The organism is Neglectibacter caecimuris, from assembly GCF_034335015.1.
Taxonomy (GTDB): Bacteria; Bacillota; Clostridia; order Oscillospirales; family Acutalibacteraceae; genus Acutalibacter; species Acutalibacter caecimuris_A.
Genome location: NZ_JAWXXK010000006.1, coordinates 57672 through 173014 on the forward strand (window position 1 = coordinate 57672; position 115343 = coordinate 173014).

General features: G+C 53.2%; 101 protein-coding genes and 3 tRNA genes (1 of these 104 only partly in view). 55 read left to right on the forward strand and 49 right to left on the reverse strand.

Annotated features, from left to right (window positions below):
- Positions 1-131 precede the first annotated feature (131 nt).
- The 8 genes from U8T64_RS09775 (at position 132) to U8T64_RS09810 (ending at position 6052) form a co-directional block, all read left to right on the forward strand.
- Positions 132-2564, forward strand: coding sequence for a hypothetical protein (locus U8T64_RS09775; protein ID WP_322183228.1), 2433 nt, complete (start codon positions 132-134; stop codon positions 2562-2564).
- A complete protein-coding gene (locus U8T64_RS09780; RefSeq protein WP_322183229.1) occupies positions 2561-2899 on the forward strand; it encodes a hypothetical protein in 339 nt (112 codons plus the stop codon). The genes U8T64_RS09775 and U8T64_RS09780 overlap by 4 nt, the downstream gene beginning before the upstream one ends.
- Before the next feature lie 124 nt (positions 2900-3023).
- Positions 3024-3215, forward strand: coding sequence for a hypothetical protein (locus tag U8T64_RS09785; protein WP_322183230.1), 192 nt, complete (start codon positions 3024-3026; stop codon positions 3213-3215).
- Positions 3216-3330: 115 nt separating this feature from the next.
- Complete coding sequence (locus U8T64_RS09790; protein WP_322183231.1) at positions 3331-4068, forward strand: hypothetical protein; 738 nt, start codon at positions 3331-3333, stop codon at positions 4066-4068.
- Positions 4050-4448: a hypothetical protein gene (locus U8T64_RS09795; RefSeq protein ID WP_322183232.1), complete on the forward strand. Its 399-nt coding sequence runs from the start codon at positions 4050-4052 to the stop codon at positions 4446-4448. Before U8T64_RS09790 ends, U8T64_RS09795 begins: the two co-directional genes overlap by 19 nt.
- Before the next feature lie 105 nt (positions 4449-4553).
- Entirely contained in the window at positions 4554-5222 is a 669-nt protein-coding gene (locus U8T64_RS09800) for a hypothetical protein (protein ID WP_322183233.1), read from the forward strand.
- Positions 5219-5548 (forward strand): hypothetical protein, encoded by a 330-nt coding sequence (locus tag U8T64_RS09805; protein ID WP_322183234.1) that lies wholly within the window; start codon positions 5219-5221, stop codon positions 5546-5548. The genes U8T64_RS09800 and U8T64_RS09805 overlap by 4 nt, the downstream gene beginning before the upstream one ends.
- Before the next feature lie 108 nt (positions 5549-5656).
- Entirely contained in the window at positions 5657-6052 is a 396-nt protein-coding gene (locus U8T64_RS09810) for a hypothetical protein (protein ID WP_322183235.1), read from the forward strand.
- On the opposite strand, the gene U8T64_RS09815 is transcribed toward U8T64_RS09810, so the two are convergent.
- The 3 genes from U8T64_RS09815 to U8T64_RS09825 are packed head-to-tail and all read right to left on the reverse strand — an operon-like array spanning position 6019 to position 7073.
- Positions 6019-6618, reverse strand: a complete 600-nt coding sequence (locus U8T64_RS09815) for a manganese catalase family protein (RefSeq protein WP_322183236.1) — start codon at positions 6616-6618, stop codon at positions 6019-6021. The two genes, U8T64_RS09810 and U8T64_RS09815, sit on opposite strands and share 34 nt — an antisense overlap.
- A gap of 3 nt (positions 6619-6621) precedes the next feature.
- Complete coding sequence (locus U8T64_RS09820; RefSeq protein ID WP_322183237.1) at positions 6622-6873, reverse strand: spore coat protein CotJB; 252 nt, start codon at positions 6871-6873, stop codon at positions 6622-6624.
- A complete protein-coding gene (locus tag U8T64_RS09825) occupies positions 6870-7073 on the reverse strand; it encodes a spore coat associated protein CotJA (protein WP_322183238.1) in 204 nt (67 codons plus the stop codon). Before U8T64_RS09825 ends, U8T64_RS09820 begins: the two co-directional genes overlap by 4 nt.
- 229 nt (positions 7074-7302) lie before the next feature.
- On the opposite strand from U8T64_RS09825, the gene U8T64_RS09830 reads away from it, so the two are divergent.
- Positions 7303-8127 carry a sugar phosphate isomerase/epimerase family protein gene (locus U8T64_RS09830; RefSeq protein ID WP_322183239.1) on the forward strand — a complete coding sequence of 275 codons (825 nt, stop codon included), beginning with the start codon at positions 7303-7305 and terminating at the stop codon, positions 8125-8127.
- 988 nt (positions 8128-9115) lie between these two features.
- On the opposite strand, the gene U8T64_RS09835 is transcribed toward U8T64_RS09830, so the two are convergent.
- Positions 9116-9349, reverse strand: coding sequence for a hypothetical protein (locus U8T64_RS09835; RefSeq protein ID WP_322183240.1), 234 nt, complete (start codon positions 9347-9349; stop codon positions 9116-9118).
- Between the two features lie 146 nt (positions 9350-9495).
- Entirely contained in the window at positions 9496-9951 is a 456-nt protein-coding gene (locus U8T64_RS09840) for a helix-turn-helix domain-containing protein (RefSeq protein WP_322183241.1), read from the reverse strand.
- Between the two features lie 524 nt (positions 9952-10475).
- On the opposite strand from U8T64_RS09840, the gene U8T64_RS09845 reads away from it, so the two are divergent.
- The 9 genes from U8T64_RS09845 (at position 10476) to U8T64_RS09885 (ending at position 18896) form a co-directional block, all read left to right on the forward strand.
- On the forward strand, positions 10476-10700 hold the full coding sequence (locus tag U8T64_RS09845; protein WP_322183242.1) for a heavy-metal-associated domain-containing protein: 225 nt from the start codon (positions 10476-10478) through the stop codon (positions 10698-10700).
- A gap of 39 nt (positions 10701-10739) precedes the next feature.
- Entirely contained in the window at positions 10740-12698 is a 1959-nt protein-coding gene (gene metG / locus U8T64_RS09850) for a methionine--tRNA ligase (RefSeq protein WP_322183243.1), read from the forward strand.
- 30 nt (positions 12699-12728) lie between these two features.
- Positions 12729-13505: a TatD family hydrolase gene (locus tag U8T64_RS09855; RefSeq protein ID WP_322183244.1), complete on the forward strand. Its 777-nt coding sequence runs from the start codon at positions 12729-12731 to the stop codon at positions 13503-13505.
- Positions 13506-13538: 33 nt separating this feature from the next.
- Positions 13539-14171 (forward strand): TatD family nuclease-associated radical SAM protein, encoded by a 633-nt coding sequence (locus tag U8T64_RS09860; protein ID WP_322183245.1) that lies wholly within the window; start codon positions 13539-13541, stop codon positions 14169-14171.
- A 56-nt stretch (positions 14172-14227) separates the two neighbouring features.
- Positions 14228-14701, forward strand: a complete 474-nt coding sequence (locus tag U8T64_RS09865) for a hypothetical protein (protein ID WP_322183246.1) — start codon at positions 14228-14230, stop codon at positions 14699-14701.
- A gap of 861 nt (positions 14702-15562) precedes the next feature.
- Positions 15563-16096, forward strand: a complete 534-nt coding sequence (locus U8T64_RS09870; RefSeq protein ID WP_322183247.1) for a GNAT family N-acetyltransferase — start codon at positions 15563-15565, stop codon at positions 16094-16096.
- A gap of 44 nt (positions 16097-16140) precedes the next feature.
- Positions 16141-16389, forward strand: coding sequence for a TfoX/Sxy family DNA transformation protein (locus tag U8T64_RS09875; protein WP_322183248.1), 249 nt, complete (start codon positions 16141-16143; stop codon positions 16387-16389).
- Between the two features lie 46 nt (positions 16390-16435).
- Positions 16436-17335 carry a GNAT family N-acetyltransferase gene (locus U8T64_RS09880; RefSeq protein WP_322183249.1) on the forward strand — a complete coding sequence of 300 codons (900 nt, stop codon included), beginning with the start codon at positions 16436-16438 and terminating at the stop codon, positions 17333-17335.
- A 148-nt stretch (positions 17336-17483) separates the two neighbouring features.
- A complete protein-coding gene (locus U8T64_RS09885; RefSeq protein WP_322183376.1) occupies positions 17484-18896 on the forward strand; it encodes an aminopeptidase in 1413 nt (470 codons plus the stop codon).
- Between the two features lie 63 nt (positions 18897-18959).
- Here the strand turns inward: U8T64_RS09885 and U8T64_RS09890 are convergent, their stop codons facing one another.
- On the reverse strand, positions 18960-19718 hold the full coding sequence (locus U8T64_RS09890; RefSeq protein WP_322183250.1) for a heparan-alpha-glucosaminide N-acetyltransferase domain-containing protein: 759 nt from the start codon (positions 19716-19718) through the stop codon (positions 18960-18962).
- A complete protein-coding gene (locus U8T64_RS09895; protein ID WP_322183251.1) occupies positions 19715-20212 on the reverse strand; it encodes a deoxycytidylate deaminase in 498 nt (165 codons plus the stop codon). The genes U8T64_RS09890 and U8T64_RS09895 overlap by 4 nt, the downstream gene beginning before the upstream one ends.
- Before the next feature lie 161 nt (positions 20213-20373).
- On the opposite strand from U8T64_RS09895, the gene U8T64_RS09900 reads away from it, so the two are divergent.
- The 7 genes from U8T64_RS09900 (at position 20374) to U8T64_RS09930 (ending at position 26528) form a co-directional block, all read left to right on the forward strand.
- A complete protein-coding gene (locus U8T64_RS09900; protein WP_322183252.1) occupies positions 20374-22506 on the forward strand; it encodes a hypothetical protein in 2133 nt (710 codons plus the stop codon).
- Positions 22507-22555: 49 nt separating this feature from the next.
- Positions 22556-23431 (forward strand): 16S rRNA (adenine(1518)-N(6)/adenine(1519)-N(6))-dimethyltransferase RsmA, encoded by an 876-nt coding sequence (rsmA, locus tag U8T64_RS09905; protein ID WP_322183253.1) that lies wholly within the window; start codon positions 22556-22558, stop codon positions 23429-23431.
- 646 nt (positions 23432-24077) lie between these two features.
- Positions 24078-24263, forward strand: coding sequence for a hypothetical protein (locus tag U8T64_RS09910; protein ID WP_322183254.1), 186 nt, complete (start codon positions 24078-24080; stop codon positions 24261-24263).
- 162 nt (positions 24264-24425) lie between these two features.
- Positions 24426-24917: an RNA polymerase sigma factor gene (locus U8T64_RS09915; protein WP_322183255.1), complete on the forward strand. Its 492-nt coding sequence runs from the start codon at positions 24426-24428 to the stop codon at positions 24915-24917.
- Positions 24904-25785, forward strand: a complete 882-nt coding sequence (locus U8T64_RS09920) for a DUF4179 domain-containing protein (RefSeq protein WP_322183256.1) — start codon at positions 24904-24906, stop codon at positions 25783-25785. Before U8T64_RS09915 ends, U8T64_RS09920 begins: the two co-directional genes overlap by 14 nt.
- Before the next feature lie 27 nt (positions 25786-25812).
- The gene (locus U8T64_RS09925) at positions 25813-26139 is read left to right on the forward strand and encodes a hypothetical protein (protein ID WP_322183257.1); all 327 of its coding nucleotides are present in this window, start codon (positions 25813-25815) and stop codon (positions 26137-26139) included.
- Entirely contained in the window at positions 26067-26528 is a 462-nt protein-coding gene (locus U8T64_RS09930) for a hypothetical protein (protein WP_322183258.1), read from the forward strand. The genes U8T64_RS09925 and U8T64_RS09930 overlap by 73 nt, the downstream gene beginning before the upstream one ends.
- A 481-nt stretch (positions 26529-27009) precedes the next feature.
- Here the strand turns inward: U8T64_RS09930 and U8T64_RS09935 are convergent, their stop codons facing one another.
- From U8T64_RS09935 to U8T64_RS09955, 5 genes are all read right to left on the reverse strand, one after another.
- Positions 27010-28356, reverse strand: coding sequence for a uracil-xanthine permease family protein (locus U8T64_RS09935; protein WP_322183259.1), 1347 nt, complete (start codon positions 28354-28356; stop codon positions 27010-27012).
- 1033 nt (positions 28357-29389) lie between these two features.
- Positions 29390-30277 (reverse strand): M15 family metallopeptidase, encoded by an 888-nt coding sequence (locus U8T64_RS09940; RefSeq protein ID WP_322183260.1) that lies wholly within the window; start codon positions 30275-30277, stop codon positions 29390-29392.
- Positions 30278-31047: 770 nt separating this feature from the next.
- On the reverse strand, positions 31048-31950 hold the full coding sequence (locus tag U8T64_RS09945; RefSeq protein WP_322183261.1) for an anti-sigma-I factor RsgI family protein: 903 nt from the start codon (positions 31948-31950) through the stop codon (positions 31048-31050).
- A complete protein-coding gene (locus U8T64_RS09950) occupies positions 31943-32425 on the reverse strand; it encodes an RNA polymerase sigma factor (protein WP_322183262.1) in 483 nt (160 codons plus the stop codon). The genes U8T64_RS09945 and U8T64_RS09950 overlap by 8 nt, the downstream gene beginning before the upstream one ends.
- Before the next feature lie 58 nt (positions 32426-32483).
- On the reverse strand, positions 32484-33323 hold the full coding sequence (locus tag U8T64_RS09955) for a hypothetical protein (protein WP_322183263.1): 840 nt from the start codon (positions 33321-33323) through the stop codon (positions 32484-32486).
- A 291-nt stretch (positions 33324-33614) separates the two neighbouring features.
- On the opposite strand from U8T64_RS09955, the gene U8T64_RS09960 reads away from it, so the two are divergent.
- From U8T64_RS09960 to U8T64_RS09995, 8 genes are all read left to right on the forward strand, one after another.
- Positions 33615-34232 carry a flavodoxin family protein gene (locus tag U8T64_RS09960; RefSeq protein WP_322183264.1) on the forward strand — a complete coding sequence of 206 codons (618 nt, stop codon included), beginning with the start codon at positions 33615-33617 and terminating at the stop codon, positions 34230-34232.
- A 239-nt stretch (positions 34233-34471) separates the two neighbouring features.
- A complete protein-coding gene (locus tag U8T64_RS09965) occupies positions 34472-35272 on the forward strand; it encodes an SDR family NAD(P)-dependent oxidoreductase (RefSeq protein WP_322183265.1) in 801 nt (266 codons plus the stop codon).
- Between the two features lie 195 nt (positions 35273-35467).
- Entirely contained in the window at positions 35468-36358 is an 891-nt protein-coding gene (locus U8T64_RS09970) for an AraC family transcriptional regulator (RefSeq protein WP_322183266.1), read from the forward strand.
- A 159-nt stretch (positions 36359-36517) separates the two neighbouring features.
- Complete coding sequence (locus U8T64_RS09975) at positions 36518-36676, forward strand: hypothetical protein (protein WP_322183267.1); 159 nt, start codon at positions 36518-36520, stop codon at positions 36674-36676.
- A gap of 42 nt (positions 36677-36718) precedes the next feature.
- The gene (locus tag U8T64_RS09980) at positions 36719-38074 is read left to right on the forward strand and encodes an ABC transporter substrate-binding protein (protein ID WP_322183268.1); all 1356 of its coding nucleotides are present in this window, start codon (positions 36719-36721) and stop codon (positions 38072-38074) included.
- A 191-nt stretch (positions 38075-38265) separates the two neighbouring features.
- Entirely contained in the window at positions 38266-39132 is an 867-nt protein-coding gene (locus U8T64_RS09985; RefSeq protein ID WP_322183377.1) for a carbohydrate ABC transporter permease, read from the forward strand.
- Complete coding sequence (locus U8T64_RS09990) at positions 39132-39980, forward strand: carbohydrate ABC transporter permease (RefSeq protein WP_322183269.1); 849 nt, start codon at positions 39132-39134, stop codon at positions 39978-39980. The genes U8T64_RS09985 and U8T64_RS09990 overlap by 1 nt, the downstream gene beginning before the upstream one ends.
- 192 nt (positions 39981-40172) lie before the next feature.
- Positions 40173-40898, forward strand: a complete 726-nt coding sequence (locus U8T64_RS09995; protein WP_322183270.1) for a MerR family transcriptional regulator — start codon at positions 40173-40175, stop codon at positions 40896-40898.
- Positions 40899-41315: 417 nt separating this feature from the next.
- On the opposite strand, the gene U8T64_RS10000 is transcribed toward U8T64_RS09995, so the two are convergent.
- Positions 41316-42320 carry an aldo/keto reductase gene (locus U8T64_RS10000; protein WP_322183271.1) on the reverse strand — a complete coding sequence of 335 codons (1005 nt, stop codon included), beginning with the start codon at positions 42318-42320 and terminating at the stop codon, positions 41316-41318.
- Between the two features lie 36 nt (positions 42321-42356).
- Positions 42357-43703: an MATE family efflux transporter gene (locus U8T64_RS10005; protein ID WP_322183272.1), complete on the reverse strand. Its 1347-nt coding sequence runs from the start codon at positions 43701-43703 to the stop codon at positions 42357-42359.
- Between the two features lie 300 nt (positions 43704-44003).
- On the opposite strand from U8T64_RS10005, the gene U8T64_RS10010 reads away from it, so the two are divergent.
- Positions 44004-44891: a LysR family transcriptional regulator gene (locus tag U8T64_RS10010; RefSeq protein ID WP_322183273.1), complete on the forward strand. Its 888-nt coding sequence runs from the start codon at positions 44004-44006 to the stop codon at positions 44889-44891.
- 211 nt (positions 44892-45102) lie between these two features.
- Positions 45103-47472, forward strand: coding sequence for a glycoside hydrolase family 9 protein (locus U8T64_RS10015; RefSeq protein WP_322183274.1), 2370 nt, complete (start codon positions 45103-45105; stop codon positions 47470-47472).
- 142 nt (positions 47473-47614) lie between these two features.
- On the opposite strand, the gene U8T64_RS10020 is transcribed toward U8T64_RS10015, so the two are convergent.
- The 6 genes from U8T64_RS10020 to U8T64_RS10045 all read right to left on the reverse strand — a co-directional run bounded on the left by U8T64_RS10020 (position 47615) and on the right by U8T64_RS10045 (position 51656).
- Positions 47615-49552 (reverse strand): thioredoxin domain-containing protein, encoded by a 1938-nt coding sequence (locus U8T64_RS10020; RefSeq protein WP_322183275.1) that lies wholly within the window; start codon positions 49550-49552, stop codon positions 47615-47617.
- 306 nt (positions 49553-49858) lie between these two features.
- Positions 49859-50281 carry a hypothetical protein gene (locus U8T64_RS10025; RefSeq protein ID WP_322183276.1) on the reverse strand — a complete coding sequence of 141 codons (423 nt, stop codon included), beginning with the start codon at positions 50279-50281 and terminating at the stop codon, positions 49859-49861.
- Entirely contained in the window at positions 50253-50462 is a 210-nt protein-coding gene (locus U8T64_RS10030) for a hypothetical protein (protein WP_322183277.1), read from the reverse strand. The genes U8T64_RS10025 and U8T64_RS10030 overlap by 29 nt, the downstream gene beginning before the upstream one ends.
- Positions 50463-50480: 18 nt before the next feature.
- Positions 50481-50556: transfer RNA gene (locus U8T64_RS10035), tRNA-Thr, on the reverse strand.
- A 1-nt stretch (position 50557) separates the two neighbouring features.
- Positions 50558-50634: transfer RNA gene (locus U8T64_RS10040), tRNA-Asp, on the reverse strand.
- A gap of 143 nt (positions 50635-50777) precedes the next feature.
- Positions 50778-51656: a polysaccharide deacetylase family protein gene (locus tag U8T64_RS10045; protein ID WP_322183278.1), complete on the reverse strand. Its 879-nt coding sequence runs from the start codon at positions 51654-51656 to the stop codon at positions 50778-50780.
- A 269-nt stretch (positions 51657-51925) separates the two neighbouring features.
- On the opposite strand from U8T64_RS10045, the gene U8T64_RS10050 reads away from it, so the two are divergent.
- Positions 51926-52001, forward strand: a tRNA-Trp gene (locus U8T64_RS10050).
- 268 nt (positions 52002-52269) lie between these two features.
- On the opposite strand, the gene U8T64_RS10055 is transcribed toward U8T64_RS10050, so the two are convergent.
- The 4 genes from U8T64_RS10055 to U8T64_RS10070 form a co-directional block, all read right to left on the reverse strand.
- Entirely contained in the window at positions 52270-53025 is a 756-nt protein-coding gene (locus U8T64_RS10055; protein WP_322183279.1) for a class I SAM-dependent methyltransferase, read from the reverse strand.
- 87 nt (positions 53026-53112) lie between these two features.
- Complete coding sequence (locus U8T64_RS10060; RefSeq protein WP_322183280.1) at positions 53113-53415, reverse strand: hypothetical protein; 303 nt, start codon at positions 53413-53415, stop codon at positions 53113-53115.
- Positions 53416-53911: 496 nt separating this feature from the next.
- Positions 53912-54937 carry a glycoside hydrolase family 172 protein gene (locus U8T64_RS10065; RefSeq protein WP_322183281.1) on the reverse strand — a complete coding sequence of 342 codons (1026 nt, stop codon included), beginning with the start codon at positions 54935-54937 and terminating at the stop codon, positions 53912-53914.
- A gap of 23 nt (positions 54938-54960) precedes the next feature.
- Positions 54961-56442: a glycoside hydrolase family 32 protein gene (locus U8T64_RS10070; protein ID WP_322183282.1), complete on the reverse strand. Its 1482-nt coding sequence runs from the start codon at positions 56440-56442 to the stop codon at positions 54961-54963.
- 1046 nt (positions 56443-57488) lie between these two features.
- Here U8T64_RS10070 and U8T64_RS10075 point away from each other — a divergent pair.
- Both U8T64_RS10075 and U8T64_RS10080 read left to right on the forward strand, forming a co-directional pair.
- A complete protein-coding gene (locus tag U8T64_RS10075) occupies positions 57489-57854 on the forward strand; it encodes a BlaI/MecI/CopY family transcriptional regulator (RefSeq protein WP_322183283.1) in 366 nt (121 codons plus the stop codon).
- A complete protein-coding gene (locus U8T64_RS10080; RefSeq protein ID WP_322183284.1) occupies positions 57851-60169 on the forward strand; it encodes a M56 family metallopeptidase in 2319 nt (772 codons plus the stop codon). Before U8T64_RS10075 ends, U8T64_RS10080 begins: the two co-directional genes overlap by 4 nt.
- A 581-nt stretch (positions 60170-60750) precedes the next feature.
- On the opposite strand, the gene U8T64_RS10085 is transcribed toward U8T64_RS10080, so the two are convergent.
- Positions 60751-63198 carry a beta-mannosidase gene (locus U8T64_RS10085; protein WP_322183285.1) on the reverse strand — a complete coding sequence of 816 codons (2448 nt, stop codon included), beginning with the start codon at positions 63196-63198 and terminating at the stop codon, positions 60751-60753.
- A 101-nt stretch (positions 63199-63299) separates the two neighbouring features.
- On the opposite strand from U8T64_RS10085, the gene U8T64_RS10090 reads away from it, so the two are divergent.
- Positions 63300-64025, forward strand: coding sequence for a helix-turn-helix domain-containing protein (locus tag U8T64_RS10090; RefSeq protein ID WP_322183286.1), 726 nt, complete (start codon positions 63300-63302; stop codon positions 64023-64025).
- Between the two features lie 391 nt (positions 64026-64416).
- Here U8T64_RS10090 and asnB read toward each other — a convergent pair whose 3' ends face one another.
- The 4 genes from asnB to U8T64_RS10110 are packed head-to-tail and all read right to left on the reverse strand — an operon-like array spanning position 64417 to position 71300.
- Positions 64417-66000, reverse strand: a complete 1584-nt coding sequence (gene asnB, locus U8T64_RS10095) for an asparagine synthase B (RefSeq protein WP_322183287.1) — start codon at positions 65998-66000, stop codon at positions 64417-64419.
- A 17-nt stretch (positions 66001-66017) separates the two neighbouring features.
- Positions 66018-67442 (reverse strand): amidophosphoribosyltransferase, encoded by a 1425-nt coding sequence (gene purF / locus U8T64_RS10100; protein WP_322183288.1) that lies wholly within the window; start codon positions 67440-67442, stop codon positions 66018-66020.
- The gene (locus U8T64_RS10105) at positions 67442-69166 is read right to left on the reverse strand and encodes an ammonium transporter (RefSeq protein ID WP_322183289.1); all 1725 of its coding nucleotides are present in this window, start codon (positions 69164-69166) and stop codon (positions 67442-67444) included. The genes purF and U8T64_RS10105 overlap by 1 nt, the downstream gene beginning before the upstream one ends.
- Positions 69167-69200: 34 nt before the next feature.
- Positions 69201-71300: a glutamine synthetase III family protein gene (locus U8T64_RS10110; RefSeq protein ID WP_322183290.1), complete on the reverse strand. Its 2100-nt coding sequence runs from the start codon at positions 71298-71300 to the stop codon at positions 69201-69203.
- A 304-nt stretch (positions 71301-71604) separates the two neighbouring features.
- Here U8T64_RS10110 and U8T64_RS10115 point away from each other — a divergent pair, with 304 nt between their 5' ends.
- Genes U8T64_RS10115 through U8T64_RS10145 form a run of 7 tightly spaced genes read left to right on the forward strand, consistent with a single transcriptional unit; the run spans position 71605 to position 78026 of the window.
- Positions 71605-72708 carry a class II glutamine amidotransferase gene (locus U8T64_RS10115; protein WP_367575417.1) on the forward strand — a complete coding sequence of 368 codons (1104 nt, stop codon included), beginning with the start codon at positions 71605-71607 and terminating at the stop codon, positions 72706-72708.
- Positions 72708-74213, forward strand: coding sequence for a glutamate synthase-related protein (locus U8T64_RS10120; protein WP_322183291.1), 1506 nt, complete (start codon positions 72708-72710; stop codon positions 74211-74213). Before U8T64_RS10115 ends, U8T64_RS10120 begins: the two co-directional genes overlap by 1 nt.
- Positions 74210-74650, forward strand: a complete 441-nt coding sequence (locus tag U8T64_RS10125) for a 4Fe-4S dicluster domain-containing protein (protein ID WP_322183292.1) — start codon at positions 74210-74212, stop codon at positions 74648-74650. The genes U8T64_RS10120 and U8T64_RS10125 overlap by 4 nt, the downstream gene beginning before the upstream one ends.
- Positions 74647-75855 carry an NAD(P)/FAD-dependent oxidoreductase gene (locus U8T64_RS10130; RefSeq protein ID WP_322183293.1) on the forward strand — a complete coding sequence of 403 codons (1209 nt, stop codon included), beginning with the start codon at positions 74647-74649 and terminating at the stop codon, positions 75853-75855. Before U8T64_RS10125 ends, U8T64_RS10130 begins: the two co-directional genes overlap by 4 nt.
- Positions 75855-76583 (forward strand): GltB/FmdC/FwdC-like GXGXG domain-containing protein, encoded by a 729-nt coding sequence (locus U8T64_RS10135; protein WP_322183294.1) that lies wholly within the window; start codon positions 75855-75857, stop codon positions 76581-76583. The genes U8T64_RS10130 and U8T64_RS10135 overlap by 1 nt, the downstream gene beginning before the upstream one ends.
- Before the next feature lie 22 nt (positions 76584-76605).
- Positions 76606-77394 (forward strand): glutamine synthetase beta-grasp domain-containing protein, encoded by a 789-nt coding sequence (locus U8T64_RS10140; RefSeq protein WP_322183295.1) that lies wholly within the window; start codon positions 76606-76608, stop codon positions 77392-77394.
- Positions 77395-77432: 38 nt separating this feature from the next.
- Positions 77433-78026 (forward strand): ANTAR domain-containing response regulator, encoded by a 594-nt coding sequence (locus tag U8T64_RS10145; RefSeq protein ID WP_322183296.1) that lies wholly within the window; start codon positions 77433-77435, stop codon positions 78024-78026.
- 296 nt (positions 78027-78322) lie between these two features.
- Here U8T64_RS10145 and U8T64_RS10150 read toward each other — a convergent pair whose 3' ends face one another.
- From U8T64_RS10150 to U8T64_RS10175, 5 genes are all read right to left on the reverse strand, one after another.
- The gene (locus U8T64_RS10150; protein ID WP_322183297.1) at positions 78323-80134 is read right to left on the reverse strand and encodes a restriction endonuclease FokI C-terminal domain-containing protein; all 1812 of its coding nucleotides are present in this window, start codon (positions 80132-80134) and stop codon (positions 78323-78325) included.
- Positions 80127-80978, reverse strand: a complete 852-nt coding sequence (locus tag U8T64_RS10155; protein ID WP_322183298.1) for a Dam family site-specific DNA-(adenine-N6)-methyltransferase — start codon at positions 80976-80978, stop codon at positions 80127-80129. Before U8T64_RS10155 ends, U8T64_RS10150 begins: the two co-directional genes overlap by 8 nt.
- A 4-nt stretch (positions 80979-80982) precedes the next feature.
- Positions 80983-81990: a DNA adenine methylase gene (locus U8T64_RS10160; RefSeq protein WP_322183299.1), complete on the reverse strand. Its 1008-nt coding sequence runs from the start codon at positions 81988-81990 to the stop codon at positions 80983-80985.
- Between the two features lie 124 nt (positions 81991-82114).
- Positions 82115-82882, reverse strand: coding sequence for a hypothetical protein (locus U8T64_RS10165; RefSeq protein ID WP_322183300.1), 768 nt, complete (start codon positions 82880-82882; stop codon positions 82115-82117).
- A gap of 977 nt (positions 82883-83859) precedes the next feature.
- Positions 83860-85092 (reverse strand): helix-turn-helix transcriptional regulator, encoded by a 1233-nt coding sequence (locus tag U8T64_RS10175; protein ID WP_322183301.1) that lies wholly within the window; start codon positions 85090-85092, stop codon positions 83860-83862.
- Between the two features lie 314 nt (positions 85093-85406).
- Here U8T64_RS10175 and U8T64_RS10180 point away from each other — a divergent pair, with 314 nt between their 5' ends.
- The 3 genes from U8T64_RS10180 (at position 85407) to U8T64_RS10190 (ending at position 88236) form a co-directional block, all read left to right on the forward strand.
- The gene (locus U8T64_RS10180; protein ID WP_322183302.1) at positions 85407-86561 is read left to right on the forward strand and encodes an aldo/keto reductase; all 1155 of its coding nucleotides are present in this window, start codon (positions 85407-85409) and stop codon (positions 86559-86561) included.
- A gap of 68 nt (positions 86562-86629) precedes the next feature.
- Positions 86630-87304, forward strand: coding sequence for an AlkZ-related protein (locus U8T64_RS10185; protein WP_322183303.1), 675 nt, complete (start codon positions 86630-86632; stop codon positions 87302-87304).
- Positions 87305-87432: 128 nt separating this feature from the next.
- On the forward strand, positions 87433-88236 hold the full coding sequence (locus tag U8T64_RS10190) for a ThuA domain-containing protein (protein ID WP_322183304.1): 804 nt from the start codon (positions 87433-87435) through the stop codon (positions 88234-88236).
- A 230-nt stretch (positions 88237-88466) separates the two neighbouring features.
- Here the strand turns inward: U8T64_RS10190 and U8T64_RS10195 are convergent, their stop codons facing one another.
- The 8 genes from U8T64_RS10195 to U8T64_RS10230 form a co-directional block, all read right to left on the reverse strand.
- Positions 88467-89645 (reverse strand): Gfo/Idh/MocA family protein, encoded by a 1179-nt coding sequence (locus U8T64_RS10195; RefSeq protein WP_322183305.1) that lies wholly within the window; start codon positions 89643-89645, stop codon positions 88467-88469.
- A gap of 55 nt (positions 89646-89700) precedes the next feature.
- Positions 89701-90528 carry a sugar phosphate isomerase/epimerase family protein gene (locus U8T64_RS10200; RefSeq protein ID WP_322183306.1) on the reverse strand — a complete coding sequence of 276 codons (828 nt, stop codon included), beginning with the start codon at positions 90526-90528 and terminating at the stop codon, positions 89701-89703.
- Positions 90529-90589: 61 nt separating this feature from the next.
- Positions 90590-91492 carry a carbohydrate ABC transporter permease gene (locus tag U8T64_RS10205; RefSeq protein WP_322183307.1) on the reverse strand — a complete coding sequence of 301 codons (903 nt, stop codon included), beginning with the start codon at positions 91490-91492 and terminating at the stop codon, positions 90590-90592.
- A gap of 12 nt (positions 91493-91504) precedes the next feature.
- The gene (locus U8T64_RS10210) at positions 91505-92455 is read right to left on the reverse strand and encodes an ABC transporter permease (protein WP_322183308.1); all 951 of its coding nucleotides are present in this window, start codon (positions 92453-92455) and stop codon (positions 91505-91507) included.
- A gap of 91 nt (positions 92456-92546) precedes the next feature.
- Positions 92547-94121: a DUF3502 domain-containing protein gene (locus tag U8T64_RS10215; protein WP_322183309.1), complete on the reverse strand. Its 1575-nt coding sequence runs from the start codon at positions 94119-94121 to the stop codon at positions 92547-92549.
- 267 nt (positions 94122-94388) lie between these two features.
- Positions 94389-96473, reverse strand: a complete 2085-nt coding sequence (locus tag U8T64_RS10220) for an alpha-L-arabinofuranosidase family protein (protein WP_322183310.1) — start codon at positions 96471-96473, stop codon at positions 94389-94391.
- A 240-nt stretch (positions 96474-96713) separates the two neighbouring features.
- Positions 96714-96875: a hypothetical protein gene (locus U8T64_RS10225; protein WP_322183311.1), complete on the reverse strand. Its 162-nt coding sequence runs from the start codon at positions 96873-96875 to the stop codon at positions 96714-96716.
- An 18-nt stretch (positions 96876-96893) separates the two neighbouring features.
- Positions 96894-97523, reverse strand: coding sequence for a TetR/AcrR family transcriptional regulator (locus U8T64_RS10230; protein WP_322183312.1), 630 nt, complete (start codon positions 97521-97523; stop codon positions 96894-96896).
- Positions 97524-98057: 534 nt separating this feature from the next.
- On the opposite strand from U8T64_RS10230, the gene U8T64_RS10235 reads away from it, so the two are divergent.
- Positions 98058-100106, forward strand: coding sequence for a beta-galactosidase (locus U8T64_RS10235; protein ID WP_322183313.1), 2049 nt, complete (start codon positions 98058-98060; stop codon positions 100104-100106).
- A gap of 690 nt (positions 100107-100796) precedes the next feature.
- Here the strand turns inward: U8T64_RS10235 and U8T64_RS10240 are convergent.
- From U8T64_RS10240 to U8T64_RS10255, 4 genes are read right to left on the reverse strand one after another with little or no spacing between them, the layout of a single operon-like run.
- Positions 100797-101900 carry a Gfo/Idh/MocA family protein gene (locus tag U8T64_RS10240; RefSeq protein WP_322183314.1) on the reverse strand — a complete coding sequence of 368 codons (1104 nt, stop codon included), beginning with the start codon at positions 101898-101900 and terminating at the stop codon, positions 100797-100799.
- A gap of 49 nt (positions 101901-101949) precedes the next feature.
- Positions 101950-103182: a Gfo/Idh/MocA family protein gene (locus tag U8T64_RS10245; RefSeq protein WP_322183315.1), complete on the reverse strand. Its 1233-nt coding sequence runs from the start codon at positions 103180-103182 to the stop codon at positions 101950-101952.
- A 27-nt stretch (positions 103183-103209) separates the two neighbouring features.
- Positions 103210-103404, reverse strand: coding sequence for a hypothetical protein (locus U8T64_RS10250; RefSeq protein ID WP_322183316.1), 195 nt, complete (start codon positions 103402-103404; stop codon positions 103210-103212).
- 9 nt (positions 103405-103413) lie between these two features.
- Complete coding sequence (locus tag U8T64_RS10255) at positions 103414-105756, reverse strand: helix-turn-helix domain-containing protein (RefSeq protein ID WP_322183317.1); 2343 nt, start codon at positions 105754-105756, stop codon at positions 103414-103416.
- A gap of 332 nt (positions 105757-106088) precedes the next feature.
- Here U8T64_RS10255 and U8T64_RS10260 point away from each other — a divergent pair, with 332 nt between their 5' ends.
- The 5 genes from U8T64_RS10260 to U8T64_RS10280 all read left to right on the forward strand — a co-directional run bounded on the left by U8T64_RS10260 (position 106089) and on the right by U8T64_RS10280 (position 112907).
- Positions 106089-107033, forward strand: a complete 945-nt coding sequence (locus tag U8T64_RS10260; RefSeq protein ID WP_322183318.1) for an ABC transporter permease — start codon at positions 106089-106091, stop codon at positions 107031-107033.
- Between the two features lie 31 nt (positions 107034-107064).
- A complete protein-coding gene (locus U8T64_RS10265; protein ID WP_322183319.1) occupies positions 107065-107991 on the forward strand; it encodes a carbohydrate ABC transporter permease in 927 nt (308 codons plus the stop codon).
- A gap of 58 nt (positions 107992-108049) precedes the next feature.
- Positions 108050-109684 carry an ABC transporter substrate-binding protein gene (locus tag U8T64_RS10270; RefSeq protein WP_322183320.1) on the forward strand — a complete coding sequence of 545 codons (1635 nt, stop codon included), beginning with the start codon at positions 108050-108052 and terminating at the stop codon, positions 109682-109684.
- Between the two features lie 114 nt (positions 109685-109798).
- On the forward strand, positions 109799-112039 hold the full coding sequence (locus U8T64_RS10275) for a glycoside hydrolase family 3 N-terminal domain-containing protein (RefSeq protein WP_322183321.1): 2241 nt from the start codon (positions 109799-109801) through the stop codon (positions 112037-112039).
- Between the two features lie 22 nt (positions 112040-112061).
- A complete protein-coding gene (locus tag U8T64_RS10280; RefSeq protein ID WP_322183322.1) occupies positions 112062-112907 on the forward strand; it encodes a Gfo/Idh/MocA family oxidoreductase in 846 nt (281 codons plus the stop codon).
- A gap of 112 nt (positions 112908-113019) precedes the next feature.
- On the opposite strand, the gene U8T64_RS10285 is transcribed toward U8T64_RS10280, so the two are convergent.
- The 3 genes in view from U8T64_RS10285 to U8T64_RS10295 are tightly spaced (at most 46 nt apart) and all read right to left on the reverse strand, a layout consistent with a single transcriptional unit that may run on beyond the window.
- Positions 113020-113277 carry a hypothetical protein gene (locus U8T64_RS10285; protein ID WP_322183323.1) on the reverse strand — a complete coding sequence of 86 codons (258 nt, stop codon included), beginning with the start codon at positions 113275-113277 and terminating at the stop codon, positions 113020-113022.
- 46 nt (positions 113278-113323) lie between these two features.
- Positions 113324-115330, reverse strand: coding sequence for an FtsX-like permease family protein (locus tag U8T64_RS10290; protein WP_322183324.1), 2007 nt, complete (start codon positions 115328-115330; stop codon positions 113324-113326).
- Positions 115331-115332: 2 nt separating this feature from the next.
- Positions 115333-115343, reverse strand: the end of a protein-coding gene (locus U8T64_RS10295; protein WP_322183325.1) for an ABC transporter ATP-binding protein. 760 nt of this gene lie beyond the right edge of the window; the window shows 11 of its 771 coding nt (coding positions 761-771); the start codon falls outside the window, past its right edge — the gene reads right to left on this strand; it ends in the stop codon at positions 115333-115335.

A 115343-nucleotide genomic window follows, 5' to 3' on the forward strand; every position in this document is an offset into this window, starting at 1 on the left:
AAATCTTAGCCAATAAGAAAAAGAGGGAAAAAGGGGTTGACAGTCTTTGTGCATAAGACTATACTAAAATTATCTTAATTTCTAAGATTTTTTCAAACGTATGCGGAGAAAACAAAGAAGAGGAGGACGAAATGGCAAGAATCAGCAGCGATGGAAAGCATTTTGAAGTTGTCGCGCCCACCAAGCGCCGAAAGAGCGAAAGCGCCGGGCCAACGGCGGCGGAGCTCAATCAGGCGTATCGGGAAAAAAGCGAACAGGATCAAAGGGTGGAAAAGACCAAAAAAGATGCTGCTTACACGCGAAAATATCTGGGCGCAAAAAAGGGGATCGCGGCCGGCGCGAAGCAGAGCTACCTTGATTATCAAGCGGGAATTCAGCAGGATAAGGGAAAGCTGGCGCAGCTGAATCAGGACTATGAAATGACCCCCACCCCGGAGCTGAAGCAAGAACGGGACGCGCTGGCGGAAAGTATTAAACGGCAGGAAAACGCTCTGACGGTATATAAAAAAGACTATCTGGATTTTGAAGCCTCCGAGGAAGCTTTGCGGCAGCAGTATTCCAGCGATCAGCAAACGTATCAACAGGCCGCTGACGGCCAGAAGACCTTTCAGAGCCAATACGCGGCGCTCTTAAACAGCTACCGGGGAGACGACCTGGAGGAGCTTTCCGAGGAAGTCCGGCCGGAGGTGCAGGGCGTGCAGGAGCTGGTGTATATCTCGGTAATAAACCAGGTGACAGATCAAATTTCCGAAATTCAGAAGAAAAAAACGGAAATAGAGAAAAGAGTTGCCGGTACCTTCTCTGTGGACCCGGACTATGCCAACGAGGCAAACGACCAGTATTTCCGGGATCTGGACGAATGGGAGGAGCTGGATCAAGCGGAAGCTTTCTGGAGAACCCAGCTGTTTCTCGCGGAAGGGGAAAAGGACCGCGCCCACCAAAAATTTGAGGCCCTGAAGGATCCTGACTTTTGGAAGTATGTGGAGAAGGGCAATACCTTTCTACAGAATCAGCTAAACGATTCGTTTGGGCATTATGTTCCTGATTCAGATCAACCGGATTACACGCAGGCCCAGATAGAACTGGAACGGGATAGGAAGTCGTTAGCCCCGATAGATCAAAACATGATCGCTTACTACTACGGGAAAGACGAAAATGGAAATCGGGCAACGCCATACATGGAAAGCCTGCGGCGGGAGATCAACGAAAGCAGGACAAAATCTCATCTTGAGGACGTTCAAACAGTCGCGCAAGAACACCCGGTAATTGCGGGAATCTATTCTGTGCCTGAAAAGGCTATCGGCAGAGCACTGGTTTTCGGCGACATGATGGAAGCCGCCACATTACCTGAGGAACGAAAAGGACTGCTGGCAGATCCCTACACTCCGGGACAGAGTAAGCTTATCGGAAGTGACCTTGCCCGTCAGACGGGGCTGGAGCAAATTGACAACCCGATATTGAAAAAAGGCGTGGAAGATGTTTATTCCATAGCGGATACGGCCCCGGCGGCTGTCATGAGTGCCGTTGGTATGCCGGGAATGGGCACGGCTTATCTGGGAGCTATGCGAAGCGCCGACAGCTACGCGAAGGCGGCCTTCCGGGGAGCCACCGTAGAGGACGCGCTGCGGCAAGCCAAAATAGACGGAGCGGTATCAATGTTCCTGGGAAACAGAGCCTTGAGAGGTACGGGGAGCGGGCAGGGCGGCTTCTCCTGGCAGCCGGGAAGCGCCACTCAGAAGGGAGCCTCCATGATTCCATTGAACTCCAGCCTGCTGGGCAAGATCCCGGAAGCAGGGGCTCACGCCCTGATAAACCAGCTGGGAGCCCAGGGAGCCTTTCAGTACCTCATGGAAAACAGAGGCTTTTCCATGGATAACGCTTTGTCCCGTCCCTCGGCGCAGCAGGCTTACAACATTCTGAAGGCCGAGGGCTTCAGCCCCGAAACTTCGCGGTATCTGCTGGAAAGGAATGGATACCGTTTAGACGATACCTCCCAGCTTCCGAGCCTGCTTGATGATGGCAAGGAGGACTTGCTGCAGAGAGACGAGTCCTCTTCAGGAGAAATGCTTGAGCTGCCGGAGAGTGGAGAGGAATTTGGAGACGACAGGAAAGGGGTTGAAAAATCCAGAGAGATTGATACAATAGAAAGAAGTGAGATGCTGATAAAACATGATCCCATGTTTGAAGTAACCGGCGCGGCGGAGAACTTTGACCCTGAGGGCTATGAAAGAATGATAGATGATATGGCAGACTCCGGCGTGGAGATATGCTATGGAGATGGTTCCATAGGATATTCCCCTGGTATATACCCCGGTCAACCTGGACAATTCCATGTTGCGCCGGGAAAAACCAGCTATAGTGGTTGTCTACATGAATATAAGCACTTTTGTGATGACCGTGCTGCTGGATATCTTGGAATGAGAGGGCGAATGGATCGGGAAAGAACAAAGCAATGGGAATTTGATGCTTATCAGTTGGAGATTGACTTGGCTTTGGATTACGGTCGCCCGGATATTGCTGAAAAACTGAAAATACTTCGTGATAAGGAGATTGCAGGATTATGATTAAAGAATCACCCGATAAAATACAGATGCAAGTAAATAGAATGTATCAAGGATCACGGGAAGATATTCTTGACGGAATCAAAAATGATGGAATAAAAGAAGGGAAAACCTTCCTTGTTCTGAACGCTATTGTATCTGGAATGATGTTTCAGGAAAGGAGTCCCGAATTTCTGGAGGGCCTGCTAATGGCAAAAGATAATCATAAATCGTTGTTAGGGTGGAGAATTAGCGATGTTGCTCAAGCAGCTCTGGAGGTTTGTGGTGTTGAAAAATATCAAGGAGACGAAAAGCTCGTAAAAGATCTCATTGCATGCAAATTTGAAGGCTTAATATGAGCCTGAGTGGCTGGATTAGGGGGCTTATGAGTGAAAGTTCGTTGGAAAGGAAAAACAGGGTTTTTAATGTTGGCAAAGGGCAGGATATACACGGTTCTTTCTATATTGAAAAGGAGCGACTGAATTGAAAGTAAAATATTTGGGGCATGATTTTGTAGCACTTCCTACTGGATCAGTCTGGGAGGTTTTATCCATTGAAAAAGGCTGGTATAGGATTATGACTCTGTTTGATGAATCATATCTTTTTCCCCCGGAGGCTTTTGAGGTTATAGAAGGCTCAGAAGAAGATTTGCGCAAAGAGAATAAAATATTCTAGTTTCTGAACCGCTCAGAAAAGGAAAAGCGAACCCCAGCAGGCTGCCACTCAGCAGCCTGCTGGGGTTTGCTATCTATAGAAACCAAGTAGTTTTTAATTCGGTTTACGAGCGATCTTGAGCTTACCAGAAAATAGCGGGTATTTCGCAGATAACCTGCTGGAACTTCCCTCGGTGGCGGAAAGTGGTGCTGACTTACAGTCCCCCGGATTAAAGTGGTATGGAACGGATCTGTTCCATGAAGGAGAAATAAATCAAAACCGTGCTCTTGTTCGTGAAGAAGAGTGGTCTCATCGGAAGGGAAAGGGCGGAGATTACGGAGTCTCCTGGAGCAGTATCGATCAAACCGACTACGAAGCGTGTTTTTCGCAACTGACAGACAACGAAAAAGTTTCTCGTGTCATTTCTACCCGAGCGGGGTGGCTGCTAAATACATATGACGGCAGGAAAATGGAAACGCTCTATGCCATTGACCTGAATGATGGAACGGAAATAGGAAACCGAGCAGGAGTGGAAGGCCATTCCGGTGTGGAACGATCAGAAAAGTTTGAAGCAAAGCTCAATGCCGCTGAGAGTATGGGATCACAAATTTTACTGATTCATAATCACCCAAAAGGTTTGCCGCCCAGCAGTACAGACATAAATGCACTGTTAAGAAGTGAACGTGCTGCCGGAATTGTTGTTGGGCATGACGGTAGTGTATATTACTATACTAAACCGGAAACAGAAATACCGGAGGAAGATTTTAAAGTTGCTATCCGAAAGTATAAGAGGTATACTGAAAAAACAGCACAAGAAAAAGCACTGGATGAACTGGCCGAACGTTATCATTTTACATGGAAGAAATTGAGGTGAAGAAAATGGATTATTGTAAAAGTTACCTTGCCAAAGGAAATCCTGTTCCCAAAGACTTTATCGATCTTATCTATGCGCTGGACGAGGAGGAATTCGCGGCGTATGTAAAAGAACTGAAAAAAGAAAAAGAAGAAACTGGGAGAAGGAAATATTACTATAACAAATACATGATTGATGACAGGTGTTTTGATCCAGGAGGAACTATTGACAAGTGTAGAAATTTGAGCGATGAAGAATTTGAAGAATATCTAAAGGAAGGAAGAGTTGAAACTCTAAAAGAAAAGCACTTTGATACCGTGGTGAACTACAGCTGGGAGAAATTTGAAAAATATCTTCAAGATGTAACTGCGGAATGGCAGAGAAGGCATAGAAGCTTTTGAGCCATTAAGGAGGCTTCTCTATAATTACTGCAAAACCCGGAAGTGCACCTAAAAGGCTGTGCTCCCGGGTTTTGTTATCAGGAAAATGTAGCTGCGCCAAAGCAGGTGGAACAGGCCTACCATATTCTGAAGGCCGAGGGCTTCAGCCCCGAAACTTCGCGGTATCTGCTGGAAAGGAATGGGTACCGTTTAGACGATACCTCCCAGCTTCCGGATTTGCTTGGGGACGATACGGGGGAGGTGTTGCAGAGAGACGAGGGCTTATCGGGAGAAATGCTTGAACTACCGAAAATCGGGGAGGAATTCAAAGAAGATAAGAAAGAGGTTGAAAAAACCAGAAAGATTGATACAATAGAAAGAAGTGAAGAGCAAAAGCGGCGTGATCCCACGTTTGAAATAACTGGTGCGGCGGAGGATTCTCACCCAGAGGAAATTGAAAAAATGAAAACCGATATGGAAAACTCCGGCGTGGAGATGCGTTATGGAAAAGGTTCGATTGGGTATTCCCCCGGTATAAATCCTGGTGAACCTGGACAATTTCACGCTGCTCCGGGAACCAGCTACAGCGGTTGGCTTCATGAGTACAAGCATTTTTGTGATGACCGTGCAAATGGATTCCCTGGAATGAGAGGGGCGTTTACGAATAAAGAAAGGTGGAAGCAAATGGAACATGACGCATATCAGCTGGAGATTGATTTGGCTTTGGATTACGGCCGCCCGGATATTGCTGAAAAATTGAAAATACTACGTGACGAGGAGATTGCAAAAATATGAACGATATTAGCCGAGATTATATTGATCAAGATCAAATGCAGGTCAACAAAATGTATCAAGGATCACGGGAAGATATTCTTAATGGAATTAAGAGTAATTCCACGTATCTGGTTGGAAATGCCATTTTAGCCGGAATGATCCTTCATGAGAGAAGTCCGAAATTTATTGAGGGGCTTCAGATAGCAAAAAATAACCCTAACGCCATTATGGGATGGAGTATTGAAGATGTGGCTCGGGCGGCTTTGGATGTATGCGGGGTTGAAAAGTACCAAGGCAATAGTGACCATGCAAAGCAGCTGATCGCCTGCAAATTTGAAGGAATCTAAAGAGCTCTTAAATCACTAAACAGCCAGCAGTATGCCTGAAAGGGTATGCTACTGGCTGTTTTGTTATCTGGGGAAAATGCGGACACTCAGCGGCAGGGGAAAGAAAGTATGGCGCGGGGAATACTGCTGGAAAGACTATCCCAGCTGTCAAGAACGGTACAGAACGGCGGCTTCTCCTGGCAGCCGGGAAGCGCCACTCAGCAGGGAGTCTCCATGATCCCGTTAAACTCCAGCCTGCTGGGCAAGGTCCCGGAAGCAGGGGCTCACGCCCTGATAAACCAGCTGGGATCCCAAGGAGCCTTTCAGTACCTCATGGAAAATGTCCTGACTCACTCCTCGGCGGACATTGGTATGAAAGTGGTAACAGAAAAGAACCGTCCGGCGATATCACCGGGCGGTTCATTGAATTTTAGTTTACATAATTTTAAGGTTTCGCTTGCGATCCGAAAAAATCCGCTGGTCTGCAAAACTCAGTGCTTATCAAAAGAGGGGTTAAAGGCGTAGAAGTTCTTGGAATCCAGCTTGTCGGTGAGAATTCGGAGACCCTCGCCGAAGCGCTGGAAGTGTACGATTTCTCTGGCACGCAGGAACTTGATGGGCTCCCGTACATCGGGGTCGTCCGCGAAGCGCAGAATGTTGTCATAGCTCATGCGGGCCTTCTGCTCGGCGCTTAGATCCTCGTGAAGATCGGCAATGGTATCGCCGGTAACAGCGAAGGTAGAGGCGCTGAATGGTGTGCCGGAGGCCGCAATGGGGTATACGCCGGTGGTGTGATCCACAAAATAGGTGTCGAACCCGGCCTCCTGGATCTGCTCAGGCGTCAAGTTCCGGGTAAGCTGATATACGATGGTGCCGACCATTTCCAGATGGCTCAATTCCTCGGTGCCGATATCGGTGAGAATGGCCCGAAGCTCAGGATAGGGCATGGCATAGCGCTGGCTCAAATACCGCAGAGAAGCCCCGATTTCTCCGTGGGGCCCGCCGTATTGCGTAATGATGATCTTTGCCAGCTTGGGGTTGGGATTTTTAATATTAACAGGGTGCTGCAAGCGTTTTTCATACATGAACATAGGTTAATTTGCCTCCTTTTCCCAGGGCCACGGGTCGCAGATCCAGGCCCAGCGGCTGGTGTTGTGAGGAGTTTCCCCGATGGGGCCGTACTTTTCCTCGTATTCCTTGCGAAGCTTTCTGGCGCGTTCTCTGTATTCCTCCAGCTTCTTGGCCGCTTCGTTGTTGTTGGGGTGGGTATCCAGGAAGAGGTGAAGCTCCCAGGAGGCGAATTCCGCCGCGTAGATCCTGCGGCGCAGGGCTTCTTTTTCACTCATCTGGGCTCCCTCCTTCCACCGAGAAAGGGCTTGTCGAGCACGGGGAACAGGGTGCCCGCTTCCAGGGCACGCTCCGCGCTGTGGAGCTGATTGCTCCATTGCTGGTAAGGCACGTATGCCATGGTAGGTACCGGATCCGGAGGCAGGGGCGTGGGATCGCTGTACAGGCCGCAGGCCATGCCGTTCATTTCCTCTGACAAAGTGATTCCTTCTTTCCAAAAAATACCGGGCTGGCCCGGCCATGCCGGGCCTTGTCCCTGTTATCAGAGTATGCCGGAAGGAAAAAAATGTGCGGATTTTGAGGAATGCAGGCTTCCCCGGGAAAGCGGTTGCTTTTTGGCAGAGGCTGCTTTACAATGTAAAAGGAGAGGCAAAAGCTGTTTTTCACGGCAGACAGCCAATCACTGAATTTCTGTTTTGGAGGGCGCTATGCAGTTTGGAATGCCAACGCTGGTGGAAAACCAAACGCTGGAGGAAAATATCGCTCTGTGCAAAGAATTGGGGTTGCGGTTTCTGGAGCTGAACATGAATTTCCCGGAATATCAGCTTGCGGAGCTGGAGAAAACAGAGCGCCTGGCGGAAGCCGCGGCTGCGGCGGGGATCTACTACACCATTCATTTGGACGAAAATCTGGATGTCGCGGATTTTAACCGGCTGGTTTCCGGCGCGTATCTGGAAACCGTCAGAAGAACCATCAAAGCCGCCGGAAAGCTGCTCTGCCTGCGGAACAGCCGCGGTGATCCCGCTCATCCTCTTATTCTTAACATGCACCTGAACCACGGGATCTATATCACCCTTCCCGACCGCAAGGTGCAAATGTATGAGCGACATTTCAGCACTTATCAAAAGGCCTACCGCTCCTTTCGAAAGCAGTGCGAGGAATGGATCGGAGACGATGATCTCATGCTCACGATTGAAAATACAGACGGCTTCTGGGACTATGAAAGGGAAATGCTGGAGGAGCTTCTGCAAAGCCCAAAATTCGGCCTGACCTGGGATATCGGGCATTCCAAATCGGCGGGGGAGGGGGACGCATCCTTCCTTCGGGCGCACCGGGCAAAGTTGGTCCATTTTCATATTCACGACGGCTCAGAGCAGCCACCTCGAAACCATCTGCCCCTCGGAGACGGGAAGCTCGACCTGCGGGAAAGGCTCAGCTTTGCCAGCCTCTGCGGCGCCAGATGTGTTCTGGAAACCAAAACCGCCGAGGCCTTGAAAAAGTCAGTGCAATGGCTGAAGCGAGAGGGATACTGAGCGGGCGGTAGGGGGAACTAGTACTTAGTAATTAGCAATTAGTAATTAGGAATGAGCAATTTAAGGGAAAGGGCAGATAAATTGGAATTTAGCAGACTAGCGAATAGCGTTAACCCCTTGCCTCCCCTGAATAGGGGAAACAGACTGCTTCGCAGTCTGCGGGGAGCACCGTCAGGTGGTGGAGAGGTTCCAGCTCGCTGTAAACCAGCATAAAACCTGTGTTTTTTATCTTTCTGTCGGAACCCCTCCGTCACGGCGAAGCCGTGACAGCTTTCTACGCTGTCGCTTCGGTCGGTGCTGGACGGTCTCCACCGGAGACCAGCACCCCTTTCAGGGGTGAGCGCGTCCCGGTGGGGGGAAGGTCTCCAGTGGAGAACTCAGCTGTCGCTTCAGACATTGCTGAACGTGCCCCACCGGGGCACAGCAACCGCTCTGACCCGTTCTCGTTTGTCAACTCGGTCGTTGCTGGACGTGTGCCACCGGCACACAGCAACCGAGCCGACAGGCGAGACCGCTGGTGCGAACCGTTCTCAGCTGTCGCTTCGGTCGTTGCTGGGCGTGCCCCACCGGGGCACAGCAACCGAGCCGACAGGCGAGAAAGCCAAGAGTGTGTGCTAAACTATAATTTATCGGCGAGCCACTCGCTTTTCTCCTGTCATTCTGAACCGCTGAAAGCGGTGAAGAATCTCGTCCTTTGTCCTTTTCTGGAATGAAGGACGAGATCCTTCGCTGAGAAAGCAAAGCTTGCTTTGCTTTTTGTTCAGGATGACAAGGAAGGGAACTTGCCCTTCTCTAACGACTAACGACTAACGACTAACAACTAACAGCTAACTACTATTTCGCTAAACTATCATTTATCGCTCTATATCCAGCCCTTTCTTTATTGCACCGAAGGTGCCACCGCCGTCTAGCATCTAGTATCCAGCATCTAAAAAAGGGCTGCCGCAAAATGATCCCCTTTGCAGCAGTCCTCTTTTCTTACAAGTAATTAGTCTTTTTCACATCTTTTCCGGAAAAACCAAGCCAAAAAAGAGCACAGCGCGATTCCGGCTCCGTAGGGAATACATAGTAAAAAGGCAACGCTGGCGGGGGCGCTGTACGCCGCGTACTGCCCGCCCCACTGAAGGGCACAATAGCTGTACGCAACCGCAGCGCACATGACATGGGAAAACAGGAGCCCAAGCAGGGCGAAAAGACGGGCCAAACGCTTGTGTTTTTTCATGGCAAATACCTCCTGGATTTAGGGCTTGCTTGAAAAACCGATAATATCGCTTTTTGGCAATGCGAGCTTTTTTGTGTTGGAGATCGGGCGGCAGCCCAGCTTGTTTTGCACAAGGCTTTGCCACTTTTGCTGTTTTCGCACAAGCCCTATTTCTTTTTGAAAATCAAAATCATTCCCAACAGCATCAGCACGGAAAACAAAGCAATGAGAATTCCAGTTCCGTTCAGGGTGAGCATCGAGGATTCCTCAACGCGGTCCACGGCCACCGGGCGTAACACCGCTAAAATGCTGAACAGGATCAGGCAGACGGCGCCTCCCAGGCAGAGGAAAATACCGAGCCTGCTTTCTCTCGCTTTTCGGGCCATCGGGGGTTTTTCCTCCTCCCTTGCGGGCTCGGAGTCGGCTGCGCCCTCGTTTCCGATAAGCTCGTCTATGGTAATGTGAAAGCATTTGCTCAATGCCTTCAGCTTATCCAATTCCGGGGTGGACAGCCCGCCCTCCCATTTGGATATCGCCTGCCTGGAAACGCCGAGTTTTTCCGCCAGCTGTTCCTGGGAAAGTCCGTTTTTTCGCCGCAGGGAAACTATTTTTTCGGACAACATTCTGTATGACCTCCTTGCTAAAAGAATAGCATAATTTCCGGTAGCATTCCATCAGCTTTGGCTGAAAGAAGCGCAACCTCCGGTTGCGTTTTCAGACCGCAAAGAAGTTTTTACGGTTCCATCATAGCGTACTTTTCTGAGGATGGCAAGGCTTGAGCTATGGCTGCCGCGATCAGGAGGCTGCCGCTGCCTGAATCTTTACAAATCGGGAAAAAAGTGGTAGACTATAAAACGATTTCAATTTGTGGAAAAAGGGGAGGATTCGTGCTATGAAGGGCTACCCTACGAATCGCAGGGCGCTTGTGATCCGCGTGGCGGCCGCTGTACTGGCCCTGCTGATGATCGCCAGCGCGTTTTCGGCGTTGATTTTCCGGTAAGCGGAGGTTTTAAGGCAACCTCGCACAAAGACCGGCCAAAGGCCTTTGTACACAATTTTTGTGCGGTGTTGCCTTAAGAGGATCTTAGAGAATCCTGGGGAAGCTATCAAAAGCTCCCCTGAAATGATAAAGAAAGGAAGATACCATATGTTTGGAAAGAAAAATTGGAAAGAGACCGTTATTATGATAAATGGAATGCACTGCGCCATGTGCTCTTCCCGAATGCGGAAGGCCTTCGAGGACGCCAAGGGCGTGCGGGAGGCCGAAGTAGATCTGGAAAACAAGAGCGCGCGGGTCGTGTTTGACGCCGATAAGCTCACAGAAGAGGATTTGAAAACTATCGTCCGGGAAACCGGATATACGCCGGTGTAAGGGTACCCCGTCCGGCTATAGAAAGGAAACGAGCACAGTATGAACAGCAAAGGAAAATATTATCTTACCACCGCCATTGCCTACACCTCCGGCAAGCCGCATATCGGCAATGTTTATGAGATCGTGCTGGCGGACGCCATCGCCCGCTTTAAGCGGCTGCAGGGCTATGACGTGTGGTTTCAGACAGGCACCGATGAGCACGGCCAGAAAAACGAGCTGAAGGCGGAGGCCGAAGGCGTTACTCCCAAGGAATTCGTGGATCGGGTGGCGGGGGTCATCAAGGGCCAGTTTGATTTAATGAACGTATCCTACGATCATTTTATCCGCACCACCGACGACTACCATGAAAAAGAAGTGCAGAAGATCTTCAAAAAACTCTATGATCAGGGCGATATCTATAAAAGCGCTTACGAGGGGCTTTACTGCACAGACTGCGAGTCCTTTTTCACAGAAAGCCAGCTGATAGACGGCAAATGTCCCGATTGCGGCAGAGAGGTGCACCCTGCTAAGGAGGAAGCCTATTTCTTCAAAATGAGCAAATACGCTCCCAGGCTGATCGATTATATCAACGAACACCCGGAATTCATTCAGCCTGTTTCCCGGAAAAATGAGATGATGAATAATTTCCTGCTTCCCGGCCTGCAGGATCTGTGCGTGTCCCGTACCTCCTTCAAGTGGGGAATTCCGGTGGAGTTCGACCCGAAGCATGTGGTGTATGTCTGGCTGGACGCCCTGACGAACTATATTACCGGCATCGGCTACCACTGCGGCAATGAGAGCACGGAACAGTTTCAAAAGGAATGGCCCGCCGACCTTCACTTGATCGGCAAGGATATCGTGCGGTTCCACACCATCTACTGGCCCATTTTCCTGATGGCGCTGGATCTGCCGCTGCCAAAGCAGGTGTTCGGTCACCCCTGGCTTTTGATGAACGGCAACAAGATGAGCAAATCCAAGGGGAACACCATTTATGCCGACGACTTGGTGGACGTGTTCGGTGTGGATTCGGTGCGCTATTTTGTCCTGCACGAAATGCCCTATGAAAATGACGGCAACCTGACCTGGGAGTTGGTGACAGAGCGGAATAACTCCGACCTGGCCAACATCGTGGGGAACCTTTTGAACCGCACCGTTTCCATGAGCAACAAGTATTTTGGCGGTACTGTAAAGGACTCTGGCATTACAGAGCCTGTGGACGAGGACTTGAAGGCCGTGGTTTCCGCCTGCCGGGACAAGGCCGCCGCCAAAATGGATGAGCTGCGGGCCGCGGACGCCATTACGGAGATCATGAATCTCTTTAAGCGGTGCAACAAATATATCGATGAGACCATGCCCTGGGCCCTGGCCAAGGACGAGGCGAAGCTGCCCCGGTTGGAAACGGTGCTTTACAACCTGGTAGATTCCATTTGTGTGGGCGCGTCTCTGCTGCAGCCCTTCCTGCCCGGCGCCTGTGACAGCATTTTCCGCCAGCTGAACACGCAGCCCAGAGGCTGGGAAGAGCTGGATCAAACCGGCCTGTACCCCAGCGGAAACAAGGTGACGGATCAGCCGGAGATCCTGTTTGCCAGGCTTGACGAGGACGAGGTGATCGCCAAGGCGGAGGAAAAGCGCCTGGCAAATTTGCCCGTTCCCGAAATCGAGCTGGAGCCTCAGGCGGAGGAACAGGTGGATTTTGAGACCTTCTGTAAATCCGACTTCCGGGCGGTGAAGGTAAAGGCCTGTGAAGCGGTGAAAAAAAGCGACAAGCTGCTTCGCTTTACACTGGACGACGGCACCGGCATAGACCGGCAGATCCTGTCCGGCATTCACAAATGGTACGAGCCGGAAGCTCTCCTCGGAAAAACGCTGGTGGCCATTGTGAACCTGCCACCTCGGAAGATGATGGGGCTGGAAAGCTGCGGCATGCTGATTTCGGCAGTCCACAAGGAAAAGGGCAAGGAAGTCCTGCACCTGCTGATGGTGGACGACAGCATTCCCGCCGGAGCGAAGCTGTGCTAAAGTAGGCCGCCCATTGGAAAAGGAAAAAGGATGGAAGCTTTGATTTTTGATTCTCACGCCCACTATGACGACGAGCAGTTTGATCCGGACCGGGAGGCGCTTCTCGGCAAAGCCCTTCCGGAAGCCGGGGTCTGCGGTATTCTGAATATGGGAGCGGATCTGCAGGGCTGCTATGACACGGCGGCGCTGACAGAGCAATATAGCTATGTGTACGGCGCGGTGGGGATCCACCCGGAATGCGCGAAGGAGCTGCCGGAAAATTGGCTGACTGTCCTTCGGGAGCTGCTGAAAAAGGAAAAGATCGTGGCGGTAGGGGAGATCGGACTGGATTATCACTGGCTGGATTCCTGTCCGAAAGAGCGCCAGCAGGAGGTGTTTTCCACTCAGCTGGAGCTTTCCAGGGAGCTTTCCCTGCCGGTGGCCGTCCACGACCGGGAGGCCCACGCCGATACCCTGGAGTTTTTACGGCGGTATCGCCCCCAGGGTGTGGTGCACTGCTTTTCCGGCAGTGTGGAAATGGCTCGCGAGGTGGTAAAACTGGGCATGTATGTTGGGATCGGCGGGGTCGTTACCTTCAAAAATGCCCGCCATGCCGTGGAGGTGGCAAAGGAGCTTCCTCTTGACCGGCTGCTGCTGGAAACGGACGCGCCCTATATGGCCCCGGAGCCCTATCGCGGCAAGCGGAACGACTCTTCCCTGATCCTCCATGTAGCAAAGCGTATCGGTGAGCTGCGGGGAGAAGCGCCGGAGGTCATTTTACAGGCAGCCGGGGAAAATACCCGCCGGCTGTTTCGGCTTCCGGCCTGAGAATGGATAGAAAGGAACAAAAGGACAGGGGATATGGAAGTAAGGCAAAAGGCTGGGAACACCAGCATTACCTATGAGTACGAAACGGGCCTCTATGTCAATATGACAAATCAGTGCCCCAACAGCTGTGATTTCTGTCTGCGGAAAAACAGCTCCGGCAGCCTGTACGCGGAAAACCTGTGGTATCAGGGAAAGGAGCCTTCCAAGGAGGAAATTTGGGCGGAGCTTGCGAAAAGGGACCTGAACCGGTATACGGAGATCGTATTCTGCGGCTACGGGGAGCCCGCCTGCCGCTGGGACGATATGATGTGGCTTTGCGACCAGCTTCGGGCCCACGGCTCTCACTTTATTCGGATCAATACCAACGGCCTGGCAGAGCTGATCACGGGAAGGCGGGCCTCTTTGGAGCTGGACGGAAGGGTGGACGCCGTTTCCATCAGCTTAAACGCCAGCACCGCGGAAAAGTATGATAAGCTCTGTCACAGCAAGTTTGGGCTGGAAGCCTTTTCTGCCATTCTGCGCTTTACCGCCGGGGCGGTGCTCAATGTGCCCCATGTCCGCATGACGGTGGTAAGCACCATGCCGAAGGAGGAGATCGACGCCTGCCGGAAGGTGTGCGAAAGTGTGGGCGCGGATTTCTATATTCGGGAGTATATCAGTCAATAATAGATAGATGTTCCATAGATTCCATCACAGATATTTCAAAAGGGAGGTCATTCAAATTGAAAAGAGGAATTCTTGTACTGCTTGCGGTTCTTTTGCTTGTGGCCTGCGCCGCCTGCGGACAGCCGGCCGGGGGTAGCGGGGAAGAAAACATTGAGGGTTCTCTTTCCGAACTGCTGGCCCAGGTGACAAAGGACGCTACCGATCCGGAGCTTTCCCTAATGGAAACCGAAGTGACGGAGGAGACCTTTTCCTGGTTTCTGTTTATCGAACCGATCGAAGGCGCCGAGGCCATCGTTTCCGAGCCGGGAATCGGCTCTATTCCGCACTGCGTAGCGCTGTTGCGCGTGCCGGATTCCGTAGACGCCGAAGAGGTTCGCGGTGAGATCGAAAAGAATCTGGATCCCAGAAAATGGGTTTGCGTGGAGGCGGAAAAAACCGCCGTGCTCCGCCGGGGAAATTTGATCCTGATGGCCATGTCGGAAGCGAATACGGTGGATAAGGTGGTTTCCAATTTCAACGGGCTTTCCTGAGTGGTTGTTAGCGGTTAGTAGTTAGTTGTTAGAGAAGGGCAAGGGCTTAAGACAAGCGCGTCCCGGTGGGGTGCGCTTAGTTAAGCCCTGTTTGCTTGGAGTAAAGTGAGGGGAACCATTGGGAATGGGCAATTAGAAATGAGCAATGAGCAATTATTAAGATCAAGGACATAGTTCCGGTAAATTGGAATTTAGCAGGCTGGCGACCAGCAGAAAATCCTTGCCTTTCTCACCTGTCGGCTCGGTTGCTGTGCCCCGGTGGGGCACGCCCAGCAACGACCGAAGCGACAGCTGAGAACGGTTCGCACCAGCGGTCTCGCCTATCGGCTCGGTCGGGTCAGAGCGGTCTCCACTGGAGACCTTCCCCCCACCGGGACGCGCCACCCTGAAAGGGGAGGTGGCACGGCGAAGCCGTGACAGAGGGGTTATAGGGTGCTAGCGGACCGCATAAAGCCTGTGTTTTCTGCTCTTCTGTCGGAACCCCTCAGTCAGCCTGCGGCTGACAGCTCCCCTTTCAGGGGAGCCAAGGGTGTGTGCTAAACTATAATTTACCAAGCGTTGGTTACAACGCTTGTTCCCTTTGCCCTTCATTGCTAATTTCTCATTCCTCACTGCACTCTAAATAGCGCTCCTCTTCCTCTTTGATTTTTTTCAAAAAAGGAGTATTCTAACTGTTGCGGCGCGGGGTGCTTACTCTTGCCGCGGTCAGTCACAAAATCCTGACCTTAAAAAATACTAGGGCTGGTTTTTGAAAGACGGGAAAAAGCCTTTTTCTCATTCTTGGGCGGGGAAAAGGGCCTTGCTTTGCTTTTGCAATTAACAGCTAACTACTAATTTTCGCCCTCAGAAAGGAAATCACATATGGAAAATGAAGCAGTCATAGTGGAGACAGAGCGGCTCATTTTGAGAAGGTACAGAAAAAGCGACTTGCCAGATCTGTTTGAATATTTGTCCGACGCAAAGGTGGTGGAGTACGAGCCGTACAAGCCCCTGTCGCCGGAGGAAACGGAAAGCAATTTGGAGTGGCGCATCGGGACAGAGGAAATGATCGCGGTGGAACTGAAGACTTCCCATAAGATGATCGGGAACGTTTATCTGGGAAAGCGGGACTTTGAAGCTCTGGAGCTGGGCTATGTGTTTCATCGGGATTACTGGGGAAAGGGCTATGCGCGGGAAAGCTGTGAAGCTCTGATTCAGCGGGCCTTTACCAATGGAATTCACAGGATCTACGCAGAGTGTGATCCCCAAAACAGAAGCTCCTGGAAGCTGCTGGAGGCTCTTGGATTTCGCCGGGAGGCGCACTTTCTGCAAAACGTTTTCTTTTGGAAGGATCAGAACGAAAAGCCCATTTGGAAGGATACTTATGTCTATGCGAAGCTGTCGCCCGCGGACTGACCACAGCGGCGATCAGTAAAAACATAGCGGTGGGAGGAAAGCATATGGCGGCGGTCACAACTCTAGGGCTGGGAAAAACCATGGAAAAGAAGCTTCATTCAGTGGGTGTTCATTCGGCGGAAGAGCTGCGGGAGATCGGCAGCAAACAGGCGGTTTTTCGGCTGAAAAAGCAATGCCCGAATACCTGTGTGGTGATCCTCTATCATCTGGAGGCCGCTCTTCAGGGTGTGGAAATAAAAGGCCTTGCGGCTGCCTGTAAGGCGGAGCTGAAGGCCTGGTTTCAGCAGCTGTAGGGAAAGAGCTTCCTTGCGGCGGGAAGAAGAGTAAAATGCGGGAAGAATGCTATCAGCTGTTCCGGCGGAATTTTCCTATGTCACCCGGGCGGAGCAGACGGTGAGACAGCTTTTATCCCAGGAGGAAAACCGGATTCTGGCACGAAGAACTGAAGCGGGAGAGCTGATCGGCGCTTCCGTGAGTTGTAAAAACACGGTGTACCTCCTTTGCGTGGACAGCAGGTATCGCCGCCATGGGCTGGGAAGCGCGCTTTTGCAGGAAACAGAGGCGCTTTTGCGCCGGGCGGGGTATGGCAGTATTCAGATCGGGGCCGGGGAGGATTATCTCACGCCCGGAGTTCCGGTGGGAGTTCAGCCCTTTCGGGAAGAGCTGGGGCCGGAGGCGCTGCCCCGGGAATTGGCAGGGCAGAACGCGGCGGCCTTTTTTGAAAAGCGGGGCTACCGTCACAGCTGGGGAGAAGCAAACTGCTTTGATATGGAAGCGGAGCTCTCGCTGCCGGAGCGCTTCAGCTGTGCCGCCGGAGATACCATAGACGGGATCACCTATCGCTGGGCCGGGGCGGAGGATCTGCCGGAGGTGCTGCGGCGCGTCACGGCAGCGAGGCGGATTTTGTGGGTTTTTACCGCTCAGGCGCTCTTTATCAGAAGAAAGGAAACCGGCGGTGGCCGCAGCGGGAAGTACGGTTTGCGGCGCGATTCTTGTAGGCGTGGAAACCGAGGCGTCCCGCACGGGCGCCTTGGCTGTACGGTGGTTTCCCCCGCCTACCGGGGAAGACGGATCGGAACGAATCCGACCCTGGCGGGTACAAAATATTTGCAGGAGACCGGGTTGAAGCGAGGCTTTATCGGCTATACTTATTCCGGGCTGCAAAAGCTGTATGGCCGGGTGGGCTATCGGATCTCCGCCTATTACTATATGGCCTTGAAATCCCTGGGCGGAATCTGATTGACAATTTCCCAAAAGGGGAGTAAAGTAATCAGTGGATTTGGAAAATTCAGGAGCCCCGCGGTATGCCGGTAAGCCGAAAAGCACCGGGGTTTACGGCCGCCGAAGGGCTTTATGAGAATTTTACAGAGAAAGGAAGCGTACAATGATGGCTAAAAAAGCAGAAAAGGTAGACGCGAAGGAGCTTGCAAAGCAGCTTCTCAATGACCGCACTCACGGCGTGAAGAGGGCCGGGGCGCAGGAAATGAAAAAGGCGGATAAATTCGCCGAAGGGTATAAAGACTTTTTGGATCAGGCCAAAACGGAGCGGGAATCTGTGGATTACACCGTAAAGGCCGCGGAAGCCGCCGGGTTCGTTCCCTTCGATCCCGCTCACAAGTACAAGGCGGGCGACAAGGTGTATTACAATAACCGGGACAAGGCTATCTGCCTGGCCGTGATCGGCAAAAAGGGAGCGAAGGAGGGCGTGCGCATTGCTGCAGCTCATATCGATAACCCCCGTATCGACTTAAAGCCCATTCCGCTGTACGAGGCAAATGAGCTGGCGCTGCTGAAGACCCACTATTACGGCGGGATCAAGCATTACCAGTGGACGGCGATCCCCCTGTCCATGCACGGAAAGATCGTGCGGAAGGACGGCACAGAGATCACCGTGAATATCGGCGACCGGCCGGAAGACCCCCAGTTTACCATCACCGATATCCTGCCCCACCTGGGAAGGGATCAGATGGGCAAGAAGCTGGCGGAGGCCTTTACCGGAGAAGACCTGAACATTCTCATCGGCAGCCTGCCTCTGGAGGACGCCGAGGGTGAGCAGCTTTACAAGCTGAACGTGATGAAGCTGCTCCATGAGCAGTACGGTATTGTGGAAAGCGACCTGATCTCCGCAGAGATCTCCTTTGTTCCCGCCTTCCGTGCGGCGGATATCGGCTTTGACCGCAGTATGGTCGGCGCTTACGGCCACGATGACCGGGTGTGCGCCTATCCCGCCCTGGAAGCGATTTTGAACTGCAAAACGCCGGAGCATACGGTGGTGACCTGCCTGGCGGATAAGGAAGAGATCGGCAGCGTGGGCAATACCGGCCTTTGCTCCGAATATCTGAACTATTTTGTGTCCGATCTGGCGGCGGCCGAGGGCCTGGAGCCCCGCCATGTGTGGTCCGCCAGCAGCTGCCTTTCCGCCGACGTGACCGCCGCCTATGACCCCACCTATGCCTATGCCTATGAAGCGGGAAATTCCTGCTATCTGAATCGCGGCGTAGGGGTGGCCAAGTATACCGGTGCCCGCGGTAAGAGCGGCAGCAACGATGCCTCCGCCGAGTTTCTGGGCTGGGTGCGCCGTGTTCTGGACGATGCCGGGGTGGTATGGCAGATCGGTGAGCTGGGCAAGGTAGACCAGGGCGGCGGCGGAACCGTGGCGCTGGATATCGCCCGCCTGAACGCCGATGTCATCGATATCGGCGTACCGGTGCTCTCCATGCACGCCCCCTTCGAGGTGGTCTCCAAGCTGGACGTGTATATGGCCTACAAGGCCTTTAAGGCCTATTTTGAGGCGAAGTAAGTAAATCACAAAATAAAAAACAGGGACGGCGTTTCAAAAGGGAAGCGCTGTCCCTGTTGTATTTTACGCAAGCAGAAGAAAAATCCCCAGCAGCACCGGCTGGTGCAATAGATAGATCAAAAGGCTGTGCCGCCCCAAAAAGGAGAGAGGGAAAAAGCCCGGGCGCAGCAGCTCCAGCGCTTTTTCCCGGCGGGAAAGGCATTTCCACAGGAAGAAGCCGGAGGCGTACAAAAAGAACCAGGGCAGCAAGGGAAAATAATCTGTGGAATAGAAGGAAGGGGAGGAAAAACCCAGAACCGCCGTCCAATCGGTTTGATACAGGCTTTCCGGCAGCGGACAGAGCCGCAGGCCCTCAAAGCCCAGATAGCCCTGAGGAACACCCCGCAGCAGAAAAAAGAGCGCAAGGGAAAGAAACAGCCCCACGGTGGGCGGCAAACGCAGCTTCAGGCGGTGACTCAGCTCTGAAAACAGCTTCAGCAGCAGGGCGGAAAGCCCCAGCAGGGTCAGCACACCGTACTGGATCAGCTCGGAGGGCATGATGAAATAAGTGACCAGCGTGATCCCGCCTCCGCAGACCGTCAAAACCAAGCCGTGGCGAAGGGGCCGCCGGGACAGGCTCCAGCAGAAGCCGGAAAGCAGGATAAAGCTCCAGCAAATGCTTTGCTGCCATAAGTGCCCCGGCGTATCGTGAAGCCAGGGAAGGGAGAGCCCGGCCAGATGGAGCAGGTCATAGGCGGCGTGGTAGCCGATCATGCTGAGAAGGCACAGCCCCCGCAGGGAATCCAGCAGCCCATAGCGGCCCTGTGCTTTTTCGCCGCTCAATAGCCCAGCACGCCCCGAAGGGATTCATCGTCCGCGATCCAGTCCGCCACGGAGATGACGCGGTAGTTTTCCTTATCGTCCCGCACGATCACTCTTTCGATGCCGGCGTTTATCACCAGGCGCTTGCACATGGAGCAGCAAACGGCGTTTTCAATATACTCTCCGCTGTCCACGTTTCTGCCTACCAGGTACAGGGTAGCGCCGATCATGTCCCGGCGGGAGGCGGAGATAATGGCGTTGGCCTCCGCATGAACGCTGCGGCACAGCTCATACCGCTCCCCTCTGGGGATCCCCATTTTCGTCCGCAGGCAGTAGCCCAGGTCAGAGCAGTTCTGCCGCCCTCTGGGCGCGCCCACATAGCCGGTGGAGATCACCTCGTCGTCCTTCACGATCACAGCGCCGTAATGCCTTCTCAAGCAGGTGCAGCGCTGGGAAACCGTTTCTGCCAGGTCCAGATAGTAATTGGTTTTGTCTCTGCGTACAAGCTTTTCCATAGCCATTCCTCCGTGCGGCCGTGCCGCCGTTTTCTATACAGTATACAACAATTTTTCCCCGAGCGCAAATTTTTAAGAGGCCGTTATGTGGCGTTGCCTTTACTTTATTTGGCAGGGCAGTTATAATAGGAGAAAGACGTGCGTGAAAAGGAGGGGAGAAAATGATTCTGGCGGAATTTATCTGGTATTTGAGTTTCCTGCTGATTTCCTGCCTTTTCTTTTTTTCCTTCCAGCTTTGCGGGGTGCTGACAGCCTGGCGTCTGCTGCCGGGGGAAAGCGGCGGCGCGCGGCTGCTGCTGGGCAGCATGCTGGGCAGCGTACTGCTGCAATGGTGCCCGGTTCCTTTCTCCTTCTTTCTGGGATTTACGGCGGCGTCCAGCTTTTGCGGGCTGGGGGCGGCGGTGCTGCTCTGTGTTCTTTGCCTTGCGGTCGTAAAAAAGGGAGAGCGTGTGCCGCTGGGTTTTTCCGCTTTTGCCCGCAGGAAATTTCTGTGGGTGATCCTGCTGGTCCTGCTGCTGTTTTGGGCGTTGGTATGGCGCTCCTTCCGCTGGGAAAACGGCCGGATATGCTCCAGCCAGGCCACCTATGGCGATATGAGCATGCACCTGAGCTTTCTCACCAGCATTGCCCGGCAGGGGACTTTCCCGCCTGAATACTCGCTGCTGCCGGGCTTCCGGCTTTCCTATCCCTTTTTGAGCGACAGTATTTCCTCTTCTCTCTATCTGTTTTATCATATGGCGAAGGGGTTGACCGGCTTTTGGGTCGAGGCCCTGAAATGGTCATATTTCCTGCCGATGGCTTTTGCCGGGGCCCAGGTGCTTTTCGGCGGCTATCTCTTTGTTTCCCGGCTGCTGTCCGACCAAAGGAAGGCGGACTTTGCCTGGACGCTGTTCTTTTTCAACGGCGGCTTCGGGTTCCTCTATTTTCTGGGGAGCGGGAAAGACTTTTGCCGGATCTTTACGGGTTTTTACCAGACTCCCACCAATTACGTGGAGGGAAATATCCGCTGGGTCAATGTGATCGTGGATATGCTGCTGCCCCAGCGGGCGACTCTGTTTGGCTGGGCGGTACTGTTTCCCACCCTGTATCTGCTGTACCGTGCGGTCTATGAGGGAGAAAAGCGCTATTTCCTGTATGCCGGGGTGCTGGCGGGGCTGCTGCCCATGATCCACACCCATTCCTTTGTGGCGATGGCTCTGATCTGCGGGGTGTGGCTGCTGGGCTTTTTACTGCGGGAGCTTTCCTGGGAGAATTGGGGCGCCCGGGCGGGAAAGCTTCTCATTTTGCTGGGTCTGCCGGTCATGTGGGGCTTGCAGGAGCTATTGCGCCGTACCGGAAAGCTGGATTCCCCCGGCTTGCTTTGGACGCTTTGCGCTGCCGCTTGCTTGCTTCTGCTGCTTTTGGGCTGGCTTTTGTGGAAGCGGCTCCGGCAGGGCGCGGGACGCGAACTGCTTTCTACCTGGGGCGTTCTCCTTTTCTCGGCCTGTGTGCTGGCCTTGCCCCAGCTCTGTTTCTGGACCTTTCGCCAGGCGGGAAGCGACGGCTTTATCCGCGGGCATTTTGGGTGGAGTATCGGGGAGGACAATTATCTGTGGTTTTACTTGAAAAATATCGGCCTTGGCGGGCTTTTGGCGCTGGGCGGCCTGCTTACGGCCAAAAGCCGGGAATTTTCCAAATACGCTCCGGCTCTTGTGATCTGGTTTTTTGCGGAATTCGCGGTGTTCCAGCCCAATCCTTATGATAATAACAAGCTGCTTTACACGGCCTACCTTTTGCTGTGCTGCGGAGCCTCGGAATTTTTCTTCCGGCTGCTGCGGAAAATCAGGCTTACGGGCGTTCGAAGGGCCGCTGCCGGAGCCGCCGTGGCGCTGTGCTCCTTTTCCGCCGTACTGACCGTGGGAAGGGAATGGAACGCCCGGTATGAGATCTATGGGGACGGCGCTATCGCTCTGTGTGAATTTGTGGAGGAGCATACCGCGCCGGATTCCCTGATTTTAACAGACACCCGGCACAACAACGAGATCTGTTCCCTGGCTGGGCGCAATATTTTGTGCGGTTCCTCTTCCTATCTGTATTTTCACGGCCTGCCCTACGGAAAATGGGAGCATGCGGTAGAGCTGATGTATGAACGGCCGGAGGAGAACGAGGCGTTGTTTCGGGAATACGGCGTACAGTATATTCTGGTCAGCGATTTTGAGCGCTCCACCTATGAGGTGAACGAGGAATGGATCGCCGGAAGGTTTTCTAAAATTTATGACGATGGGGTGCGTGTGCTGTATGACGCGCGGCAGTGATCGGCTGTTTTCCGCCTGAAAGTTACGGGAGTTCAAGAAAGGAGCACCAATGAGCAAGCTTTCGGAGTTATCTTATATCAAAGAGGTTTTGGCCCGGCACGGCTTTCACTTTTCCAAGGCCATGGGGCAGAATTTCCTGATCAATCCCGGCATCTGCCCCAGAATGGCGGCGGAATGCGGGGCGGATCAGGCGGCCGGGGTGATCGAGATCGGCCCCGGTATGGGGGTGCTGACCTGGGAGCTTTCTCAGGCGGCGAAAAAGGTGGTCGCGGTAGAGCTGGACCGCCGCCTGTTTCCGGTACTGGAGGAAACCCTGGCGGACTGCGGTAATGTAGAGCTGGTAGAGGGGGATATCCTGGAGCTGGATCTCCATAAGCTGATCCGGGAAAAATTCGGGGGTGAAAAGGTGTGCGTTTGCGCGAACCTCCCGTACTATATCACCTCCCCGGTGCTCATGCGGCTGCTGGAAAGCGATCTCCCTTTACAGAGCGTTACCGTTATGGTGCAGAAGGAGGCGGCAAAACGCATCTGCGCAAGGCCCGGCACCCGGGAGTGCGGGGCGGTCAGCGCCTCGGTGTGGTATCACAGCAATCCGGAAATTTTGTTTCCCGTAAGCCGGGGAAGCTTCTATCCGCCGCCCAATGTGGATTCCGCCGTGATTCGGCTGTCCTTGCGGCAGGAGCCGCCGGTAAAGGTACAGGATAAGAATCAGTTTTTCAAAATAGTGCGGGCCGCCTTTTCCCAGCGGAGAAAAACCGCCGCCAATTCTATTGCCTCGGCGGGTCGCTTCACCAAAATACAGGTGGAGCAGGCCCTGGAAGCCGCCGGTGCAGCCAAAAACGCCCGAGCGGAGCAGCTTACTCTGGAACAGCTCGCCACCCTCTCCGATGCGCTCTTGAAGAAGGAAATGAGGAATGAGGAATGAGGAAGGGCGCAGTGCGATAAATTGGAATTTAGTAGGCTTACGAATAGCACTAACCCCTTGCCTCCCCTGAATAGGGGAAGAAGGTTGCTTTGCAACCTTCTGGGACCACCGTTAGGTGGTGGAGAGGTTTCAGTTCGCTATGGACCAGTATAAAACCTGCATTTTTTACCTTTCTGTCGGAACCCCTCAGTCACGGCTTCGCCGTGACAGCTTTCTACGCTGTCGCTTCGGTCGGTGCTGGTCTCCACCGGAGACCAGCACCCCTTTCAGGGGTGAGCGCGTCCCGGTGGGGGGAAGGTCTCCAGTGGAGAACTCAGCTGTCGCTTCAGACATTGCTGAACGTGCCCCACTGGGGCACAGCAACCGCTCTGACCCGTTCTCGTTTGTCAACTCGGTCGTTGCTGGACGTGTGCCACCGGCACACAGCAACCGAGCCGATAGGCGAGACCGCTGATGCGAACCGTTCTCAGCTGTCGCTTCGGTCGTTGCTGGGCGTGCCCCACCGGGGCACAGCAACCGAGCCGACAGGCGAGAAAGCCAAGGGGTGTGCGCTAAACTATCATTTATCGCACGCTCCTAATTGCTCTTTGCTAACTGCTCATTCGTCCGATCTCTAAAATCTAATCTTTCACTTGGAGGAATCAAAATGTCTGACGTGGAAAAAAGACTTTGTAAGCTGCTGCTTACGGCGGACGCTATTGCTATTTTGATCAGCATGGTGGCGGGGCCGCTGAACCGCACGGCATTGGCTTTGGGCGCAGCGGCCAGCGCGATCTTGATCTCCCTCTGCCTTTTGGTATACAGCCTGTATTTCTGGCCCAGGCAGAGATGAAAAAAGACAAAGAAAGCAGGGGAGAAGCGGAGGTTGCTTCTCCCTTTTCTGTATTTTGGGAAGATTTTGCACAAAATTTTAGAATAGCGGAACCTTTTCGCTTGCTGTGGGGTATTCAGAGCGAAACCGGTTTTTAGGGAAACAGAAAGAAGGTGGGGAACCTTGAGCACTCGGTCGTTTTCCCAGGAACAGGCGGAAGAGGTGATCGCAAAATGGTCGGAACTGGTCTACAAGCTCGCTTTTGCTCGGCTGAAAAACCGCGGCGATGCGGACGATGTATACCAGGAAGTGTTTCTCCGTTATGTGAAAAGGGCCCTGGTCTTTGAAAGCCGAGAACACGAAAAGGCCTGGTTTTTGCGGGTGACAATAAATTGCTGCAAAAAGCTGTGGGCCTCTTCCTGGCGGCGCAGCGTTCCACTGGAAGAGAGCCTGCAGGCGGATACGCCGGAAAACCACTATTTAGCAGAGGAACTGAAAAAGCTGCCGTGCAAATGCAGCACGGTGCTCCGCCTGTTTTACTGGGAGGATATGACCGTGGACGAGATCGCCGCCATGCTGAGTCTGCGACCCGGCACAGTGAAATCCCGGCTTTTTCGGGGCAGAGAATTGCTGCGAAACAGATTGAAAGGAGAGAACGACCATGTTGGAACGTGAGTATAAGGAGCTGATGGCACAGGTGGATCCCAGCGCCGCGTTGCGGGCAAGAACTGCGGAACGTATGGTGGCGGCGGGGCAACGCCCGGCTGTTCCCGCGGCGCATAGGAAAAAGCGGATCGTTACAGCGGCACTGGCGTGCGTGCTGGTGATGGCGCTGTCCGTTACGGCGCTGGCCTCCGCCTTTCCGGGCTTTCGGGAGCTGCTGTTCGGGAAAAGCTCCCCGGTGGCGGAAAGTCTGGCTCCCGTTGCCGCCTCCGGAGAATGGAACGGGATCCGCATGGAGGTGCTGGGCGCCATGGGTGATGGAAACCATGTAATCGCCTATTTCACCTTGCAGGATCTGGAAGAAAGAAATCGCTTGGGCGAAACTATGAGCGTGATCGCCGGTGCGGTGCTCAATGGGGAATACCCGGAAACGGAAAACGTGATAGAGGGCGGCATGGCCCAGAGCGCTCAGGTGCTGGAATATAACAGAGAAACCCAAACAGCTTTTTGCCGGTTTGATCTGACCACAGGGCGCTACTGGCTGCCGGGCTCCGCAAACGAAAGAAGCAGCGAGGCTTACAGCGCCGCCAACGCATCGGTGGAGCTTTGCGTTCGCCGCATCTTTGTCGCGGAAGGCTCTTCCGAATATGTGCCGCTTTCCTTCCCGGAGAAGACCTTGACTACAGAAACTCTGCCGGTTGCCCGAGTTTATGATACTACCGGAAACACGGCCCGTTTTCTCATCGTGGAGGAAGCTGAGGCTGCCGATACAGAAATCAGGGGGCAGCTTGCAGAGCAGGGGCAGGAAATGCCGGGTATGCCGTTTTTTGAGCAGTACCGCGGAGAAGAAGACGTTCCGGTGGTTTTGAAGCCCGTTTAGTCTGTTTCCCCGGAAAGCGCGGACTTTGTGGAGATCACAGCCGCCGGTTTTCTTCATGGGAAATTCCATATACAGTATCGATACAAAAACACCGATTCAGGTTCTCAAAGGCACAGCTTCCGAATCGTTTGCGCCAACGCGGGCCAGGGGGAAGCCGTGGCACGGCAGTTGGGAAATGCCGGTTCTGAAAAGATGCTGGCTGTGGAAGAAAATGATCTTCTCGGGTATAAGCGGTTGGACGCGGTCGCTGTGTTTGACCTGAACGAGAACGCCATGGTTCAATGGGGCCACCTTACAGCGCGGCAAAGGACTGCTACGAAGAAATCGTTTTTGATATCAACCCGGAAGAGCTAATGGACTATGAGTTTTTTGCCATGATCTTCTGTTCCAGAGAGGAAACTCTCAGGATTCCAGTAAAATTTGACTTGCAGGAAAGCCTTGCGGAAAGCACCGCCTCCTTTGGCCCTGTAGAGGGAGAGAGTTTTTCTCTGGAAGCAATCGATATCACTCCTCTGGGCGTGTATCTCAGAGGCGCCAGGGATCAGCTGAGCGGTATGGAAAGCCTGGATTTTGTCTGCGGAGAAAAGGCACATTCCTACCATGCGGTCACCACGCCCTATGAATTTTTCCGTGGAGATAACGATACCTCTGCGGTAGTAAAGCTCATGGTGACCGGCGCGCCTGTGGATCCGCAGGAAGTTACCGCTGTGCGAGTGAATGGGGAGAAGATTCCCCTGCGGTAAAGAACGCCGATAGGCACAAGGAGCAATAGAAACTGGAAATGAGCAATTAGGAAAGGCAGGGGAAAGGTTCGGTAAATTGGAATTTGGCGTGTTAGTCGTTAGTCGTAAGTAGTTAGTTGTTAGAAAGGGGAAAAGATCTCTCCTTGTCATTCTGAGCGAAGGGAAGAATCTCGTCCTTTGTTCTCTTGCCCTGGAATTAAGGACGAGATTCTTCGTCACTTCGTTCCTCAGAATGACAAAGGAAGGGGCTTGTTCTTCTCTAACAACTAACAGCTAACGACTAGTTCGCTAAATTATAGTTTACTTCTATACAATTTACTGTTTCGCCTTTGCCTTTCATTGCTCATTGCTAATTTCTCATTGCTCCTTATGCATAGCAGCGCCGCCATCATCTAGCGTCTAGAATCCAGAATCCAGCATCAAAAAAAGAGCGCGTTGCAGTTTTCCCTCTGCAGCGCGCTCTTCTTAATTTCAAAACAGCTTATGCTTTCTTTTTCTTATCCCCGGCGTGGAGGATCAGGTTGACGAGGATACCGAGAATCAACGCGGTGGCTACGGCGGTGATCTGGATCTTTCCGAAGTCCAGCACCAGGCCGCCGATCCCGGCGATAAGGATGGTGGACACGGTGAAGAGGTTGCGGTTGTCCTCCAAATCCACCTTCTGTATCATCTTGAGGCCGGAAACGGCGATAAAGCCATACAACGCCATGCACACGCCGCCCATGACGCAGGAGGGGATAGACTCTACAAAGGCGACAAAGGGGGAAACGAAGGCGATAAAGATCGCCAGAATGGCGGTGGTGATGATGGTCGCCACAGAAGCGTTGCCGGAAATGGCCACGCAGGCTACGGACTCGCCGTAGGTAGTGTTGGGGCAGCCACCGAACACGGCGCCCGCCATGGAGCCGATGCCATCGCCCAGCAGGGTGCGGTGCAGGCCGGGCTCCTTGAGAAGATCGGTTTCAATGATAGAGGAAATGTTTTTGTGGTCGGCAATGTGCTCGGCAAATACCACAAAGGCCACAGGCATATAGGCCAGAGCCACAGTGCCAATGTAAGCGCCGTTGATCTCAGAAACGCCCTTCATGGCTTCCAGGAAAGTAAACTTGGGCAGGGCGAAAAGGCCGATCCCCTGGAAATGGGAGAAATTAATAAGCTTCAGTCCATCGTTTCCGGTGGCAATGCCGATCACGGTAAACAGAGCGCACATGGCATAGCCTGCCACAATGCCGATGATGAAGGGGATCAGCTTAATGTTCTTGTTGCCGTATACGGAGCACAGCATGGTGACAAGAAGGCCGAACAGCCCGCAGAACACGGCCAGCAGGGGGTAAGCTGTGGAAACGCCCTCCGCCGTTGTGTAGCCACCGGCATTCAGGTTGGAGATAGCGCTGCCCGCAAGGCCCAGACCGATAATGGCCACAGTGGGGCCGATGACCTGCTTGGGCATCAGCTTGTCGATCCAGCCAACACCGGCAAATTTTACGATAAGGGCGATCGCCACATAAACAAGGCCGGCAAACACGGCACCGATGATCAGGCCCGCGTAACCGGCGGAGGTGGATACGGCGCCGGCAAAGGCGGCGCTCATAGAACCGATAAAGGCGAAGCTGGAGCCCAGAAACACGGGGCTGTTTGCCTTGGTGAACAGCACATAGACCAATGTGCCCACACCAGCGCCGAACATGGCGGCTGTCTGCTGCATACCGTTGCCCACAATGGCGGGCACCGCAATGGTAGCGGCCATAATCGCCAGCAGCTGCTGAACGGCAAATACGATCATTTGGCCGAACTTTGGCTTGTCCTTGATGTTGTACGTAAGCTTCATGTACATTCCTCCATTTTCGTTTTCCGGTTCCCTCGATCGCCCGGGTCGTTCAGAAGAAACAGGCGGTTTGGACCGCACCGGGGAACTCTTTTCCGGCGCAAATTTTGCGCTATCCGATACATTTTACCACCGGAAATTGGAAAAGTCCAGAAAAAAGTAAGGAAAAATCGAAAAAGGTTGGAGAAAGAGGATCAGATGGCGGGTGATCACAACGCTGCGGTAAAGCACCGCAGCCGCTTGCCGGCCGGACTGAAAAAGGAGGTAAGAAAGCGATAGCTTTCTTACCTCCTTTTTCAGTGGGTTCCTAGTGCACTGACAGCAAGGTGTTTTCGACCCGGCTGTAAGTAAGCTGACAAATTGGAATTTAGCGGACTAATAATTAGCACTAACCCCTTGCCTTTCTCGCCTGTCGGCTCGGTTGCTGTGCCCCGGTGGGGCACGCCCAGCAACGGTCTTACCTGTCGGTTCGGTTGCTGTGTGCCGGTGGCACACGTCCAGCAACGACCGAGTTGACAAACGAGAACGGGTCAGAGCGGTTGCTGTGCCCCAGTGGGGCACGTTCAGCAATGTCTGAAGCGACAGCTGAGTTCTCCACTGGAGACCTTCCCCCCCACCGGGACGCGCTCACCCCTGAATAGGGGAAGAAGGTTGCTTTGCAACCTTCTGGGACCACCGTCAGGTGGTGGAGAGGTTCCAGCTCGCTATAAACCAGCATAAAATCTACATTTTTACCTTCCTGTCGGAACCCCTCAGTCACGGCAAAGCCGTGACAGCTTTCTCCGCTTCGCTCTGGTCGGTGCTGAACGGTCTCCACCGGAGACCAGCACCCCTTTCAGGGGAGCCAAGGGTAAGTGCTAAACCTATAGTTTAGCGAACTGCATTTGCCTGTTATTGCTCCGTTTCCTTGAAAAATTTCGTCCTTCGCCCTTTTATTTAGGGAAGAAAGAGCAAAATCCTTCGGGAAGGAGCAACGCGCCTTTCCCTCAAGATACCGATAGGAGCCTGCTCTTTCCTTAACAGCCGCTCTGTCTCTTTATTGATTATCCAGATAGCTGATATATTCCTCCAGGCAGAGAGACCTTTGCTGCATGGCGGCGGCGCTGGCGCTGCCTACATAACGGATCACGGTGGGGTCGGCCTCCAGCCCGGTGGCATCCTCCTTGTATTGGGGGTAACGGAAAATAAAGCCGTATTTTCCCATATTTGCTTTTAACCAGGAATAGGTGCGGGAATCCTCGAAGGTTTTGGGGTCTCCCTCCAGGCGGATGCACATACCGCTTTGAAAATCGCTTTCGCCTGGCTGAGGCTCTATCGCCTCCGCTTCCGATTTTGCCATAACGGTGGTAAGCCCCTCCTCCTTCATCAGCTTGTCCGCTACAGCCCGGAAGCGCTTTTTCTGCTCTTCATAGGAAATGTAGCCCTTGGTAAAGCTCAGCGCCAGACCATCCTCCTTGGCGGCGGTGGAAAGCAGCCGCAGGGCCGCGGCGATTCTGGAATCTACCTGAATTCCGCTTACTTCTGTAAGCTCCGGCGCAAAGTCCTTTTTGGCAGGATTGCTCTTGTTGACAAGGAACAGGCAGACCTCTTCGCTGTAAACGGGAAGCCCAACGCTGTCATACTCCGGAACAGGACTGGGCAGCGCGGAGGGCAGGGAAGAGGCGGACACGGAGCTGCTGGCTTCCACGGACATTTCAGATCGAAGCCATGGCCCCAGATAAGAAACAGCGAATAAGATCGCGGCCATGGAGCCAAACAGGATCACCAGAGTCAGTACTACCCGCATCCACACCTTAATACGCCGGGCGGAACGGCTTTGCGCCTGCTTGTCTCTGGAAATAAAGATATTCCTTCCGGCCACGCTCAGATCCAGCCGGTGATCCGTGCGTTCCAGGATCTCCCGCTTTACTCGTCTTTTCGGCAAAACATTCACCCCGTTTTAGATGCTGGATGCTAGATAGTAGATAGTAGAAAAGGACATATATGAATCAGAATAGCGCCCTTCTCTGCTATCCAGCATTTATTATACCGCAAATTCCGTGCATACCGAAGAAGCCCGGTGCTTTTCCGTAAGGAAAAGAGAAACGCTTCGCGTTCCAGGGGGTCTTCAAGATAACGACGGCTTCTTGCCGTCCTTATTATATCATAAGCGCCGTAGGCGCGTTGATATAATATGCCGATTGCCCGTTGCGCGAAGCACAAACTGGGCAAGGCATTTTAAATTTTATAATATCCGCGCCCTTTGCGGATATTATATCATAAGCGCCGTAGGCGCGTTGATATAATATGCCGATTGCCCGTTGCGCGAAGCACAAACTGGGCAAGGCATTTTAAATTTTATAATATCCGCGCCCTTTGCGGATATTATATCATAAGCGCCGTAGGCGCGTTGATATAATATGCCGATTGCCCGTTGTGCGAAGCACAAACTGGGCAAGGCATTTTAAATTTTATAATATCCGCGCCCTTTGCGGATATTATATCATAAGCGCCGTAGGCGCGTTGATATAATATGCCGATTGCCCGTTGTGCGAAGCACAAACTGGGCAAGGCATTTTAAATTTTATAATATCCGCGCCCTTTGCGGATATTATATCATAAGTTTCGGCGGGGAGAAAGAGAAGATTTGTAAATAAAAAGGAAGCGGTTTTTTGATCCGCTTCCTTGAACATCTGAAACATAGTAAGCTTGCCGTCAAGAGGCGTTGCGGCCCCGGCGCTGTCCTTTTCCATGACCTTGGCCGTGTCCTGTGCCATTTCCCTGGCCGTGGCCCATGCCGCCTTGGCCTTGTCCCATACCGTTTCCTTGGCCCTGGCTGTGAGAAGCCTCCTGTTCACAAGAACTGCTGACCGAAGCTGTGCTGGATTCGTTGTCTGTTGCTTGCGGGCTGGAGGTCTCCGCCGGGCTGCTGCTGACCGGCTCCTGTTTTTCGGAAAAAGCCGCGATCCTGTCCCGGATCTCCCGCATGGTCAGGCCCTGTATTTCCTCCGGCGTAACAGAGGGATCCAGCGCCTGCAATTCCAAAAAGGCCCGGTACTTTCCGGTTGACAGCCCGACCGCCTGCGCCGCCGCGGCTTCCTCGCTGTTTCCCGCATGACAGTGCACGTTGTGATGGCCCTGGGCGCAGTGCTTTACGGTATCCAGCATTTTATCGCTTTGCTGCTGATCCGGAGAGACCACCACGATAGACATGGGCTCGTCACGGCGCAGATGCTCCTGAATATCCGCGCTGTCTAAGATCTGCCGAAGCGCTTCTTCATAGCTTAAAAAGGTCACATTCACAGCGCTGGCCAGCGCGCGTCCGTCCTCGTTGTAGCCCTTTACAGAAAGCACCCTGTCAAAGCGATTGATGCTGAGCTCCAGAGAGGGATTGATATCGATGGTGATTGCCGAGACCGGAGTGAAATAGGCCCACCCGGCCCCAAGAGAGAGAACCAGAACCAGAAGGCAGCAGGCTATTATGGGAACCAGCCGCCGGAAAGGACGGCGCTTTGCTCCATAGCCCCGTGTTTTACGAAGCAGAAATTCGCTGGTTTTTTCCTTTAACGCCTCTTCGGCGCGAACAGCTTCAAACGCGTTTTTCAGCCTGTCATTCATCTCCGTCACCTCCCAGGCTTTCCTTCAGCAGATCTTTAGAGCGGGTTAAAAGAGTATAGATCGTATTTACATTCTTGCCGAGGATCTGGCTGATCTGAGGGGCGGTATAGCCTTCATGATAATGGAGAAAAACAACGTCCCGGTATTTCAGCGGCAAAGCCAGCACCGCCTGCCACACCTCTCTGCTTTCCTCAGAAAAAGCAGCGGCTTCCTCCGAGAGCTCCTCAAGAGGTACGGTTCGACTGCGAAAAAAGCTTTTCAAAAGATCCTTACAGGCGTTTATGGTAACACGGATAAACCAGGCTTTTTCGTGTTCTTCATTTTCAAACGCAGCAGTGCTCAGGACATATTTCAAAAAGACTGTCTGAAAAATATCCTCGCTGTCGGTCTGATTCTTCAAATGTACCATGCAGAGCCGCCGCACTGTATCGGAATACAGCTCAATGGCTCTTTCCGCCTCCTGTTCGCTTCGCATACCGAACCCCTGTCCTGATTTTTAAGGGAAGCCTCCCTGTCTCTGCGTTTTGAAGCGCTCAGCCCCAGTGGCAGCCTCTTCCGCCGCCATGGTGGCCGCCATGACCGCGGCCGCCGCCCTGGCCCATGCCGTTGCCTTGACCGTTGCCATAGCCCTGGCCATTGCCGCCGTTTCCGTAACCGTTTCCGGTACCCCAGTTATCGCAAACGCCGTCGCCGTCCGCGTCTACATATCCAGCGCCGTTTCCACAGCCGTTTCCGGTACCCCAGTTATCGCAAACGCCATCGCCGTCCGCGTCTATATATCCACCGCCGTACCCGTTTCCGTTGCCGTGAATACAGTTTCCGCTGCCCCAATTATCACAAACGCCATCGCCATCAGAATCTACAAAGCTGCCGCAATTTTCATGAAAACAGTTTGCGGCTCCATGATTATCACAAATACCATCGCTATCTGCGTCTACAAAACCATCACAGCTGGCATGGGCGCAGTGAGCGGAGCCGAAGTTGTCGCAAATGCCGTCGCCGTTGGTATCCACAAAAGCATCGCAGTCGGCGTGAGTGCAGTGAGCGGAGCCGAAGTTGTCGCAAACGCCATCGCCGTTGGCGTCCACAAAAGTATCGCAGTCGGCATGAGTGCAGTGAGCGGAACCGAAGTTGTCGCAAACGCCATCGCCGTTGGCGTCCACAAAAGTATCGCAGTCGGCATGAGTGCAGTGAGCGGAACCGAAGTTGTCGCAAATACCATCGCCATTTGTATCTGCGTACTGTGTGCATACACGGCGTTCCTCTCTGTGAGGAGCTGTCTCATTGTGATCCTGACGCTGTGCAAAAACGCTTGCCGCGCCTGCGGGCAAAAGAAATACTGCTGTCAAAATTGCTGCCAATAATTTTTTCATGTTGATTCCTCCAAATTGTTTTCCGGGTTTTTGTACCTTTCTGTAGTCAATACGATTGAGGAACGGAAAACCATTCAACCGTTGAAAAAATTTTTTGAAAGTCTCGGCTGCCGTTGCTTTTAAGAAAGCTTCTAAATCATATTTACGTTAGTATACTACAAAAACGGAAACGGAGCAACAGACCAGGATTTTTCCCGAAAAAACCTTTTCCGAACGGATTGCATTTTCGGTTGTGATATGGCATACTAGATTCTAAGTACTGGATACTAGACATTGGAAAGGGTGGCGGAGATGAAGGTTTTATTGGTGAACGGCAGTCCGAACGCAAAAGGGAATACATACACGGCGCTTCATGAAATGGAGCAGGTGTTCCAGCGGGAAGGGATAGAAACCGAGCTGCTCCATGTGGGAAACAAGGCGATCCGGGGCTGTATTGGCTGCCGGAAATGCGCAGAAACAGGGAAATGCGTATTTGATGATCCTGTCAATGAAGCGGCGGCAAAGTTTGAGGCTTGTGACGGCCTGGTTGTAGGCAGCCCGGTTTATTACGCTTCCGCCAACGCCACCCTGGTAGCGTTTTTAACCAGGCTGTTTTACAGCACCCACTTTGATAAAGCCATGAAGGTGGGGGCCAGTGTGGTGGCCGCCCGCCGGGGCGGGCTTTCCGCCACCTTTGACGAGCTGAATAAGTTCTTTACGATCTCGGGTATGCCGGTGGCTTCCGGCCAGTATTGGAACAGCATTCACGGCGCGGCGCCCGGCGAGGCGGTCCAGGACGCGGAGGGTCTGCAAAGCATGCGCACCTTGGCCCGCAACATGACCTTTCTCATGAGGGGGATCGCTCTGGCCAAAGAGAAATACGGCCTGCCGGAAAAGGAAGCGCCCCAGCGCACCAATTTTATCCGCTGAAAAAACGGATTTCCTGGAAAAGAAATTGATCATCACGGCTTGACAAATAAATAACAAACCGCTATACTAAAATTAACAAATCAGCCGGAAACAGGAAAATGTACCGGCTTCGGAAGAACTTCTGTTATTAGAATGTGTTCGCAAAAATAGAAAATGTGGGTTTTACCAAAAGCCGCGTGTCCGTTCTTGCAGGAGTACGTCCCGAAGGCTTTTTCAGAAAAAACAAAGGAGAGAGTAACATGGGCTTTTTGACAGGAAAAACCGCTATCATTACAGGCGCGGGCCGCGCTGTTCTCAGCGACGGCAGGTGCGGCTCTATCGGCTACGGTATTGCCACCGCCTACGCAAAGGAAGGCGCGAATCTGGTGATCACCGGGCGCAATGTGAAAAAGCTGGAGGACGCCAAAGAAGAGCTGGAACGGCTTTACGGCATCAAGGTGCTGACCGTTCAGGCCGATGTGAACGCCGGGGCCGATAACGAGGCCGTGGTAAACGAGGTCGTGAAGCAGGCGGTGGATACCTTCGGCGGTATTGATGTGCTCATTAACAACGCTCAGGCCTCCGCCTCCGGCGTGACTTTGGCGGATCACACCGTGGAGCAGTTTGATCTGGCGGTGTATTCCGGTCTATATGCCACCTTCCATTACATGAAGGCCTGCTATCCCTATCTGGCAAAATCTCAGGGCTCTGTGATAAACTTCGCCTCCGGCGCGGGTCTGTTCGGAAATTTCGGGCAGTGCGCCTATGCCGCCGCTAAGGAAGGCATTCGCGGTCTGACCCGCGTGGCCGCCACAGAATGGGGCAAGGATAACATCAATGTCAATATCGTATGCCCCCTGGCCTGGACCGCACAGCTGGAGCAATTCCAGAACGCATACCCCGAGGCCTTCAAGGCAAATGTGAAAATGCCTCCCGTAGGCCATTACGGCGATTCCGAGCTGGAGATCGGCCGTGTCTGCGTGCAGCTGGCTTCGCCTGATTTCAAGTATATGACCGGCGAGACCATCACCCTGGAGGGCGGTATGGGCCAGCGCCCGTAATTTTTCAAAGGCGGACAAAGCGCCAAAAGCTCCCCGCCGCATATCTTAGCTTCTAAAAAGCTCTTCTTCTGTGAAAGCTCACAGCGGAAGAGCTTTTTTAGCTTGCTTTTCGTAAAAGCCTTTCTTATAATGAGCTTATCCGCAGAAAAATAGAGGTATTTGATAGAAAACCTTGCAGCATTTTGAGGTGATACCATGGAATTGCAGATAAACGAGCAGCGGCAGGAAACGAAGCTACATGGAACATACGGCTTTCCGGTAAGTTTGGGGCGCAAAAAGATATCCTCTTACGAAACCGGCTCGTTTCCATGGCACTGGCATAATGAAATTGAACTGACGCTGGTGCTGGAGGGGGAGATGGAGTACCGTGTCAACGACAGCAGCTACCTGCTGAAGCGGGGAGAGGGGCTTTTTTGCAACGCCAATGCCCTGCATACCGGCTCCATGCACGGGGAGGAGGACTGCGACTATCTTTCTCTTACCGTTCACCCCCGGTTCCTGTACGGCTATGAGGGCAGCGTGATTCGTACCAAATACGTGGAAAGCGTGATTGAAAGCTCCGCCCTTTCTTCCCTGCCGCTTACCGGGGAGATTCCATGGCAACGGGAGGTGCTGGAAAGCCTGCGGCGCATATACGGGCTGCTTCGGGAAAAGCAGGAGCCGTATGAGCTAGAGGTGCAGAGGCTGCTGCTGGGCATTTGGGCAGAGCTGTACCGGAATTACGGCGACGAGGCAAGGCGCGCCCCGGCAGAGGATACGGAAAAGATAGAGCGGCTGCGCACGCTGCTTGCCTTCCTCCACGGGCACTATGCGGAGAAAATCACGCTGGAGGATGCATCAAGGCAAGTCAATTTATGCAAAAGTGAATGCTGCCGGTTTTTTAAGAAGCAAATGGGAATTTCCCTGTTTGAATATTTATTGGAATACCGGGTGGCGCAAAGCATGGATTTGCTGAAAAAGGGGCATACTGTAGCAGAGGCGGCGGCGCGGTGCGGATTTGCTTCACCTGCTTATTTTACCAAGGTTTTTCATGCCCGGACGGGGCGCTCCCCCAGCGTATACCGGAAGGAGAGCCGAGAATCCTGACGGAACTGAAGTCAGAGCTTCAGCTTATATACAGAATGATTTAGACGAAATTTGCCGAACGGTTACAATAGTTTATGCAATTAGCCGAAATGGAAAATTCAACCAAAAAAATCTTGAAAAATTCGGCAAAGTGTACTATAATGTGTTCAGAAAGGGAAAATGCCTACGTTCGGTGCGAGTGAGCAGCGGCTTCGGCGGAAAACCGGGCCCGGCTTTCTTTCCATGAAGCTTCTCCTGCGGAGAAGCTTCATGGATTGCTGGTTCGGGCACCGTGGGCCGGTTCCCGCAGAACTGGGCGTGACACTGTCCCTGCTATAAAAGCCGCCTTTGTGGCAAATCTCAATATGGAGGTACGAAAACATGAAAAGAATCATCGCAATTCTGTTGGCCTGCCTGATGGCAGTCGGCGTGTTTGCGGGCTGTGGTAACGGTTCTAACAGCTCCAGTACACCGAATTCCACCGCGAGCACTGACGGGAACAACAGCACCCCTAACACCGGCGCTACCGGCAAGGTGTACTATCTGAACGCCAAGCCTGAAGCTGACGAGGCATGGCAGACGCTGGCAAAGCAGTATACTGACGAGACCGGCGTGGAAGTCAAGGTCGTTACCGCCGCTTCCGGCACCTATGGCGACACCCTGACCGCCGAAATGGCAAAGTCCGCTCCGCCCACCATGTTCCACTGCGGCAATGAGCAGGACCTGATCAACTGGGGCGACTACTGCCTGGACCTCACCGGCACCGATATCCTGAACGAGATGAGCACCGAGGAATTTAATCTGGTTGCCGACGGTGCTGTGAAGTCCATCGGCTTCTGCTACGAGGCCTTCGGCATCATCGTCAACAAGGCTCTGCTGGAGCAGGCCGGCCATTCCATTGACGAAATCAAGGATTTTGCTTCCCTGAAGGCTGTTGCTGAGGATATCCACGGCAGGGCTGCCGACCTGGGCTTTGACGCTTTCGCTTCCGCAGGTCTGGATTCCTCCTCTTCCTGGAGATTCTCTGGCCATCTGGCTAATATGCCCCTGTTCTATGAATTCCGCGATGATAACGTGACTTCCCAGCCCGCTACCATTACCGGCGCTTATCTGGACAACTACAGGAACATTTGGGATCTGTATATCAACAATTCCTCTGCTGAGCCTACCTCCCTGACTTCCGCCACTGGCGATATGAGCCAGGCTGAGTTCGGCACCGGCAAGGCTGTGTTCTGGCAGCAGGGCACATGGGAGTACGCCAATATTACCGGCGAACAGTACGGCATGGACCCTGCCAATCTGGAAATGATCCCGATCTACTGCGGCGTTGACGGCGAGGAAAAGGCAGGCCTGTGCTGCGGCACCGAGCAGCGCTGGGCTGTGAACTCCAAGGCTTCTGAAGAGGATCAGAAGGCTACCATGGACTTTATGAAGTGGGTTGTCACCTCCGAAGCCGGCACCACGATGATGGCAGAGCAGTTTGGTCCCTGCCCTTTCAAGAGCGCCAAGCAGCCTGAGAATGTGTTCTTTAAGAATGCTGACGACCATATTGCCAACGGCGACTATGTTGTGACCTGGGATTTTAACTACACCCCCAATGTGGACAGCTGGAGAGCTTCCGTTGTTTCCGCACTGGCTGCATACTCCGCCGATCAGACCGACGCCAACTGGGACGCAGTGAAGACTGCTTTCGTTGACGGCTGGGCAAACGAGTATAAGATCCAGAACGGCGGCTGATTTTAGCTACTGTGCTCTGAAAACAGCACGATTTGACAGTTTCGGAAAGGGGCTGGGCGATGCCCAACCCCTTTCCTCTATAAAAAGTTTCTTCTTTGCTTTACCTGCGAAACTTTTAAGAGGAGGGACTTCTTTTGAGTAAAAAAGTGAAGTCAAAAGCACCGTGCAATTCCGCTGTGACCAGCCAGCTGATCCGCCGCCCGATCCAGCGTTGGTGCTGGTTATTCATTTTGCCCACCTTTGTGGCGTTCTGTATCGGCTTTGTATGGCCCTTTATTCAGGGCATTTATCTGTCCTTCTGCAAGTTCAACACCCCGAGGGACGCCACATGGCAGGGCATCAGCAATTATACCAAAGCGCTGAGCGATGCCAGCTTTATCCATGCGTTCTGGAATACCGCTGCCTTTGCGGTGGTATCCATCATTCTGACAAATTTGATTGCTTTCTTCATCGCCTTTGCACTGACCCAGAAAATGCGGGGCGCGAACCTGTACCGCACCGTGTTTTTTATGCCCAACCTGATCGGCGGCGTGGTGCTGGGCTATATTTGGAGCATGATCTTCGACGGCATCCTGAAGCAGTACAATACCTATCTCACTGCAAATTCTACCTATGGCTTCTGGGGCTTGATCATTCTGGTTGCCTGGCAGCAGATCGGATACCTGATGATCATCTATATCGCGGGGTTCCAGGCTGTGCCGGAGGATATGATGGAAGCGGCGAAGATAGACGGCGCTAACGGGCTCCAGACCCTGTTCCGGGTCACCATTCCCAACATGATGCCCTCTATCACCATCTGCACTTTCCTGACGCTGACCAACGGCTTTAAGCTGTTCGACCAGAACCTTGCCCTGACTGCCGGAGACCCCACCATCATGGTGGAGGGCGGCAAGATCAAGGCGACGGAAATGCTGGCGCTGAACATTTACAACACTTATAACATTAATGTGAACTGGCACGGCGTTGCACAAGCGAAAGCTGTCATTTTCTTCCTGCTTGTGGCAGTGCTGGCCATTGCACAGCTTACCGCGACCCGCAGCAAGGAGGTGCAGCAGTGATGAAAGAGAAAAGCTTTTCCAAGGCAAGCTGGATCTTGACTGTTGTTTTTGGGCTGCTTAGCATTGTGTGGATACTGCCCATCGTTGAGGTGGTCATAAACTCCTTCAAGTCCAACGCTTTTGTAAATCTGGAGCCTTTTGCGCTGCCCAACAGCGAAAGCTTCGTGGGGTTTGACAACTATGCCAAGGGTGTGACCTTTGGCAACTACCCCTTCTTCAATTCTCTGGGGTACAGCTTTATCATCACCGTGCTTTCCGTAGGGCTTATCCTGCTTTGCACGTCCATGACGGCATGGTATATTTCCCGTGTGAACAGTCTGTTCTGTAAGATTTTTTACTATCTGTGCCTGTTTTCCATGATCGTGCCGTTCCAGATGGTCATGTTTACCCTGACTTTCACGGCCGACCAGCTCAAGCTGAACACCCCGTACACCATTCCCATCGTGTATCTGGGCTTTGGGGCCGGACTTGCCATCTTCATGTTTACCGGGTTTGTCAAGGGCCTGCCGCTGGAGATCGAGGAAGCGGCGGCCATTGACGGCTGCGGCCCGTTGCGCACGTATTTCGGCGTGGTGCTGCCCATGCTGAAGCCCACCTTGATCTCCGTGGGTATTTTGCAGACCATGTGGGTGTGGAACGATTACCTGCTTCCCTACCTGGTTTTGGACCGCACCAAATATATGACCATTCCCATTCACGTGCAGTACCTGAAGGGCAGCTATGGCACGGTGGATCTGGGCGCCACCATGGCGGTGATCATGTTCAGCATCGTGCCGATTATCGTTGTTTACATTTTCTGCCAGAAGCACATCATAAAAGGAGTGGCTTCCGGGGCTGTAAAGGGATAGAGCTTTAGTATAAAAACCAGAAAACATCTGCCTTTCTTGGATCCCGATAGCGGGGCTTCTTCCAAAAAGGCAGATGCTTTTTGTTTGTGCAAAATTTTTTTCAGATTCCCCTTGACTCTGACGCTGCGTTATAGCGTATACTGTGCTTACACCACGGGCGGAGAAAAGCTTCCGCAAAGGAGAGAACTGTGCATGAAAACAGTAAAGGAAGTAAGCCTGCTTACCGGCGTCAGTGTACGCGCGCTGCACCATTACGACGCCATTGGGCTTTTGAAGCCCGCAAAGGTCACAGAGGCGGGCTATCGCCTGTACGATACTGCTTCCCTGGAGCGGCTGCAGCAGATCTTATTGTTTCGTGAGCTGGAATTTCCCTTAAAGGAGATCAAGGCCATTCTGGAAAGCCCGGATTTCGACCGAAACAAGGCGCTGGAGCAGCAGATCTCCCTGTTAGAGCTGAAGAAAGAGCATTTGGAAAACCTGCTTGCCTTTGCCCGTGGAATCAAATTAGTAGGAGTGAATTACATGGATTTTACCGCCTTTGATACAGGAAAGTTAGATGAGTACGCCGCTCAGGCAAAAGCTGCCTGGGGAAAAACCGCCCAGTATCGGGAGTTTGAAGAAAAAGAGAAGGGGCGCACTGAGGAAGAAAGCCGGAAGCTCGGCGAAGAACTGATGGAGCTGTTTGTGAAATTTGGAGAGCTTCGAAAGCTTCCCGCCGATTCAGCCGAAGCGCAGGCCCAGGTAAAGCAGCTGCAAGGATTTATCACGGAGCACTTTTATACCTGCTCAAATGATATGTTATGTAAACTTGGAGAGCTGTACGCCGCTGGCGGTGAGTTTACAGAAAATATCGACCGGGCAGGAGGAAAAGGAACAGCCCGGTTTGTCCGGGAAGCGATTCAAGCTCACTGCGGGTAGAAGCGTAAGCCTACCTTTTTATCATCTCTAAGGAAAAGGAATTTCGACCTTTCGCAGAAAGTAAAGCAAAGAATCTCGCCCTTCCCCCTTTTACTCAGGGAGCAAGGACGAGATTCTTCGCCTGCGGCTCAGAATGACAAAGCAGGGGCCTTGTTCTTCTCTAACATCTTACAACTAACGACTAATATGTTAAATTATAGTTTAGCGCACAGTTCCCTCTGTCATTCTGAGGAACGAAGTGACGAAGAATCTTGTCTTTCATTTCCTGAATAGAAGGGAAAAGGGCGAGATTCTTCACTTCGTTCAGAATGACAGGAGAGAGGTGAATGGATAACCGGTAAATTCCAATTTATCGAATTAAGCCCTTAAAATTTCTAATTTCTAATTGCTCATTTCTCATTCTTCACAGCCTTTTCACTACTTCCGCCAATTCTTGCTGAAGCCGTTCCCCTCCATTTCCACATGGCCCCGGTGGCCGTACACCTGGCAGGCGGAAAGGGCGGTTTCCAAGGCGCTGAATTCCTCCTCCGTCAGTTCCACATTCCAGCCGCCCAGGTTTTCCAAAATGCGTTCCTGGTTTTTAGAGCCGGGGATCGGCACGCAGTTGGGGTATTTATGCAGCATCCAGGCCAGGGAAATTTGAGCGTTGGTGGCGCTTTTCTCAGCAGAGTACCGCTCGAGAATACCAAGGATCGGCTGGTTGGCGGTGATGTTTTCTTTTTGCAGCTGGGGAACCCATTTGCGCACATCGTCTTTTTCTTCAAATTTCGTGTCTATAGTGATCTTGCCGGAAAGAAACCCGCTGGCAATGGGGGAGAAGGGGATCCCGCCGATGTTGTTTTTCAGGCAGTAGGGGAAAATGTCCTCCTCACAGTCCCGCTCCAGCATGTTATAGAGGTTCTGTACGGCAGTTACCGGCGTAACGCTGTGGGCCTTATCCAAGGTCAGCACAGAAACCTGCGAAAGCCCCCAGCCCCGGATCAGCCCCTCCTGGATCAGCCTTCCCATGGCTTCTGCCACGTCCTCTACCGGAATGTTTTCGTTGACCCGGTGCAGATAGCAGAGATCCATGTAATCCGTGCGCAGATTTTTCATGGAAGCCTCCAAATGATGCCGAACCGCGTCGTAAACAGAGGCTCCCTCCACCTCCTCCGGGTGGAGATGCAGCTTTGTGGCCAGCATTACCCTGCTGCGGAAGGGCTCCAGCGCCTTTCCCACCAGCTGCTCGTTGTGGCCGGGCCAGAACTGCTCTCTGCCATAGGCTTCAGCGGTGTCGAAGAAGGTGCAGCCAAAGTCATGAGCCCTGCGAATGGCCTCAATGGAACAGCTTTCCTCAGGCACAGCTCCATAGCCGTGGGAAAAGCCCATGCAGCCCATGCCAATAGGGCTTACCTCCAGGTCTTGAATCAGCCGTGTTTCCATAGAATTGACCTCCTGTAAAAAATTTTATGATTTGTCTCATATAACCTTCATACTTTCCCATTTGCCGCTTTTCCAGCGCAGGGCATAGACAACGGCCCGGAATCCCCAATCCAGCATGGCCATAGAGATCCATATGCCCACGGCGCCCAGGTTCAGGCCGTAGCACAGCAGGTAGGCTCCGACGAATCGGAACACCCACATGGAAACGATGGACATCAGCATGGGGTATTTCACGTCCCCGGCAGCCCGGAGAGCGGCTGTCTGGACAAAAGCCATGGGCCAAAGGGAGACCGCGCCGATGGTGTGCCACAAAAACATGGAGCCGATGAGGGCCGCAGTCTCCGCGCTGAGGGTATAAAGCCCCAGGATCAGCGGCAGGCCCAGGTACATGAGGGTACCCAGCCCCAGATTAGCCAGCGCGGTAAACAGAATCAGCCTGCGGTTGTAGTATTTGGCCTGTTCTATTTCGCCCGCTCCCACGCACCGGGAAATCACCGTGGCAATGGCCAGCTGCACCGCGCCTCCGGGGATCACCTCAATGGAAGCCAGGGTTTGGGTAACGGCGTTGGCGGTGATGGCTGTGGTGCCAAAGGTGGCGGCCAGGCCTACCAGAGCAATTTTTCCCACCTGAAAAATCCCGTTTTCAATACCGCCGGGAATCCCTACCCGGGCAATTTGGCGGAACAAGCTCCAGTTGAAGTGGTGGCGGAAGGAGCGCTCAATGGACAATTCACGTTTTTGGTTCAGCAGCAGCGCTATGAGGAGAACGGCGGCCGCCCACCGGGCTATCAGTGTGGAAATTGCCGCGCCGGCCACCCCTATGGAACAGCCGTAAATGAGAAGGGCATTGCCCGCGCAGTTGAGAAGGTTCATCAGCAGGGAGACCTTCATAGTGGTTTTGGTATCGCCCATTGTGCGGAAAATAGAGGTCCCGGCGTTGAACAGGGCGATGGCCGGAATGGAAAAGGCCGTATAGAATAAGTAATCCCCCGCGGACGCCGCCACATCTTCCGCAATGTCTCCGAAGAGATTGCCCACGATCCAGCCGGACAAAATAAACACCAGAACAGTTACGGCTATGGAGATGAGCCCGTTGATCCAAACCAGCTCCCCGGCGGCCTTTTTCGCGTTGGTTTTGTCGCCGCCGCCCAGGTACTGACCTGCCACTACCGCGCCGCCCGCCGCCATAGCGGAAAACAGATAGATGATCAGCACCATCACGGTATCGATCAGGGAAACGCCGGATACCGCCGCCTCTCCCGCGCTGGATACCATGATCGAATCGATCATACCCACGACCAAAGAGAGGGCGTTCTCAATGATCAGGGGAATGATCAGGGCCAGCAGCGCCTTGTTTGTAAACAACCCTTTGTCTTTTTTCATTTCAAACCGCCTCCCGCGGCTTCACCTGTCAAGTGAAGTTTCTATGTGCTTAGGGGTTGTTTGAAAAATCGAAAACGCCGTCTTTTTGCCCAATGCGGCCGGTTTTCTGCGTTGGAAATCCTCGACAGGCGTCAGCCTGTCTTGCGGGTTCCGCCTTGAAACCGTCTCGCCTGGTACAAAAATCCGGCATTTCCTCTATTTTCAAACAACCCCTAGTCTACTCTGCCTTTTCTTGACAGGGAAGTTCCGATTTGCTACAATGGCGGAAACAAAAAGTTTCAGCGAAAGGCGGCGGGTGGCATGTACGACCGAACCCTGGAGGTTTTCAGAGAAGTGGCGGACCGTGGCAGCTTCTCCAAAGCGGCGGAGGGCTTGTTTCTCACGCATACCGCTGTGATCAAGCAGCTGAATCACCTGGAAAACCGCATGGGAGTCCAGCTTTTGGAGCGTTCTAATCAGGGCGTGAGGCTGACCCCTGCCGGGGAGGTTCTCTACCGGGAGGCGGGAGAGCTGATCCGGCATTCCAGAGAAGCGGTAAAGCGCGTTCAGGCGGCGGGCAGGCCCGTGCGGAAAACCCTGCGGGTGGGCAGCTCGGCCCTGTCTCCCTGTCAGGTCTTTCTGGAGCTCTGGCAGCAAAAAGGACTGGGCTCTCGGTTTCAGTTTCAGATCATTCCTTTTTCCGACGACCGCCGGCGGTATGAGCATTTGGGGAAAAACTTCGACTTTTTGATCGGGCCCTATAACAACCCCTCGGCAGAGGAAAAGTGCCGTTTTATTCCCATTGGAAGGTACCGCTTTGTTTTGCTGATGAACCGGGAGCACAGGCTGGCGGGGAAAAGCTCCCTGAAATTCAAGGAGCTGAGGGGAGAGACGATTCTGCACATGAAGCCCGGTACCAGCCCGGTCAACGACAACATGCGGGCCCTGCTGCTTTCAGAGGCTTCCAACATTGTCATCGAAGACATTCTGCCCATTTATAACATGGAAACCTTCAACCGCTGCGTGGAAAGCGGCGGGCTGCTGCTGTCCCCGGAATGCTGGAGCCATGTGCACCCCGCCCTTACGGCGGTGCCACTGGACGAGAACTTTTCCATTGCCTACGGGGTGATCGCGGCCAGAACTCTCGGCGAGGATATGGAGATGTTTTTACGGGTGGTAAAGGAGGAGCTTTCGCCGAAAAATACATAAAATGAAAATAAAAGGCTTGGCGGCAGAATTCCGGCGTTTTCCCTAAAAACAGGAAGCGATTTTTGGGGGAACCTTCCGTTGCGTGGAAAAGGGTTTCATACTATAGTAGAAGGGCCAGGAGCGGAGAGGCTTTCGCTGCCGGGCTATCGCCCTGAAAAATACTGGATTTATCTACCAAGCTAAACGGCTTTATACAACAGGAGGAGAAAAAATGGATCCCAAGCTGACTCGTGAAATACAGGAAAGTCTTTTTGTGCATCGTCCTTTGCCCCTGCACCCGGAAAACAGCTTGGAAGCAGGCTTTGCGAAAAAGGCGGTGCTGAAAAGCAGGTGCTTGTATGGAGAGGGCGTCCGCGCCTCGAGACCGCGAGCAATGGGGCTGGCTGCCCTGGAGGAGCGTGAGGATACTTTGTGCATGACCGCCCCGCTGCGAACAGAGCGCTGGCCCGAGGGAGCCCCTGCCGATGGGGACTACTGCAATTTTGGCACAGCAAAGCTTGCTTTTTCCTTTGACCGGGAGGATTGGCGGGAGTATCACCGTCTGCGCTTTCAGGTGCGGCCCCGTATTTTGGGCGCCCGCATTTTGCATGTGCACGCTTCCATAGAAAACCGGGGGAGCGTTCCAATTCCGGATCCCTATTTCCGGGAGGGCTCCACAGTGTTTGACCTGAAAAACGGTGAGTGGAATGACTGCATTTGGGAATTTGCCGCCATGCCCCGGGACGCCGTTTGCCAGCTTTTTTTCTATGTGCTTTGCAGCGGCCACGATATTTCCGCCGGGGAAGCGCTCGCCTATGAATTTCAGGAGATCAGGCTGGAACAGCTGGAATGCCCGGAGCATGAGCTGGGCTGGGAAAATCCCACCCCGGGGATCCGCCTGTCTACAGCGGGATATTGGCCGAGGGGAGAAAAGCGCGCCGTTGCCGCCGGAGAGGCAGAAAGCTTCAGTGTGGTCGAGGCGGAAACCGGAAAGACAGTTTTTACCGGCGCGGTAAGCCGGGAAGTAAACGAGCGCGGCGTTTTTGGGGTGATGGATTTTACGGAGGTGTCCGCTCCCGGCAGGTATTTTTTACGCTCCGGCAAGCTGGAAAGCCCAGTCTTTTCCATTTCGGAGGAGCTTTGCACCGAGGCCCTGTGGAAGGCCGTAAATTTCTTTTACTGCCAGCGCTGCGGCTTCCCGGTGGACGGCAGGCACGGAGCCTGCCACCAGGATATTCTGGCCCACCACAACGGAGCTGCCCTGAGCTTTTCCGGCGGCTGGCACGACGCGGGAGATCAGTCTCAGCAGGCGGCGCAGACGGGGGAGATCGTTCAGGCGTTGTTTGAGGCGGCGGATCGCTGTAAAGAGGATCGCCCGCTGTATCTCCGGCTGATGGAGGAAGCCGTTTGGGGACTGGATTTCATTCTTCGCACCCGGTTCGGAGACGGGTATCGGGCCACCAGCGCCGGGCTTACCCGGTACACCGACGGCCTCATGGGAAATTTCGACGATGTGGAGGCTCGGGTGCACGACCATTCCTATGAAAACTTTCTGTTTGCCGGGATCGAGGCCTTTGCGGCCCGGTGCCTGATGAACTATGACAAGGGCCTGGCGGAATGCGCCCTGAAAGCCGCCCGGGAGGATTCCGCCTTTGCGGAAAAGAAATTTGCCCAAACCGGCGTGGAACCGGCCCATATGTACGAGCATACCTACAACAGCGGCCTGTCTCAATATTACGCGGTGATCACCTGGGCGGCCAGCTGCCTGTATGAGGTCACAAAAGCGGAGGAATACGGCGCCGCTGCCCGGGAGTATGGGAAAAGTCTACTCTCCTGTCAGGAAACCGGAGAAGCGGGCCTTCCCTTCACAGGCTTCTTTTACCGGGACGAAAGCCACAAGACCATCGTGCATTTCAATCATCAGGCCAGAGAGCATCAGTTCGTTCAGGCGTTGGAGGCCCTGTGCCGCACGCAGCCGGAGGCCCCGGAGCGCGCCGCCTGGGAAGAGGGAATGTGGCGCTACGGAAGCTACCTGAAGGCCATCGCGGGCAATACCGCCCCTTACGGCATGCTTCCCGCCGGAGTGCACCATGTCAGCGAGGCGGAAAACGAAGAGCTGTTTCCCTTCCTGCACGTGACCTGCCAGTATCATCAGGAGCGGGAAAATTACCTGGAGCAGCTCGCCGCCGGAAAGCCTCTGGGCGGCGGCTATGTACTGCGGAATTTCCCGGTCTGGTTCTCTTTCCGGGGAAATGAGGCAGTGCTGCTTTCCATGGGGAAGGCGGCGGGAATTTTGGGCCGCTGCTTCGGAGAGGAAGCCCTGCTGCAGCTGGCCCGGGAGCAGCTTTACTGGACCTGGGGAAAGAACCCCTTCGGCCAGTCTCTGGTGTACGGCATGGGCAGTAATTACTGCCGCCAGTACGCGGTGCTCACCGGCGAAAGCGTAGGGGAGGTCCCCGTGGGCATAGAGACCCTGAATAACGGCGACGAGCCCTATTGGCCCCAGAACAACAACGCTACCTATCGGGAGGTGTGGGTCGGCTCTGTCTGCCGGTATGTGCAGGTCTGCACCGAACTGATAGAGGAAAGCGGTGCCAGATGAACCGGTTTTGCCCTAAAAACTCAAAAAACAGCAGCATTTGAAGAAAGCCTCAACTTCAATATTCTGTGGTTTTGACACAGGATATTTGGTTGTGGCTTTTCATTGTAGTGATTGCTTTGTGTGTTTGGGGAAAGAAAGTTTTTTACTCTTCCTTCCATTCATTGACCGGAGGCAGACAGCGGTGATCCCGGCAAACATAAAAAGTAGTTTTTCCGTTTTTCAGTGGATACTCCCGATCCGGCTCCCGCAGAATAACGATTGCGTCGGAGGGAAGAAGCAGCGGCAGCGGTTCCCGTTCCGATGGTTCCGCCAGGACCACTGTCACCTTTGGCGGCGGTTCGCTGTAGTCCAAAAGCGCCAGCAGAAGCATGGCGTGGCCGGGCGGGTATTGGCCGGCGTCCGCGGTCATAAAGTCTAATTGCCGTTTTGCCGCCGACTCAAGATCCTTTTCCGGAATAAGCTGGCTGAGCCGCACCAGGCTCCATGCCATCAGGGAATTCCCGCTGGGGATTGCCCCGTCATAGGTTTCCTTAGGCCGAAGGATCAGGGCTTCCTGCTCTTTTCCATAAAGGTAAAAGCCGCCGTTTTCGGCGTCTTGGAATTTGGAAATCGTATTTTGGCAAAGCTGCTCCGCCTCGTTCAGGTATTCCTTGTCATAGGTCACGTCATACAGCGCTAATTGGGCAAACAGGCAGGCGGCGTGATCGTCCAGAAAGCCTTTTGCTCCTAATTGTCCAACTCGAAAGCTGACATGGAGCGTACCGTTCCTCCACAGATGCTCCCGCAGAAACAGATCGGCCCGTTTTGCGGCATGCAGATATTTTTCATTTCCATCAATCTTATACAAACGGCAGAGCGCCGCAATCGTCAGAGCGTTCCAGGCGGTCAGGAGCTTATCGTCCAGAGGAAGCGAACAGCGGCTTTTGCGGTATTGGTAAACCCGCTCTAACAAGCAGTCAAAAGACCTCACTTCCGGGTCGCTGTGCAGCAGATTGGGAATGCTTTTTCCTTCAAAATTACCTGAGGCGGTAATATCAAAATGCGCGTTAAAAGCCCTGCCTTGTTCCGAGCCCAGAAGGGAGATCAGCTCTTCCGGCTGAAAAAGATAGTATTTTCCTTCCTCGCCGTCACTGTCGGCGTCTTGAGCGCTGTAGAATCCGCCCTCCGGCGCGGTCATTTCCCGCAGGATAAAATTTGCCGTTCGCTCTGCCACACGAAGATAGATCTCTTTTTTTGTAAGAGCATATGCTTCGCAATAAGCTAAAATCAACAGTGCGTTGTCATATAGCATCTTTTCAAAGTGCGGAGCCAGAAATCGCGCGTCGGTAGAATACCGGCAGAAGCCTCCGCCAATGTGATCGAAGAGACCTCCACGGTACATTTGCAGCAGCGTCTGTTCCGCCATCGCCAGACAATCCGGATCCTTTCGTCTTCGATAGTAAGCCAGGAGAAACAGAAGGTTGTGGGGAGAGGGAAATTTTGGCGCGCCGCCAAATCCGCCGTATTTTCGGTCAAAGCTTCGTTTGTAAAGCTGTACGGCTGTTTCCGGCAGCTGCGGTTCAGTTTCCTGTTCCATTTGCGTCTGCCGATTCAGCAGCGCCACAAGTTCCTTTGCCTGACGCAATAGGGCAAAGCGCTCTTGTTCCCATTTCTCATGGATCAGCTCTAAAAGCTCTCCAAAGCCTGCTATACCGCCCTGGCTGTGTTTGGGAAAGTAAGTGCCGGCAAAGAAGGGCTGCTGCTCCGGCGTCAGAAAAATACTGGTAGGCCAGCCGCCGCTGCCGGTAAAGGCCTGACAGACCGCCATATAAACGCTGTCTATATCGGGGCGCTCCTCACGGTCGACCTTGACAGAGATAAACCATCGGTTTAGAAGCTCCGCTATCTTCAGGTCCTGAAAGCTTTCCTTTGCCATAACATGGCACCAATGGCAGGTGCTGTAGCCAATGCTGAGGAAAATGGGCTTATCCTCTTCTTTGGCCCTGCGGAAAGCCTCTTCTCCCCAGGGGTACCAGTCTACCGGGTTTTCCGCATGCTGGAGAAGGTACGGGCTGGTTTCGCTTTTCAGATGGTTTGGCATATGTGCTGTCCTTTCTTCACCGTCCCTGTCGTTTCGACAACATGGGCGGCAATCATCAGGGTTGGCCGAGAAGAATAAATTTGAAAAGCAAGCCGTTTGGCCCGCCGAAAATCTGTTCCTCCATCGCCATAAAATTAGAGTTGCCGTGATCCGGCGGATTATGCGAAAGAAGGAAGTTCTGAAAGGTACGAACAGATGCAGGGGAAGTCTGTGGGGAAGAGAAGTATTTTATGAGCCAGGCCAGGTAAGACACTATAAAAAAGCCCGCCGAAGATGTTCAAAAGAACTCCGGCGAGCTTCCTTGATTTATGTGGGCAACCTTTCGCTCATAATATCGAAATGACAGCGGTAGCTTTTTGGGGCACGAAGCTTAATGAAATAACTAAATCGCTTCCAAAGTATTGCTTTCCTTCCTTCTTGGAAAGGTAATAGATAGAATTCATGCCGCGATCCCTCTTTGGCAGTTTCCTTTTGTTTCCAAGCGCTTTCTGTTGTGGCCAAAATCTTAAAAGTGAGTAAACCGAAAAAACCAGAATCCCGACAAACCGCAGTTTGTCGGGATTCTTCTGGAGCTGCTATCCAGATTCGAAGCTGGAGAGAAGATATCTGACGATATCTTCCGAAAGAAGCTGCGCTTCTCCTCCATAAAAATGGGGCTTCGCCCCAAACCCCGCCGCGTTCACGGCGGAGGATGAGGTCTTTATTCAAAACAAGAAGCGCCATGCTCATAAAGAGCACAGCGCTTTCTGGAGCTGCTATCCAGATTCGAAGCTGGAGAGAAGATATCTGACGATATCTTCCAAAAGAAGCTGCGCTTCTCCTTCATAAAAAATGGGGCTTCGCCCCAAACCCCGCCGCGTTCACGGCGGAGGATGAGGCCTTTATTCAAAACAAGAAGCGCCATGCTCATAAAGAGCACAGCGCTTTCTGGAGCTGCTATCCAGATTCGAACTGGAGACCTCATCCTTACCAAGGATGCGCTCTACCGCCTGAGCCATAGCAGCATGGCGACCCGGAACGGGCTCGAACCGTCGACCTCTAGCGTGACAGGCTAGCGTTCTAACCAGCTGAACTACCGGGCCAAATGCCTGAATCATTATCAGGCAACGGTTATTATACAATACAGAGATTCTGTTGTCAAGCTTTTTCTCGTCAGGAATCTTCCTGTTTTTTCCAAAAATGTTTTTTGCTCTTTTGCGAAAAAGGGCAGCTTCAAAAATTTTGCTCACTTAAGCCATTCCCGGAAGATCTCTTCCGTGGTGTTGTCGGTCACATAAAAGCGGTTCATGGCAAATAAGCTTTCCTGTTTTCCATAGATAAGCTCCGCTTTTCCGGGCGTGATCGCCAAAGTGGCCTTTATTCCCAACTCCTTTACCAGCTTTTGACTGAGATCATCAAAGGAACCGCCGGGATAAGCCAAAACATTCACGGGATTCCCCGCCTTTTCCTCGATCTCCGTCCGGGAACGGGTGAGATCCTTGGTTACAGCCAGGGTATATTCTTCCTCAGTTTCATTGGGAAGCTTCAGAATATTGGTACGGATCTCATTGCCGGTTTCATATTTCGCCCACTGGTGCATGTCATAGGTGTGAGATTGAATGGAAATCAGGCCAGAATCCACCATTTCCTTGGCTTCCGTATAGTCAAAATGGGGCGTAATGGGAAAATCCGTTTCCTTGTAGTGCTCCTTATTACCCACTGTAGCGCCGATCACAAAAATGGTAGCTTTCATGCCGCGCTCTTGCAAAATGGGAAAAGCGATCTCATAATTGCTGAGGTAACCGTCATCGAAGGTGAGGCACACCGGATTTTTTGGCAGCGGCGTTCCCTCCTCCACATAGGCAATGAGTTCATCAAAGGTGACCGTGTTCTTTCCCAGCTTGTCCAGCAGCGCCAGCTCCGCTTCAAACTGCCCGCGGGTAATGGTATTCGTGGATACCTGCGAGCTTTCTGAATCCTCACAGAGGTTGTGATACATCAGGATCGGAACCTCCACCCGGGCAGGCGTTTTCGCGGCGCACCCAGCTTCGGAGCCCAGCACGACGCCAGCCAGGATCAGGCAGGTGAAAAAAAGAAGGATCGGTTTTTTCATAAAGCATATCATACGCATAAATACCTCTTCATCGAAAACAAGCGCCACACACTGTGGCAGGACATTTCCAAAACCACAGCTTTCATAAAATGAAATGCGGCACAGCCCTCATTTCAGATATTACCATCAATATTTTATCATGGCAGTACCCAGGTGTCAAGAAACCGCCTTTACAGCCAGCACAGATCTTTTCACCAAGTTTCCCCGAAAAATATGTTGACATCTACGCGGCAAAATGGTAAACTAATTGAGCAAGAAATGGAAAGCACCATTTCAGAAATAGGGGTATAGCTCAGCTGGTAGAGCAGCGGTCTCCAAAACCGCGTGCCGAGGGTTCGAATCCTTCTGCCCCTGCCACAGACTTGGCCCGGAATTCCTTGGAATTCCGGGCTTTTCTTGTGTTTTGGGGTGGCGGGATGCGGTCTACTTTGCCGTTCTCTATGGCGTGTGTTTTGCGCTTTTTTCGTTTCTGTTCGTATCCGTTTCTAGCTTTTCCGTCTGGCACAGCATCAATAAATCATCAAAAAACTGCGGTTGCGCTCCCCACTCGCGCTGGCTCTGGCAAAAAATTGAACCCATCTCTGAGAGTCTCTTGCAGATGAACCGTTCGTTGAAACTAGAATTGCTATACCAATTTTCCCCAATACACAACAGAAATGTTGGAAACAATAATTGTATCACTATCAGGAGCAAAAGTATTCATCAAATCCCATAACTCCTGTACATATTCCCTCTGCTCTTTTGTGTTTGGGGACGGCGCATAAGATGATGACAAACTGCGGTTAATAAACCTTTCCTTCGTATATTCTAATGGGAAGTCAAATCTCTGCTGATGCATATCAGTCCCAAATATTTTTTCAAACAAAGGTATAGATTTATCTAAGCCATGACACAAAGAAGTAAAATTCGGGCAAAATTTTTTGCATATCTCATGCTGATGATATGTAAATTCGTCTGTATAATTACGGGCATTTGCAACTGTAAAAAGTATACCGTCTGGTTTCAAAATGCGTTTACTCTCAAGGCAAAATTTATCTGTGTCAAACCAATGGAATGCTGAAGCTGCTGTTATCAAATCAATACTATTTGGGGAAAGCGTAGTATCCTCAGCAGACGCAGCTATGGAGACAAAATGCACATTACCTATAAACTCCTGCTCCGCTTCCAATCTCATCTTCTCATTGGGTTCGATACAAAACACATCAAATCCTCGGTTTAGGAGTTCTCTGGCAAAAATGCCTGTGCCTGAACCAACATCTGCAATTTTGGCGTTCTTCTTTAAAATTTTTGTACATAGCAAATCAATAACACCGGGAGCATATCCATGCCTACCTTTTGAATAATTTGAGACACAGTTTGAAAACATATTCTCGTTTGTCATTATCTCACTCCGCAAATATCTGATGTCTGGATTATAGCACATAATAGTTAATCTCGCAACAATTTTCTTTACAAAAAGATTTGGTGTTCAACCGAATAGGTAATCACAGCAGTCATAGGTTGTGCGCTCCACTGAGGGAAACTTAAAAACCTGTAGCCAGTGGGTCATGCTCTCCTTGAGCGTTTTGCGGGATTCATCGGACTCCTGCAAGACATCGTTAAAGGCCGCAACGTAGTCGGTCATCTTCTTGGTGACTTCTGCCTTGGTAGTACCGGAGAACGATTTACGCTTACGTTCTCCTTTTTCATCCATGTACCAGACTGTGACGCCCCAGCGGTCGTCGGTTCTCTTAAAGGCTTTTCCATTCGTGAGCAGTTTCTTTTGAACCATGCTTGTCAGCCTCCTTTCTCAGCACACCACAATACCACACCTCGCCGAGAAAGTCCACTGACATTTTTCTTACTTTTCTTCTTGCTCCTTTGATAAATTCCTTTCTTTGTTTAGCGGTGCAAATTTCGAGCGCTCACCAAAGCCCTTACAACTCCCCTTTAGGGGCAGGGGGAGAACCGAGTTTCCCGGCTCCTGCGGACGGCGTATAGCCGGACGCTATGCTTGTCCTGCCCTATAGGCAGGTTTTCTCGTGCATTAATTTGCACAATCTCCTTCATAAAAGCCCTCTATCAACCGACCCCTGATTTTCAGAAAGAAAAATCCCTCATTTTGCCCCAACGGTCGGCTCTGCCGTCCGATGTCACCAGCGCGGTAGACCCCGCGCTTTAACCTGCTTGTCTTTTTGACGGTTTTCTGCGCCCTTTTCACTGGATATTCTCGCACACTATTGCATATCCGTGTTCTTCCTGATCCGATAGATACCACCCTTCTCCCGTTACTTCATCACCATCTCCGTATCCGCAGGCAGCTGCACCGGCGTGGGAGCAGGCTCCGCCAAGTACCAGTAGGCCACCGTGGTGTAGTCGTCATACCGAGGCCCGGTCCAGCCCAGATTGTCCAAAACCATGCGGAAATCCCGGTCAAAATAGACCGGGTCCTTTACATGCCAGCGGTAAAGAAGGAAGCGCTTCTGGTGGTTGTACATCTCGTCGGTGTCGCCCAGAATGGCATAAAGCCCGGTATAAAGCCCCGAGAACGTCTGGTAGCGGTGCTGATATACATCGTTGCCAAAGGCATAGGCCCCGCCGAAATAGTCCTCGGTGCCGGTGTAATTCATGGTTGGGTAGTGGTCGCCGTCGATATACATTTTGGCCTCGCCTTCCACCCAGCAGGTGTTGTGGCCGTTCATGCCAGCGGCAAGGCTTAGCCCCGCAAAGCAGCCTTTCCCCTGGATTCTGTCCACCACCGTATAGCTGCGCCCCCTTTGAACCGGGTGCTCCTGCCGGTAGGCGGCGTGGAAATAGCCGCTATTTTCAGCCACTGCTCCATGCCAGCCGGAGATCATGTAAAACAAGGTCTGCTTTTCGGCTCCGCGGTTCTCCATGGTAATCCGGCAGCGCTTTTGAAAGGGCATCTCCCAGTAGCAGTTATACCCCCGGCCCGGGGCCACCAGCACCATGGCGGAGTTCAAAACCGGGTAGTTCCCGTCCCGGTCTGCGAAATTTTCGTCATAGGCGCAGCCAAAAAATGCGGAGATGGGCGCCTCCACCGAGGGCCGTTCCAAGCCATCCCAATAGATCCGAAGCACAAAGGAATGTCCGATGTACCCGGTGAACCACATATGGGTAATCATCCCCGGCCCCTCCGTGTTGCAGAGCGTCACGGTTTCGCCCGGCGCGATGTCGATGCATGGACGCAGCTTTTCGCAGTCCCCGCCCCGTGAGCCGCCGCCCCAGGTCCCGGTAGGATTCTCCGCCGAAAAGCCGAAAGATTTTCTGTCATTCATTTCATAAACGCTCATACTGATTCCCTCTCTGCTGTACCTTACAGCATCTCAAACACACAGATATTTTCCGCGTCGGAACCGACGGTGATCTCGCCGCTCAGCACGTCCTCCTCAGCCTCCATCGAACCATACACCGTGCCGCCGTCTCCAAAATATTCCACAATACCGTGGTCTACGATCAAAGTAAGCGGCTGGGCGGAATCTCCGACCTCCATTTCTGTCGCGCCCACTTTTACAATATGTTTCTCGCCCGATTTCCAGTTGATCACCGCGATCACCGGCTTGCCGCCCATGGGGACCGCGACTTTCCCATTCTCGACCGTATGCTCCCGGTACTTTGAAAAGCGTTTCCAGATTTCCTGCACTGGTCGGAAACACATTTTCCAGCCGCCATCCACTTTCATCAGCGACAGCTCTGTGGGAATGGACATCATCCCCCGAAAATTGCCCCGGTGGTTCTCCGTGCGGAGCCAGGCCACGCTCACCGTACGGCCCTCTATGCCCGCGAAGGTCTGGGCGGCGTAGCCAAGGTCTGTGCTGTAGGCGGTCAGCACTTCGGTTTCCGGCGTGAACCGGTAGCCGTCAAACTCGCCTACCATGTAATAGCCGTCGGCGGACCAGAACACCCACTTCTTTTCGCCGACCTCTGCGCCGAGGGCATTGTCCACCTCCAGCCGGAACAGATCCGGACACTCCCACATTTTATCCGCTGTGAACCGCTGGCTTTCCGTCCAATGGAGCAGGTCTTGGGAGCGGAAAATGGCGAACTCATTCCCGTCCAGGAATAGCACCATCACATAGGCAGCGCTCTCCTCATGATAGAACACCTTTGGGTCGCGGTTGCCACCCATAATATGGCCTAAAACCAGGCCGTGCTTTTCTAGGCTCTCACCGCCGTCAGTGGACACGGCCAGCCGCTGAGTATGCTGGTTCCCGGCATCAATAGACCACTGGTTGCACCCGCCCGAGGCCGTGTACAAGAACAGCAGGGCGTCTTTTCCAAAGCCCGCCGTATTCTCCCTGTCCTGCCACGCGCACCCGGAGTAAGCCGTGCCATACTCATCCGGCTCCATGGCCATGGGCCTATGCTCCCAGGTTATCATATCCTGGCTCACTCCGTGGCCCCAGTGCATATTCCCCCATTCTGTTCCAAAGGGGTTCCACTGGTGGTAAAGGTGGTATACGCCGTTCGCGTAAATCAGACCGTTGGGGTCGTTAATCCAGCCGGTTTCAGCGGCAAAGTGGATCTGGGGGCGAAAAGCATATTCAGTGGCAGGCCTTTTGTCCTGGCAGTGTATCTTCTCTCCCGCACCGGCCGGTATCTCTCCAGCGATTTCGATGGTCTTGCCCACATATTTTTCCACGTCCATAGCACTGTAGAAATCTACATTATCATCCGTGCCCAGGCTGATGTCTGCCTCTTGAAACTTCTGCCCATCAGAATAAAAATGTAGCTTCACCACGGGGCTTTTTTTGTCCACCGGCAGACAGAGATATCGTGCTGTGATTGGAAACGTCATATGCTTTTCCTCCTGGTATCTTTTTGCTTTTCAAAGATTATAGCATTGCAGATAATAGCATTGCAGCGCGATAAAGTCAACTGAAATGAAAGACCGTTCAAGTTTTGAGTGTTGCCAAACTATGCTCTCTATTGTCGAAATCATATTATTTTTCTTCTTTGTTTTGCAGCACAAATTTTGAGCTGTCGAACTCTTGACAGTTAGCTTGTGTGCATGGTATTATCTATGTAGTTTTCTGAGAGTTTTTTCAGACAAGCAGATGAAAAAAGCCCTTTTTGAGGGCTGAGAAAATCCAACATCATCAATAAATCATCAAAATCTTTTGTGGCGTACTTTTCGGGAACACAAACGGCTCAACGGCGCGGAAAACTGGCTGTTGTATGTCCTCTCATGTCTTTTCCACATCCACTCCAAAACCGCGTGCCGAGGGTTCGAATCCTTCTGCCCCTGCCACAGACATGGCCCGGAATTCCTTGGAATTCCGGGCTTTTCTCGTGTTTGGGGGTGGCTGGGTACGGTCTATGGTGCCGCTCTCTATGGTGTGTATTTTGCGCTTTTTTCGTATCTGGCCGTATCCGTTTCTAACCTTTCCGTCTGGCACAGCATCAATAAATCATCAAAAATTTGCAGCGCTTTCCCCTGTGCTGGCTTGCTCCTGCTAAAAATTGAACCCATCTGTGATTCCTTGCAGGCGGGTCATGTCTTTTTTAACATAATATAGTTCGGTTATCTGTGAGGTGCTGTGACCCAGGAGGTCGGCCACTTGGCGGGGCGAGAGTGCCATCAGCGTTCCGTCTGGCTGACGTATACCGTTCACTAGCAAACTTCCAAACGTGTGTCTGAGGCTGTGGAGACCTTTCTGCTTTATCCCAGCAGCTTTCAAAATCCGGTAGTACCGTTTGCGGAAGTTCACCGGGCGGGTGTAGCCGCCCCATTCACAACTTCTTTACATTTGAACTACTGCAATAGTCTTGACAGCCCCACACTATTGTGATAGTATAAACGTGCAAACTATTGCAATAGTTTCAAAGAAAGGGCCGATAAAAATGCCAATCAAACTATTCGATTCCGAACTGAAAGTAATGAACGTTCTCTGGCGCGGCGGCGACCGCACCGCCAAAGAAATTTCCGACATCCTTAAGGCCGAGACCGGCTGGAACATGAACACCACATACACCGTCATCAAAAAATGTATTGCCAAAGGGGCTATCGAGCGCAGTGAGCCAGGATTTCTCTGTCACGCCCTTATTCCAAAAGAAGCTGTGCAGGAGGCCGAGACCGACGAACTCATAGGCAAGCTGTACGACGGCTCGGTGGATAAGCTGTTCGCCGCGCTGCTGGGGAGCAAAAAGCTCTCGGCGGAGCAAATTGACCGGCTGAAACAGATGGTTGAGGGAGAGGTGGAGAAATGAGCCTCCTGCAAATGAGCCTGTCCGGCGCGGCCATGATTTTGGCGATCCTGCTGGTCCGAACGCTGGCTCTACAACGGCTGCCCAAGCGGCTGTTCCCGGCGCTGTGGGCGCTGGTGCTGGTGCGACTATTGGTACCGTTTTCTCTGCCTGCAACGTGCAGCGTGTACTCGCTTTTGAACAGGCCCGCTTCGGCTACAGTTCATCAGCCTGGACCAATAGGCACACCTCGCATCCCCGCTGTAATGGCAGGCGGAGTCACTGAAACACCTGCCATTACAGGCCGTGCTGCCACAAGCATTGACCCCTTGGCCGCGCTCTGGCTGGCAGGGTTCCTGGTCTGCTCCTGGTACTTTATTGCAGTCTATGTAAAATGCCGCCGGGAGTTCCGGGAGGCGCTGCCTGTTCACAACGACTATGTGAGTGTGTGGCTCAAGGAGCATAGGCTTCGCCGCCCGGTCACCGTCCGGCAGTCTGACAGAATAGCCGTGCCGTTGACCTATGGCATTCTGCGTCCGGTGATACTTCTGCCCAAGTCAGCAGACTGGAACGACAGGGACACTTTAGACTATGTGCTGGCCCACGAGTGGACCCATATCCGCCGGTTCGATGGTCTTTTCAAGCTGGCGCTGGCTGCCGCGTTCTGCGTGCACTGGTTCAACCCGCTGGTCTGGGCCATGCTGTTCTTTGCCAACCGGGACATCGAGCTGGCCTGCGACGAAGCGGTGCTCCGGCTGCTCGGGCAGGACGTGAGGCCCGGCTACGCTATGGCACTTATCCGCATGGAGGAACGCAGAAACGTGCCGGCCTTGATAGGAAACTATTTCAGTAAAACTCCTATTGAAGAAAGGATAAAATCAATTATGACTATTAAAAGGAAATCTATGATTGCACTGGCTCTGTCCATCTGCCTGATAGGCGGCACAGTGACAGTTTTTGCCACATCCGCCAGTGCGGATAACAATGATAATAATGCACCCCAAACCAGCTATGTGGTGGAAAACAAAGATGCCGCCCTGGTCTCCTATACCGATGAAAACGGCACCACCTACTACAGCTTCGATGACGGTGAGACCTGGACCGCCATGACCGACGAGGAGTTCGCCGCGGCATACCCCGAGCCGGAGGTCGAGTGGTGGACTGCCGCGGAATACGCCGCATGGTTAGAGAACGAGAAAAAGAATTTGCAGGATATGATCGGCTCAAAAGGTTGGACACAAAGCACCGGCTGGTTCACCTGGACCCAGGAGGTGGTGGACGAGACGATAGCTGAGTATGAGGAAATTCTGAACATGATTGAGAGCGGATATCTTGTCTCCAAGACCGTTGACGGAGATGAGGACACCATGCTGGTAATGAATCCGCTTGACAGAGTGGTTGGCAGCGCGGACTGGGAGAACGTCATAGAGGCAAAAGAGCAGTCCGATTTTTACGATGATACTTTCGACTACACGAGCCTTTTCGACGACTACAAGAGCTGCGGGCTTACCTTTCAGAACAGCGACGGCAACCTGTACTGGAACGGCCAGCGGGTGCGAATTTTTGTGGACGGCGCGGAGCATGGGGGCGGATGGGTTTCTCAGTATGAGCATTACGACCCAGATGGCAGTATTGATGTGCGGACCGTCCGGGAGCGGGTGGATAACGGCGACGGCAGCTACAACCTGATGGGGCCCCTGGTGCGGCTGGAGGAGTTCGAGCCTGAGCAGATGTTCCTGGACGCACTGGAGGGGCAAAGCTATGTAGGCGCGGAGCTCCAGTATGAGGGAGATCGCACGGCTAAGGAATTGGAGCGCTACGCTCCCTTCGGGCTGACGTATGAGTTTGACCAGACTCTGAGCACCGGTTCTCTCAAAATGGCCTGGAACGGCAGGGCCGTGCGCAGTTTATTTGATGCCCAGCGGCAGCTTTGGGTCTGCAACAGCCTGGGTACAGAGGGGCTGAACCTGGAAGCGGTCTATGAGAACGGAGAGCTTGCCGGCCTGCGGGAAAGCACGGAGGATAAAAGTTTCGTGGAGAGCGGGGCGGTTATAAACGCTGAAGCCACCGCTACTGAAGGTACTGGCGACAGCTCCGGGGAGACCATTGCGGAGCGTATGGAGAAGTATGCGCCCTATGGGGTGACTTATCAGGAAAAGGACGGCAAGAGAAGCATACGGTATGAAGGCAAGGCTGTAGACAGCTTTACGGACATGAGGCCGGGAGGCGGTGTGTTCTCTGTTAATTCTACGGATGGCGGGGAGATCGCTCTGGTTACGGTTTATGATGGGGATGGGAAGCTAAAGGGCGTTAAAGCTATGCTGTCGTATCGTTTTTAAGACTTTGAAAAAGTAAATGGTACGATTTGGAAATGCTTTCTTTGTTTAGCGGCGCAGATTTTGAGAAAGGAATTGCTGCTTGATACAGCTCGATTTCCATATTACCATTATAAAATAAATGGCTTTTCCCTTCTAAAAAGCTTTGAATTATAATCGCAAAACTGGCCTGTTTTGCGCCCCGGACTTTTGAATATTATCAATAAATCATAAAGCTTCTCAGGGCGCAAGTTTCAGAAACACAAACCACTCAACCGTGCGGAAATTCGGTTGGTACATGCCCACTCATGCTTTTTCCAAACGTTCATTTATGAATGTTTATCCACCTCCAAAATCACGTACTGAGGGGTGAGCGCGTCCCGGTGGGGGGGGAGGTCTCCAGTGGAGACCGAGCTGACAGGTGAAAATTGAATCCTTCTGCCCTGCCAAAGAAAGCCGAAAAAGCAGTTGCTTCTTCGGCTTTCTTCTGTGGGTGCAAATGGCTCTAAACTGCGGCATGCGGAGCGTGCTGAGGGGTGAGCGAGCGCAGAAAGTCATGGCTTTCTTGGCGCATCTGGTGATATTGACATCGGTGTCGGCGCTCTCTACATAACCATATTCAATGCCTTTACCTCCAAATTCTCTTTCCCCATTACATCCCCCTGCACGACTGTGATCTGCTTGGACTCCCCAGCGGACAGATCAAACCAGTTGTCGGAGAACAGGCAGTCTCCCTGGACCGTATCCAGCATGACGGCCTTTGCGTACCGGTCGGCTGTTACGGTAATTTCCTGTCCGCTCACCTCCAGGCTGATATTTAGGGGCTCAAAGTGGTATTCCTTCGGCAGACAGAACAGGGCTGTTTCGCTGCTTAAGGGGACGTCGTATTTATCATGCAGCGTGTACTCCAGATATGACCCGTCCCGGTGGTTTTTCAGGTCCTCGGCGAAGTTCAGGCTGTATGCCAGTATGCTCTCTCCTACTGGTACCGTCAGGGGCTTTTCACCAGCCTTTGCGACCATTCCCAAGTTATCCCGCAGTTTCCACAGGACTTTCCCTGAAAACCCTTTCCCACTCTGATTTGACAGCCACAGCTCCGCGCGGCTGTCTTCCACTTTTGCGCTGAGCAGCACGGGCGCAAAGAAACGTTTTATAAAATATTGCAGGGCCTTCCAGCGCCCAAAATAGTCCACTCCCGACCAGGACACCACCGGCCAGCAGTCGTTATACTGCCAGACGATCGTCCCGCGATTAAAGGCGCTCTGGCGACGGTAAGTTTCGGCTGTGAACTTCATGATCTCCGCGGCCATCAGCTGGGACAGATATACATAATCCCCGAAATCCTCCGGAACGGTGTAGTCTCTGCCCATGTATTCCTCAATGGTCTCGTTACCGTTTTTGCACTTCTGGTGGGCGTACATCACCGGCGAATCCGGCCGCATATCCTCCTGCACACAAAATTCTTTTATCGTTTTCATGGATGGGTAGCTTTGGAAACCCACCTCCGACAGCATTCGGGCAGGGATCTTCGCCATGACCTGATAAGGCAAATTGCCCACATATTGCAGATAGAAGTGCATATCTCCGTTGGTAATCATATCCTTGATGGAGCCCTCCACCCCTTCCGGCAGGGAGGGCGAGGACGACACATATGGTATCTGCGGGGCATATTCAATGCTGGTCTCTTTCAGCAGCTGCCGGAAAAGCCGGTCATAATTGTCCGTCAGCACCTGAACCATTTTGTCTGTAAGGGCGCCGCTTAAGCTGCCGAAGGTTCCCATCAGAGCTTTGCCAATGGGGTCGTTGGGATCGGTCATGCACTGCTGGACCAGCCCAATCTCGTTGTTGCCGCAAAGCACCAGCAAGCTTGGGTGGCTTGCCATCATTTTGACCTGCTGCTCCGCTTCCATACGGATATTTTCGCAGAACGCATCATCTGCCGGGTAAGGGCGGCAGGCGAACATGAAGTCCATGTATACTAATACCCCCGCGCGGTCACACAGCTCAAAAAACAGCTCCGGCGGATAGTAGGCCCCACCCCACACCCGTATGCAGTTCAGGTTGGAGCGCAGCGCGTTGTCCACCAGCCGTTTCCAACGTTCTGGGGTGGATCGGCCCAGGAACGCGTCTTCGATGACCATTGCCTGCCCCCTGATATAGACGGGCCGGCCGTTGATTTTGAACGAATAGTCGCAGCAGCCGTCCGGTTGGCGGGAACGGTCCAGCTCCACCGTGCGCAGGCCAATATGCTTTTCCAGGGCATCAAGCGCCCTGCCGTCCTTTTGGGCTGTGATACGCACGGTGTAAAGCGGCTGCTCCCCAAAACCTACCGGCTGCCATAGCCGGGGATTTTCTAGTTTCACCTGAAAAGCTCCATTTCCCGCTCCTATGAGATTTCCTTCCGGATCCAATACCTCGCCGCGCAGCATTACATTCTCGTCCCACACCTCTGCCTCCGGGGCGATGTCCAGAGTAACCCGGCCCGGCGTATGGTCTTGCACGATGCTGATCCAATCCAGCCGGGCCCCGTTAAATGCCTCTATGCTGATGTCCCGCCAGATGCCGCTGTCCGGCAAGGACAGGCCCCAGTCCCAGCCATACATACAGGCAGCTTTACGTAGTCCTGTGGGAAAGCTGCCCATTCCAGACCCTTCCAGCCCGGCGGTGGGAGAGCGGAACAGAACGGACAACGTATTTTCCCCGGCACGAAGCCTCCCCTTCACGTCAAACCGATACATTCGGTGCATATTATCGGTCTCGGCCAAGCGCTCCCCGTTCAGGGTGATTTCAGCCAGGGTATCCAAGCCGTCGCAGCGCAGGTATACACGGTCATGGGCCAGCAGCTCAGCCTCCACGTGGAATGCCCTGCTGAACACATAGTCTTTGTCGAACACAGGCAGCACCTTTGTTTCGTTATCCCGCCAATAGGGGTCTGGAATTTTCTCCGCCGCCAGCATGGCCTCCGCCACCGTGCCGGGAACATTTGCGGGGAGTGTTTCGCTTTCCCCTAAAACGCACATCTGCCATAACCCATTCAGATCGATCGCTTTCACCGTTATCCCTCCGTTCAGATTTATTGCTTGCATTATAGTGGAGAAAGAATTATAGTAAGAGCATAAATCTGAGATTTCTGATATATTTATGAGGTGATTTTGTGGCGATCTGCGACGCGAAAAAGGCGGCTGAGTCTTTGATACTCAGCGGCTTTCGCCATCATGATCCGGAAGAAGAAACTCTGCTCATTGAGCACTATCTCACAGGAGGCGCCGAGGAAGAACTTCTTCCCTATCTGGAGCACTCGAAAAGCTATTTCGACGTTATGGCCCCCCAACGGCTGCGGGCCATGAAGAACGGTGTCATCGTCCTGGTGGCGTTAGTGTGCCGGGCGGCGATTCGGCTGGGGCTGGATCCGGAGGAGAGCTACTCCCTCAGCGATTACTATCTGTATACCGTAGAGAACTGCCAATTGAAAGAGGATGTGGAACTGCTCTCTATCCAGGCGCTCAGGCACTACGCGGCGCTGGTGCAGGCCCTGGAAACGAAGGCTTACACCCAACCGGTGGCAAAATCAATTCGTTTCATGCAAGCCAATTTGTACGGGCGCTGTACGGTGGAAGCCGCGGCTTCCCACGCTGGGCTGAACCCACAGTATTTTTCCGGGCTGTTCAAGCGGGAAACCGGCCTGCCTCCCAGCCAATATATCCGGGAAAAGAAGCTGGACGAAGCCGCAAGATTACTGCGGCAGGGAAAGCACCTTGTATTTGAGATTGCGGAAATGCTGGGATTTTCCAGTTCCTCACATTTTGAGCGGGCGTTTAAGGATAAGTTCGGAATGACGGCAAAGCAATTTGCTAAGGCGGAGGGTGTCAGACCGAGGTAATCAGTTTTTGGATTTATAAGATAACAAGCAAAAAAGCAGCAAGGAGATTGCCTAGGAAAATGGGTTTAAAAAGGTTTCTGAGCACGGGATTACCTATATTAGCGGGCACTGCTGCTGTATTAGCCGCTGTGGGTAATTATGATGAATTGGGTACCTTCCTAAAAAACGCCGCAGACGAAGAACTGGATACGGAACGAGAAAAAGTGAGACTTGATTCCTGCAATCCTGGCCTTGATGAACAATATCGAATCAGGTGCCATGAAAAGCTGAAAGGATATGCCGCAAGCGCGGCATATCCTTTTTTACAGCGACGAAAATCCTTTCGGTCTGTTTCCAAATTGGTTTCCCGGTATAAGCGGCGCAATGATCTGATGAGAAGAAACCGATTGCTTTATTTCCCGCTTTCTCCATAGTTGGAAAGCACACGGGCGGAAGGGTCGTTGACCTCACAGCCTTTCCAGCTGCGGTTTGGCATCCAGAAATCGGAGATCATTTCGGCCTGGCCCGGGTAGCTTTCCTCGAAAATTTCACGATACAAAAGGCTTTCTTTGGTAAAGGGCCTGCCGTGAGAATAGCCTTGCCGCTTTTCCTCAAATTCCCTGTCGGTGTAGACGCTTTCCGCCAGCGCTTTCAAATCGTCCACCATGGAATGACCCACCGCGTCGGAAAAGGCCGCCTTCTGCCGCCAGAGAATTTCCTCCGGCAAAAGCTTATCGTTCTCAAAAGCCTTTCGCAGCAGATATTTCCCCATGCCGTAGGTGTTTGTTTTCAAAGCGGGGTCTATACTCATCACATACCGCACAAATTCCAGATCGCCAAAGGGGACCCGGGCTTCCAAAGAGTTTACGGAGATACAGCGGTCGGCGCGGAGCACATCGTACTGGTGCAGTTCTCTGACGCGTTTTTGCGCCTCCTGCTGAAAGGCTTCCGGTGAGGGGGCAAAATCCGTATATTTATAGCCGAACAGCTCGTCGCTGATCTCTCCCGTAAGCAGCACCCGCACGTCCGTCTGCTCATGGATCGCCTTGCAGCACAGGTACATGCCCATGCTGGCCCGGATGGTGGTGATATCCCAGGTCCCCAGCAGGGAGATCACCGTTTTCAGGTTGTTCAGCACGTCCTGCCGGGTCATATAGACCTCTGTATGCTCAGCGCCTATGAAATCCGCTGTTTGGCGGGCATACTTCAGGTCGATGGCGTCCCTGTCCATGCCGATGGCAAAGGTTCGGATCGGCTTTTTCAAGAGCCGGGAAGCAATTCCGCAGACAAGGCTTGAATCGAGGCCGCCGGAAAGCAGAAAGCCCAAGGGGGCGTCGGCGTCCAGGCGCTTTTCCACCCCCGCGATGAGTCTTTCCCGAATTCCGGTGCAGATGGCGTCGAGACCGCCGCTTACGGTTTCTGTGGAGGCGGATGGATCGGCGTAGCGGGTGAACGAACCGTTCGCGTAATAGCAGCCGGGGGGGAAAGGACGGATCGCTTCGACTAAGCCCATCAGATTTTTCGGCTCGCTGGCGAAGGCCATGGCGCCGCTGTCAAGCGTTCCATAATAGAGGGGACGAATGCCGATGGGGTCCCTGGCGGCGATCCAGTCCTGCTTTTCGCCATCGTACAGGATCAGTGCAAATTCCGCGTCCAGCATGGAAAACATATTTACGCCGTATTCCCGGTAGAGGGGTAGAAGGATCTCGCAGTCGGAGCCGCTTTGAAAGCGATAGCCCGCCTGCTCCAGCATTTTCTTTTTGGGGCGGAAGCCGTAAAGCTCTCCGTTGCAGACCACCGCATTCTTTCCCAGATGAAAGGGCTGCATGCCGCTTTCTTCAAGCCCCATGATGGCGAGGCGCTGAAAGCCAAGACAGCCCTTTCCCGCATTTTCAAGCCGTTCCATATCCGGCCCTCTGGAATGGGTGCGGGCAAAGCAGCGCTTCAGCTGCTTCTCAGGGACGCTTTGCTCTGTGAATCCGAGAATGGAGCACATAGGCGTTCTCCTTTCTGTCAATCTACGATTTTTCCCTCAAATCTTGCTTTCTCTCCATGAGCAGGCACCGCGGTGGGATATCCGCCACCGAAACAGGCGGTGCAAAGTCCTTCCGGGGAAAACTGTCTAACACTGTCAAGGCTGAGATATCCCAAACTGTCCGCGCCGATGAGCTTTGCAATTTCTTCCGGAGTGTGGCGGTTCGCAATGAGATTTTCCGGGCTGTCGATGTCGGTGCCGTACCAACAGGGCGCCGTAAAGGGCGGAGCGCACACACGCATATGCACCTCCGCCGCTCCGGCTCTTCGAAGCTGGGCGATGATCCGTTTGCTGGTTGTGCCGCGAACAATGCTGTCGTCGATCAATACCACCCGCTTTCCCGTTACCACCGAACTGATGGGATTGAGCTTCAAATCCACTCCCGCTTCCCGCAGCTCCTGCGTGGGAGCAATAAAGGTGCGGCCGATATACTTGTTTTTGGTAAAGCCCATTGCATAGGGAATGCCGGATCCTCTGGCGTAACCAATGGCGGCGTCCAGGCCGGAATCGGGTACGCCTATGACTAAATCGGCAGCCGCGGGGTGTTCCTTCGCAAGCAGCAGGCCCGCGTTCTGCCTTGCCAGCGTGACGCTTACGCCGTCTATGATGGAATCGGGACGGGAAAAGTAGATGTATTCAAAGGCGCAAAGTGTTTTTGGAAGTGTTTTTGGGCAGCTTCCGAGGGGACGGATGCTGCTGCGCACGGCTCCCTTTTCCGCCACGATGATCTCGCCGGGGAGAACGTCACGGACAAAGGCGGCCCCAACAGCGTCCAGCGCACAGCTTTCGGAAGCGAATACAATCGCGCCGTCCTCCCGCTTTCCCATACAGAGCGGCCGGAAGCCGTGAGGATCTCTGACGGCAATGAGCTTTCGGGAGGAGGAGATCACCAGGGAGTAGGCCCCGTCGATCCTGCGCATGGCTCTGCTTACCGCTTCCTCAATGCTTCCGCAGCGCAGGCGTTCCTGAACGGTAAGATAGGCGATTACCTCCGAATCTGTCGTGGTATGAAAGATCGATCCGTTTTCTTCCAGCTCCTTACGCAGTTCAAAGGCATTGACAAGATTTCCATTGTGGCACAGTGCCATGCGCCCCTTGTGGTGATTGATCAGCAAAGGCTGAACGTTCCGCTTTCGGTCCGCTCCGGTGGTGGCGTACCGCACGTGCCCTACGGCGATCGTTCCCATGCCCAGCTCTTTGAGCCGGACGGAAGAAAAGATGTCGCTGACCAGGCCTGCTTCCCGGCAGGCGGTAAACACCCCCTGGTCGTTGACTACAATCCCGGCGCTTTCCTGCCCCCGGTGCTGCAAGGCTGTCAGACCGTAATAGGTCAATGTGCTCAAGTCGCGGGATTCCGGGGCGCAAATCCCAAACACACCGCATTCCTCATTGAGCTTTCTCATTATTCCACGTCCTGAAGGGCGTCAAAGCCCTCTTCGCCGGTGCGCACCTTTATTACGTTCTCCACGTCATAGACGAAGATTTTCCCATCGCCGATATGCCCGGTATACAAAACCTTTTTGGCGGTCTCGATCACGTCCCGCACCGGCACGGAGCTGACGACCATATCCACCTGCACTTTGGGCAGCAGACTTGCCTCCACCGCCACGCCGCGGTAGTATTCCGGGCGGCCCTTCTGTATGCCGCAGCCCATGACGTGGGAAACGGTCATACCGGTGATTCCAAGCTTCGTCATGGCTTCCTTCAGGGCGTATAGCCGCTCTTCCTTGAAGATGATCTCCACCTTGGTGAATTTGCTGCCGTCAGGTTCGAAGGAAGGCTCCCGCTTGACCGGGACGGCCTCCGCCACCGGAGTGGTGCCGGTTACGGCGACGATTTCCTCACTGGAGGCAAAGGCGGCGTACTTCTCCACAGCGGGGGCAAAATCCGCATAAGCGCTGGGAAGGCCGTGCTCGGAAATATCCAGGCCCCTGAGCTCATCCTCCGCTTCGGCCCGGAGTCCGTTGGTCTTCCGAATGACCTGGAAGGTGACGAGCATGGCGGCTGCCGCATAGACGGCCACCGCCGCAAAGCCGAGGAACTGGATTCCCAGCAGGCGGAAGCTGCCGGTATAGAACAGGCCGGAAAGTCCGGCGGGCGCGTCCGGGTTTGCCAGAAGACCTACTGCCAGGGTGCCCCAGGCGCCGTTTGCCATGTGAACGCCTACAGCGCCCACGGGATCGTCTACATGCAGCTTCAGGTCAAGCACCTCTACCACGACCACTACCAGAATGCCGGAAACAATGCCTACAACGGAAGCGCCGATAGCGTCAAAGGCGTCGCAGCCCGCGGTAACGCCCACCAGGCCTGCCAGAGAAGCGTTCAGGCACATGGAAACATCGGGCTTTCCGTTTTTGACCCAGGTATAGATCATGGTGGTGCAGGTGGCCACAGAGGGGGCGATGGTGGTAGTCAGAAAAATGGAGGACAGCTCGGAGGGTGTGGTGGCCGCCGCGCCGTTAAAGCCGTACCAGCCCAGCCAAAGAATGAATACGCCCAATGCGCCCAGAGGGATGGAATGGCCGGGAATGGCGTTTATCTTGATCACTTTGCCGCTCTTATCCCGAACATACTTGCCGATCCTAGGCCCAAGAATGACCGCTCCCACCAGGGCCGCAATGCCGCCCACCATGTGAATGGCGCAGGAACCGGCGTAATCGTGGAAGCCCAGCTGGGAAAGCCAGCCGCCGCCCCAGATCCAATGCGCCTCGATGGGGTAGACCAGAAGGGAGATCACACCGGAATAAATGCAGTAGGCGGAAAATTTGGTGCGCTCCGCCATGGCGCCGGACACGATGGTGGCGGTGGTGGCGCAGAACACAAGGTTAAAAACGAAATAGGAAGCATCGGTAAAGCCCTCTGCGGGAGAAGCGATGAACTCCCGGAAATGGGTGAACAAATCCATATTGGGCAGGCCGATCAGGCCGAACAGGGCGTCTTCTCCCATCATCAGTGTATATCCCAGTAAAGAAAACACCACTGTGCCAATACAAAAATCCATCAGGTTCTTCATAATAATATTGCCGGCGTTTTTGGCCCGGGTAAAGCCCGTTTCCACCATGGCAAAGCCCGCCTGCATCCAGAACACCAAAGCAGCTCCTATCAAAAACCAAAATTCAACTGACATACTCTGTTACCCCTTTCTTTTGGAAAGCAAACGATTATACGCCGAACAGCAGATCCCCGTAGGTGGGGAAGGGCCAATCTTTTCGCGGCACCACTGTCTCCGCCTTATCGCAGGGCGTGCGGAGCTTTTCCATGGCGGGAAGAATTTCGTCCCGGATAAAGCAGGCTTCGGCGGTAACGTCCCCGGCGCGCTCCAGCCCATCGACGGCGTTTTCCAATTTTTCCGCGGCGCTGTCGATTTCGTCCAGCAGGGCGCACAGCACATCGCTCAGCTTCTGTTCATAGCCGCTGACCGCGCAGCCGGAGGCCTTTTTGTCCGTTATGGCCTTTGCCAAACGGGCCGAACTTCCCGCCGCTGCCGGCAGGATCTCCTTTCTTGCCATATCCACCATGGTCAGGGCCTCGATCTTCACCGTGCGGGTGTAATTTTCCAGCTGGATCTCATAGCGGGAGCGCAGCTCGCTTTCCCGGAATACACCTTGGGAAACGAGCATATCCACATTCTCTTGATCCAACAGACGAGCCATGGCGTCCGGCGTGGTGGGCAGGTTCAAAAGTCCCCGCTGTTCCACGGCTTCTTTGATCCAGCTTTCATCGTAGCCGTTGCCGTTGAAGATGATCCGCTTGTGGGCGGTGATGGTTTCCTTAATGAGCGTATGCAGGGCGCTGTCAAAGTCTTTTGCCCCCTCCAGCGTATCGGCAAACTGCCGCAACGCCTCCGCCACAGCGGCGTTGAGCATAATGTTGGCGCAGGCAATGGAGTTGCTGGAGCCCACCATGCGGAACTCAAACTTGTTGCCGGTAAAGGCAAAGGGAGAGGTGCGGTTGCGGTCGGTGGCGTCCCGGGTGATCCTGGGGAGGGCGTCTACCCCGAGAATCATTTTCTGTTTCTTTGCTCCGGCATAGGGGGAATCCGTTTCAATGGCCTCCAGCACGGCGGAAAGCTCGTCGCCCAGGAAAATGGAGATCACGGCGGGCGGGGCTTCGTTTGCCCCCAGCCGGTGATCGTTCCCAGCGGTGGCCACGCTGAGACGCAGCAGGCTCTGGTATTCATCCACCGCCTTGATCACCGCCACCAGGAACAGCAGGAACTGGGCGTTCTCATAGGGGGTCTCGCCGGGAGAAAGAAGGTTTACTCCCGTATCGGTAGCCATGGACCAGTTGTTGTGCTTGCCGCTGCCGTTGACCCCGGCAAAGGGCTTTTCATGAAGCAGGCACACGAGGCCGTGCTTTCTTGCCACCTTCTTCATGATCTCCATGGTCAGCTGGTTGTGGTCGGTGGCCGCGTTAGTGCTGGAATAAATGGGGGCAAGCTCATGCTGGGCGGGAGCGACCTCGTTGTGCTCTGTTTTCGCCAGCACCCCCAGCTTCCACAGCTCCTCGTTCAGGTCGTCCATATAGGCCTGAACTCTGGGTTTAATAGAACCGAAATAGTGATCCTCCAGCTCCTGCCCCTTGGGGGGCTTTGCCCCAAACAGAGTGCGGCCAGTGTAGATCAGATCCCTGCGCTTTAAGTACATCTCCCGGTCCACCAGAAAGTATTCCTGTTCCGGCCCCACGCTGGTGGTGACCCTGGTGACCTCATCATGGCCGAAAAGCTTCAAAATCCGCAGAGCCTGCCGGTTCAGGGCTTCCATGGAACGCAGCAGGGGCGTTTTTTTATCCAGGGCTTCTCCACCGTAGGAGCAGAAGGCCGTGGGAATACACAGGGTTTTTCCCTTGATGAAAGCATAGCTGGTGGGGTCCCAGGCGGTGTAGCCCCTGGCTTCAAAGGTGGCCCGCAGGCCGCCGGAGGGGAAGGAGGAAGCGTCCGGCTCGCCCCGGATCAGCTCTTTTCCGGAGAATTCCATGATCACCCGCCCGTCCGGCGCGGGGTTGATGAAGCTGTCGTGCTTTTCCGCCGTAATGCCTGTCAGGGGCTGGAACCAGTGAGTAAAATGAGTGGCCCCTTTCTCCACCGCCCAAGCGCACATGGCGGCGGCCACCGCGTTGGCCAGGGACAGATCCAGCCTTGCTCCCCTGCGGATCGTCTGTTTCAGGGAATGATAGATTTCCGGGGACAGCCGGGCCCGCATGACCTGGTCGTCAAAGACCATGCTTCCGAAATAGCTGGGGACATTTTGCTTATTTTCCATATTGACCGCTCCTTCAACAAAGATTGACAAACAAAAAAGAGAGACAACAGCCGGAGCTTCCTCCGAGACGCCGTTGTCTCTCAACGCCGACTACTATACACCTGTTTTTGCAAGTTGTCAAGTGCAAAGCTTCATTTTTCTTCGATTTTTTCAAAAAAATTTTTTGAATATGAAGTATTGACAAGCCGCCCCTTCATATTGTATAATATGCGCTGAGAACAAAGGCGTTCTCTTTTGTTTGCTGCGGGCAAAGAAAAGAAAGCGCCTTTGTTCTTTCTTTATTCAGGAAAGGAAAGGGATTGTTATGACAGCTCCGAATCTGAAAGAAGGGAAGGTGCGGATCCCCTCCGGCTGTGCAATTTCCGCAGTGATCTCCCGGGAGGGCCGCAGAATGACCGGCGAGGGTATCATTCGCTCCATGCGGCCCATGCACGAGCGCTCCAACGGCCTGGGCGGCGGCTTTGCCGGCTACGGCATCTACCCGGAGTACCGGGATTTCTTTGCCCTGCACATCTTTTACGACAACGACAGTGTCAGAAGCGAGTGCGAGACCTATTTGCGCTCTGTGCTGGAGATCGTCCGGGCGGAAAACATACCCACCCGAAAGCTGCCGGCCATCACGGATGAACCCCTGATCTGGCGGTATTTCGTCACCCCTCTGCGCTCGGTGCTGCAAAGAATGCAGCTGGACGAAAACGAGTTTATCGCTCGGGCGGTCATGCGCATCAACACCACTATCGATGGGGCCTATGTGTTTTCCAGCGGAAAGAACATGGGGGTCTTCAAGGCGGTGGGCTACCCGGAGGACGTGGGGGAATTTTACCGGCTGGAGGAATACGAGGCCTACTGCTGGACCGCCCACGGCCGTTATCCCACCAACACTCCCGGCTGGTGGGGCGGGGCGCACCCCTTTGCCCTTTTGGACCGCACCATCGTACATAACGGAGAGATCTCCTCCTACGACGCAAACCGGCGGTTTATCGAGATGTACGGCTATAAATGCACCCTGCAGACCGATACGGAGGTCATTACCTATATCGCTGATTTCCTTCAGCGGAAGCAGGGGCTTTCCCTGTCGGAGACGGCCTCTGTGATAGCGGCTCCCTTCTGGAGCACTATCGAACGCAGGCCCGAAGCGGAGCGCCGTCAGCTTTCTTACCTGCGAACCGTTTTCTCCAGCCTGCTGATCACCGGCCCCTTTTCCATTATCCTGGGCTTCTCCGGCGGGCTGATGGCCTTAAACGACCGCCTGAAGCTGCGCAGCATGGTAGTGGGAGAAAAGGACGACCTGGTCTTTCTCGCCAGTGAGGAGGCCGCCATCTGCGCCATGGAGCCGGCGGCGGAGAATATCTGGGCCCCCTCCGGCGGGGATCCGGTCATCGTCCGTGTGAAGGAGGGAGCTTACTGATGGGAATTTCTTATTTTGCTCCGGAATTTGAAGTGATCCGGAATGAGGACCGCTGTATCCAGTGCCGGGTCTGTGAGCGCCAGTGTGCAAACGAGGTCCACCGCTATGACGGTGATCTCCAAAAAATGTTCAGCGATGAGACAAAATGTGTGGACTGCCAACGGTGCGTTTCCCTGTGCCCCACAAGGGCGCTGAAAATTGTAAAATCCGACTGCGCCCTTCGGGAAAACGCCAACTGGGACAGCGACACTATCAAGGAGGTCTACAAGCAGGCGGGGAGCGGCGGCGTGCTGCTTTCCTCCATGGGGAATCCCAAGCCCTATCCCGTCTATTGGGATAAGCTGCTGATCAATGCCTCTCAGGTGACAAACCCCTCCATCGACCCTCTGCGGGAGCCGATGGAGACCCGGGTCTTTCTGGGAAAAAAGCCCACCCGGCCGGAACGGAGGCCGGACGGCTCCCTGAGCTGCGAGCTTCCTCCCCAGCTGGAGCTTTCCATGCCGGTCATGTTCTCCGCTATGAGCTATGGCTCCATCAGCTACAATGCCCATGAAAGCCTGGCCAGGGCCGCCGAAGAGCTGGGGATTTACTACAACACCGGCGAGGGAGGGCTTCACGAGGATTTTTACGCCTATGGCCCCAACACCATTGTACAGGTGGCAAGCGGCCGGTTCGGCGTGCATGAGGACTATCTCAATGCGGGCGCGGCCATTGAGATCAAAATGGGACAGGGCGCGAAGCCCGGGATCGGCGGACATCTGCCCGGCGCCAAGGTGGGGGCGGACATTTCCCGCACCAGAATGATCCCGGAAGGCTCCGACGCGATCTCTCCCGCGCCGCATCACGATATTTACTCCATCGAGGATCTGCGCCAGCTGGTCTATTCCCTGAAGCAGGCGACCCACCACCGGAAGCCCGTCATCGTCAAAGTGGCGGCGGTTCATAATATTGCGGCGATTGCCAGCGGCATTGCCCGCAGCGGAGCGGATATCATTGCCATCGACGGTTTCCGGGGCGGCACCGGCGCGGCGCCCACCCGGATCCGGGACAGCGTGGGAATCCCCATTGAGCTGGCTTTGGCCGCCGTGGATCAGCGCCTGCGGGACGAGGGGATCCGCAGCAGTGTGAGCCTGGTGGTGGGCGGCAGTATCCGCTCCTCCGCCGATGTGGTAAAGGCCGTCGCCCTGGGAGCGGACGCCGTTTACGTTGCCACGGCGGCACTGCTGGCTTTGGGCTGCCACCTGTGCCGTACCTGCCAGACCGGCAAGTGCAACTGGGGCATTGCCACCCAGCGGCCGGAGCTGGTCAAGCGGCTGAACCCGGATATCGGTTCCCAACGTCTTGTGAATCTGATGACTGCATGGAACCACGAGATCAAGGAGTTGATGGGCGGCATGGGCATCAACTCCATCGAAGCCCTGCGGGGCAACCGGCTGATGCTTCGGGGCATCGGACTAACTGAAAAGGAGCTGGAGATCCTGGGGATCTCCCACGCGGGAGCATGAAACGGATTTATGTCAAGGAAAAATGGTGCCTTGGGTGCCATTTGTGCGAATATAACTGTGCCTTTGCGGGCAGCGGAAGCGATGATATGGGAAAGGCGCTGAAGGGAAAGCCTATTTTTCCCCGGATCCGGATCGAGGAAGACGATAAAATCAGCTTTGCGGTAAGCTGCCGCCATTGTGACGATCCCATCTGCGTCAGAAGCTGCATTTCCGGAGCGCTGGAAAAGAAGGAGGGCGCGGTGCGGATCGACCGGGAAAAATGCGTGGGCTGCCTGACCTGCGTATTGGTCTGCCCCTATGGGGCCGTGACCGCCGGGCCCGACGGATCGGCGCTGAAGTGCGAGCTTTGCCTGGATAACGCCTGCGGTGAGCCGGCCTGCGTCAAGGGCTGTCCCAACGGCGCTATTGTTTTTGAGGAAGGGGAGGAGAAAGCGTGAAGCAATATGTCATCATCGGCGGCGGGGTCGCCGGTGTAAGCTGTATCGAGGGAATTCGCAGCCGCGATCCTGCGGGAAGGATCACGCTGATTTCCGAAGAGCCTGTTTCCAATTACGGCCGGCCGTTGATCTCCTACTATCTGGAAGGAAAAACCGACCTTTCCCGCATGAGCTACCGGGGACAGGATTTTTACGAAAGAAACCGCGTCAACGCCCTTCACGGGATCAGGGCGGAAAGGCTGCTGCCGGAAAAGCGGCAGGTACTGCTTTCAGATGGCAGCGCTCTCTTTTATGACGAGCTCTGCCTCTGCACCGGCTCTGTTCCCTTTGTGCCGCCCATGAAGGGGCTGGAGCGGGTGGGAAAAAAGTTCTCCTTTCTCACCCTTTCCGACGCCCAGGCCCTGAAGCAGGCCGTCACGCCGGAAAGCCGGGTATTGATCCTGGGCGGCGGGCTTATCGGCCTGAAGGCGGCGGAGGGACTCCATGGCCGTGCAAAGGAGATCACTGTCTGCGACTTAGCGCCGCATGTGCTTTCCAGCATTTTGCAGACGGACAGCGCCGCCCTGGTGGAAGCGCATCTGGAGCAAAATGGAATTGCTTTGAGGCTTGGAAAAACCGTGGAGGAATTTACGGAACATACCGCCCGGCTCACCGGGGGAGAAACGGTGGAATTCGATGTGCTGGTGCTGGCGGTGGGCGTGCGGCCCAATACCGTCCTGCTGAGGGAGGCGGGCGGAGCGGCGGAACGGAGCATCGTGACAGATCCCGCCATGAAAACCAGCCTGCCCCATGTGTACGCCGCCGGAGACTGCACCGGGCCGTATCTTATTTTGCCCCATGCCGCCATGCAGGGCCTGTGCGCAGGAAGAAACATGGCCGGAGGAACGGAGCGCTTCCTTTCCGACGTTCCCATGAATTCCATCGGATTTTTTGGCCTTCATTTGATGACGGCGGGTAGCTGTCCGGAGGGGGCAGAGGTCTATGAAGAAAAGGGAAAGAACACCATGAAACGCCTCTTTATCAAGGACGACCGGCTTTGGGGATTCCTGTTGCTGGGGAACGTGGAGCGGGCCGGGATCTACACCGCTCTGATCCGGGAACAGCGGCCGCTGAGTTCCCTGGATTTTGAGGCTGTGAAAAAATCGCCGGGGCTTCTGCCTTTTGGCGCGCAATATCGTGGTCAAACTCTGGGAGGTGTGGTATAATGACAGCAGCAAAGGAAATTTCCGCCGCCGGAAAGAGCTTTCAGGAATTGGGAACTCTTTTGGAACAGTCCTCCGGGCAGGTACTGCTTAAAGACTGCCTGGGCCAGCGCTTTCTTGGCGCAGGCATGAAGCAGCTGGACGTCAGAATCACCGGGATCCCCGGAAACGCCCTGGGAGCCTACCTCAACGGGGGCAGCCTGGAGGTGATGGGCAACGCCCAGGACGCCGTGGGCGACACCATGAACGCCGGGCGCATTGTGATCCACGGCAACGTGGGCGACACCGCGGGCTATGCCATGCGGGGCGGCTCCATTCTGGTGGAGGGCTGCGCAGGCTACCGCTGCGGCGTTCACATGAAGGAATACGAGGATAAGCTGCCGGTCATGGTCATCGGCGGCAAGGCGGGCAGCTTTTTGGGGGAATATCAGGCCGGCGGGATCATTCTGGTTTTGGGCCTGAACACCTCCGGCCCCATTGTGGGAAATTTTCCCTGCACGGGAATGCACGGCGGGAAGGTCTTCCTGCGCTCCGACTGCCGGGACATTCTGTTTCCCGCACAAGTCACCGCCCGGCCCGCCTCCGAAAATGACCTGGAGATGATCCGTTCCTATGTGGAGGAGTTCTGCCGCTGTTTCGGCAAAGATCCGGCGGAGGTTCTGGATGCGCCCTTTACCCTGGTGACTCCGGACGGCCGGAACCCATACCGCCAGATGTACGTTGCAAACTGAGAGAAGGAGAAATGACATCGCTATGAAATTTACCTGGGACGATGTGATACAGTATGTGGAAAGCGAGGACGTGAAGTTTATCCGCCTGGCGTTCTGCGACAAGCAGGGCAGGCAGAAAAACGTGGCCGTCATGCCCGGTGAGCTGCCGGAGGTCTTTGAAAACGGCTTTCCCCTGGAAAGCAGCGTGCTGGAGGGACTGCCGGAGGGAAAGCTCCTGCTTTTCCCCGATCCCGAAACGCTGATCCAGCTCCCCTGGCGGCCCCAACACGGGAAGGTGGCCCATATGTTCTGCGACCTGTGCCTGCCGGACGGCTCCCCCTTTGAGGAGGATCCCCGCCGGCAGCTGAAGCTGGCGGCAGAGAAAAAACCTTCCGGTCTACTGCTCAACGCCCTGATGGAATTCACCCTGTTCCGGCTGGACGAGCACGGGCTGCCCACGGAGGATCCCTGCGACTGTGCCGGGTATCTGGACATTGCCCCGGAGGACCGGGGAGAAAATGTGCGCAGGGCCATCTGCCTGACATTGGAGCAGATGGGGATCCAACCCAAGGGCTCCCTCCACGCCAAGGGCCCTGGGCAGAACCTGATCCTTCTCCACAGTGCCGGTCCGCTGGCTGCGGCGGATCGCATGGTGATCTTCCGGGCTGTGGCGCGCACCATTGCCGCCCAAAACGGTTTTTATGCCGATTTTTCTTATCCTGCAAATCATATGATCCTGTTGTCGTATCATGATGGGCAGGAAACGCGGTTCCCGGTAGAAGGTCCGGAGCAAAATCCCTATAGTTTGATCGCCCGGTTACTTCGAGACTAAACAGGCTTTTCCAGTATTTCAGGAAAGGAGGCGGGCCTATGGTGTTTCAGCCTAACACATATAGTGTATTGTTGGTTTCTGCGTCAAAAAAACTGAATCAGGCCCTCTCTTCCTTTCTCTCTCCGGGGGAATATGAGCCTGTGGTCACGGCGGGCAGCATTGGAGAAGCAAAGCGCCTTTTGCTGGAACAGGATTTTGATTTGGTGCTGGTCAATTCTCCTCTGCCGGACGACCCCGGAATAGATTTTGCGGAGGAGGCCTGTGCCAAAACGGACGCGGGAGTGCTGCTGCTTGCGGGAACGGATTTTTTTGAAGAGCTTCACTATCGGGTGGTGACCAGCGGGGTCGTCGCTCTTTCAAAGCCCAGCAGCGGCGTTCTATTCGCTCAAGCCGTCCGCGCGTTGTGTGCCACGCGGGAGCGATTACGTCGGCGGCGGGAAAATCAAGCCACCGTAGAAGAAAAAATTCGGGAGCTGCGGATCGTCAACCGCGCCAAGTGGCTTTTGATTGAACAGAAGCATTTGACCGAGCGGGAGGCTCACCGCACCGTCGAACAGCTCGCTATGGAACGCAGGGTCACCCTGCGCCAAGCCGCGGAAGCGCTATTGCAAGAGTGCCCCCACGAAACATAAAAGCCATGCTGGAGTTGGTGTTTTCTTTTCTGCGGGTCAGATTTTGAACGGGCTTTTTTACTCAAAAATGTCGTTGACAGCTTTGTGATACCGATGATGTTCTGATGAACACGACAATTCTCCCTACCGGTATTCCGTTTTTGATAAACCACCTGCGGAGTGGATCGTAAAAAGCATACCGTTCAATGCCTCAAAAAACAGCTGAGCGGCGGGCAATGCCCGCCGCTGTACAAGAGGATATGCTGCGAATGCACTAATGAACTGTGATCCCACAGATATAGAAAAAGAATCAAAACTTACATTCTTTCACACCCAGCTTCATCATTGCCCCTTAGCACATCAAAGCTCTCCTCATACGCCAGTTCTCCGGAGCTGACTCTTTCCGCAAACAACAGCAAATTTTTAGCGGAAATCACCGATCCACAATAACCTGTCCTGTCGTGGATATAACGGATATTATCCAGAAATGAGCCACGAAATTCTGAAGAAACAAAGAGAAAACTAAAATTCTGAACTTCATCGCTGAAGTTCTCCCACCAGTGGTTACGATTGATGTCGCCTCTTGATTTGTTTTCTTCAATGTAACGAATCATTTCGTCCGCCTGCGGGATTGGCAGGTTATATCCATTGGAATAGGCTTTTGTATCGACGATCACACCGTCTGCGTTTTTATAGAACAGACCATCGGGCTTTCGAGAGCCACCGAGATGCAGACCCTGAAAATCCAGTTCTTCTGTCAAAAGAGACATGGTTTCAATTTCAAACTCTCGGCTTGAATTGTGGTCATAAGCCAAATCAATCAATGCCAAATATCTGTGGTCAATGCTGGTCAACTGCGCTCTCACTTCATCTTTCACTACAGAAAGCTCCGTCCTTTCTGTATACACAGCCTCAGCAGGAATTTCCAACTGAACAATTTCGTCTTTCAGCTTATAGCGTGCATCCCTGCGTTCAATTTCCAAGCCAATATCAGTGAAATTTTGCAAATCGTCTTGAATTGTCACTGTAGAAGCTTCGATTTCTTTAGCGGCGAGATACACTTGAATCTCTTCTACAGTCTTAGGACTGACAAGGGATTTCAAGATATAACATCTTCGATTGCGAAGATAATTACTATCGGGCGCTGCCGTAGCGAGCATATTCCAGAATACAACTTTCGGAGAACGGCGATGCCGGCTTCTCCCCAAAATCCGATTCAAACGGGACAGACCTTGTGCGGTTATCATATAGCTTTGTCCGATTTCCACGGTGTAATTTCTGCCAAGATACCACTCTGTAACGGTTTTCGGAATCTTTTCAATCCAGCCGATCTTACAAAGCCAACCGGCAATCATTCTGGCATATTTATCGCTGCTGCCCTCAAAATTTGCTCTGATTTCTGCTTTTTCTGCAAGAGTAGCTGCCGTGCATATCCCACCTACATAATAGGACTGCGGCAGGGAAGTGAATCCAGCCTCCCCAACAAAGCCAAGCTGTCTGCCAATCTCAAATTTTGTCAAATGCCCTTGTTCTGCTAACAGTCTTAAGACACGGCAAGCGGGCGGATAGGATTCCAACGCTTCTCCCAGAATAACCTTTTCTTCATCACTTCCAGCTTCACATAGCGCAAAACGCCGCCCAAGATTTGAAATACTACAGCTATCTGTATCGGAATCATACTTAATAAACGCAAGAGAAATACCCCAGCGGATAAAGCTGTCTGTTGACCAGTCGCTCTGGTAAGGCTTCTTTTCTCCGTTGGGCATATTCTTCTGCGCCGGTACAGCAGCTTGTCCAATGCCGGAGCAAGCTGCGTTTCCCCGCCCGCCTTTGCGAACAATCCTTTCTGCTTCTTCCTCTCTGTAACCAAACATTTCAATATTTTCCGCAACAGTAAGCTGGTTGGAAGAGCCGCTTCCTCGCAGAAGACTGTATGGAACAGCATTGCAGTTCTCTCCCGTAATCGCCATTATCAGCTCCTGCCGCCCATATCTTTCCGGCACATAAGCAGGAATCCATTGTTCCCGCAAAAGGGTATTCAATTCCGAATCGGGGGTGATAGCAGCCAAAACTCTTTTCAAATTTTCAAAGGAGCCGCCGTCCTGAACCCAGCCAAAAGCTCTACTCATTCGTAATCAACACCTCTTTCGTGGAAGTGTTTCTATCGTTTAAGTGGTAACTGCAATTTCCATATGCACGGTCAATCACATACGTTGTATATTTCTCCGCCCACCGCTTCAATGAGGTATGTTCCTGTCCCTTATGCTCCGTCACGTTTGAAAGGGCAAATTTCACACCCCGATCAGCCAAGGAATCCAGAATATCCATCAGATCAAGATCATCGTTTTTAGACCAACCCTTAAAGCCCCGTTTGCCGTCATTGTAGGAACCGATACTGAGCGAGTAAGGAGGATCACAATAAATCAAGTCACCCTCTTCCAAGACTGAAAAATCAAAATCACGGAAATCTGTACTGGAAAATTTGAAGGTCTCAATTCGCTCCACAAAAAACTGAAGCCGCTCTTGCAGAGCAGCATTGAAGCTGCTTCGATTCCTTCCAAATGGATTGTTGAATTCATGCTTGGAATTAAAGCGGAATTGATAATTGAAGCCATAATTCATCAGCAAATACAAATCCAGGGGATTTCTTTCAGAATGGTTGTAGAAGTTCCGAAATGCCAGATACCCTCCCTCATTCTCCTTGGAAAGCCCATATTCTTCGATCCTCTGTTCGGCATGAGCGAGAACCGCTTCGTAGCCGTTCTCTTGAAAAGCCCTATAAATATCAATGAGGTAACAGTTAATGTCATTGCAATATACATCTGCCGCATCTTCATTTACCGAAACATCCAGCCCGCCTGCAAAAAGGTCGACGAAGGTATTGCATTGCGGAAACAAAGGTAATATCTGCTCCAAAACACGATACTTGTTTCCTATATAATTCATGGGACTTTTCAGTAGTACCGTTTTCATGCTGTCACCTCATGTCGACAAAGTAAAGTTGTTCTTTCAGTCCTTTGGAGTTGTTCGGTATCTTGCTTTTGTACCGTCTGTACGGGATTTCCTTCAATTTCACCTTTCCATAATTAGAAAGCAAATCGGTAAGCTCTATTGTGGAAAGCAAGCCTTCATTGTTATAGCTTACAATTGCATATTTTGACTGAAGATTTTTGAACAAGGTTTGAAATGCATTTTTTACTTTCCCCTTTATGCAGAAATCTGACCTCTCATAATCCCTCATTCCGGTAACGCCATGTAAAGCAGGAGAATCATAACGTGCAATGGTTTCCAGCACATGATAATTGGGGCTATATTGTCTTTGGTTATAGGGGGGGTCAATGTAAACAAGGTCAAACCGCTTGTGCTTGCATAACTCTACCGCATCCATGTTGAACACCTCGCACTGATAGCGGCTTGGAACAATGGGAACGGGTTCCAAGTACAGCGGCTTGTATGTTCTGGCATCCCAATGCTTGAGATAAGCCGCATAGACTCCCGCAATATTTGAAACATAGGGAACTGCCAAAAGCAGTGATGTCAGCAGATAAAAATACTCATTTTCGGTGATTGAACTGCCAGAAAACCACAGTTCGATTTGCTGCCGAATGGCATCGATTTTTTTAGCGTTTCCTGGCTGAAAATACATTCGGGCAGAGGCTTCATTTGGGGAAAAGTTTTTGAAAACAAAGGAATTTTCTGACTCTTCTGGCTCTCGTAATCCATTCAAATAGGAAAACACGTCCATACCATTCAAGCCGCTGAAAGTCGGTGCGGTGTTCAAATCGAGATACCCACGGGCTATCACATAGCTCATGCACATCAGATCGTTGCTTATTACCTTGTACCCTTTTCGCTTGAAGAATTGAGAAACAACGCCTGAACCGCTGAACAGATCGCCAACTGTTTCGATGGGTCCTTTGATCTCTTCGGAAATGATATCATATATATCCTCAAGCAAAAGTGCCTTTGAACCAATGAAGCGCATAATCGCTCCTCCCGCATGGGCAGGCAACATATGCCATAATAGTTGAAAACAGTATACCACATCTAGGAGAAATTCGCAAGCTTTTCGAATCCTTGTTCGAGATTTTCTTAAAAGCAATGCGTGATTACAAATCACTTTGAAAAAGGTCAACGATTGCATCGATAAAAATCAATACAATTCCTATCTCTGACAGAGGAAAGTTGTAAGAAGCAAGTAAAGGGTAAGTCGGCGCTAATATACCGACTGCTAAAAGAAACGCCAACATCGGAATCAGTTGTCTGAATTCCGATTTCAACAAGCATGACCAAAATTTTGCACAAGTTTTCATAGGAATCCGCAAAACAATTTGGGTTAGATGTTTCACGAATGGAAGAAGTATAGCAAATAAAAAAGAAGTAAGTTCTAGCTTTTGTTGATTTGCAACTCGCAGTATACAAAGAAGAATAAAGGAAATGGCATACAACAAGTACACCAGCAAAGGGGCTAGCAGTGCTCTGATTTTTATATCATGCAGTACCTTTTTTGTGTTCTCATCACATTGCTCATTTAATTTTTTGTTATAAGGAACATTGATATCTTTTGATTTTTCATTCATTTCATTGCTTAAGAAAATCGCATATTTCAGATGTCTGTCAAAACAACTTCGGCGTAAAGAAACGGCACTTTCACTTCGCCTTTTGTCGTAAATAGTGTTCCTAAACGAGGTCCCTTCTTGTATCTGCTTTACGATTTCTTGTCTTAACTCAAAATTATTGTTTTTAAACTTTTGTTGGCAATCATACTGAATCTCTACAAATTGAAATTTCTTGTTTTCGCCGAATTTTCGACGGATGTAATATTCGCCGTTATGCTTAATTGCCACAAGGCACTTTTTTGTCTTTGGTTTTGCCATACAGAGTTTCCTCCATTTCATGTGTATAAAAAATTCTAGCATATACTCTTATACAATTTAATACTTCAAATTGTTATTAATCTATCAAAAAAGCTCTGCAACAAGAACTGCAAAGCAAAGATGACATGGTGCAATTTTCTTTGTTTTCAGCGTCTCGAATTTTGACCTGACTGTGAGTAAAAACTCGAAATATCATCAAGAAATCATCAGAAGGTTTTGGGGCGTGTACTTGCCACTTTGAAACGGCTCAACACTGCCAAAAAAATCCAGCTGCAATGTGGCTTAATTCAAATCCAACAGTCACTCTAAAACCGCATGCCGAGGGGTGAGTGTGTCCCGCCGGGACGACAGGCGAGAATCAAATCCTTCTGCCCCTGCAAAAAGTGAAACAGCTGCCCGTAAGGGTGACTATTTCACTTTTTTACTATATAGTTAACCACCGGCTAAGTCGGTGGAGAAAAGGAAAGCGAAAGTGTCAATTAGGTTTTAGGTTAAAGAAAAGGTCCCCTTTGATATAATGGAAACGGGTAACGCCAACGACATAAAAATCAAAGAAGGTCAGTCCAAATAGACGAGCAAAGTTTATTACATGAAATGGAAGTGCCAATATCACATCGTGCTGGTATCGAAGTACCGCAGGAAAAGTGGTGTATGGGAAACTACGAGCAAACATAGGAAAAATTTTAAGAAAGCTGTGTGAGTATAAGCCTGCAGAAACCATAGAAGTGCGTACCATACCGGATCGCATTCAACACCGCCCAAACTGAGCGCGGGGAATTCATGGGATAGAAGAAATGTAAGAAAGAAACGCCAAATCAAAAGTGCAGTTGGCGTTTCTCATTGTACGCCTTTAGGCGTCGCTGGTATCATGCCCTCTTAGAGCTTACCATTCATACCACGTCCTTTGGACGTGGTTTTTACCTCCGCCCGCTATTTTAGGCTCTGAGTGTTCCCGAATTTGAACATCAAAAACAATTTCACCGAATAGCAGCGGAAATCTCTTTGAGAGCTTCCTGCTCCAATTCCTTGCTTCTTCTCAGCATGGCAATGAGCGTTTGTCTTTTTTCTTTGGATTCGCCAATCGTCTCAGGGGATCTGTCCGATAAATCGTGTAAGCATTTTTCACACATGCTTATCATTTCCTCGTACTTGGAAATTGCCACTGTAAAGGGGCGGTGATCTATATCCATCAGGTTCTTGCTAAGCTCCAGAAATTGTTTGATGCGAAGCTTCCCCTCATAATGAATGAAAATGTGCGGAAACAGGCACTTTATGGCTATCATATCCTGATTGCTTTCCTTTTGAAGCTCCTGGCACCAGTTATCGTATATGACAGTTCCGTACCCAACCAGCGGCTCATCGGACACATTGCGCTCGTTTTGCAGGAGCGCAAGTCCCTTTTGCAAGGCTTCTCTGCATTTTTCCGAAGCGGGGACCGGCTTTGAACCTGGCTTGATCAGCAGCATGTCCGGCTTTTTCACATACCATGCCGGAAAGCTTTTCAGCTGCTCCATGGACATCACTGAATTCTTTTCATCATCGCCATCGAGAAACGGAAGTCCCTTCAACACCTTTCCCTGGTGAGAAAAGCCGGTTGCCAGTATCATGTCGGAATATTCCTGAGGGACAATAATTACGGGGTGTCCACTTAAAATGTTTTTTACGGCCAGACGTATAAAATCTTCTTCCGAGCAGTCCCTTCCGCTGTGAAGCTCTCCGGCCAGGCCATATACTGAAAGGCCGTTCATCAGTGCGTCTTTTGGCTCCCAGGAGTACCCGAAGCAGATGGAGGTAAACGCAGACTGTAAGATATATTCCGTGTCGTCATTTATCTGACGCCCCATAGGGTCCTTGCGCTCCTCAAGGCCCATTAACAGCTTGACCGCGGAGAGCATAGCCGGATATGCCATGCTTCGGGGCCAATTCCTGCCTGAAAAATTTGCGATAGGGGAATAGGGCAGCAATATATGTTCAAAATTTGCGGTTGCCGCAGGCTGGGCAAAGTTCGGAAAAAGAATAGCGTCCAGCGTACTGTTGAGTATTTCCGCCAATTTTACCAGCAAAGAAAGCTCCGGCATGGAATGGCCGTTTTCCCATTTACTCACCGCCTGGGGGCTGATATCCAGCCGACCGGCAAGGTCTTCCTGGGTCAGCCCCATGCTTTTTCTTAAAATTGCAATTTCCTTACCCGCTTTTACACTGTCCAACATAGAGATTCTCCTTATCTTGTTACTGGGATAGGCCCGCCTTTCTGGAATATTATAGTGGAGGCAGGTCTGTTTAGCAATATATGAGAGGTTGAATAGGAAAACAAAAAAACAACCTGTGGTTTACTTAGAATCCCTTTGAATAAATCGCACCTGGCGATCTGCCCGTTTTGTTTGCTTTTTGTTTTTCTGTGGGGCTTTCTTTCATTGCAAACTCAAAGACGGAATAAAAAAGAAATTGTGAAATTTTCCGCTGCCCTTTACAAGGAAAACGTTCTTTAGTATGATAAGAATAAGCTTTTTAGGGAGGGATTTCCATGAACTACCGCACGTTGGGACGTACCGGCCTGAAGGTCAGCGAGATCGGGTTGGGCAGCGAGGCGTTTGTCAATCAGTCCTTGGAATTCGGGGTGGAACTTGTTGACACTGCTCTTGACGCGGGGATCAATTATTTTGATCTTTATAACCCCGAGCCCTATGTCCGGGACGTGTTCGGAAAGGCCATGACGGGCCGCAGGGAGAAGTTCATCATGCAGGCGCATCTCTGTTCCGCCTGGCTGGACGGGCAGTATAAGCGCACCCGGAAAATGGACGAGGTTCGCGCCGCCTTTGCCGATCTGCTGAACCGCCTTCAGACCGATTATATCGACATTGGCATGATCCACTATGTGGACGAGCAGAAGGATTTTGACGCGGTGTTCGGCGGTGAAGTGCTGAAATTTGCCAAGGAGCAGAAGGCCGCCGGGAAGATCAGGCATCTCGGCATGAGTACCCACAACCCCAGAGTGGCCATTCAGGCGGTGAAAACGGGGGAGATCGACGTTATCATGTTCAGCGTTAACCCCGCCTATGATATTTTGCCGCCCAATGAGGACGTGGACACGCTCTTTGAAAAATCCACCTATGAGCAGCCCAATGTGCTGTCAAGCACCGACCCGGAGCGGCAGGAGCTTTACAGCCTGTGCGAAAGCCGGGGCGTGGCGCTCACCGTGATGAAGCCCTACGGAGGCGGCGCGCTTTTGAAAGCGGAGGAATCCCCCTTTGGCGCAGCCATGACCGTGAACCAGTGTCTGCATTACTGCCTGACCCGTCCGGGCGTTGCCGTGGTGCTGGCAGGGGCCCGCAGCGCGGAGGAGCTTTTACAGGCGGCCGCTTACTGTGACGCGGCGGAGGAAGAAAAGGATTATTCCGCGCTTTTGAGCAGCTGTCCGGCACACCCCTTTACGGATAAGTGCATGTATTGCGGGCATTGCGCCCCCTGCACGGTGGGGATCGACATTGCCACCGTCAATAAATTTGCCGATCTCTGCGAGGCCCAGGGAATGGTGCCGGAAACCCTGCGGGAGCATTACGGCGCGCTGGAGCAAAAGGCCGGAGCCTGTATTCAGTGCGGCGCCTGTGAGACCCGCTGTCCCTTTGGCGTGAAGATCATCGAGCATATGCAAAAGGCGCGGGATATTTTCGGAGAGTAAGTGCCTATCCCGAAATAAGATGTGCGCGGTTTATTTTGGGAGAGGCTCTAAGGAAAGCGGGTGAACCCATGAAACAGGAAGTAAGCTCCTGCAAGGCGATGGAAAGCATGGTAAAAGAGTACGGTATGCTTCCCATGTTTGAAAATCAGGTCCCGGGGTTTTCCATTGAGGAGCATACGCCCCGCAGCTTCTGGTTTGCTGAAAACACCGAAGGCCCCTGGGAATGGAAGGGCCCGGTGATCCGGCGGACGGGGGCGGCTTACGGCAAATTCTTCCGCAATAAGGCGGGGTACATCATGCCTGAGCTTTATCTGGATTTTGCCAATTACCGGCGGGACGGCTATGATTTTGACGCGCGGTATGACGATGGACTGGCTTCCCATACCGATTTGCTCATCTACAACGCCCTTCTGGAGCACGGCAGCCTGCTCACCGGCCAGTGGCGGCAAAAGAGCGGCTTTGCGGGCAAGGAGAAAAAGGGCGCGTTTGAAAACGCCGTCACCCGCCTGCAAATGCAGGGATATGTGATCATCACAGACTTTGAGTACGCGAAGGACAAAGACGGCAAAACCTACGGCTGGGGCATTGCCCGGTATTCCACACCGGAAGCGCGGTTCGGAACAGCCTTTACCGAACAGGTTTACCGGCACGCGCCCCGGGAATCCAAAGAGCGCCTGCTGGAAACGCTGCGAAGGCTCTGCCCGGAAGCAAAGGACAAGGAGCTTTTGAAGCTGGCGGGATAAGCGGCAGCACCGCTTGCGGCGCTTGTGCGGCCGACCAGAAAAGGCAAAACAAAATACGGCAATAGCGGAAAAGGTCTGGGCGAAGAAGCCCGGGCCGCTCCGTATGATTTCAGAAGGGAGCGGAAAATATGATCAATGTAACGGTTTGGTACGAGGCGCTGGAGGAAAGGGGAGAAATGCGGCCTGAGTTTGCCCCGCCCGGAAGCTCTGAGGAGCAGTTAAGACATTTCGGCGAGTTTCTGGAAAAATCGGCCGCCGGCGTGAAGGCGGCGTATCCCAATGGGCTGCTTCGCACGCTGTCCGATCATCTGCGTGAAAACGAGGATATGAACGTCACGTACACCACTTTGTACGACCCGGAGTTCGGTCTGCCGAACGAGCTGCTGGATAAAACGGACGTGCTTGTTTGGTGGGGGCATATGGCCCACCACGCGGTGCCGGATGAGCTGGCCTTTCGGGTGGTGGAACGGGTACAGCGGGGCATGGGCTTTATTGCCCTGCACTCGGCTCATCTCAGCAAGCCCTTCCGCTACCTGCTGGGCACCAGCGGCAATCTGAAATGGCGCGAGGTGGACTTCACCCGGGTGTACACCATGAACCGCACTCACCCCATTACACAGGGGATCCCCCAAACCTTTGAGCTGGAGCAGGAGGAGGTCTATTGCGAGCCCTTCGATATCCCCAAGCCGGACGACCTGCTGTTTGCCAACTGGTATCGGGGAGGCGAGCTGTTCCGCAGCGGCGCCACCTGGACCCGGGGCAACGGAAAGATCTTCTATTTCCAGCCCGGCCACGAGACCTTCCCTTCTTATCATAACCCCATTATCCTTCAAATCATTGTCAACGCGGTGCGCTGGGCCGCGCCTGTACAGTGGCTTGAAAAGCTTGAAAGCCCGATGATCGAGAAATCCCCGGAGGAATTGCTGAGATAAAGCGGTATTCCCGGTGCCCGTTTCAACTATGAAAAAAGCCAACCCTGTGTGCGGGTTGGCTTTTTTTATACTTCGTTTTTTCAGGGCCGATTCTTTATGGCATGCGCTGCGCGCAAGCGGTTGAAAAACATTTTCAGCTTGCAAGCCTTGGGAAGGACTTTGGCGCAGACACCGGCCTTTTGCCGCGGCTTGTTTCTGCCTTTTCCTCTTCTGTCACAACGCTTTTCGGGTCAAAATTCATAGTGAAAAATACCCCAGTCTGTTTCCTGTTCCCGAATTGCCATTGATGAGGAAAGAGACTCGATCTCATCGGCGGTGACTTCGCGGCCCAGTGCGCCGGAAAGGAAGATCCCTTCGCTGACCAGCATGGTTTGCAGCGCCAGCCACGCCGTATCGTACCGTTCCTTCAATTCTCCGGAAAGATAGGCGATCCAGCAAGCCTGGTCGTCCGCAAGAAACCGTGCGGAGGGATCCCGGAACACCTCGCTCCTGCCGTTTTCCTCGGCTTTTAAGTCGATATCCAGAAGAGAACCTTCCTTTGTGGTCAAAAATTTCAGGCCAAAAGAGGGATTTCCCTGTACCCACTCATCTGTCAGCCTCAGGCCGCCTTTGTCTCCCGCCAGAAAGGCGGGCCCAAACTCATCCATGTGGATCGCCCAGGCCTCCAGCACGTCCAGAGTCAGCCCATTTTCATAGGTCGCCAGTCCAACTCCCAGCTCTTCTACCTCCATACCCGCTTCTGAAGCTGTCCTTCCCAGGTAGGGCACTTTCTGATAGGTGTGTCCGGTCACCCGCTCCAGCTTGGGAGTTCCCAGAATGTAGAGCAGCTGGGAAATGTGATATACCCCCATATCATACAAAGCGCCGTGGCCGGCCCAGTGCCCGGAAATAAAATCCCTGGAAAACGCCGGAGGCGGAACGTCCAGCCCGGGCCGCATGCAGCGCCGCAGGCCCACAGAGCGTGCGTGATAAATCTGACCCAGCCGGCCATTTTCCACCATTTTTCGGGCAATGCGGCTTTGCGGGCGGAAGATGAAATCCAGGTGGATCGAAAGCTCTTTTCCGGACCGCTTCGCCTCTTCGTACAGCAGCTTTGCGTCCCGGTAAGAGCCCGCCATCGGCTTTTCGCAATAGCAGTGCTTCCCCGCGCGCAAAACCTCCAGGGCCATGGGAAGGTGGAGGTTGTTGTGCAGACAGACGTCTACCGCGTCAATATCCTCCCGCTTCAAAAGCTCCCGGTAATCTGTGTAGAGGTCTTGAATTTGGTATGCTTCGCCCCAAGCCTCCAGCTTCCTTCTGTCAAGATCACAGGCTGCCACCACCTTGGCGTTTGGAATGTTTTGATACCGTTCCATATGCTGCTTGGAGATCACACCCGTTCCGATCAAGGCCACACGAATTTCTTTCATAAACTCTCCCTTTCTTTTGTCGGCTATTAAAGATTTGCCTTTTTTCCGGCGGCGATCAACTGTTGGGAAGCACCGAGGGCGGCGCTACTTCCCAGGAACCGTCGTAGGAAAGGGGCGCCAGCACACGCCTGGCCTGGGCAAGCTGGAACGCCACGTTGCTGTATTCGTTGCTTGCCTTGTGGCATTCCACGCTCCAGCAGCCCTGATATCCCGCCGCCTTTAAGGCGGGGAGTACCCGATCCGCTTCCATGCAGTGTTCATAATTTATATGGATATGCATCGCCCTCTTGGCAAAGCGGCAATCGTTTTCGTCCTTCTCTTCCTCCGGTCCAAACCAGTTTCCGAGATGAAGGAGCAGCCCAAAATTCGGTTCGTTGACCTGCCGGAACAGGGTTTCGATCAGCGCGGGATCCCAGGAAGCGCCCCAGTGATTTTCCGGCCCCAGCTTCGCGCCGAACTTGGCGGCTTCCCGGCAGTATTCCCTGTATTTCTTTACCACATAATCCAGCTGTTTCTCACTTGCCTGCTCTTCCCGGATCCCCACGTCAATGCGGATCGTTTTGGCGCCCAATATTCTGCCTGCTCTGATATACTCCCAGGCCCGCTGTTCGTTTTCGTACCGCGTCTGGGGGTCGTTATCCCACAGGTGGGCCCGGTCACAGCAGAAGTTTACCACCTCCAGGCCCCGTTCCTCAATGGCGGCCTTCACCATTTGAAGATACGGTTCCTCTGTGGAATCGAGCATGCCGTTCCAGAGATCCGCTGTTTGCAGCCCATAGCGGTAACGCACCGTCTCCAAATAACCGAAAACGTCCATTGCGCCGAGATTTCGCAAGCCGTGGAAGGAATAAGACATCACCGCGAAATTTTGAAACTTGTTCATTTCTAATCACTCTCCTGAATATTTTTTCTTTTTATGAAGCTCCCCAAAAGCCCGCGATGGATCAGCCCTTTACGCCGCCCAGAGTAATGCCCTTTACAAAGTTGTTTTGGATAAACGGATAGACCAGGATCACGGGCAGAACACCCAATACCGCCATAGACATTCGTATGCCCTCGGAAGGAATATTTGCCAGCCCCACATTGGTGCTGGTAAGCCCGGCGGAGTTCGTTACAAGAAACTGAATGTTTTCCTGCATACGGTTCAGTAAATTTTGAATGCTGTAAAGATCCGTGGCGCTTGTGAGATAGATATAGCCGTTATTCCAATCGTTCCAATAGGCGATGCCCACAAATAAAGCGATGGTGGCGATGATGGGGCGGGCCATCGGCGCCGCGATGGAGCCGAAAATTCGGATCTCCCCGGCGCCGTCGATCCGCGCCGATTCCAGGATCTCCTCCGGGATCGCGGTGGCAAAATAGCTTTTTACCAGCATCACATTGAAGGCATTCATCAAAAGAGACGGCAGCAGCAGGCCCCAAAAGGTGTTTTTCAAATGGAAGATGGTGGTGTAATTGATATAGGTGGGAACCAGTCCGCCGTTAAACAGCATGGTGAAGAAGACCAGAAAGGTCAACACGCCTCTGCCCGGCATACCGGGGCGGGAAATGGCATAGCCCAGCAAAACCGTAATAACGGTTCCCAGAATCGTCCCGCAAAAAGTGAGAAGAAAGGAGATCATATACGCGTGAAGCACCTTGTTGGAACTGGTGTCAAAAATATACGCGTAGTTTTCCAGGCTCCAGGTGCGGGGAATAAAGTTGTATCCGTCCCGCAGCAGATCGTCGTTTGCCGTAAGGGACGAGGTAAACAGCAAAACGATGGGGATCAAAGCGCAAAGGGACATGATTGCCATAATGCAGTTGGCAATGATCTGAAAGACCCGTTCTTCTTTTGTCTTTACCATAAGCTCCTCCCCTTAAAACAACGCGCTTTCGCGGTCCAGCTTGCGTACCACCAGGTTTGCCCCAAGCACCAGAAGGAACCCCACCAGAGACTGATACGCGCCTGCCGCGGCGGACATCGTGATGTTTCCTACCTCCAGAAGCCCGCGGTACACGTAGGTGTCGATGGTCTGTGTGACCGGATAGAGAGCGCCGGAATTCATGGGCACCTGATAAAACAGGCCGAAATCGGAATAGAAAATTCGGCCGATGGCCAGCAGAATCAACAGAATGATCGTGCTTTTCAGCAGGGGGATCGTAATGCGGAAGATCTGCTGCAGCTTGGTGGCGCCGTCAATGATCGCGGCTTCATAATAAGTGCGGTCAAAGCCCATGATGGTGGCCAGATACACGATGCATTGATAGCCCACCGTTTTCCAGGCGCTTACAAATATCAGAATGAACGGCCAATACTCGGTTTTCGTATACCAGTTGACCGATTTTACGCCAAACAGGGGAAGGATCGTTTTATTGAAAAATCCATTGTCTACCCCCAGAAAAGCGAAAACCAGATAAGCTATGATCACCGAGGAAATCAGATACGGTAAAAGGATCGCGCTTTGATAGGCTTTTTTCGCTTTACTTGTCATCTCGCTGAGAAGGATAGCCACAGCTACGGAAAGCACAGTGTTTATGATGATAAAGGCCAGGTTGTACAGGATCGTATTGCGGGTGATATATCCGGCGTCATTTTGAAACAGGTAAGTAAAATTGGAGAATCCGGCCCAGGGGCTTCCCCAAATGCCGTCCCGGGCATTGTAGTTTTTGAAAGCCAGAACCAAACCGGGAAGCGGCATGTAATTGTTGATGAACAGATACACAAGGCCCGGAAGGGCCATCAAGTAAACCGGCAGGAACTTGACGATCCGTTTTCCCAGGCGCTGCTGGTTGGGCTGCCCGGTATGGGGGCGCACGCTTGTTTGCATTCTTTTCCTCCTTTCCAAATGCGGGGAAACCCAAGGGACGGCCCCTTGGGTTTCCCCTGTAGAAAGCTTTTTCTTGGCAGAAAGCTGATTGTCAGGAAATGCCGTTTTCACTGGCCCAAGCGTCCAGCTGAGCCTGTTTTTCGGCGATGTACTTATCCAGTCCGGCTGCTTTCAGGCGTTCCACCATCTCCGGAATTCCCTCATCGGGGTTCAAAAAGCCCATTTCCAGCTGCTTTGAATACTCGTTGTAAACATTGACCATTGCCGTGTACTCGTTCATCAGGGCAGAGTTGTCAAAGGTAAAGCCCAAAGCCTTGGAAACCAGAGCGTTGTCATTGAAGCTCTCGGTTTTCTCCCAAATGTCCAGGTCATCGCCTTCCCAAACACCGGCGATAAACTGGTTGGGCATTTCCCAGTTTACAGAATGGAGATAGGGGGAGGTATCGGCGTCTATGCCATCGGGATAGGTCATGTGGCCGTCGTCGGTTTCCACCCATTCAAAGTCTTCACGTCCCCAGCAGATCAGCCGGGAAAGCTCAGGGTTGGTGTAAAGCTCGTTTAAGAGCTGCATGGAAGCGGTTTTATCCGCCGTGGTAAAGCCGATGCACCAGGAGAGTCCGGAAACCGCGGAGGAGCTCAGAAAATCCTCCCCCTCCTGAAGCAGTACGATCTCCTGCGCGCAAAGCTTTGTTTCCTGCTGCCGAATGCCGGGCTTTGTTCCGCACAGATAGCTCATCAGAGTTCCAGCCCTGACCTCGGTGGTGACGTGAGCGTCGGAAGCCATGGCGTCCTGAGAAATGTAGCCCGCCTGATTCCAGTTGTAGAACATCTTACAATAATCGTAGTACAGATCGCTGGAGAAGAAATCTTCCGCCTTCAGGCTGTTTACGGGATCCAGCAATACGCCGAAATTGTCGCCGCCCAATGCGTCGTATAAGATGTTCTGGCTCAGAAGGCCGTACTTTGTAACGGTTTTGTCCGGGAACGTTTCGTGAAGCTCCGCAAGGATCCGTTCGATCTCGCCTTCTTTTACATAGATGATATCATCGTCTGTGTACTCATAGCCGATGCCGTCCAGATACTGGGCGGCTACCGCCAGCGCAAACTGGCCGATGGCCATGTCGCGCATGGTAGGAAGCCCGTAAATGCTCCCGTCTACCCGGCAGGGGTCAAGGTACTTCTGGTCAATGGTATCCAGGATCCCGGTGCCGTGCGTTTGAAGCAGGTTATCCTCTTCCAGGTTGAGCGCGTACCCATGATTTACCACGGCGGCGTAAGAATCAAGGCCGCAGGTGTTGAACAGATCCACCTGCTCGCCGCCGGAAAAGGCCAGGGTCAGGGCCTGCTTATAGGAACCGCCGTCGATAGGCACCAGGGTCACATTCGCGTTCATTTTCTCACGGGTGATCTCGCTCATGGCTGCGGCCACTTCGTCCTGCGCGTCCTGAGCGCCCATATGGGTTTGGAAATAGATTGTCAGATTTACCGGTTCCTTGTCACCGTTGTTCGATGGATCGGAGCTCTTTGTTTCTCCTTGGGAAACGCTTCCCGAGGCCTTGCTGCCGGGAGCCTCGGAGCTTTTGTCCGCTGAGTCCCCGTTACAGGCGGCTAAGCTGACGGCCACCATGGCCAGGCAGATGAGCAATGCAGCGATCTTTCGTTTCATTTCATTCATCCTTTCTCTGTTTTTTCTACTCTTCGTAAAAATGGAAATCTCCTGTTCACAGCGCTGTACGGTTTTTTGAGGCGGCGCCCATGTGACGCGGCTTGAGCACCGCCGCTTTCTATACAGCTTATCAAAATGTTCCCCCCCTTTTTTACAAGTTTTTATCAGCATAGCATAAATAAATAGGGAGAACAATCGACTGTAAGTTTACAAAAATTACTGATTTTTCCAGATCTTTGAAAAATGACGCCGCGCTGTTTTTACAGATCAGAAACGCAGAAGCAATACGCTGTGCGGCGGTATGCACAGAGAGCCGGTCCGCGCCTGCTCCAAAACGTCTTTCTTCTCAAAAACAGAGGGGGGAAGCACGGTAGCGCTGGAATAGAGCACCGCCTCCCGGCAGGGGCCGTGCTGGGAGAAATCCACCACCTTTTCCTTGCTGAAGGAGGCGTTCACAACGGTGGCCGTAATCTGCTCTTCCCGGTCGATCGTCACAACAGCTTCCTGCGAGGCGGAGCACAGGCGGTTTCCCGCATGGTATTTCATCAGAGAAAACACCTGCCCCTGGGCCGTCATGCCGACATGATCCGGATCTACGCAGAGCATTCCCTCATTGACCGCCTGGAAATGGCAGGCAACGGCAATGCCGCTTTTTTCCGCCTCTTCGATCAAAAGGTGCATGGCCAGCGCGGCGTAAATGCCGTCTGTCACGCTGGAAGGGCGATACCAGGCGTACCAGACGTTCCACTCGTCCAGAGAGATACGCACATTGGGTTCCAGCCATTGGCGGGATTCCCGAATGAGGGCGCGCATGCGGGAAACAGACGCCAGGCACTCATGGTACTCCTGCTCTACCTTGGAGAGCTCCGTATAGTTTGGAGCGTGGCCGTAGTAGTGCTGTGAGATCATCTGAGCAATACCGGAAAGGGGGCGCGCGGAAAGCTCCGCCCATTCTTTGTTGGGGTAGGGGCCGGAAGAACACAGGCTGAGCTTTGGGGACACCTCCAGCATTTTTCTGCCGTGCTCCAGGGCGGTTTGGCAATACCCGCCGGGGGTGTTGTCGCCTTCCATATGGCCGTAGCCGAACTCATTGCCCAGGGACCAGAGCTGCACCCGGTAGGGCTCCTCGTACCCGCGCTCCGCTCTGAGCCGCCCATATTTCGTAGAGCTGTCGCCGTTGCAGTATTCCACCCACGCCGCGTTTTCCTCCGGGGTGTTCCAGCAGGGGTTGATGGTGATGAACGGCTCCGCGCCGATCTTCCGGCACAGGGCAATAAAATCATCGGTGTTGATCTCATCATAATCATACCCCATGGAGTGGGGCTGTGTTTCCAGGCCGAGATACGATTGGAGCGGCGCCCGCATATCCACCGGGAGAAGTCCGTCCATCCAGTTATATTCTCCGGCGAAATTGCCACCCGGCCAGCGTAGGACCCGAATTCCCATTTCCGCCATCGCCTCTACCACGTCCTGGCGCATTCCCCGGAAATTGTCCTTTGGCAAAAGGGAAAGGGCCCCGAAGCAGACAGAGCCTGCCTCCTCCCACCAAATGCGCAGGTCCGCGTCCTGGTCGATGGTATTGGGGGTCAGCTCCAGCTCAAAGCGGGTCCATTCCTCCGCTTCCACAGCCATGGTGCGCAGGTCATATACAAGGTCGCCCGCCCGGTTTGTCAGGGCGGCGGAGAAGGTGACGGGCCCTTTTGTCCGTACCACAGCTCCAAATAAATAGCTTTCCCCCTGCCGAACTCCAAGGCCGTGCTGCCCCAGGCCCGCCGGCTGTCCTTCATACGGGTTCAAAAGGCTCAGGGAATTGCACTCTGACATGCGCTTCATGTGATACCCTTCTCCGTGCCGTGTGTAGGGGCGGTCAAATGTAAAGATCGTGTGTTCTCCAATGGGATACCATTCCGCGGCGCAGCCCTTACAGGCGGAAGGATTGCCCGCGAATTTTCGGTTTCGCAGCATCTGGGCGGACAGCCCTCCCCGAATGCAGGAACGGGTGTGCTCTAAATTGCTGCCGAACAGATAGGGGGATACCATCAGGCTGCCGGGATCGGCGGGCTTTAGAGAAAGGGGCTGGGTATAATCCTCTTTTTCTCCGCAAGCGCTCATTTCGTCCAGATTGCTGCTGCGGGCGACGTTGAGAAACTCCCCGCTTAAAATCTCGATAACGCTTACCCGCAGCTCCGCCGCCAGCCGATTGAGCAGGGCGATATCCGGCAGGCTTTTTCCCCGTTCCCATTTGGAGACCGCCTTGTCGGTAACGTCCAGACGCTGTGCAAGCTGTGCCTGGGTAAGCCCCAGGTTCATCCGCAGCCTGGTGATCAGGCGGCCTGTTTGTGCCATGTTCATACAATTTTCTCCTCTCGCTCTTTTTAGCTTGTTTTTAGCATAACATAAGCGGAATGGCAGAGCAATCGACCATTGGTTTACCGGCGGTTCCCCGTTAGCCTGTCCCGAATGTTTCCGGAAAAGCAGGGAGAGATCAATTTTGTGCGGGCGCTGCTAAAAAAGCAAGCAGACGAAAAAAAGGCTCTCGTCTGCTTGCTTTTTATTTTTGTCAGTTTTTCGGGGCGTGCCTGGCGGTTGCCGCTATCTTTCGGTTACAGGCGGTGCTTCTATCACGGCGGTTTTCATGATTTGGCCGCTGCTGCTAAAGTTTTTCAGCTCCAGTTCCGTTTTGACCGCATAGGGGACCGTGATGGTTTCCTGTCCGATAAGATACGCCAGGCTTCCGCATGCTTTGCTCCACAAAAACGCCTCCTTTCATGGTTATGGAAATGCCTTTGGCATAGGAGGCGTTTCCGACAAGCGCTCCGGAAAAAGATACCCGGAAAGGCCTGTGGTCAGAAATTGGAACACGGTGTTTTCCGTTTCCCGGGTATTGGGCAATACGCCCTCCACCACATACTTGGCGTACATGACCGTGCTGGTAAGAATATGGTGCCACAACAGCTCCTGATTGATTTCCTTCAGGGCTGGGAATATCTTCAGAAAGGCGCGCACCATATCGGCAAAGGTGTTGAAATAGCTGGTATCCCGCTGTTTGTCGTATTGGTGGAAAAAGGCGCTGTCTCGAAACCGGTGATAAAAGATCGTTTCGTCCGGGTGGGCGATCCAAAACCGAAAGTAAGGCTGCCACAGGCTCCTGACCGCTTTCAGCGGAGCTGTGAGCAGAAGGCAGGGATCGAATTCCAGCTTTTCAAAAATCGTGGCAGCCTGCCGGTCCACATAGGTAAAGCACTCCCGCATCAGCTGATCCTTGCTGCTGAAATAGCGGTACAGGGCCCCGGGAGAAAGCTCCGCCAGTTCACTGATATTCTGGATCCGCACCCCTTCCAGACCGTACTGCCGCACGGCCCGCATGGCGGCAATGACAATGCGGGCTCTGGTATTTTCCACTTGAAATTCCTCCCCTTGAGGAAGAACTGAATATGATCAGCGCCTCCTGGATAGTCAGGCATAGAAAGAATAAATAAATTGTACACGGTTTCCCTTTTCTTGGCAATACCGGCCTGGAATTTTACAAAAGGAAGAGTACACGGAGCATCTGAGAAGGAAGCCGGATCCTGTGGAGAAAATATTCCGCCCAAAAGGGTTTTATAAGGAATTGTGATTTTCCCTTGATAGTTTTCCTGTTTTTGACAGTTATTGTGGCTCTTGACGATTTCGGCGGGGGCATAGTTAAATGTGGGGGGTCTATCAATACAAGCGCTGTGACAGCATAATGGGTACGGCGTGGAAAAGGCGGATCAGGGTTCCTATAACGAGAGCCCCGATTCGCCTTTTCCTTGCATTTTTTTGCTTCTATGCTATACTGAAACGAAGGAAGGACAAAATGGCTTTGCGGGTGGTGTAAAGGGAATTGCCTTGTCACAAAAACCTTCAAACCGCCTGCCGTCCTTCTATTGCTGATATTTTTGGGAGGCTGTCGCAATGAAAAAATCCATTCGACTGGAGCACTTGACCTTGGGCGTGTGCTATTATCCGGAGCATTGGCCGGAAAGCATGTGGGCGGAGGATCTGGACAGAATGCTTGCCGCCGGTATCACCGTCTGCCGGGTGGCGGAATTCGCCTGGAGCAAATTTGAAAAAACCGAGGGCGTATTCACCTTTGATTTTTTCGACCGCTTTTTGGATCTGGCGGCGGAAAAGGGCATGAAAGTGATCTTCTGCACCCCCACGGCCACGCCGCCTGCCTGGCTGACGGAAAAGTACCCGGAGGTACTAAACGCACTGCCGGACGGCACCCTGGTTCGCCACGGAATGCGCTGTCACTGTAACCATACCTCTCCGGTCTTTCTGAAGCTCTGCGCCCGGGTGGTGGAACAGATCGCCGCCCATTACGGCCAGCACCCGGCCATCATCGGCTGGCAGATCGATAATGAAATCAACTGCGAAACGAGCCAGTACTATTCGGAAAGCGATTCTCTGGGGTTTCGGGCGTATCTGAAACGGAAATTCGGCACCCTGGAAAAGCTGAACGAGGCCATGGGCACGGTGTTCTGGAACCAGGAATATACCGATTGGGACGAGATTTTTGTAGCCCGTCCCACCCTGGCGGATTCCCCCAATCCACATCTTTTGCTGGAGCAGAAAAAATTTGTTTCGGAAAGCGCCATTGCCTTTTTTAAGCTTCAGGCGGATATTTTGAAAAAGCACCGGAAGCCGGAGGATTTTATCACCACGAACGGCATGTTCGGCCATTTGGATTATCTGGAGCTGAACCGCCGGGCGCTGGATTTTATCACCTATGACAGCTACCCGAATTTCGCCTATGCCATGGGCACGGGCACAAACGCCAACGCCTCCGCCGCGGGGAAGCTGAAGGACCGCTCCAGCGGCTTAAGCCTTTCCCGGGTGCGCTCCGTTTCCCCCAATTTCGGCATTATGGAGCAGCAGTCCGGCGGGGGAGGGTGGCAGACCAGGCTGACCCAGCCCGCGCCCCTGCCGGGCCAGCTGCGGCTTTGGGCTTATCAGTCCATTGCCCACGGTGCGGATTTTATCAGCTTCTTCCGGTGGCGCACCTGCACGGTGGGAACGGAGATCTATTGGAACGGCATTCTGCCCTGGGATAACCGGGACAGCCGCCAGCTGGAGGAGGTCAAACGGCTGCGGCGGGAGCTGGAGAACCTTTCTACTCTGGCAGGTGGCAAATACCGGGCAAAGATGGCGGTGGGCTATCATTACCAGTCCGAATGGGACGGGGAAGGGGACGTGTTCCATGGCCCCCTGAGCGGCCCTTCCGTAATGAACTGGTTCTATGCCTGCCAGGTCAGCCATACGCCCATGGACCTGCTGTGCCTGGACCGGGAGCTGACGCTGGAAGAGCTGCAAGCCTATGAGCTGCTGGTGCTTCCCCATATCGCGCTGCTGCCGAAGAGCTTGTGTGAGCTGTTGGAGACCTATATTTCCCAGGGCGGCAAGGTGATTTTCGGTGCGCGAACCGGCTTTAAGGACGAATTCGGCCGCTGCCCCATGGCCCCCGCGCCGGGCGCCGCCGCAAGGCTGGTGGGCGGCACGGTACGGGAGTATACCCTGGTTCCGAAGGATCGCCCCGCCTCTGTCGCCCTGTTCGGAGAGGAGGTTCCCATGCCCCTGCTCCACGAAATTCTGGAGGCGGAGGACGGCGAGGTTCTGGCCCGCTATCATGGCTCCTGGTACGATGGCAGCCCCGCCGTGCTGCGCAAGCCCACTGGGAAGGGGGAGGCCCTCTATTTCGGCGCGGCCTTCTCCGAGGAAGCAGCCTTTGCCCTGCTTCGCCACGCGGGCCTGACAGAGGCCTGCGCCGACGCGCTGATGCTGCCCCCGGAGATCGAATATGCTCTCAGAGAAAAAGACGGTCATGCCTGCCGGTTTCTCCTGAACTACACGGAAAAGCCCCAGCCTTTCCTGTGCAAAAAGCCCCTTACCGACCTGCTCACCGGAGAACAGCACAACGGTGAAACCGTCCTGCCGCCCTTCGGAGTGATGGCGCTTGCTTAGATGCTGGGCGGTGGCGGCGCGATAAAATGAGCAATTAGCAATAAGGAACGAGCAATGATAAAGGGCAAGAGCCCAAGCGCCGCAAGCAGCACAGGCGTTGTTGCCAATGCAGGATAAATAGGAATTTGTAGGGCTAATAAATAGCACTAATCCCTTGCCTCCTCTGAGAAGGGGAAATCTGCTCTTTGAGCAGATTTCGGTGCGGCCGTAAGGTTATCGGAGGGAGTCTGGCTCGCTGGAAGATCTCATAAAACCTGCATTTCGCACCTTCCCAGCCAGAATTCCTCAGTCATGCTAACGCATGACAGCTTTCTCCGCTTCGCTCCGGTCGGTGCTGGTCTCCACCGGAGACCAGCACCCCTTACTCGCGCAGGTGGCTCCTAAGGGCGTTAAACTCTAATTGATCGAATTTCTTGCCATCGGGTAAAAACTTCTCTGAAACAACCCCGCCGAGATCGCCTTGTTTTGCGATCTTCGCCGTACTTTTTCGGCGCAACCTTAAATTTCGGTTCAGCCACCCTGAATAAGCGCGAAAGCGCAAAATTGTGATAGCCGCAAAGCGATCATCACAGCCGTGAATTGTGCGGTGTTGCCTTTATTCAAAGAAACAGGAAACAGCCCTGTGCGAAAAGAAGCTCCGCACAAGGCTGTTTCCTGTTTCTATTTAGGAGAAGACAAGTAGTGATCAGATTACAAAACGACTTCCTTGCCGGTTTCGGCAGATCGGTAAATAGCTTCCAGAATTTGTGTGACTACAAAGGCCTGTTCGGGTTTTACGCAGGGCTCGGTATCGTTTAGAATAGCGTTCAGCCACTGTTCGGCTTCGAGAACGCCCGGGGCAGAGGTTCCGCCTTCAAAGTAGGCGACCGCGCCGCCGCCCGCGATCTCTTCGTTCATCAAATGGCCGTGGCGGCCCCGGTTGTAGACCAGCTTATCCTGCTGATAGCTCATGCCTGAATAGATCTCCGCGCCGGCCCTGGTGCCGCACAGGGTGGTGCTGGCTTCTCTGGATTCGGAAAGATTGATGGCCCAGGAGGCCTCCAGATTGATGGTGGTTCCGTTTTTCATTTTGATAAAGCCCATGGCGCTGTCCTCTACCTCATAGGTATCGGGGTCCCAGGGCCCGAAGAGGTTGCCTTCGACGGCCTGCTGCAAATGTCCCAGCTTGTAGAACACGCTGCCCAAAACGCGATCCGGCTCGTAATTCTCCATCATCCACAGCGTAAGATCCAATGCGTGGGTGCCAATATCGATCAACGGCCCGCCGCCCTGCAGGGCCTTATTTGGGAATACGCCCCAGGTGGGAACAGCCCGGCGGCGAACGGCGTGGGCCTTGCCATAGTAGATTTCGCCCAGCTCTCCGGCTTCACAGGCCTTCTTCAAATTCTGTACCTCCGGGCGGAAACGGTTCTGATAGCCGATGGTGAATTTTTTGCCGGATTTTTTCCAGGCCTCCATCATTTTTTTCGCATCGGCGCTGGTGGCGGCCATGGGCTTTTCGCACAGTACGTGTTTCCCAGCCTCAAAGGCGTGTACGGTGATCTCGCAATGGGCCACGTTGGGGGTGAGCACATGGACCACATCGATAGACGGATCCTTCAGCAGCTCTTGGTGATCTGTGTAAACCGTCGCGCCGGGCGCGCCGTATTCCTTACAGGCCTTTTCCGCCCGCTCGCTGATGATATCGCAGAATGCCACAAGCTCGCATTTGTCGCTGTTGGCCTTCAGGGAGGGGAGATGCTTCTGGTTGGCAATGCCCCCGCATCCGATCAGGCCGATTTTTAACTTTTTCATGTTACGATTCCTTTCTGTAAATCCTGATTCTGTTACCGGATCTTGATTATCAATCGTCCAATACGCGTTCCTGGCAGGTTACGGAAAAAGCCGTGGCGGCCAGCGGCTCGGGCTTTTGGCAGCGCGTGGTCATTTCATAGACCTTTCCTGTTTTGCAGCATTCCTGAATGGCGTCTATCACCTCCACCGCGTGCAGGCCGATATCCGCGTGGCACCGAGGCCGCCTGTCGTTTAGCAGCGCGTAGCACATATCCGCCAGGCCAACTCCTCGGGAGGATTCATAAAAGCCGTGCAGCAAGGGCAGTTCTACCGATTGCTCCGGGTTCCATTCTCCCAGCTGCTGGCTGTCGGTATCGTTGGGGTCTCCTCTTCTCGGCGCGGGCTTTCCCAGCAAATTGGGATCCGGCTTCGCGCCGGGCCGGGTTACGACCAGCGTATCTGTAAACATATTGGGATCTCCCAGCTGTAAATATCCCTGGGTACCGCCCACGTTAAAGGCATGGCTGGTATAGGTGTCGGAAGAAATGTTGAAGGTGCCCAGCATGCCGTTTTCAAATTCCAGCGCCGCCAGCAGGGTGGTGGGGGTGTTTACCTCAAAGATCTCTCCGTATTTGGGGTGCTTGGGGTTTTCAAAAACTCTTTGGGGGAACAGATTGCCGCCGAACCCGGCCACCCGCTTGATCGAGCCGAACAGGTTGATCATTTCATGCAGGTAATAGCCGCCCAGATCAAAGGGGAAGCCCCCGCCGTAATGCAGCGGAAAAAAGAAGTGCCGGGGCTTGGTATCGAAGAAGGGAGATTCCGGGTTATAGTGGCGGGAGACCTGGGCGTGTACCGTAAGGGGTCTGCCGATGATGCCATCGTCTATGTATTTTCGGGCAGACTGCTCCCAGGCGCCCAGAAAAGTGTCCGGGGCAGTGGTATACAGCAGTCCCTTTTCCTGGGCCAGATCATACAGCATCTTCGCGTCGGCAAAGGTAGGAGCCATCATCTTCTCGCAGTATACATGCTTACCGTGCTCGAAAGCAGCCTTGGTGATCTCCACGTGAGATTCGGGATAGGTCAGGTTCACCACGATCTCAATTTCCGGGTCCTCCATCAGATCCTTTACGCTCATGGCCTTTACGCCGGGGTAATGCTCTTCGATCCACTTCGCCCGGGATCCTATTTGATCCGCACAGGCAACCACGTCGATCACTTCAAACTTATTTACCATGTTATCCATGTAGGTTCCCTTGCAGATCCCTCCGCAGCCTACAACGCCAACCTTTACTTTTCTCATGTTTTCGCTTCCTTTCTGTCTGTTTCCTCAGGCTTCTTCCCAAAGCTTATCCAGCATACGGATATGCCGTTCAATTTCCTCCACCTGGGTGATGCCGGGCAGATGCCGCCCGCCTTCATATTCCGAGGCGATAAAGCCCTGGTAATTTTCTTCCTTCATAATTTTGATAAACCCGGGGTAATCGATGCCCTCGCTTAGAATTACGTGGCGTTGTTTTACCATAAAACAGGATTATTCAACAGCTTCCGCTGCTTTTCCAGATTGGGCGGTTCTGTAGCCTTTCCGGTAAGCGGTAGGAGTGACGCCGAAATGCTTTTTGAAGAGGGAATAGAAATAGTTGGTGTTGAGTACACCCACCTTTTCGCTGATCTGGTTGATTGGCAGGTTGGTGGTTTTCAGCAGCTTGGCCGCCGCTTCTGTGCGCACACGGCTCAAATAGTCGGTAAAGGAAAGGTCGGTGGCCGCGGTGAAAATTTTTCCGAGATAGGCCGGCGACAGGGCGATCCGTTCCGCCAGCATGCCCAGGGAAAGCTCCGGGTCGGAGTAGTTTTGTTCCATGTATCGCTTGGCGTCCAGGGCGGCGTCCAGATTGCTACTTTTCCGTTTGAGCAGGAATTCCCGATGGAGATCGTTGAGAAAGGCAGAGAAGATCCGGCGAAGGTCGCTGACGTTCTGGCAGGAATCTATTTTTGCAAAATATTCCGTCAGCTGCGAAAACGCAGCGGCGTCCTTCTCAAACAGCAGGGCGAAGCTGTCCAGCACAGACATGAGGACATGGCGGAAATACAGCTTGGCGGAATGAAAGGAAACGTCCTGCATGGCGCTGAGAGCCAGGTCAAATTCCGTGGTGCAGGCCGCAAGGTCGCCGCTGCGGACATATTCGGTCAATCTATGGTGAATCTTATTGTAATATTGCTCGTTGCTGATGGTCTCACGGGTCTCGCTTGCGGAAAATACCCGGCCGTGCTGGTGAGGGGTATGGGAATTCAGGGCAAGCCTGGCCTGCTCGTAGGCGATATTGATATTCTGCCAGGAATCCACCACATCGCCGATACAGATGGTGGTGTTGAACTGGAATTCCCGAAGCATGGTACTGACGATCGTATTCAGGCCTGTGCGCAGCTGCTCACTGAGAACCGGGGTATCCAGGCTAAGCAGCAGCGCGAAGTGGTTTCCTCCCAGCCGAAGAAACTCGCTTTTCCGCGCGGGACTTGTCAGCTCCCGTGAAATATTTTCAAGGGCGTAATAACAGATGAAAAATTCCGTTTCCTGAGGCGCTTCCGGGCCTTCGCTTTGCGGAACGCATTCCATCACAAGAATGGAATAAAAGGGCGCGTGCAGATTGATTTTCAAAGAATCGTAAACAGAAAGAGCGGACAATACCTTCTCCGACTCTCCCAGGAGAAGATACTGAAGATAGACGTTTTTGGATTCCTGATAAGAAGTGATAAGCCCCTGCTCCAGATGATCGGCCTTGGAATACATTTTGGAAAAGGCTTCGCTGAGAAGCTCCAGCTCATTTCCCTTCTTTTTTTGCGGCTTTCCACTGTCCACATAGTTTTCGTACAGAGTTCGGATCGGGCGGTAAAGGGAGGCGCTCAGCTTTTTGGAGAGAAAATAGCCGAACAGCAATGTGAATGCGGTAAACGTAACGGTAAGGAAGATCAAGCTGTCTAGACCTGTCAAGGCGGTGGAATAGGGCAGAATGTTATAGATCGTCCACCCGGCTTTTTTCGCTTTCGCATAAGAAACAAAGCATTTTTCTCCTTCCCAGGAAAGAGAAAGAGAACCGGAAAGCTGAGCGGGCTCCGCGGGGACGGCCGACAGGGCCTCAGATAAATGTTTGGAAGGATTCAGCGCGGTGGAAAAGGAGCTGCTTCGTTTGTTGGCTATCAGCTCTGAAATGATCCCGTTTTGGTGATCCAAAAGAATGATCCATTGTTTTTCTTCTGCCCTGCGAATATCGGAGATCGATTTATCAAAGAAGCTGCAATTCACATCGATGATGACCAGATCGGAGGAATCTCCTGTTTTCAGGCTGATGGGGAACACAAAAGTATAGACGAGCTTGGTTTTTGATTCCTGAACGTTATAAGATTCTCCCACCCTTCTGAGGTAACAGACGTAGGCCTGTGTTCCCAGCCGCTGATAGCATTCCTCAAGCTTCAGTTCTTCCCCGTATCCCGCATAGGAAGAGGAAACAAAGCGGTTGCTGGAGTGATTGTATAAGGTGATGTACCTTAAAAAAGGATTGGCCACACGAAATACCTTGAGCTTTTGCCCCACATTGGCCTCCTGAGACCTGTCCATTCGTGAGCCCAGCAGAAAAACGGCGGTGTCGGTATCGGTTTGGATCTGGTGAAGCACGGCTTCCATGGATTCAAAAAGAATATCGGTAGAGGTACATACCTGGTTTAGCTGTGCTTCGGAAAATTCCGCCGTGCGGCTGATCTGCATATTGCCGTATCCGATCAAAAGCGATACGGTAAGCACAATATCAACGATGATCACCACAGCAAGAAAGGTCCACAGATATTTTTTGCTCAGTTCCATATTTTTCCAACTGATAGGCATAAAACTCCCTCTCCCTTCAAAAACTTTCCAATTTCTTAAAATAAGTGTACTGAATACATACGAAAAATGCAAGAACCTCTGCTGTGCCTTTATGAGTCGCGGCAGAAAAATCGAAAAATATGAAGAGACTCGAAAAAATTAGAGAAAGGAAGCTTTCTCCACAAAATCCATATTTTTCTAATTTTTGGAGAGATGCGAAAAAAGGGCAGTTTACAAACCCCTGTCGGAAACGATAACATAATTTCCAGAAACCATAACATAATTTTGTTTTGGCAAACGGTTTCCACTTTTCACGCGGAGCGTGGAACCACAGGAAAGGATGATGAAGCCTTATGAAAAAGGGGACGGCGAAGGAGCCCCGGCACAGGGTCAACCCAGTCCGAGAGCTTTGGAGAAACAAGTTTCTTTACTTACTGGCGCTTCCGGCGGTGCTGTATACCTTTGTATATTCGTATCTGGCGCTGCCCTATATTGCCATCGCCTTTGAAAAATTCAACTATAAAACCGGAATTTTCAGTGAATTTGTAGGGTTGCGCAATTTCGAGTACTTTTTTAAATCCAGTTGGGCCGTCATGATCACGCGGAATACGCTGGTCATCAATATTTTGTTCCTTCTGGTGGGCACTGTTTGCGCCGTGGGGCTTGCCATTATCCTGAACGAGGTTCGGGGGAAAGGCTTTTTGAAGGCGGCCCAGTCTTCTATGCTGTTTCCCTATTTTATCTCCTGGGTCATTGTCAGTTATATGCTGCAGGGAATTTTGGGTACGGAGAGCGGTTTGATCAATAATCTGATCGCCGCGGCCGGAGGGGAACGGATCAATTTCTATTCCATGCCCTCTTATTGGTATCCGATCTTGTTGATTCTGAATGTTTGGAAAACCACGGGCTACAACGCGATCATCTATTTAGCGGCCATTACGGGCATTGACGAGGGCTTGTACGAGGCAGCTTATATTGACGGCGCCACCCGCTGGAAGCGGATCCGTTATATCACTCTTCCGCTTCTGGCCCCCACGATCTGCATTTTAACGTTGATGTCCATCGGGCGGATCTTCTATGGAGATTTCGGCATGATGTACGCGATCATTAGGGACAACAGCGCCTTGATGCCTATTGCGGAGGTCATTGACACTTACGTCTATCGAACCTTCAAGAACACGGGCGATCCCAGCCTTTCCATGGCGGTGGGTCTGTACCAGTCCATTGTGGGCTTCATTCTGGTGTTTACTTCAAACTGGATCGTTCGCAGAAAATTCCCGGAAGGGGCGCTGTTCTGAATGAAGCGCGTGTGGAAAGGAGAGTTGTATAATGGTTGCTGATGTTATGAGACCCGGGGCGCCCGGGAAGGTCTCCAATAAAATTCACAAGACCGGCGGGGAAAAATTTGCCCAGTTTTTGATTTATTTCTTTGTGGCCTTTTTTGCCATTGCCTGTCTGCTGCCCTTTGTGCTGGTGATCATCGTATCCTTTACGGAGGAGAAATTTGTCACCATCAACGGGTATTCCTTTTTCCCGCAGGGATGGTCTACAGCCGCCTATCAGTTGCTGTTTTCGCCTACCTCAGCGGTGCCGCAGGCCTATAAGGTCACCGGAATTGCCACGGTAGCCGGTACGCTGATCGCGTCCATTATCACGTTTGGGGCCGGCTATACCCTTGCAAATAAGCAGTGCAGGTATCGAAACGGGCTGGCTCTGTATTTCTATATCACCATGGTGTTTTCCGCCGGATTAGTGCCCTGGTATATGATCTCAAAGGCCATAAACTGTTACGACAATATCTGGGCACTGATCGTGCCCTCCCTGATGTTTTCCCCCTTCAACATGTTCCTGGTGCGCAATTTTGTACGGGGGATCCCGGACGCGCTGAACGAATCGGCAAGAATTGACGGGGCAGGCGAGGTGCGCATCGCGTTTACGATCTATCTGCCGCTGTGTATGCCCGTTTTGGCGACGATCGCCCTGTTTTATGCCATTGGCTACTGGAACAATTACTTTAACGCCGTGATGCTGATAAACGACAGAAAGTACTATACCCTGCAAATGCTGCTGTTGAAGATCCAATCGGAGATCACGGCAATGTCCAAGGTGGCACAGGGGGCTTCCCGGGGCAACCCGCCCAAGGAAAGCTTCAAAATGGCCACCTCCGTCATTACCATGGGGCCCATTATCCTGCTGTATCCCTTCCTGCAAAAGTATTTTGTAAAGGGAATGGTGATTGGGGCGGTGAAGGGCTGAAATCGGTTATTTCAGGCAACGCCTGTGATGACAATATAATCTTGAAAGGAAGAATACTATGAAACTCTCAAAAAGAATTGCCGCCTTGCTGCTGGCCGCGGTATTGGTGCTCGCTGCTTTCGCGGGCTGCGGCGGTGAGGACTCCAAGGGAAGCGCGCCTTCCTCCGGCACCCCAGCCAGCACGCCTGAGAGCAAGCCGGAATCCACTCCGGTTTCCACTGCTGACGACGGGGAGGTCCATCCCATGCGCATCGTGCAGCCCGGAACGCTGCCCGACGCATATGACCAGGGGATCGCCGCGGTCAATGAAAAGCTGAAGGCCGACGGTGTGAGCATTGAGGTTTCCGTACAGCGTATTCCGTGGGATTCCTATGCGGAAAAGCTTAACCTCATGCTGAACTCCGGCGATGAGTTTGAGCTGCTGCACGTGATGCAGGACGTGAGAAACCTTTCCTCCATTGCCGGCATGGGTGCCCTGACTCCCCTGGACGATCTGTTGGTAAAGTATCCTGACCTGAAGTCTCGCTTTACAGAGATGGAGTGGCAGGGCGCTGTGTATAACGGCGACCATTACGCCGTTCCCTGCTCCTGGAGAAAGATGGATAACACCATGTCCTACATTAACCTGCGCACAGACGTGATGAAGGCAGTAGGTTATGAGGAGTTTCCCGCTGACAGCGTGGAAAAGGTGATCGACCTGATGGAGAAGTCCCAGAAGTACATTCTGGACGAAACTGGCGTAAAAGCCTACCACTGGATGCACCAGAACCAGGATACTCCCCACTGGCTGCACCGCACCTATGATACCTATCCCTTCTATGTGGAAAACAGTCTGGGTATCGTGCTGGCCCGCCAGGATGGCACCATCGATTCCTATTACGAGTCTGAGGAATTCAAGAAGGACGCCAACACCTATTACGAGATCTACCAGAAGGGCCTGATCAATCCCGACATTCTGAATATGGATTCTCAGGTAAAATATGACCAGGCAAACCTGGGCGCCTTCCTGCCCTCTCAGACCTTTGACCCCAGCCAGGCCAAGCTCACTATGAACAACAGCAATCTCACCGGGGTCACGGTGGACTGGGTAGAAATGAATCCCGAAAAGCCCGAGATGATCTACACCTTTGTGCAGAACCTGAATGCGATTTCCTCTACCTCTGAGGATCCCGAATCCGGCCTGAAGTTCCTGGATTGGCTCTATGCCAGTGAAGAAAATCACGATCTGTTCCATTACGGTACAGAGGGTACTTACTTCACCAACGCGGGCCAGAACATGCTTTCCCGCACCGATGAAATGAAGAACGCCAACGGCGATGCCCTGTATCAGATGGATACCTGGATGACGGGCTACAACCAGTATATTCGCTACAACGAGTCCGTCACCACAGAGGAATATCTGGATTACATGAACTTTGAGGCGGAAAACTATGTGGTTTCTCCCATTGCCGGCTTCCTGTTTGACGCCACCAATGTGACCACCGAGCTCACAAATCTCCAGGCCGAAATCATTTCCTCCATTTATCCCATAAAGATCGGCATGGTCCCCTATGAAGAGAATATCGGGCCCGCCATTGAAAAGCTGAAGGCCGCCGGACTGGATCGGTATCTTGAGGAATACCGCACACAGTTCAAGGCTTACCTGGACGCCAATCCCGATGTTTTGGAGATGGCCAAGGGAACCGCAAAATAAGAAAGCATCACTTTGATCATTTTCTGGTCTCCTTAACGAAGGCGCGGAAGTATCTTCCGCGCCTTTTTCCTACGGGAAATCAGTAACGGAACAGGAAAACCGAAAGGGGCTTTTATGTTGTATTTGGATCAAACAAAAATGCCCGGCGAGCGGGCGGCGGATCTGCTTTCCCGCATGAGCCTGCGGGAAAAGGCGGGACAGCTGACACAAAGGCTTTTTGGCTTTGAAAGCTGTCTTCGCCGGGGAGAGGAGTTGATACTCTCTCAGAAATTCAAGGACGAGGTGGAGAGATACGGCGGGCTTGGCACGCTTTACGGGCTGTATCGGGCGGACCCCTGGTCGAAAAAGGACTTTTCCAACGGTCTCACCGGAGCCGCCGCGAAGCGTGCCTACAATCTGGCCCAACGCTATGTGATCGAGCATTCCCGGTTTGGAATCCCCATGCTGACCAGCAGCGAATGCCCCCACGGCCACCAGGCGCTGGACGGCTATCTGCTTCCGGTGAATTTGGCGGCGGGCGCCGCGTGGAATCCCGGGCTCCTTCGAAGGGCCTACGAGGTGTGCGGCGCGCAGCTGAAGGAATTGGGCGTGGATTTTTCCTTAATGTCCATGCTGGATATGCTGCGCGATCCCCGCTGGGGAAGAAGCGAGGAATGCTATTCAGAGGATCCCTTTTTGTCCGCTTCTTTGGCAAGGGCGGCAGTGGAGGGCTGCCAGAGCCGGGGTGTGGCGGTGGTGGCAAAGCACTTCTGCGCCCAGGGGGAGACAACGGGCGGCGTCAACGCCAGCCCGGCACGGATCGGCCCAAGGGAGCTGCGGGAGATCCATCTGCCGGTGATGAAGGCCTGCTGTGAGGCAGGCGTGGAAGGCGTTATGGCCGCGTACAATGAGATCGACGGCGTATTCTGCCATGCCAACGGGGAGCTGCTGCAAAACATTCTGCGAAACGAGCTGGGCTTTTCCGGTGTGGTAATGGCCGACGGCGTGGCCATAGACCGGCTGGATCAGCTGACGGGAGATTCCACGGCCTCCGGTGCGCTAGCGCTGTCCGCCGGGGTGGAGATCGGGCTGTGGGACGAGGCCTTCTCGCACCTGGAGGAAGCAGTGGAAAAAGGACTGGTTTCTGAGGAAATTCTGGACCGGGCTGTTCTTCGTGTGTTGGAACTGAAATTTCGGCGGGGACTGTTCGAATCGCCCTATTTGGAGGAAGCGCCGCCCCGACGGTTTTCCTATGAAAGCTATCCGGAAAGCCTGGAGGTTTCCCGGCAAAGCCCGGTGCTGTTAAAAAACGAGGGGGGATTGCCCCTTACGAGGGAGAGCTCTGTTGCGGTGATCGGCCCCAATGCAGACGCCATTTATCATCAACTGGGGGACTATACCCCCGCCCAGCGTCCCGGCGTGGGGGTCACCCTGCTTCAGGGGCTTCGGGAAGAGCTGGGGGAGAGCGTGGCCTTTGAGCAGGGTTGCACCGTCTGCGGTGGCGAAACCGAGGGGATCCCCCGTGCTGTGGAGCTTGCGAAGCAAAGTGATCTTGTGATCCTGGCCCTCGGCGGTTCTTCCAGCCGGTTTGATGGAGCAAGCTTTGACGTAAACGGCGCCGCTATCGAAACCGGCTCCATGGAAATGGACTGCGGCGAGGGCGTGGATTCTCCTGCTTTGCTTTTGCCGGGGGCCCAAAGAGAACTGGCGGAGAAAATTTTTGCCCTGGGAAAGCCGGTGGTCACGGTGGTGATTGCCGGGCGGCCATACGCGATCCCGGAACTTTGCGAGAAATCTCAGGCGGTGGTTTATGCCTTTTATCCGGGCCCCATGGGTGGAAAAGCGCTGGCGGAGCTGCTGGTGGGAAAGCTTTCCCCCAGCGGCAGGCTTCCCGCGTCGCTTCCCAAAAGCACGGGCCATTTGCCCTGCTGCTACAATTATAAAAGCTCTGCGAATCCGCCGGAAGCCCCCTGGCTCTATCCCTTCGGTTATGGGCTCTCCTATACGCGCTTCGCCTTTTCGGAGCTGTACTTTCCCAAGGCGATTTCCCGCTCCTCGCTGGAGCGGGGAGAGACCGTGGAGGTTTCCTTTACGGTGGAAAACATAGGAGCCATGGACGCATTCGTCGTTCCACAGCTGTTTTTGAGAAAGCTCCGCGGCGGCACGGTGCACCGGGTCAAGGAGTTGAAGGCCTTCACCAAGGTTTTCGTCCGCTCCGGAGAGAAGCTTCCCTGTACGCTTTCCCTGAACGCGTCCTCCTTCTCTTTTTGGGACGCTCAGCTGCGTTTTGCGGTAGAGCCGGGGGAGTACCGGCTTCTGCTGGAGGAAGGCGGAACGGAGGTGGGCGGCGGCTCCTTCACTGTAGAAAAAGACTGAGATCAAAGAAAGGGCGGCAAGTATGAAAAAGCTTGGGTTTCTTGACTATTATTTGGACGAATGGCATGCCAACCATTATGTGGATTGGCTCAGAGACGCTTCTCAGGGAGAGGTTCAGGCGGTATACGCCTACGGGCAGATCAACAGCCCTCATCCGGGAGGAAAAACAACGGAGGAATGGTGCGCGCGGTACGGGCTGCAAAAAGCGGACACCATAGAAGAGCTCATCGAAAAAAGCGACGCGCTCCTGGTGCTTGCCCCCATGGATCCCTGGAAGCACGAAGAATTATGTCAACTTCCGATGCGTTCCGGCAAGCCCTGTTATGTGGATAAAACCTTCGCGCCGGACTATCCCACGGCAAAGAGGATCTTCGATATCGCTCAGCGGCACGGCACCCCCTGCTGGTCCTCCTCCGCCCTGCGGTTCGCGGAAGAATACCGGGAAGCGGAAAGCTCTGAGCTCAAGGGCCTTTGCTCCTGGGGCCCCAACGATTTTGAGGATTACGCCATTCACCAGCTGGAGCCCATCATGATGCTGATGGGCGCTGAGGCCAGCGAGGTGATGTACCTGCCCGGAGACAGGATATACCACGGTCTGATCCGTTTTTGCGATGGGCGGGTCGCCACAATGAGCGGCTTTGAAAACGGTTCTCCCTTTACCATGAATCTCAGCTTTACCGGGGAAAGCCGCGTGCTGCAAATCGAATCGGACTTTTTTGCCTGCTTTATCAAAGTGCTGGCGGATTTTTTCCAAACCGGTACGGTCCCGGTCTCCCAGGAGGAAACGCTGAAGATCATAGCCGTTCGCGGCGCCCTGCTGGAGGCAATGAAAACCCCCGGCGAATGGAGAAAAGTGGAAGCCCCCTAAAGCGAACTCCCGCGCAGAAAAATCCTGTTGCTCTAAACAGGGCCTATAGCCCAACAGCCCGCCCCGGTCTCAGACCGGGGCGGGCTTATAGGTGCTTCTTCAGAGATTCCGCTTATCTCCTCTTCCGGCTGCGGGCCATCAGCACCCAGCCGATGAGAACCAGGAACAGAAGGATCAGCACGGCCCAGCCGATGCAGAACACCGGCCACCAGGAAAGACCCGGGCCCCGTTCTGTCAAGAGGGAGAGGGGGTAGAACAGGCCGGAAGCCAATGCGGAAAAGAGCTTTGAAACCGCGGAAAGCACAGCGTGAAACAGGCTTCCCGCAAGACGGAACAGCGCGCCGATCAGGTCAAACAGAAAAGAGATCATCAGGAATACACTCCCCTCAGGCTGAATTTGTTTCGGAAGCAACCGCTTAGTCTGCGGCAGTCTCCACGATTTTATAGTAGGTGCGGGCGGTAATGCCGTAAATAATGGCGTAGATAATGCTGAAAATGATCACGCAGCCCGCGGCGGAGCCGAAGATGACCCAGAAATTCGTCAGGTTCATCATCCACAGGATCTTTTGCAGCATGGGGAAGGCAAAGCCCAAATGAAGGATCGCGGTGAGAAGAGGGAGGAAGAAGACCATCAGCACCTGGCTGTGAATACTCTTCTTTACTTCCTTTCGGCTCATGCCCACCTTCTGCATGATGGAGAAGCGCCTGGCGTCCTCATAGCCCTCTGAAACCTGCTTGTAGTAAATGATCATCATGGTGCCCAGCAGGAATAAGAGCCCCAGGAAGATCCCCAGGAAAAACAGCCCGCCGTAAAGAGAAACAAAATCCTCATAGCTGTCGGCGGCATTTTCGATCCAGAGAGACTCATAGGAGGAGTCGCCGGGCAGCGGTCCTGCTGAGATGCGCTGGAGGAGCGCGTTGCCTATTTTGCTGATCTCCTTCCGGTCTCCCTCGACATCAAAGGAATAGGTGAAGCCCGGGGCGTAGTTGGTCAGATCGTCGCTTCCTCCGAGAAAAAGCCTTGGAATCTCCTCGTTCGGCACGATGAGGGCATAGGTTTCCACCTGGGTGATCATCACATTATCGCCGGCCTGAGAAAGATCAAACTCTGTTTTGCGCAGGGAATAGGTGCGCTCTCCGATAGTCAGCGTATTTCCCTCCGGAAAGCGGCCGCTGGGGTCATAGAGCAGCACCTCGTTTTCCCCCAGGATTTCCTTAGTTCCGGCAAGCCGGTTGAATTCCTCCAGCAGATAGCATCGAAGGACTGCCATCTGCAAAGAGCTTTCTTCTTCCTCCTCCAGAAGGAACGTGGAATTCTGGCGGAAGCACGTAAAACTCCAGTGGTTGTCTTCCAAAATGTTGGCGGGAGAAAGGCCGTTCTTTTCACATTCCTCCGAAACCATTTCCCGCACGGCGGTTTTGGCCGCTTCGTTGGCGCCGGTGGCGGAGATGAGGATATTCCGGGGGAACCGGGTGCGGATCACATCTTCCATGCTGCTGTACAGGGCATAGGTAGTGGATACCGTCACCAGCAGACAGGTGAATAAAATACAGATAGAGGCAAGCCCGGCGGCGTTTTGCTTCATGCGGTACAGCATGCCGGATACCGTGGTAAAATGGTTGGATCGATAGTAGAAGCTTTTTTTCTTTTTCAAGAGCTTCAAAAGGGCCGTAATGCCGGTGATGAACAGCAGATAGGTGCCGAAGATCACCAGGATCACGGCGATGAAGAAGAACATCAGCGCCTGCACCGGGTCCTGGATCGTTACGGCCATATAATAGCCGGTACCGAGGCAGAGAATGCCCAGAACAGCCAGCAGCCAATGGGCCTTTGGCTCTTTTTCTCCCACATTGCTGCCATGCAGCAGCTCAATGGGGTTAGAAAGCCGCACCTGCAAAATATTGTAGAGCATGGTGGCGAAGAAGATGGCAAAAAACAGGATCAAGGTGGTCAGCACCGCCATGGCGGGAACAGAAAAAACAATGTGCAGATCCACGCCCAGAAGCTTTTGCAGCAGCAGGAACATGGCCCGGGAGAACAGGATCCCCAGCCCCAATCCCAGAGCAAGGGCAATAAAGGTGGTGAGAAGCGTTTCCCGAAAAATAATTTTGGCGATATGGAATTTCTCCATGCCTAAAATGTTGTAAAGCCCCAGCTCCTTTTTGCGCCGTTTGATGATGAAGCTGTTGGTGTAAAAGAGAAACAGCACCGCGAAAATACCGATGACGATAGCCCCCAGATTCATCATGGTGGTAATGCTTTGCCCGCCGTACAGAGCCTGGGCGTCAATGCTCATGCTGATGGACTGCATGATGTAAAACATCATGATGATGCCGATGGAGGAAAGCAGAAAGGGAACATAGACCCTGCGGTTGTTTTTCAGGTTTTGGAAGGCCAGCTTCCAGTAAAATCCACGCTTCACGCTTACAGCTCCT

Excerpts from the sequence above, each read along its gene's own strand:
- U8T64_RS10125 (WP_322183292.1), top strand. The coding sequence starts at position 74,210 with ATGAAACGGATTTATGTCAAGGAAAAATGGTGCCTTGGGTGCCATTTG.
- U8T64_RS10200 (WP_322183306.1), bottom strand. The coding sequence starts at position 90,528 with ATGAACAAGTTTCAAAATTTCGCGGTGATGTCTTATTCCTTCCACGGC.
- U8T64_RS10240 (WP_322183314.1), bottom strand. The coding sequence starts at position 101,900 with ATGAAAAAGTTAAAAATCGGCCTGATCGGATGCGGGGGCATTGCCAAC.
- U8T64_RS10215 (WP_322183309.1), bottom strand. The coding sequence starts at position 94,121 with ATGAAACGAAAGATCGCTGCATTGCTCATCTGCCTGGCCATGGTGGCC.
- U8T64_RS10255 (WP_322183317.1), bottom strand. The coding sequence starts at position 105,756 with ATGCCTATCAGTTGGAAAAATATGGAACTGAGCAAAAAATATCTGTGG.
- U8T64_RS09830 (WP_322183239.1), top strand. The coding sequence starts at position 7,303 with ATGCAGTTTGGAATGCCAACGCTGGTGGAAAACCAAACGCTGGAGGAA.
- U8T64_RS10060 (WP_322183280.1), bottom strand. The coding sequence starts at position 53,415 with ATGGTTCAAAAGAAACTGCTCACGAATGGAAAAGCCTTTAAGAGAACC.
- U8T64_RS10175 (WP_322183301.1), bottom strand. The coding sequence starts at position 85,092 with ATGTTGGACAGTGTAAAAGCGGGTAAGGAAATTGCAATTTTAAGAAAA.
- U8T64_RS10075 (WP_322183283.1), top strand. The coding sequence starts at position 57,489 with ATGCCAATCAAACTATTCGATTCCGAACTGAAAGTAATGAACGTTCTC.
- U8T64_RS09980 (WP_322183268.1), top strand. The coding sequence starts at position 36,719 with ATGAAAAGAATCATCGCAATTCTGTTGGCCTGCCTGATGGCAGTCGGC.
- U8T64_RS09975 (WP_322183267.1), top strand. The coding sequence starts at position 36,518 with ATGCCTACGTTCGGTGCGAGTGAGCAGCGGCTTCGGCGGAAAACCGGG.
- U8T64_RS09910 (WP_322183254.1), top strand. The coding sequence starts at position 24,078 with ATGTCTGACGTGGAAAAAAGACTTTGTAAGCTGCTGCTTACGGCGGAC.
- U8T64_RS09935 (WP_322183259.1), bottom strand. The coding sequence starts at position 28,356 with ATGAAGCTTACGTACAACATCAAGGACAAGCCAAAGTTCGGCCAAATG.
- U8T64_RS09805 (WP_322183234.1), top strand. The coding sequence starts at position 5,219 with ATGAACGATATTAGCCGAGATTATATTGATCAAGATCAAATGCAGGTC.
- U8T64_RS10265 (WP_322183319.1), top strand. The coding sequence starts at position 107,065 with ATGGTTGCTGATGTTATGAGACCCGGGGCGCCCGGGAAGGTCTCCAAT.
- U8T64_RS09795 (WP_322183232.1), top strand. The coding sequence starts at position 4,050 with ATGGAAGAAATTGAGGTGAAGAAAATGGATTATTGTAAAAGTTACCTT.
- U8T64_RS10105 (WP_322183289.1), bottom strand. The coding sequence starts at position 69,166 with ATGTCAGTTGAATTTTGGTTTTTGATAGGAGCTGCTTTGGTGTTCTGG.
- U8T64_RS09810 (WP_322183235.1), top strand. The coding sequence starts at position 5,657 with ATGGCGCGGGGAATACTGCTGGAAAGACTATCCCAGCTGTCAAGAACG.
- U8T64_RS10250 (WP_322183316.1), bottom strand. The coding sequence starts at position 103,404 with ATGGTAAAACAACGCCACGTAATTCTAAGCGAGGGCATCGATTACCCC.
- U8T64_RS09860 (WP_322183245.1), top strand. The coding sequence starts at position 13,539 with ATGGAAGTAAGGCAAAAGGCTGGGAACACCAGCATTACCTATGAGTAC.
- U8T64_RS10185 (WP_322183303.1), top strand. The coding sequence starts at position 86,630 with ATGAAACAGGAAGTAAGCTCCTGCAAGGCGATGGAAAGCATGGTAAAA.
- U8T64_RS09995 (WP_322183270.1), top strand. The coding sequence starts at position 40,173 with ATGAAAACAGTAAAGGAAGTAAGCCTGCTTACCGGCGTCAGTGTACGC.
- U8T64_RS10285 (WP_322183323.1), bottom strand. The coding sequence starts at position 113,277 with ATGATCTCTTTTCTGTTTGACCTGATCGGCGCGCTGTTCCGTCTTGCG.
- purF (WP_322183288.1), bottom strand. The coding sequence starts at position 67,442 with ATGAGAAAGCTCAATGAGGAATGCGGTGTGTTTGGGATTTGCGCCCCG.
- metG (WP_322183243.1), top strand. The coding sequence starts at position 10,740 with ATGAACAGCAAAGGAAAATATTATCTTACCACCGCCATTGCCTACACC.
- U8T64_RS10020 (WP_322183275.1), bottom strand. The coding sequence starts at position 49,552 with ATGCCAAACCATCTGAAAAGCGAAACCAGCCCGTACCTTCTCCAGCAT.
- U8T64_RS09955 (WP_322183263.1), bottom strand. The coding sequence starts at position 33,323 with ATGAAAAAATTATTGGCAGCAATTTTGACAGCAGTATTTCTTTTGCCC.
- U8T64_RS09855 (WP_322183244.1), top strand. The coding sequence starts at position 12,729 with ATGGAAGCTTTGATTTTTGATTCTCACGCCCACTATGACGACGAGCAG.
- U8T64_RS10280 (WP_322183322.1), top strand. The coding sequence starts at position 112,062 with ATGAAAAAGCTTGGGTTTCTTGACTATTATTTGGACGAATGGCATGCC.
- U8T64_RS09880 (WP_322183249.1), top strand. The coding sequence starts at position 16,436 with ATGCTATCAGCTGTTCCGGCGGAATTTTCCTATGTCACCCGGGCGGAG.
- U8T64_RS10080 (WP_322183284.1), top strand. The coding sequence starts at position 57,851 with ATGAGCCTCCTGCAAATGAGCCTGTCCGGCGCGGCCATGATTTTGGCG.
- U8T64_RS09895 (WP_322183251.1), bottom strand. The coding sequence starts at position 20,212 with ATGGAAAAGCTTGTACGCAGAGACAAAACCAATTACTATCTGGACCTG.
- U8T64_RS09970 (WP_322183266.1), top strand. The coding sequence starts at position 35,468 with ATGGAATTGCAGATAAACGAGCAGCGGCAGGAAACGAAGCTACATGGA.
- U8T64_RS09820 (WP_322183237.1), bottom strand. The coding sequence starts at position 6,873 with ATGAGTGAAAAAGAAGCCCTGCGCCGCAGGATCTACGCGGCGGAATTC.
- asnB (WP_322183287.1), bottom strand. The coding sequence starts at position 66,000 with ATGTGCTCCATTCTCGGATTCACAGAGCAAAGCGTCCCTGAGAAGCAG.
- U8T64_RS10065 (WP_322183281.1), bottom strand. The coding sequence starts at position 54,937 with ATGAGCGTTTATGAAATGAATGACAGAAAATCTTTCGGCTTTTCGGCG.
- U8T64_RS10150 (WP_322183297.1), bottom strand. The coding sequence starts at position 80,134 with ATGAGTAGAGCTTTTGGCTGGGTTCAGGACGGCGGCTCCTTTGAAAAT.
- U8T64_RS10190 (WP_322183304.1), top strand. The coding sequence starts at position 87,433 with ATGATCAATGTAACGGTTTGGTACGAGGCGCTGGAGGAAAGGGGAGAA.
- U8T64_RS10145 (WP_322183296.1), top strand. The coding sequence starts at position 77,433 with ATGGTGTTTCAGCCTAACACATATAGTGTATTGTTGGTTTCTGCGTCA.
- U8T64_RS09840 (WP_322183241.1), bottom strand. The coding sequence starts at position 9,951 with ATGTTGTCCGAAAAAATAGTTTCCCTGCGGCGAAAAAACGGACTTTCC.
- U8T64_RS10120 (WP_322183291.1), top strand. The coding sequence starts at position 72,708 with ATGGGAATTTCTTATTTTGCTCCGGAATTTGAAGTGATCCGGAATGAG.
- U8T64_RS10165 (WP_322183300.1), bottom strand. The coding sequence starts at position 82,882 with ATGGCAAAACCAAAGACAAAAAAGTGCCTTGTGGCAATTAAGCATAAC.
- U8T64_RS10275 (WP_322183321.1), top strand. The coding sequence starts at position 109,799 with ATGTTGTATTTGGATCAAACAAAAATGCCCGGCGAGCGGGCGGCGGAT.
- U8T64_RS09930 (WP_322183258.1), top strand. The coding sequence starts at position 26,067 with ATGGGGCCACCTTACAGCGCGGCAAAGGACTGCTACGAAGAAATCGTT.
- U8T64_RS09815 (WP_322183236.1), bottom strand. The coding sequence starts at position 6,618 with ATGTTCATGTATGAAAAACGCTTGCAGCACCCTGTTAATATTAAAAAT.
- U8T64_RS09900 (WP_322183252.1), top strand. The coding sequence starts at position 20,374 with ATGATTCTGGCGGAATTTATCTGGTATTTGAGTTTCCTGCTGATTTCC.
- U8T64_RS09845 (WP_322183242.1), top strand. The coding sequence starts at position 10,476 with ATGTTTGGAAAGAAAAATTGGAAAGAGACCGTTATTATGATAAATGGA.
- U8T64_RS10155 (WP_322183298.1), bottom strand. The coding sequence starts at position 80,978 with ATGAAAACGGTACTACTGAAAAGTCCCATGAATTATATAGGAAACAAG.
- U8T64_RS10015 (WP_322183274.1), top strand. The coding sequence starts at position 45,103 with ATGGATCCCAAGCTGACTCGTGAAATACAGGAAAGTCTTTTTGTGCAT.
- U8T64_RS10205 (WP_322183307.1), bottom strand. The coding sequence starts at position 91,492 with ATGGTAAAGACAAAAGAAGAACGGGTCTTTCAGATCATTGCCAACTGC.
- U8T64_RS10010 (WP_322183273.1), top strand. The coding sequence starts at position 44,004 with ATGTACGACCGAACCCTGGAGGTTTTCAGAGAAGTGGCGGACCGTGGC.
- U8T64_RS09780 (WP_322183229.1), top strand. The coding sequence starts at position 2,561 with ATGATTAAAGAATCACCCGATAAAATACAGATGCAAGTAAATAGAATG.
- U8T64_RS10235 (WP_322183313.1), top strand. The coding sequence starts at position 98,058 with ATGAAAAAATCCATTCGACTGGAGCACTTGACCTTGGGCGTGTGCTAT.
- U8T64_RS10070 (WP_322183282.1), bottom strand. The coding sequence starts at position 56,442 with ATGACGTTTCCAATCACAGCACGATATCTCTGTCTGCCGGTGGACAAA.
- U8T64_RS09835 (WP_322183240.1), bottom strand. The coding sequence starts at position 9,349 with ATGAAAAAACACAAGCGTTTGGCCCGTCTTTTCGCCCTGCTTGGGCTC.
- U8T64_RS09775 (WP_322183228.1), top strand. The coding sequence starts at position 132 with ATGGCAAGAATCAGCAGCGATGGAAAGCATTTTGAAGTTGTCGCGCCC.
- U8T64_RS10000 (WP_322183271.1), bottom strand. The coding sequence starts at position 42,320 with ATGGAAACACGGCTGATTCAAGACCTGGAGGTAAGCCCTATTGGCATG.
- U8T64_RS10025 (WP_322183276.1), bottom strand. The coding sequence starts at position 50,281 with ATGAGCATGGCGCTTCTTGTTTTGAATAAAGACCTCATCCTCCGCCGT.
- U8T64_RS09885 (WP_322183376.1), top strand. The coding sequence starts at position 17,484 with ATGGCTAAAAAAGCAGAAAAGGTAGACGCGAAGGAGCTTGCAAAGCAG.
- U8T64_RS10195 (WP_322183305.1), bottom strand. The coding sequence starts at position 89,645 with ATGAAAGAAATTCGTGTGGCCTTGATCGGAACGGGTGTGATCTCCAAG.
- U8T64_RS09875 (WP_322183248.1), top strand. The coding sequence starts at position 16,141 with ATGGCGGCGGTCACAACTCTAGGGCTGGGAAAAACCATGGAAAAGAAG.
- U8T64_RS10055 (WP_322183279.1), bottom strand. The coding sequence starts at position 53,025 with ATGACAAACGAGAATATGTTTTCAAACTGTGTCTCAAATTATTCAAAA.
- U8T64_RS09920 (WP_322183256.1), top strand. The coding sequence starts at position 24,904 with ATGTTGGAACGTGAGTATAAGGAGCTGATGGCACAGGTGGATCCCAGC.
- U8T64_RS10045 (WP_322183278.1), bottom strand. The coding sequence starts at position 51,656 with ATGATATGCTTTATGAAAAAACCGATCCTTCTTTTTTTCACCTGCCTG.
- U8T64_RS10210 (WP_322183308.1), bottom strand. The coding sequence starts at position 92,455 with ATGCAAACAAGCGTGCGCCCCCATACCGGGCAGCCCAACCAGCAGCGC.
- U8T64_RS10030 (WP_322183277.1), bottom strand. The coding sequence starts at position 50,462 with ATGAGCATGGCGCTTCTTGTTTTGAATAAAGGCCTCATCCTCCGCCGT.
- U8T64_RS09870 (WP_322183247.1), top strand. The coding sequence starts at position 15,563 with ATGGAAAATGAAGCAGTCATAGTGGAGACAGAGCGGCTCATTTTGAGA.
- U8T64_RS10110 (WP_322183290.1), bottom strand. The coding sequence starts at position 71,300 with ATGGAAAATAAGCAAAATGTCCCCAGCTATTTCGGAAGCATGGTCTTT.
- U8T64_RS10260 (WP_322183318.1), top strand. The coding sequence starts at position 106,089 with ATGAAAAAGGGGACGGCGAAGGAGCCCCGGCACAGGGTCAACCCAGTC.
- U8T64_RS10270 (WP_322183320.1), top strand. The coding sequence starts at position 108,050 with ATGAAACTCTCAAAAAGAATTGCCGCCTTGCTGCTGGCCGCGGTATTG.
- U8T64_RS09990 (WP_322183269.1), top strand. The coding sequence starts at position 39,132 with ATGAAAGAGAAAAGCTTTTCCAAGGCAAGCTGGATCTTGACTGTTGTT.
- U8T64_RS10245 (WP_322183315.1), bottom strand. The coding sequence starts at position 103,182 with ATGAGAAAAGTAAAGGTTGGCGTTGTAGGCTGCGGAGGGATCTGCAAG.
- U8T64_RS10220 (WP_322183310.1), bottom strand. The coding sequence starts at position 96,473 with ATGAACATGGCACAAACAGGCCGCCTGATCACCAGGCTGCGGATGAAC.
- U8T64_RS10180 (WP_322183302.1), top strand. The coding sequence starts at position 85,407 with ATGAACTACCGCACGTTGGGACGTACCGGCCTGAAGGTCAGCGAGATC.
- U8T64_RS10160 (WP_322183299.1), bottom strand. The coding sequence starts at position 81,990 with ATGCGCTTCATTGGTTCAAAGGCACTTTTGCTTGAGGATATATATGAT.
- U8T64_RS10140 (WP_322183295.1), top strand. The coding sequence starts at position 76,606 with ATGAAATTTACCTGGGACGATGTGATACAGTATGTGGAAAGCGAGGAC.
- U8T64_RS09960 (WP_322183264.1), top strand. The coding sequence starts at position 33,615 with ATGAAGGTTTTATTGGTGAACGGCAGTCCGAACGCAAAAGGGAATACA.
- U8T64_RS10005 (WP_322183272.1), bottom strand. The coding sequence starts at position 43,703 with ATGAAAAAAGACAAAGGGTTGTTTACAAACAAGGCGCTGCTGGCCCTG.
- U8T64_RS09965 (WP_322183265.1), top strand. The coding sequence starts at position 34,472 with ATGGGCTTTTTGACAGGAAAAACCGCTATCATTACAGGCGCGGGCCGC.
- rsmA (WP_322183253.1), top strand. The coding sequence starts at position 22,556 with ATGAGCAAGCTTTCGGAGTTATCTTATATCAAAGAGGTTTTGGCCCGG.
- U8T64_RS09945 (WP_322183261.1), bottom strand. The coding sequence starts at position 31,950 with ATGAATGACAGGCTGAAAAACGCGTTTGAAGCTGTTCGCGCCGAAGAG.
- U8T64_RS10115 (WP_367575417.1), top strand. The coding sequence starts at position 71,605 with ATGACAGCTCCGAATCTGAAAGAAGGGAAGGTGCGGATCCCCTCCGGC.
- U8T64_RS09950 (WP_322183262.1), bottom strand. The coding sequence starts at position 32,425 with ATGCGAAGCGAACAGGAGGCGGAAAGAGCCATTGAGCTGTATTCCGAT.
- U8T64_RS10135 (WP_322183294.1), top strand. The coding sequence starts at position 75,855 with ATGACAGCAGCAAAGGAAATTTCCGCCGCCGGAAAGAGCTTTCAGGAA.